This window comes from Cupriavidus malaysiensis, from assembly GCF_001854325.1.
Classification (GTDB): domain Bacteria; phylum Pseudomonadota; class Gammaproteobacteria; order Burkholderiales; family Burkholderiaceae; genus Cupriavidus; species Cupriavidus malaysiensis.
The window spans coordinates 1,759,634-1,872,302 of the sequence record NZ_CP017754.1 but is presented as its reverse complement, the minus strand read 5'-3'; the positions used below and the strand labels follow the sequence as shown (position 1 = coordinate 1,872,302).

General features: G+C 69.5%; 104 protein-coding genes (2 of these 104 cut by a window edge). 41 read left to right on the top strand and 63 right to left on the bottom strand.

Features of this window, described 5'->3' with window-relative positions; genetic code table 11:
- Both mutS and BKK80_RS08165 read left to right on the top strand, forming a co-directional pair.
- Positions 1–1,541, top strand: the 3' portion of a protein-coding gene (gene mutS, locus BKK80_RS08170; RefSeq protein ID WP_071068831.1) for a DNA mismatch repair protein MutS. Its footprint begins 1,138 nt before the window's first position; the window shows 1,541 of its 2,679 coding nt (coding positions 1,139–2,679); its start codon lies beyond the left edge, outside the window; the stop codon is at positions 1,539–1,541.
- Positions 1,538–2,620: a hypothetical protein gene (locus BKK80_RS08165; protein ID WP_236903732.1), complete on the top strand. Its 1,083-nt coding sequence runs from the start codon at positions 1,538–1,540 to the stop codon at positions 2,618–2,620. The genes mutS and BKK80_RS08165 overlap by 4 nt, the downstream gene beginning before the upstream one ends.
- 118 nt (positions 2,621–2,738) lie before the next feature.
- On the opposite strand, the gene BKK80_RS08160 is transcribed toward BKK80_RS08165, so the two are convergent.
- The gene (locus tag BKK80_RS08160; protein WP_071012166.1) at positions 2,739–3,269 is read right to left on the bottom strand and encodes an FKBP-type peptidyl-prolyl cis-trans isomerase; all 531 of its coding nucleotides are present in this window, start codon (positions 3,267–3,269) and stop codon (positions 2,739–2,741) included.
- Positions 3,270–3,280: 11 nt separating this feature from the next.
- On the opposite strand from BKK80_RS08160, the gene BKK80_RS08155 reads away from it, so the two are divergent.
- Together BKK80_RS08155 and BKK80_RS35395 are read left to right on the top strand one after the other, a co-directional pair.
- Positions 3,281–4,489 carry a cupin domain-containing protein gene (locus BKK80_RS08155; protein ID WP_083384016.1) on the top strand — a complete coding sequence of 403 codons (1,209 nt, stop codon included), beginning with the start codon at positions 3,281–3,283 and terminating at the stop codon, positions 4,487–4,489.
- 203 nt (positions 4,490–4,692) lie between these two features.
- Positions 4,693–4,926 (top strand): hypothetical protein, encoded by a 234-nt coding sequence (locus BKK80_RS35395; RefSeq protein WP_083384015.1) that lies wholly within the window; start codon positions 4,693–4,695, stop codon positions 4,924–4,926.
- A gap of 102 nt (positions 4,927–5,028) precedes the next feature.
- Here BKK80_RS35395 and BKK80_RS08150 read toward each other — a convergent pair whose 3' ends face one another.
- From BKK80_RS08150 to BKK80_RS08115, 8 genes are all read right to left on the bottom strand, one after another.
- Positions 5,029–5,817 (bottom strand): MBL fold metallo-hydrolase, encoded by a 789-nt coding sequence (locus BKK80_RS08150; RefSeq protein WP_071037193.1) that lies wholly within the window; start codon positions 5,815–5,817, stop codon positions 5,029–5,031.
- Positions 5,818–5,868: 51 nt separating this feature from the next.
- Positions 5,869–7,074, bottom strand: coding sequence for an outer membrane protein assembly factor BamC (gene bamC, locus BKK80_RS08145; protein WP_071012163.1), 1,206 nt, complete (start codon positions 7,072–7,074; stop codon positions 5,869–5,871).
- 47 nt (positions 7,075–7,121) lie between these two features.
- The gene (gene dapA / locus BKK80_RS08140; protein WP_071012162.1) at positions 7,122–8,006 is read right to left on the bottom strand and encodes a 4-hydroxy-tetrahydrodipicolinate synthase; all 885 of its coding nucleotides are present in this window, start codon (positions 8,004–8,006) and stop codon (positions 7,122–7,124) included.
- A gap of 125 nt (positions 8,007–8,131) precedes the next feature.
- Positions 8,132–8,728, bottom strand: coding sequence for a class I SAM-dependent methyltransferase (locus tag BKK80_RS08135; protein ID WP_071012160.1), 597 nt, complete (start codon positions 8,726–8,728; stop codon positions 8,132–8,134).
- 14 nt (positions 8,729–8,742) lie between these two features.
- Entirely contained in the window at positions 8,743–9,948 is a 1,206-nt protein-coding gene (locus BKK80_RS08130) for a tryptophan--tRNA ligase (protein ID WP_071012158.1), read from the bottom strand.
- Between the two features lie 66 nt (positions 9,949–10,014).
- Positions 10,015–10,680 carry a site-2 protease family protein gene (locus BKK80_RS08125; RefSeq protein ID WP_071012156.1) on the bottom strand — a complete coding sequence of 222 codons (666 nt, stop codon included), beginning with the start codon at positions 10,678–10,680 and terminating at the stop codon, positions 10,015–10,017.
- Between the two features lie 56 nt (positions 10,681–10,736).
- Positions 10,737–11,360, bottom strand: a complete 624-nt coding sequence (locus BKK80_RS08120) for an L-threonylcarbamoyladenylate synthase (RefSeq protein WP_071012155.1) — start codon at positions 11,358–11,360, stop codon at positions 10,737–10,739.
- Positions 11,361–11,432: 72 nt separating this feature from the next.
- Positions 11,433–12,278 carry a 3',5'-nucleoside bisphosphate phosphatase gene (locus tag BKK80_RS08115; protein WP_071012153.1) on the bottom strand — a complete coding sequence of 282 codons (846 nt, stop codon included), beginning with the start codon at positions 12,276–12,278 and terminating at the stop codon, positions 11,433–11,435.
- Positions 12,279–12,472: 194 nt separating this feature from the next.
- Between BKK80_RS08115 and BKK80_RS08110 the strand changes: the two genes are divergently transcribed.
- The gene (locus tag BKK80_RS08110) at positions 12,473–13,558 is read left to right on the top strand and encodes an NAD(P)/FAD-dependent oxidoreductase (RefSeq protein ID WP_071012152.1); all 1,086 of its coding nucleotides are present in this window, start codon (positions 12,473–12,475) and stop codon (positions 13,556–13,558) included.
- Positions 13,559–13,600: 42 nt separating this feature from the next.
- Here BKK80_RS08110 and BKK80_RS08105 read toward each other — a convergent pair whose 3' ends face one another.
- Complete coding sequence (locus BKK80_RS08105; RefSeq protein WP_071068830.1) at positions 13,601–14,494, bottom strand: alpha/beta fold hydrolase; 894 nt, start codon at positions 14,492–14,494, stop codon at positions 13,601–13,603.
- 163 nt (positions 14,495–14,657) lie between these two features.
- Here BKK80_RS08105 and BKK80_RS08100 point away from each other — a divergent pair, with 163 nt between their 5' ends.
- Positions 14,658–16,397 carry an acyl-CoA synthetase gene (locus BKK80_RS08100; protein ID WP_071068829.1) on the top strand — a complete coding sequence of 580 codons (1,740 nt, stop codon included), beginning with the start codon at positions 14,658–14,660 and terminating at the stop codon, positions 16,395–16,397.
- On the opposite strand, the gene BKK80_RS08095 is transcribed toward BKK80_RS08100, so the two are convergent.
- Entirely contained in the window at positions 16,394–17,296 is a 903-nt protein-coding gene (locus tag BKK80_RS08095) for a ferritin-like domain-containing protein (protein ID WP_084084484.1), read from the bottom strand. The genes BKK80_RS08100 and BKK80_RS08095 overlap by 4 nt on opposite strands.
- Positions 17,297–17,427: 131 nt before the next feature.
- Between BKK80_RS08095 and BKK80_RS08090 the strand changes: the two genes are divergently transcribed.
- The 3 genes from BKK80_RS08090 (at position 17,428) to BKK80_RS08080 (ending at position 19,609) form a co-directional block, all read left to right on the top strand.
- Complete coding sequence (locus tag BKK80_RS08090; protein WP_071012147.1) at positions 17,428–17,952, top strand: gamma carbonic anhydrase family protein; 525 nt, start codon at positions 17,428–17,430, stop codon at positions 17,950–17,952.
- 46 nt (positions 17,953–17,998) lie between these two features.
- A complete protein-coding gene (hslO, locus tag BKK80_RS08085; protein ID WP_071068828.1) occupies positions 17,999–19,027 on the top strand; it encodes an Hsp33 family molecular chaperone HslO in 1,029 nt (342 codons plus the stop codon).
- A gap of 78 nt (positions 19,028–19,105) precedes the next feature.
- Entirely contained in the window at positions 19,106–19,609 is a 504-nt protein-coding gene (locus BKK80_RS08080; RefSeq protein WP_071012144.1) for a hypothetical protein, read from the top strand.
- A gap of 145 nt (positions 19,610–19,754) precedes the next feature.
- Here the strand turns inward: BKK80_RS08080 and ftsB are convergent, their stop codons facing one another.
- The 12 genes from ftsB to edd form a co-directional block, all read right to left on the bottom strand.
- Positions 19,755–20,096, bottom strand: coding sequence for a cell division protein FtsB (gene ftsB, locus BKK80_RS08075; protein ID WP_071012143.1), 342 nt, complete (start codon positions 20,094–20,096; stop codon positions 19,755–19,757).
- A 111-nt stretch (positions 20,097–20,207) separates the two neighbouring features.
- Positions 20,208–21,497 (bottom strand): phosphopyruvate hydratase, encoded by a 1,290-nt coding sequence (gene eno, locus BKK80_RS08070; RefSeq protein ID WP_071012141.1) that lies wholly within the window; start codon positions 21,495–21,497, stop codon positions 20,208–20,210.
- Between the two features lie 106 nt (positions 21,498–21,603).
- The gene (locus BKK80_RS08065; protein ID WP_071012139.1) at positions 21,604–21,894 is read right to left on the bottom strand and encodes a DUF1330 domain-containing protein; all 291 of its coding nucleotides are present in this window, start codon (positions 21,892–21,894) and stop codon (positions 21,604–21,606) included.
- A gap of 90 nt (positions 21,895–21,984) precedes the next feature.
- Complete coding sequence (gene kdsA / locus BKK80_RS08060) at positions 21,985–22,854, bottom strand: 3-deoxy-8-phosphooctulonate synthase (RefSeq protein WP_071012137.1); 870 nt, start codon at positions 22,852–22,854, stop codon at positions 21,985–21,987.
- Between the two features lie 24 nt (positions 22,855–22,878).
- Positions 22,879–24,531, bottom strand: a complete 1,653-nt coding sequence (locus BKK80_RS08055; RefSeq protein ID WP_071012136.1) for a CTP synthase — start codon at positions 24,529–24,531, stop codon at positions 22,879–22,881.
- Positions 24,532–24,682: 151 nt separating this feature from the next.
- Entirely contained in the window at positions 24,683–25,489 is an 807-nt protein-coding gene (locus BKK80_RS08050; protein WP_071068827.1) for an alpha/beta hydrolase, read from the bottom strand.
- A gap of 10 nt (positions 25,490–25,499) precedes the next feature.
- The gene (locus tag BKK80_RS08045) at positions 25,500–26,321 is read right to left on the bottom strand and encodes a proteasome-type protease (protein ID WP_071012132.1); all 822 of its coding nucleotides are present in this window, start codon (positions 26,319–26,321) and stop codon (positions 25,500–25,502) included.
- 160 nt (positions 26,322–26,481) lie between these two features.
- On the bottom strand, positions 26,482–27,318 hold the full coding sequence (locus tag BKK80_RS08040) for a transglutaminase family protein (protein ID WP_071012131.1): 837 nt from the start codon (positions 27,316–27,318) through the stop codon (positions 26,482–26,484).
- Between the two features lie 18 nt (positions 27,319–27,336).
- Entirely contained in the window at positions 27,337–28,290 is a 954-nt protein-coding gene (locus BKK80_RS08035) for an alpha-E domain-containing protein (RefSeq protein WP_071012129.1), read from the bottom strand.
- Positions 28,291–28,332: 42 nt separating this feature from the next.
- Entirely contained in the window at positions 28,333–29,808 is a 1,476-nt protein-coding gene (locus BKK80_RS08030) for a circularly permuted type 2 ATP-grasp protein (protein ID WP_071037203.1), read from the bottom strand.
- 389 nt (positions 29,809–30,197) lie between these two features.
- Complete coding sequence (locus tag BKK80_RS08025) at positions 30,198–30,695, bottom strand: gluconokinase (RefSeq protein WP_071016243.1); 498 nt, start codon at positions 30,693–30,695, stop codon at positions 30,198–30,200.
- 157 nt (positions 30,696–30,852) lie between these two features.
- Entirely contained in the window at positions 30,853–32,736 is a 1,884-nt protein-coding gene (gene edd / locus BKK80_RS08020; RefSeq protein ID WP_071068826.1) for a phosphogluconate dehydratase, read from the bottom strand.
- 261 nt (positions 32,737–32,997) lie between these two features.
- Here edd and BKK80_RS08015 point away from each other — a divergent pair, with 261 nt between their 5' ends.
- Positions 32,998–33,912: a MurR/RpiR family transcriptional regulator gene (locus BKK80_RS08015; protein WP_071012124.1), complete on the top strand. Its 915-nt coding sequence runs from the start codon at positions 32,998–33,000 to the stop codon at positions 33,910–33,912.
- 39 nt (positions 33,913–33,951) lie between these two features.
- Here BKK80_RS08015 and BKK80_RS08010 read toward each other — a convergent pair whose 3' ends face one another.
- The 4 genes from BKK80_RS08010 to BKK80_RS07995 form a co-directional block, all read right to left on the bottom strand.
- Positions 33,952–36,456 (bottom strand): DNA internalization-related competence protein ComEC/Rec2, encoded by a 2,505-nt coding sequence (locus BKK80_RS08010; RefSeq protein ID WP_071068825.1) that lies wholly within the window; start codon positions 36,454–36,456, stop codon positions 33,952–33,954.
- A gap of 72 nt (positions 36,457–36,528) precedes the next feature.
- Complete coding sequence (locus BKK80_RS08005) at positions 36,529–37,371, bottom strand: TatD family hydrolase (RefSeq protein ID WP_071012121.1); 843 nt, start codon at positions 37,369–37,371, stop codon at positions 36,529–36,531.
- 23 nt (positions 37,372–37,394) lie between these two features.
- Positions 37,395–38,156 (bottom strand): lipoprotein-releasing ABC transporter ATP-binding protein LolD, encoded by a 762-nt coding sequence (gene lolD / locus BKK80_RS08000; protein WP_083384013.1) that lies wholly within the window; start codon positions 38,154–38,156, stop codon positions 37,395–37,397.
- On the bottom strand, positions 38,149–39,399 hold the full coding sequence (locus BKK80_RS07995) for a lipoprotein-releasing ABC transporter permease subunit (protein ID WP_071012119.1): 1,251 nt from the start codon (positions 39,397–39,399) through the stop codon (positions 38,149–38,151). The genes lolD and BKK80_RS07995 overlap by 8 nt, the downstream gene beginning before the upstream one ends.
- A 131-nt stretch (positions 39,400–39,530) precedes the next feature.
- On the opposite strand from BKK80_RS07995, the gene BKK80_RS07990 reads away from it, so the two are divergent.
- Both BKK80_RS07990 and recJ read left to right on the top strand, forming a co-directional pair.
- Positions 39,531–40,622 carry a hypothetical protein gene (locus BKK80_RS07990; protein WP_071012118.1) on the top strand — a complete coding sequence of 364 codons (1,092 nt, stop codon included), beginning with the start codon at positions 39,531–39,533 and terminating at the stop codon, positions 40,620–40,622.
- Between the two features lie 166 nt (positions 40,623–40,788).
- Complete coding sequence (gene recJ, locus BKK80_RS07985) at positions 40,789–42,486, top strand: single-stranded-DNA-specific exonuclease RecJ (protein WP_071068824.1); 1,698 nt, start codon at positions 40,789–40,791, stop codon at positions 42,484–42,486.
- A 75-nt stretch (positions 42,487–42,561) separates the two neighbouring features.
- Here the strand turns inward: recJ and BKK80_RS07980 are convergent, their stop codons facing one another.
- On the bottom strand, positions 42,562–43,335 hold the full coding sequence (locus BKK80_RS07980) for a peptidoglycan DD-metalloendopeptidase family protein (protein WP_083384012.1): 774 nt from the start codon (positions 43,333–43,335) through the stop codon (positions 42,562–42,564).
- 243 nt (positions 43,336–43,578) lie between these two features.
- Here BKK80_RS07980 and prfB point away from each other — a divergent pair.
- From prfB to BKK80_RS37740, 4 genes are all read left to right on the top strand, one after another.
- Positions 43,579–44,683, top strand: a protein-coding gene (gene prfB, locus BKK80_RS07975; RefSeq protein ID WP_156811176.1) for a peptide chain release factor 2 whose coding sequence is annotated in 2 segments (ribosomal slippage) — positions 43,579–43,659 and positions 43,661–44,683 — 1,104 coding nt in all. Because the reading frame shifts where the segments join, the coding sequence is not laid out codon by codon here.
- 153 nt (positions 44,684–44,836) lie between these two features.
- On the top strand, positions 44,837–45,595 hold the full coding sequence (locus tag BKK80_RS07970) for an SDR family oxidoreductase (RefSeq protein WP_071068823.1): 759 nt from the start codon (positions 44,837–44,839) through the stop codon (positions 45,593–45,595).
- A 49-nt stretch (positions 45,596–45,644) separates the two neighbouring features.
- Positions 45,645–47,186 (top strand): lysine--tRNA ligase, encoded by a 1,542-nt coding sequence (gene lysS, locus BKK80_RS07965; protein WP_071012112.1) that lies wholly within the window; start codon positions 45,645–45,647, stop codon positions 47,184–47,186.
- Positions 47,187–47,308: 122 nt separating this feature from the next.
- Positions 47,309–47,437, top strand: coding sequence for a hypothetical protein (locus BKK80_RS37740; RefSeq protein ID WP_257786756.1), 129 nt, complete (start codon positions 47,309–47,311; stop codon positions 47,435–47,437).
- Between the two features lie 168 nt (positions 47,438–47,605).
- On the opposite strand, the gene iscX is transcribed toward BKK80_RS37740, so the two are convergent.
- The 12 genes from iscX to uvrB form a co-directional block, all read right to left on the bottom strand.
- Positions 47,606–47,800 (bottom strand): Fe-S cluster assembly protein IscX, encoded by a 195-nt coding sequence (iscX, locus tag BKK80_RS07960; protein ID WP_071012111.1) that lies wholly within the window; start codon positions 47,798–47,800, stop codon positions 47,606–47,608.
- Between the two features lie 25 nt (positions 47,801–47,825).
- Positions 47,826–48,164, bottom strand: coding sequence for an ISC system 2Fe-2S type ferredoxin (fdx, locus tag BKK80_RS07955; protein ID WP_071012109.1), 339 nt, complete (start codon positions 48,162–48,164; stop codon positions 47,826–47,828).
- Between the two features lie 59 nt (positions 48,165–48,223).
- Complete coding sequence (gene hscA, locus BKK80_RS07950; protein ID WP_071037208.1) at positions 48,224–50,089, bottom strand: Fe-S protein assembly chaperone HscA; 1,866 nt, start codon at positions 50,087–50,089, stop codon at positions 48,224–48,226.
- 140 nt (positions 50,090–50,229) lie between these two features.
- The gene (hscB, locus tag BKK80_RS07945) at positions 50,230–50,757 is read right to left on the bottom strand and encodes a Fe-S protein assembly co-chaperone HscB (protein ID WP_071012106.1); all 528 of its coding nucleotides are present in this window, start codon (positions 50,755–50,757) and stop codon (positions 50,230–50,232) included.
- A 104-nt stretch (positions 50,758–50,861) separates the two neighbouring features.
- On the bottom strand, positions 50,862–51,080 hold the full coding sequence (locus tag BKK80_RS35390; RefSeq protein ID WP_083384011.1) for a DUF3565 domain-containing protein: 219 nt from the start codon (positions 51,078–51,080) through the stop codon (positions 50,862–50,864).
- A gap of 12 nt (positions 51,081–51,092) precedes the next feature.
- Positions 51,093–51,413 (bottom strand): iron-sulfur cluster assembly protein IscA, encoded by a 321-nt coding sequence (iscA, locus tag BKK80_RS07940; RefSeq protein ID WP_071012105.1) that lies wholly within the window; start codon positions 51,411–51,413, stop codon positions 51,093–51,095.
- Positions 51,414–51,435: 22 nt separating this feature from the next.
- A complete protein-coding gene (gene iscU, locus BKK80_RS07935) occupies positions 51,436–51,837 on the bottom strand; it encodes a Fe-S cluster assembly scaffold IscU (protein ID WP_019448564.1) in 402 nt (133 codons plus the stop codon).
- A 49-nt stretch (positions 51,838–51,886) separates the two neighbouring features.
- Entirely contained in the window at positions 51,887–53,104 is a 1,218-nt protein-coding gene (locus BKK80_RS07930; protein WP_071012103.1) for an IscS subfamily cysteine desulfurase, read from the bottom strand.
- Positions 53,105–53,186: 82 nt separating this feature from the next.
- Complete coding sequence (gene iscR / locus BKK80_RS07925) at positions 53,187–53,744, bottom strand: Fe-S cluster assembly transcriptional regulator IscR (protein WP_071012102.1); 558 nt, start codon at positions 53,742–53,744, stop codon at positions 53,187–53,189.
- 78 nt (positions 53,745–53,822) lie between these two features.
- A complete protein-coding gene (locus tag BKK80_RS07920; protein ID WP_071012100.1) occupies positions 53,823–55,949 on the bottom strand; it encodes a site-specific recombinase in 2,127 nt (708 codons plus the stop codon).
- A gap of 69 nt (positions 55,950–56,018) precedes the next feature.
- The gene (locus BKK80_RS07915; RefSeq protein WP_071012099.1) at positions 56,019–56,504 is read right to left on the bottom strand and encodes a low molecular weight protein-tyrosine-phosphatase; all 486 of its coding nucleotides are present in this window, start codon (positions 56,502–56,504) and stop codon (positions 56,019–56,021) included.
- Positions 56,505–56,654: 150 nt separating this feature from the next.
- On the bottom strand, positions 56,655–58,745 hold the full coding sequence (gene uvrB, locus BKK80_RS07910; protein ID WP_071037209.1) for an excinuclease ABC subunit UvrB: 2,091 nt from the start codon (positions 58,743–58,745) through the stop codon (positions 56,655–56,657).
- Positions 58,746–58,898: 153 nt separating this feature from the next.
- Here uvrB and BKK80_RS07905 point away from each other — a divergent pair, with 153 nt between their 5' ends.
- Positions 58,899–60,095 (top strand): amino acid aminotransferase, encoded by a 1,197-nt coding sequence (locus BKK80_RS07905; RefSeq protein ID WP_071012096.1) that lies wholly within the window; start codon positions 58,899–58,901, stop codon positions 60,093–60,095.
- A 316-nt stretch (positions 60,096–60,411) separates the two neighbouring features.
- A complete protein-coding gene (locus BKK80_RS07900) occupies positions 60,412–61,653 on the top strand; it encodes a polyhydroxyalkanoate depolymerase (protein WP_071012094.1) in 1,242 nt (413 codons plus the stop codon).
- Between the two features lie 98 nt (positions 61,654–61,751).
- Here the strand turns inward: BKK80_RS07900 and BKK80_RS07895 are convergent, their stop codons facing one another.
- Positions 61,752–62,387, bottom strand: a complete 636-nt coding sequence (locus BKK80_RS07895) for a TetR/AcrR family transcriptional regulator (protein ID WP_071012092.1) — start codon at positions 62,385–62,387, stop codon at positions 61,752–61,754.
- A gap of 193 nt (positions 62,388–62,580) precedes the next feature.
- Between BKK80_RS07895 and rsxB the strand changes: the two genes are divergently transcribed.
- Both rsxB and nth read left to right on the top strand, forming a co-directional pair.
- On the top strand, positions 62,581–63,435 hold the full coding sequence (gene rsxB / locus BKK80_RS07890; protein WP_083384010.1) for an electron transport complex subunit RsxB: 855 nt from the start codon (positions 62,581–62,583) through the stop codon (positions 63,433–63,435).
- 18 nt (positions 63,436–63,453) lie between these two features.
- A complete protein-coding gene (nth, locus tag BKK80_RS07885; RefSeq protein ID WP_071012091.1) occupies positions 63,454–64,098 on the top strand; it encodes an endonuclease III in 645 nt (214 codons plus the stop codon).
- A 75-nt stretch (positions 64,099–64,173) separates the two neighbouring features.
- Here the strand turns inward: nth and BKK80_RS07880 are convergent, their stop codons facing one another.
- Both BKK80_RS07880 and BKK80_RS07875 read right to left on the bottom strand, forming a co-directional pair.
- On the bottom strand, positions 64,174–64,761 hold the full coding sequence (locus BKK80_RS07880) for a malonic semialdehyde reductase (protein ID WP_071012089.1): 588 nt from the start codon (positions 64,759–64,761) through the stop codon (positions 64,174–64,176).
- 85 nt (positions 64,762–64,846) lie between these two features.
- Complete coding sequence (locus BKK80_RS07875) at positions 64,847–65,797, bottom strand: DMT family transporter (RefSeq protein WP_071016236.1); 951 nt, start codon at positions 65,795–65,797, stop codon at positions 64,847–64,849.
- Positions 65,798–66,000: 203 nt separating this feature from the next.
- On the opposite strand from BKK80_RS07875, the gene BKK80_RS07870 reads away from it, so the two are divergent.
- Both BKK80_RS07870 and BKK80_RS07865 read left to right on the top strand, forming a co-directional pair.
- Entirely contained in the window at positions 66,001–66,432 is a 432-nt protein-coding gene (locus tag BKK80_RS07870) for a DUF1841 family protein (protein WP_071016234.1), read from the top strand.
- A 122-nt stretch (positions 66,433–66,554) separates the two neighbouring features.
- Positions 66,555–67,826, top strand: coding sequence for a phospholipase A (locus BKK80_RS07865; protein WP_071068822.1), 1,272 nt, complete (start codon positions 66,555–66,557; stop codon positions 67,824–67,826).
- 10 nt (positions 67,827–67,836) lie between these two features.
- Here the strand turns inward: BKK80_RS07865 and BKK80_RS07860 are convergent, their stop codons facing one another.
- Positions 67,837–68,187 carry a thioredoxin family protein gene (locus BKK80_RS07860; protein ID WP_418235893.1) on the bottom strand — a complete coding sequence of 117 codons (351 nt, stop codon included), beginning with the start codon at positions 68,185–68,187 and terminating at the stop codon, positions 67,837–67,839.
- A gap of 223 nt (positions 68,188–68,410) precedes the next feature.
- Positions 68,411–68,959 (bottom strand): nucleotide exchange factor GrpE, encoded by a 549-nt coding sequence (gene grpE / locus BKK80_RS07855; RefSeq protein ID WP_071012084.1) that lies wholly within the window; start codon positions 68,957–68,959, stop codon positions 68,411–68,413.
- Between the two features lie 267 nt (positions 68,960–69,226).
- Between grpE and BKK80_RS37055 the strand changes: the two genes are divergently transcribed.
- Entirely contained in the window at positions 69,227–69,382 is a 156-nt protein-coding gene (locus BKK80_RS37055) for a hypothetical protein (protein WP_167366668.1), read from the top strand.
- Between the two features lie 20 nt (positions 69,383–69,402).
- On the opposite strand, the gene BKK80_RS07845 is transcribed toward BKK80_RS37055, so the two are convergent.
- The 3 genes from BKK80_RS07845 to hrcA form a co-directional block, all read right to left on the bottom strand.
- Positions 69,403–69,798: an RNA-binding S4 domain-containing protein gene (locus BKK80_RS07845; RefSeq protein WP_071068820.1), complete on the bottom strand. Its 396-nt coding sequence runs from the start codon at positions 69,796–69,798 to the stop codon at positions 69,403–69,405.
- Positions 69,795–70,910, bottom strand: a complete 1,116-nt coding sequence (gene hemH / locus BKK80_RS07840; protein WP_071012079.1) for a ferrochelatase — start codon at positions 70,908–70,910, stop codon at positions 69,795–69,797. Before hemH ends, BKK80_RS07845 begins: the two co-directional genes overlap by 4 nt.
- 77 nt (positions 70,911–70,987) lie before the next feature.
- A complete protein-coding gene (gene hrcA / locus BKK80_RS07835; RefSeq protein WP_071012077.1) occupies positions 70,988–72,022 on the bottom strand; it encodes a heat-inducible transcriptional repressor HrcA in 1,035 nt (344 codons plus the stop codon).
- 112 nt (positions 72,023–72,134) lie between these two features.
- Between hrcA and BKK80_RS07830 the strand changes: the two genes are divergently transcribed.
- The 4 genes from BKK80_RS07830 (at position 72,135) to mprA (ending at position 77,267) form a co-directional block, all read left to right on the top strand.
- Positions 72,135–73,052: an NAD kinase gene (locus BKK80_RS07830; protein ID WP_071012076.1), complete on the top strand. Its 918-nt coding sequence runs from the start codon at positions 72,135–72,137 to the stop codon at positions 73,050–73,052.
- A gap of 105 nt (positions 73,053–73,157) precedes the next feature.
- Positions 73,158–74,894: a DNA repair protein RecN gene (recN, locus tag BKK80_RS07825; RefSeq protein WP_071037212.1), complete on the top strand. Its 1,737-nt coding sequence runs from the start codon at positions 73,158–73,160 to the stop codon at positions 74,892–74,894.
- 58 nt (positions 74,895–74,952) lie between these two features.
- Entirely contained in the window at positions 74,953–75,378 is a 426-nt protein-coding gene (locus BKK80_RS07820; RefSeq protein WP_071012072.1) for a hypothetical protein, read from the top strand.
- Positions 75,379–75,587: 209 nt separating this feature from the next.
- Positions 75,588–77,267 (top strand): MprA protease, GlyGly-CTERM protein-sorting domain-containing form, encoded by a 1,680-nt coding sequence (mprA, locus tag BKK80_RS07810; RefSeq protein ID WP_084545513.1) that lies wholly within the window; start codon positions 75,588–75,590, stop codon positions 77,265–77,267.
- A gap of 75 nt (positions 77,268–77,342) precedes the next feature.
- Here the strand turns inward: mprA and rrtA are convergent, their stop codons facing one another.
- Together rrtA and glnE are read right to left on the bottom strand one after the other, a co-directional pair.
- Complete coding sequence (gene rrtA, locus BKK80_RS07805) at positions 77,343–77,960, bottom strand: rhombosortase (protein WP_071068818.1); 618 nt, start codon at positions 77,958–77,960, stop codon at positions 77,343–77,345.
- Positions 77,961–77,967: 7 nt separating this feature from the next.
- Positions 77,968–80,835, bottom strand: a complete 2,868-nt coding sequence (gene glnE / locus BKK80_RS07800; protein WP_071012066.1) for a bifunctional [glutamate--ammonia ligase]-adenylyl-L-tyrosine phosphorylase/[glutamate--ammonia-ligase] adenylyltransferase — start codon at positions 80,833–80,835, stop codon at positions 77,968–77,970.
- A 195-nt stretch (positions 80,836–81,030) separates the two neighbouring features.
- Between glnE and BKK80_RS07795 the strand changes: the two genes are divergently transcribed.
- From BKK80_RS07795 to tldD, 3 genes are all read left to right on the top strand, one after another.
- Positions 81,031–85,218, top strand: coding sequence for a YhdP family protein (locus BKK80_RS07795; protein WP_071068817.1), 4,188 nt, complete (start codon positions 81,031–81,033; stop codon positions 85,216–85,218).
- A 65-nt stretch (positions 85,219–85,283) separates the two neighbouring features.
- Entirely contained in the window at positions 85,284–86,105 is an 822-nt protein-coding gene (locus BKK80_RS07790; RefSeq protein WP_071068816.1) for a carbon-nitrogen hydrolase family protein, read from the top strand.
- A 131-nt stretch (positions 86,106–86,236) separates the two neighbouring features.
- Entirely contained in the window at positions 86,237–87,697 is a 1,461-nt protein-coding gene (gene tldD, locus BKK80_RS07785; RefSeq protein ID WP_071012061.1) for a metalloprotease TldD, read from the top strand.
- A gap of 40 nt (positions 87,698–87,737) precedes the next feature.
- On the opposite strand, the gene BKK80_RS07780 is transcribed toward tldD, so the two are convergent.
- Entirely contained in the window at positions 87,738–88,793 is a 1,056-nt protein-coding gene (locus tag BKK80_RS07780) for a class I SAM-dependent methyltransferase (protein ID WP_071068815.1), read from the bottom strand.
- 176 nt (positions 88,794–88,969) lie between these two features.
- Between BKK80_RS07780 and BKK80_RS07775 the strand changes: the two genes are divergently transcribed.
- Together BKK80_RS07775 and aroG are read left to right on the top strand one after the other, a co-directional pair.
- Positions 88,970–89,254: a response regulator transcription factor gene (locus BKK80_RS07775; protein ID WP_071012058.1), complete on the top strand. Its 285-nt coding sequence runs from the start codon at positions 88,970–88,972 to the stop codon at positions 89,252–89,254.
- 291 nt (positions 89,255–89,545) lie between these two features.
- A complete protein-coding gene (aroG, locus tag BKK80_RS07770) occupies positions 89,546–90,625 on the top strand; it encodes a 3-deoxy-7-phosphoheptulonate synthase AroG (protein WP_071012056.1) in 1,080 nt (359 codons plus the stop codon).
- Between the two features lie 115 nt (positions 90,626–90,740).
- On the opposite strand, the gene BKK80_RS07765 is transcribed toward aroG, so the two are convergent.
- Positions 90,741–91,136 carry a c-type cytochrome gene (locus BKK80_RS07765; protein ID WP_071012054.1) on the bottom strand — a complete coding sequence of 132 codons (396 nt, stop codon included), beginning with the start codon at positions 91,134–91,136 and terminating at the stop codon, positions 90,741–90,743.
- A gap of 18 nt (positions 91,137–91,154) precedes the next feature.
- Positions 91,155–91,502: a c-type cytochrome gene (locus BKK80_RS07760; protein ID WP_071012052.1), complete on the bottom strand. Its 348-nt coding sequence runs from the start codon at positions 91,500–91,502 to the stop codon at positions 91,155–91,157.
- A 456-nt stretch (positions 91,503–91,958) separates the two neighbouring features.
- On the opposite strand from BKK80_RS07760, the gene BKK80_RS07755 reads away from it, so the two are divergent.
- From BKK80_RS07755 to BKK80_RS07745, 3 genes are read left to right on the top strand one after another with little or no spacing between them, the layout of a single operon-like run.
- Positions 91,959–92,837: an AAA family ATPase gene (locus BKK80_RS07755; RefSeq protein WP_071012050.1), complete on the top strand. Its 879-nt coding sequence runs from the start codon at positions 91,959–91,961 to the stop codon at positions 92,835–92,837.
- A gap of 41 nt (positions 92,838–92,878) precedes the next feature.
- Entirely contained in the window at positions 92,879–93,484 is a 606-nt protein-coding gene (locus BKK80_RS07750) for a GNAT family N-acetyltransferase (protein ID WP_071012049.1), read from the top strand.
- A 45-nt stretch (positions 93,485–93,529) separates the two neighbouring features.
- Positions 93,530–94,705, top strand: a complete 1,176-nt coding sequence (locus BKK80_RS07745) for a vWA domain-containing protein (protein ID WP_071012047.1) — start codon at positions 93,530–93,532, stop codon at positions 94,703–94,705.
- A gap of 230 nt (positions 94,706–94,935) precedes the next feature.
- Here BKK80_RS07745 and BKK80_RS07740 read toward each other — a convergent pair whose 3' ends face one another.
- The 3 genes from BKK80_RS07740 to BKK80_RS07730 all read right to left on the bottom strand — a co-directional run bounded on the left by BKK80_RS07740 (position 94,936) and on the right by BKK80_RS07730 (position 98,630).
- The gene (locus BKK80_RS07740) at positions 94,936–96,084 is read right to left on the bottom strand and encodes a DUF1501 domain-containing protein (protein ID WP_071068814.1); all 1,149 of its coding nucleotides are present in this window, start codon (positions 96,082–96,084) and stop codon (positions 94,936–94,938) included.
- A gap of 5 nt (positions 96,085–96,089) precedes the next feature.
- On the bottom strand, positions 96,090–97,478 hold the full coding sequence (locus tag BKK80_RS07735; RefSeq protein ID WP_418235892.1) for a DUF1800 domain-containing protein: 1,389 nt from the start codon (positions 97,476–97,478) through the stop codon (positions 96,090–96,092).
- A 249-nt stretch (positions 97,479–97,727) separates the two neighbouring features.
- Positions 97,728–98,630 carry a LysR family transcriptional regulator gene (locus tag BKK80_RS07730; protein ID WP_071012043.1) on the bottom strand — a complete coding sequence of 301 codons (903 nt, stop codon included), beginning with the start codon at positions 98,628–98,630 and terminating at the stop codon, positions 97,728–97,730.
- Positions 98,631–98,743: 113 nt separating this feature from the next.
- Here BKK80_RS07730 and BKK80_RS07725 point away from each other — a divergent pair, with 113 nt between their 5' ends.
- From BKK80_RS07725 to BKK80_RS07715, 3 genes are all read left to right on the top strand, one after another.
- Entirely contained in the window at positions 98,744–99,727 is a 984-nt protein-coding gene (locus BKK80_RS07725) for a Bug family tripartite tricarboxylate transporter substrate binding protein (RefSeq protein WP_071012041.1), read from the top strand.
- Between the two features lie 13 nt (positions 99,728–99,740).
- Positions 99,741–100,631 (top strand): N-formylglutamate amidohydrolase, encoded by an 891-nt coding sequence (locus BKK80_RS07720; protein WP_071012039.1) that lies wholly within the window; start codon positions 99,741–99,743, stop codon positions 100,629–100,631.
- Between the two features lie 257 nt (positions 100,632–100,888).
- Entirely contained in the window at positions 100,889–101,767 is an 879-nt protein-coding gene (locus BKK80_RS07715) for a BspC domain-containing protein (RefSeq protein WP_236903731.1), read from the top strand.
- Between the two features lie 85 nt (positions 101,768–101,852).
- Here the strand turns inward: BKK80_RS07715 and BKK80_RS07710 are convergent, their stop codons facing one another.
- Both BKK80_RS07710 and yaaA read right to left on the bottom strand, forming a co-directional pair.
- Positions 101,853–102,995: a M14 family metallopeptidase gene (locus tag BKK80_RS07710; protein WP_071012038.1), complete on the bottom strand. Its 1,143-nt coding sequence runs from the start codon at positions 102,993–102,995 to the stop codon at positions 101,853–101,855.
- A 50-nt stretch (positions 102,996–103,045) separates the two neighbouring features.
- On the bottom strand, positions 103,046–103,831 hold the full coding sequence (gene yaaA / locus BKK80_RS07705; protein ID WP_071012036.1) for a peroxide stress protein YaaA: 786 nt from the start codon (positions 103,829–103,831) through the stop codon (positions 103,046–103,048).
- A 64-nt stretch (positions 103,832–103,895) separates the two neighbouring features.
- Between yaaA and BKK80_RS07700 the strand changes: the two genes are divergently transcribed.
- Positions 103,896–104,411, top strand: coding sequence for a putative toxin-antitoxin system toxin component, PIN family (locus tag BKK80_RS07700; protein ID WP_071037217.1), 516 nt, complete (start codon positions 103,896–103,898; stop codon positions 104,409–104,411).
- 106 nt (positions 104,412–104,517) lie between these two features.
- Entirely contained in the window at positions 104,518–105,705 is a 1,188-nt protein-coding gene (locus BKK80_RS07695) for a pyridoxal phosphate-dependent aminotransferase (RefSeq protein WP_071012033.1), read from the top strand.
- 27 nt (positions 105,706–105,732) lie between these two features.
- Here the strand turns inward: BKK80_RS07695 and BKK80_RS07690 are convergent, their stop codons facing one another.
- A complete protein-coding gene (locus tag BKK80_RS07690) occupies positions 105,733–106,074 on the bottom strand; it encodes an FKBP-type peptidyl-prolyl cis-trans isomerase (protein ID WP_071012032.1) in 342 nt (113 codons plus the stop codon).
- Between the two features lie 331 nt (positions 106,075–106,405).
- Complete coding sequence (locus BKK80_RS07685) at positions 106,406–107,581, bottom strand: acyl-CoA dehydrogenase family protein (RefSeq protein ID WP_071012030.1); 1,176 nt, start codon at positions 107,579–107,581, stop codon at positions 106,406–106,408.
- Positions 107,582–107,840: 259 nt separating this feature from the next.
- On the opposite strand from BKK80_RS07685, the gene BKK80_RS07680 reads away from it, so the two are divergent.
- Positions 107,841–109,445, top strand: coding sequence for a class I adenylate-forming enzyme family protein (locus BKK80_RS07680; RefSeq protein ID WP_071068812.1), 1,605 nt, complete (start codon positions 107,841–107,843; stop codon positions 109,443–109,445).
- A 37-nt stretch (positions 109,446–109,482) separates the two neighbouring features.
- On the opposite strand, the gene BKK80_RS07675 is transcribed toward BKK80_RS07680, so the two are convergent.
- The 3 genes from BKK80_RS07675 to BKK80_RS07665 all read right to left on the bottom strand — a co-directional run.
- Positions 109,483–110,325 carry a helix-turn-helix transcriptional regulator gene (locus BKK80_RS07675; protein ID WP_236903730.1) on the bottom strand — a complete coding sequence of 281 codons (843 nt, stop codon included), beginning with the start codon at positions 110,323–110,325 and terminating at the stop codon, positions 109,483–109,485.
- Positions 110,326–110,646: 321 nt separating this feature from the next.
- The gene (locus tag BKK80_RS07670; protein ID WP_071068811.1) at positions 110,647–112,257 is read right to left on the bottom strand and encodes a class I adenylate-forming enzyme family protein; all 1,611 of its coding nucleotides are present in this window, start codon (positions 112,255–112,257) and stop codon (positions 110,647–110,649) included.
- Positions 112,258–112,304: 47 nt separating this feature from the next.
- Positions 112,305–112,669: the 3' end of an ABC transporter substrate-binding protein gene (locus BKK80_RS07665; RefSeq protein WP_071012025.1), read on the bottom strand. The gene runs 820 nt beyond the window's last position; only the last 365 of its 1,185 coding nucleotides appear in the window; the start codon falls outside the window, past its right edge; its stop codon occupies positions 112,305–112,307.

The following is a 112,669-nucleotide window of genomic DNA, read 5'->3' as shown; positions in this document are numbered from 1 at the left end:
TGCGCGACACGCTGCGCGCGCTGCCCGAGGTGGCGGCCTGCGTGGCGGCCGACGACGGCGCGCCGCTGCTGGCGCTGACAGTGGGCGAACTGGAGGTGCCGCAGGCTTGCCTGGACCTGCTGCACGCGGCGGTGGCCGAGGAGCCGGCCGCCGCGGTCCGCGACGGCGGCGTGATCGCGCGCGGCTACGACGCCGCGCTCGACGAACTGCGCGACATCTCGGAAAACTGCGGCCAGTTTCTCATCGACCTGGAGACGCGCGAGCGCAGCCGCACCGGCATCGCCAACCTGCGCGTCGAGTACAACCGCGTGCACGGCTTCTATATCGAGGTGACCAACGGGCAGGCGGACAAGGTGCCCGATGACTACCGCCGCCGCCAGACGCTGAAGAACGCCGAGCGCTACATCACGCCGGAGCTGAAGGCCTTCGAGGACAAGGCCTTGTCGGCGCAGGACCGCGCGCTGGCGCGCGAGAAGCTGCTCTACGACGGCCTGCTGCAGAACCTGCTGCCGCACATCGGCGAACTCAAGCGCGTCGCCGGTGCGCTGGCTCGGCTGGACGTGCTGGCGGCGCTGGCCGAGCGCGCGCAGACGCTGGACTGGACCTGCCCGGAGCGCGTCGGCGAGAACGTTATCGATATCGTGCAGGGCCGCCATCCCGTGGTCGAGGGCCAGCTCGCCGCCGAGTCGGTGCCCTTCATCGCCAACGACAGCCAGCTCAACGAGGCGCGCAAGCTGTTGCTGATCACCGGCCCGAACATGGGCGGTAAGTCGACCTTCATGCGGCAGACCGCGCTGATCACGCTGCTGGCCTGCGTCGGCGCCTACGTGCCGGCGCGCCGTGCGGTGATCGGACCGATCGACCGCATCTTCACCCGCATCGGCGCCGCCGACGATCTCGCCGGCGGGCGCTCCACCTTCATGGTGGAGATGACCGAGGCGGCGGGCATCCTGCACCACGCCACGCCTTCCAGCCTGGTGCTGATGGACGAGATCGGCCGTGGCACCTCGACCTTCGACGGCCTTGCATTGGCCTGGGCGATCGCGCGCCACCTGCTGGCGCACAACCGCAGCCACACGCTGTTCGCCACCCATTACTTCGAACTGACCCAGCTGCCGCAGGAGTTTCCGCAGGCCGCCAACGTCCACCTGTCGGCGGTGGAGCACGGCGACGGCATCGTGTTCCTGCACGCTGTGCAGGACGGGCCGGCCAGCCAGAGCTACGGCCTGCAGGTGGCCCAGCTCGCCGGCGTGCCGCAAGCGGTGATCCGCGCCGCGCGCAAGCACCTGGCCTGGCTCGAACAGCAATCCGCCGATGCCACGCCGACGCCCCAGCTCGACCTCTTCGCCGCACCGCCGGCCCCGGAGGACGAGCAGGATGCCGAGACCGATGTCTCGCCGGCACCCGGCGGCTCGCCGATGGCGCAGGCCTTGCTGGATGCCATGGCGGGCGTCGACCCGGACAGCATGACGCCGCGCGATGCACTGGAAGCCCTCTATCGGCTCAAGGCGCTGGCCGTCGAGATGGCCGCTGGCGCATGACGCCGATCGCCAGGCCACGGCCGGGCCTGGCTGCTCGCCACCGTCGCGGCGTGGCACGCGCCCGGGCGTACCTGCTCGGCGCGCTGGCGCTGGCGGCCGCCCTGGCCCCAGCGGCCGGCCACGGGGCCCCGACGGCCCCGACCGGCCCGATCGTGCGCGTGGCGCTGCTGGCGGACCAGCCGCAGTGGCCGGCGGCGGAAGCCGCGGTCGGCCGGCTGCTGGCCAGCCTGGGCGAGCAGCGGCTGGACTTCGTGGTCCACGCCGGCGGCATCAAGGGTGACACCGAAAGCTGCGGCGACCACGTGCTCGATGCGCGCGAACGGTTGCTCGACGCTTCACCGTTACCACTCGTCTATGTGCCAGGCGAGGCCGAATGGGCCGAGTGCCAGCGTGCGGCGAGCGGCAGCTTCGACCCGCTCGAACGGCTGAACCGCCTGCGCGAACTGTTCTACGCCAGCGATGCCTCGCTCGGCCAGCGCACCATCCCGCTGATGCGGCAATCCGACCAGGCCACCTTCCGCAGCTTCCGCGAGAACGTGCGCTGGCGCGCCGGTCCGGTCATGATGGTGGGAATGAACCTGCCCGGCGACAACAACCACTACCTGGCCGAGGGCGGGCGCAACGGTGAATTCGAGGACCGGCGCGAAGCCAACCACCAGTGGCTGGCGCGCGCCTTCTTCCTGGCGCAGCAGCAGAACCTGGCCGGCCTCGTGCTGGTCGTGCACGGCGACCCGCAATTCGGCAACGGCTGGGAGCACCGCGGCAGGCCTACCCTGCTCGATGCTTTCGTCAGCCGCCGCAAGCGCGATGGCTTCCTCGAGTTCAAGCGGCAGCTGCGCGAGCTGACGGCGCGCTTCCGCGGCCAGGTGCTGCTGATCCATGCCAGCCTGAAGGGCTTCGGCATCGACACGCCCTTGCGCGATGCCAACGGCAAGACCCTGCGCAACTTCAAGCGGATCACGCTGCCGACGGGCGCCTCCGGACAATGGGCGGAGTTGCGCATCACGCCGGCCTCACCGGAGTTGTTCAGCGTGAGCGTCAAGGATGCGCCCGGCGGCACGGGCGAAGACGGCGACTGAGCCCGACCGGCCGCGGCGCTGCGATCGTGCGACGGCGCGATGACGCGGCCGCACCAAAGCAGAAGGCCGGCGCAAGGCCGGCCTTCCCGATCTGGTGGATGCGCGCCTTGCGGCGGAATCAATGCAGCGTACGTCCGCCCTCTTCGCCGTCTTCGTCCTCGTCGACCACTTCCACACCCGAGGCGCCATGGGCATGGCCATGCTCGACTTCGTCGGCGGTCGCCTCACGCACTTCCGACACCTTGAGCCAGAAGCGCAGCGCCATGCCGGCCAGCGGGTGGTTGCCGTCCAGCACGACCTTGTCCTCGGCCACGTCGGTGACGGTGTAGATGATGGAATCGTCGTCGTCACCGTCCTCGGGTACGCCCTCGAACTGCATGCCGACTTCGAGCGGCTCCGGGAAACGGTTACGCGGCTCTACCTTGACCAGCTCCGCATCGTAATCGCCGAACGCATCCTCGGGCTCGAGCTGCAGCTGGGTCTCGAAGCCTGTGTCGTGGCCGTCCAGCGCTTCCTCGATCTTGGGGAACGTGCCATCATAGCCGCCGTGCAAATAGACCATGGGCTCGTCCGACTCCTCGATCAGATTGCCCTGCGCGTCCGACAGCTTGTACACCACGGACACCACCGTGTTCTTAGCGATTTTCAATTCTTGACTCCATGAACGATTCCGCATTATACGCGCAGGCCCTGCCGCCCGGCCCCATCGACCCGGACGAGCCGCTGGACCTGCTGGGCGGCCTGACGCCGGCTGCCTTCATGCGCGATATCTGGCAACGTAAACCGCTGTTGATTCGACAAGCCGTACCGGGAATCGTGCCCCCGGTATCGGCCGAGTCTCTTCTGGAACTGGCCGATCGCGACGAGGTCGAATCGCGCCTCGTCACGCACTTCCGCAACCGCTGGAAGCTCGAACACGGCCCCTTCGCGGCCGACAACCTGCCCTCGCGCAAGACGCGCCAGTGGACGCTGCTGGTGCAGGGCGTGAATCTCCACAATAATGCAGCCGCCGAGCTGCTGGCGCAATTCCGCTTCGTGCCGGACGCGCGCCTCGACGACCTGATGATCAGCTATGCCACCGACGGTGGCGGCGTGGGCCCGCACTTCGACTCCTACGATGTCTTCCTGCTGCAGGTCTCCGGCCGCCGGCGCTGGCGTATCTCGTCGCAGACCGCGCTGGAGCTGATTCCCGGACTGCCACTCAAGATCCTGGCCGACTTCAGTGCGGAACAGGAATGGGTGCTGGAACCGGGTGACATGCTTTACCTGCCGCCGCAGTATGCGCATGACGGTATCGCCGAAGGCGAGTGCATGACCTGTTCGATCGGATTCCGTGCTCCCGCCTATCGCGAACTTGCCGGCCACTTCCTGGCCTGGCTGTCGGAAACCGTCGAGGACAATGAAGCGTTGTCGGGACGCTACAGCGACGCTGGACAAAACGCCACTGAGCATCCTGCGCAAATGCCCGCCGATCTGGTGCGTGCGGTCAGCACGCGGCTCAAGGCAATGCGCTGGTCCGAGGCCGATGTCTCGGAGTTCCTCGGTGCCCACCTGTCCGAGCCGAAGCCGACCGTCGAATTCCGCGAGCCCTCATCGATCTCCCTGCGAAAATTCGAAAAACTGGCACGAATTCATGGCATCGTGCTGGCTCCTGCCTCGATCGCCCTCTATGATCGTAACCACTTCTTTCTCAACGGCGAGGCCTACGAGCCACCCGCGGAGTTGGCAAAATGGCTGCGCAAGCTGGCGGATCGGCGCAGCCTGAGCGCCGCCGACGTGGCTGCCAGCGCGAATCTTCCCGACCTGATGGAGACATTTCATCACTGGCTGGAGGAAGGCTGGCTGCTGCTGGCGCCAGCAGCACTGTAATAATGCGTAACACTGGAATCCCCAGATTTCCACGCTACACAAGGCGGGAAAACGCGGATATAATCGTCGGCTGGCTAGTACTGTGTACCACTGCATTTGTTGGCACCCGGGAGGGCCTCTATTTTGCAGTACAAGAGCGATAATTACCGGTAATTATTGATCGCCTGGTTGTTTTCCGTCATTACAAAGTTAAAGGACGAACAATGAAGAAGTCTCTCCTGATCGCTTCGCTGCTGGCCGCCGTGGCCCTCGCCGCTTGCGGCAAGAAGGAAGAAGCTGCTGCTCCGGCCGAAGCCTCGGCTCCCGCTGCTGCCGCTCCCGCTGAAGCCGCTTCGGCTCCGGCTGCTGAAGCCTCGGCTCCCGCCGCTGAAGCCTCGGCTCCGGCTGCTGACGCATCGGCTCCCGCCGCTGACGCATCGGCTGCTGCTGGCAAGTAATTCCAGCCAGACGCTGAAAGAAAGAGCCGGCCGCGAGGCCGGCTTTTTTTATTGGGTGCGGGATCGGCGGACGCCTGCCCGCCACCGCACTCCCCGCCCGCCTCAGGCGCGCACCGGCTGCCAGTCCAGGCCCGCCTCCTGATCCGCCACCAGGATCTCCGCCCGCCCCTCCCCCAGCACCCCCGCCAGCGCACTGGTCGCCAGCTCCCGGGTATTGTTCTGCTTGCTCAGGTGCGCCGCCACCACCCGCTCCAGGCCATCATGGACGACACAAGCCAGGATCTCGGCCGCCACTTCATTGGCCAGATGGCCGAAGTCGCCCCCGATGCGGCGCTTCAGTGAGGGAGGATAGGCGGAGTTGCGCAGCAGTTCGCGATCATGGTTGCACTCCAGCACAAGTGCATGAACGCCCGACAGCCGCGCCGTGACATAGGGCGTCAGCATGCCGGCGTCGGTCAGCACGCCGAGGCGCGCGTCGCCGTCGCCGAGTACAAACTGCAGTGGCTCGCGCGCGTCGTGCGGCACCGTGTACGGAAGGATCTCGAGATCGCCGACGGCGAAGGGATGATCGGCACCGCAAACCCGCACATCGGCGTGCGCGGCACCACGCAAGTGCGAGGTCGCGAGCCAGGTGCCATGGCTGGTGTAGACCGGCAGCCCATGGCGCGCGGCGAAAGCGTAGGCGGAACCGACGTGATCGCCATGCTCGTGGGTCACCAGCACCGCGTCCAGCTGGTCCGGCTGCACGCCCAGGCGCTCGAGCCGGCGCGCGGTCTCGCGCAGGCCGAAGCCGCAGTCCAGCAGCACGCGCGTGGCCGTTGCCCCCGCACAGGATTCGATCAGCAGCGAATTGCCTTCGCTGCCGCTACCGAGGAAACCGAAGCGCATCATGCCGGCACCTGGCGGTGCCGGCGGGTCGATTGCCGTGCAGGCACGGCCGTCTTAGCGGAGCTGCTCGTCGAGCAGCGACAGGATGCGCTTGCCGATATCGCTGGACTCGGGCTGGCCGGCGTCGTTCAGCACCGTGACCACGGTGCCGGTGCCGTCGCCCTTCAGCGCGACGCGGTACTTCTTCGCCGATTTCGCATCGTTCGGCTTGGTGAACAGCTTGGAGAAGAAGCCCCGGCTGTCGGCGACGTCGCGCGTATCGACATAGCGCACGTAGTACAGGCCTTGCGAGCGGTCGCGATCCTCGACGGTGAAGTTGACGCGATCCAGTGCCAGGCCGACCGCGCGCCAGGCGCGATCGAAGGGCTCGCCCATCTGCAGGGCCTGCACGCCGTTGACCTGGGTCAGCAGGGACTTGCCGCCGGAACCCGGCACATTGACCTCGGCGGCCGCGGCATTGGTGCCGGTGGTCTTCTTGGCCATGGCCTGCGCCTGCTCCTTCTGCACGCCAAGGCGTTGCGCCAGGCGCGCCAGGAAGGTGGCTTCGAGCTCCGGATCGGCCGGGCGCGCGGTCCACACGGTGTTGGACTTGTCGATGCCGGTCAACTGTTCCTGCGCACCGCGGTGGCTGATGTAAACCTCGAGCGTGCCGTTGGCGCCGCGCTCGACGCGCGTGCGGAACTTGTCGCGTTCGGAGGTGGAGTACAGGCCGTCGAAGACCTTTCCGATCGTGTTGCGGATGAAGTCCTGCGGGATCTTGGCGCGGTTCTCGGCCCAGTCCGTCTCCATCACACCGGTCTCGGGCGAATCCTGCACCAGCAGGAAGCCATTCTCCTGCCAGAAGCTGCGCAGCGTCTCCCACAGCTGGTCGGCGCGCGTGCCGTTGCTGATCACCAGCCAGCGCTGGTTGCCATCACGCTCCATGCGGATGCCGTTGGCGACCGGCAGCACGTTCTCGGCCGGAGCCTGCTCCTGCACCTTGGTCGCCTGCTTGTAGTCGGACAGCGTCGACGAATTGCCGTCGGCCGCGGTAGCGCCCGGCACCGAGTAGCGGCGATCGCCCTCCAGCTTGGTCAGGTCGGGCGGAACGTCCAGCTTGGGGCCGCGCTTGCTGGAGGCGGCGGACTTATAGTCGATCTTGTCGGGCTGCATCATATCGTTGATGCTGCTGCAGCCGGACACGGCACCGATGGCCAGCAGGGGCACGACCAAGGCGGCGTGGCGCACAGGCAGCGCGCCGCGGTTAAGCTTCAGTTTCATTGACACGCAATCCTAGAGAAGGGAATGACGGCGGGAGACGCGCGTGATCAGGCCAGCAGGCCGGCCGCCGACAACGCCTTGCGCACGGTGTCGTGGTATTGCGGCGAAAGCGGCGTCAGCGGCAGGCGGATGCCACCCGGCATCCGGCCCATCTGCTGGAGCGCCCACTTGACGGGGATCGGGTTGGCTTCGACGAACATCGCCTTGTTCAGGGCGATCAGTTCCATGTGCAGGCGGCGCGCGGTCTGCACATCACCCTTCAGCGCCGCCACGCACATCTCATGCATCTTGCGCGGCGCCACGTTGGCGGTGACCGAGATATTGCCCTGGCCGCCCAGCAGGATCAGCGCCACCGCGGTGGGGTCGTCGCCGCTGTAGATGGAGAAACCGGCCGGCGCTTCGTGGATCAGCTGCGCGGCACGGTCGATATTGCCCGTGGCTTCCTTGACACCGACGATGCCGGGCACCTGCGCCAGGCGCAGGATGGTGTCGTTGCTCATGTCGGCAACGGTGCGCCCCGGCACGTTGTACAGCAGCACCGGCAGGTCGACCGCTTCCGCGATGGTGCGGAAATGGCGGTACATGCCTTCCTGGGTCGGCTTGTTGTAGTACGGCACGACCTGCAGCGAAGCGTCGGCACCCACCTGCTTGGCGAAGGCGGTCAGCTCGATCGCCTCCTGCGTGGAGTTGCCACCGGTACCGGCGATGATCGGGATGCGCTTGCCGGCCTGCTCCACGGCCACACGGATCAGCTCGCAGTGCTCATCGACGTTGACGGTGGGCGATTCGCCCGTGGTGCCCACGATGACGATGGCGTCGGTGCCTTCGGCCACGTGCCAGTCGATCAGCGCGCGCAGCGCCGGGTAGTCGAGGCTGCCGTCCTCCTGCATCGGGGTGACGATCGCCACGATGCTGCCGGTAATCTGTGTCATAGGAATGGGTTTCTGGAGATGCAAATATTGCGATTGTACCGGATACCACCGGCCCGCCGACCGCGGGTTCGACCGCGCCGCCCCTAGGTAGTTCCCTGCCCGGGCGCGCCGGCCCGGGCTTGGGCTCAGGCCGGCAGCGGATAGCGTGGCGGCCCCGCCGCCCCCTGCTCGCGCGCGGTTTCGCGCACGGCACACAGCCGCTGCACGAACGCCGTTTTCGGCACTTGCAGCAGGCCGTCCTCGTAGCCGACCACGCGCAGGTGTCCATGCACCGCCTCGAGCAGTTCGCCCGGGCGCAGCAGGAAATCGGGATTGGACGGCCTGCCGACGGTCTCGTTGCCGCTGGCGAAGGTTTCGTAGATCAGCACGCCGCCGGGCGCCAGGGCGCCGAGCAGGTGCGGCCACAGCGGCCGGTGCAGGTAGTTGGTGACGACGATGGCATCGAAGGGTGCCTCGCCGGCCAGCGGCCAGTCACCCTGCTCGAGGTCCGCCTGCCTGCCGGCCACGCCGGCCGGCAGCGCGGCCACGGCCTGGGCATCGCGGTCGACACCCAGCACCGTGTGGCCGCGCTGCGCGAACCAGCGCGCATGGCGGCCGCCGCCGCAGGCGAGATCCAGCACCCGCCCGCCCGGCCGCACCAGGTGCGCCCAGCGCGTCACCCAGGACGAGGGTTCGCCCAGGCCCGGGTGGGAGGCGGCCGGCGAGGCGCCAGGGATTGCCATCGTCACGCCGGAGCTCAGCGGTAGCCCAGGCCCATGGCGTCGCGCACTTCGCGCATGGTCTCGCGCGCGACTTCGGAGGCCTTCGCGCAGCCGTGGTCGACGATGTCGCGCAGCAGCGCCGGGTTGTCCATGTATTGCTGCGCCCGCTCCAGCATCGGCTGCTGCTCGCGCAGGATGCCATCGATGACCGGCTGCTTGCACTCGATGCAGCCGATGCCGGCGCTGCGGCAGCCCTTTTCCACCCATTCGCGGGTCGGCTCGTCGGAATAGACCTGGTGCAGTTGCCACACCGGGCAGCGCGCCGGCTCGCCCGCATCGCTGCGGCGCACCCGGGCCGGGTCGGTCGGCATGGTGCGCACTTTCTTCTCGACCGAGTCCTTGGTCTCGCGCATGCGGATGGTATTGCCATAGGACTTCGACATCTTCTGCCCGTCCAGCCCCGGCATGCGCGACGCGGCGGTCAGCAGCGCCTGCGGCTCGACCAGGATGGTGCGGCGCGAGCCGGCCAGGTAGCCCAGCAGCAGTTCGCGGTCGGCCGCCGACAGGCTCTGCGACTGCGCCACCAGGGCGCGGCCCTCCTCCAGCGACTCCTGTGCGCCCTGCTCCTGGAAGGCCTTGCGCAGTTCCAGGAAGGCCTTGGTGCGCTTGCCACCGAGCTTCTTGGCCGCCTCCTGCGCCAGCTCCTCGAAGCCGGGCTGGCGCCCGTACAGGTAGTTGAAGCGGCGCGCGATCTCGCGCGTGATCTCCACGTGCGGCACCTGGTCCTCGCCGACCGGTACCCAGGCGGCGCGATAGATCAGGATATCGGCCGCCTGCAGCAGCGGGTAGCCGAGGAAGCCGTAGGTGGCCAGGTCCTTGTCCTTGAGCTTCTCGATCTGGTCCTTGTAGGTCGGCACGCGCTCCAGCCAGCCCAGCGGCGTGCCCATCGCCAGCAGCGTGAACAGTTCGGCGTGCTCGGGCACGCGGCTCTGGATGAAGAGCGTGGCCTGCTCGGGATCGACCCCGGCGGCCAGCCAGTCGATCAGCATCTCCCATACCGATTGGCCGATCACCTCGGGCGACTCGTAGTGCGTGGTCAGCGCATGCCAGTCCGCGACAAAGTAGAAACAGGGGTGCTGGGCCTGCAGCTGGACCCAGTTCTTCAGCACGCCGTGGTAGTGGCCCAGGTGCAGCGCACCGGTGGGCCGCATGCCGGAGAGAACGCGATCGGGGAACGTCATGATTGTGATGGGGAAGCGGTTGATTCGGGAAAGACGCGATGGCTCGCGGCTCGGTGCATCAGTACATCAGTGGATCAAGGCGAGCAGCGGCCGCAGCATCAGCTCGACCAGTGAGCTGAGCAGGTTGACTACCGGGCGCATCCAGACCTGCGTGATGACCCCGGCGGCGACCAGCGCCAGCACGATGAAGATCCCGTAAGGTTCGATGCGCGCGACCGCGTAGGCGATACGCTGCGGCAGCAGCGCGGTCAGCACGCGGCCGCCGTCCAGCGGCGGGACCGGGAACAGGTTGAAGGCCGCCACGACCAGGTTCACCAGCACGCCGGCGCGCGCCATCTCGACGAAGAACGGCTCCTGCACATGCGCCATCAGCAGTCCCAGGGCCATCAGGGCCCACAGGAAGGCCTGCGCCACATTGCTGCCGGGTCCGGCCAGCGCGACCCACATGCCGTGCCAGCGCGGATTGCGCAGGCGGTCGAAGGCGACCGGCACCGGCTTGGCGTAGCCGAACACGAACTGGCCGCCGGTCAGGAAGTACAGCAGCAGCGGCACCGCGATGGTGCCGATGGGGTCGACGTGGCGCAGCGGATTAAGGCTGACGCGTCCCAGCACGTAGGCCGTGTTGTCGCCGAAAAGCTTGGCCACGTAGCCGTGCGCCGCCTCGTGCAGCGTGATAGCGAACAGCACCGGCAGGGCGTAGACCGCGAAAGTCTGGATAAGGGAGGAGTCCATGGAACGCTATTGTACCGGGCGGGCCGGTCGCCCCGGCAGGCGGCCGGCGGGCTGGCTCACAGGCCGAAGCGCGCGATATCACCCCGTCCGGCGCGCACCAGCACGGGCTCGCCGCTGGTCAGGTCGATCACGGTGGAAGGCTGGGCAGGCGCCGGGCCGCCGCAGATGACGAGATCGAGCAGTTTCTCCAGGCGCGCGCGGATCTGCGCCGGATCGTTGAGGGGCACCTCGTCGCCGGGCAGCTGCAGCGTGGCGGACAGCAGCGGCTCGCCCGTCTCCGCCAGCAAGGCCTGCGCGATGGCGTTGTCGGGCACGCGCACGCCGATGGTCTTACGCGACGGATGCGAGAGCCGGCGCGGCACCTCCTTGGTGGCCTCCAGGATGAAGACATAGGCCCCGGGCGTGGCGCCCTTGAGCCAGCGATACTGGCGGTTGTCGACGCGCGCGAAGTTGCCCAGCTCGGACAGGTCGCGGCACATCAACGTCAGGTGGTGCTTGTCGTCGATGCCGCGCAGGCGCCGCAGGCGCTCCACCGCCGTCTTGTCGTCCAGGCGGCAGGCCAGCGCATAGCAGGAATCGGTCGGCAGCGCGACCAGGCCGCCCTGGGCGATGATCTGCGCGGCCTGCTTGATCAGGCGCGGCTGCGGATTGAGCGGGTGAGTATCGAAGAACTGGGACATGGGGGCGATGTCGGCAGGCGCCGGCCGCACTCACGCTGCGCGGCCGCAGTGGCACCGTGGTGGCAATGGCGGCTACCAGTCGTGCCAGACCGGCTTGACCGTGGGGGGCAGCGGCGGCAGCGCGCCGAGCTCGACGCGCCCTTCCCCCGGGCCATGGAAATCCGAACCGCGCGAGGCCAGCAGGCCGTAGCGGCGCGCGACCTCGGCGTAGCGGCGGTACTGGTCGGGGGTGTGGCTGCCGGTGACGACCTCGACCGCACCGCCGCCGAGCTGCTTGAACTCGTCGAACAGCGCGTCGTGCTCCAGGTCGGTGTAGTGGTAGCGCCCCGGATGGGCCATCACGGCAATGCCGCCGGCCGCGCGGATCCAGTGCACGGCCTCGGCCAGCGTGGCCCAACGGTGGCCGACGTAGCCCGGCCGCCCTTCCGCCAGGTACTTGTCGAACACCTCGCCGATGTCGGCGCAGTAGCCCTGGTCGACCAGCCAGCGCGCGAAGTGCGTGCGCGAGATCAGGTCGGGGTTGCCGACATAGCGCAGCGCTCCCTCGTAGGCACCGGCGATGCCGATGCCGGCCAGCGCCTCGCTCATGTCGCGCGCGCGGCGTGCGCGACCCGAGCGCGTGTCGTGCAGGCCGTCGATCAGCGCCTGGCAGGCGGGATCGATCTGCAGCCCGACGATATGCACGGTCTGGCTGGCCCAGGTCACGGAAACCTCGACACCGGTCACGTAGCGCATGCCCAGCGCCTCGGCCGCGGCACGCGCCTCGGCCTGGCCACCGACCTCGTCATGATCGGTCAGCGACCAGAGCGCGACACCACCGGCGTGCGCACGCTCGGCGACCACGGCGGGGGCCAGCGTGCCGTCCGAGACGGTGGAATGGCAATGCAGATCGGCGTTGAGGGCGTTGGGATTCAGCATAGGGACATTCTACTCCTGTGATCTGCCGCTGTGATGGCGCAGGCATCGCGCGGCGGGCCGCGAGGTGCGCCGATGCCCCTGCCGCCAATGCTGGCGTGGACGGCCGGCGCCCCGCCAGGCGGTATAGTGGGAGATTGAACGGGCCTCGCGCCCTAACCGTCCCCGAGGCCGCGCCGCGCGCCGGCCGCCACGCCATGCCCGAATCCACCCCTGCTCCCGCCTCCGCCCCGCTTGCCGCCGCTCCGGTACGCACCGATGTCCTGATCATCGGTGCCGGCCCGGTCGGCCTCTTCGCCGCCTTCCAGGCCGGCGTGCTGGGCCTGCAATGCGAGCTGATCGACGTGCTCGACCGCCCCGGCGGCCAGTGCACCGAGCTCTATCCCGAGAAGCCGATCTACGATATTCCCGCCGTGCCCGGCTGCCTCGCGCAGGACCTGGTCGACCGGCTGCTGGAACAATGCGCGCCGTTCGCCTTCCCCATGCATTTCGGCCAGCGCGCCAGCAGCGTGGCGGAAGTCGAGCGCGACGGCCATGCGCGCCTGCTGGTGACGACCGACGGCGGCAAGCAGTTCGACGTGGCGGCGGTGCTGGTCTGCGCCGGCGCCGGCGCCTTCGCGCCGCAGCGGGTCGCGCTGCCGGAAGCGGCCGCGCTCGAGGGGCGCCACCTTCACTACGCCGTGCGTGAGGTGGCACGCTTCGCCGGCAAGCGCGTGGTCGTCGCCGGCGGCGGCGATTCGGCGCTGGACTGGGCCCTGGCGCTGCGCAAGGTGGCGGCGCGCGTCACCTTGCTGCACCGGCGCGATGGCTTCCGTGCCGCAGACGCCAGCGTCGCCGAGATGAAGGCGGCCGTGGCCGCCGGCGAAATGGACTTCGTGATCGGCATGCTGGGGGCCCTGCAGTGCGCGCCCGGCCCGGACGGCGAGCAACTGGCCGCGGTGGAAGTGCGCACGCGCGAGGCGCCGCTGACGCTGCCGGCCGACGAACTGGTGGCCCTGTATGGCCTGGTGACCGAACCCGGCCCGATCGCGCACTGGGACCTGGAGTTGCGCGCCGGCCGCGTGCTGGTCGACACCACCACCTACGAAAGCTCGCGGCGCGGCATCTTCGCCGCCGGTGACATCGCCTACTACCCCAACAAGCAGAAGCTGATCCTGTCCGGCTTCCACGAGGCCGCGCTGGCGCTGCGCCGCGCCTACCACTACGCCTTCCCCGACAAGGCCCTGGTACACGTGCACACCAGCAACAACGCCACGCTCAAGGAAAGGCTCACGCACGCCTGACGGCACCGCTGGCGACGCGCCAGGCTCGGCGTCAGGCAAGCTTCAGGCAAGAAAGTCCTCCACCAGCCGGGCCACCGCTTCCGGCTGGTCGTGATGCAGCATGTGGCCGGCCTCATCCACCACGGCCTCGCGAAAATCGCGGAAGGCAGCGAAGCGCTGCTTGAACTCAGCGATCTCCTGCTTGTGGGCGATATGGCGCAGCGTGGCGGAATCGCGCGCCTCCACGTGCAGCACCGGTGCCTGCACCTCGGCCCAGATCGCCATCACCTCGTCGAGCCGGTACAGCACAGGGTTGACCAGCTTGTGGGCCGGATCGCCGAGGATCTCCCAGCGCCCCGCCTCGTTGCAGCGCGCCCAATGTGCGGCAAGGAAGGCAGCACGCGCGTCGGACAGGCGCGGATTGGTCTTCTGCAGCCGCTCCGCCACGCCTTGCAGGTCGTCGTAAGTACGCATCTCCGGCTGCGCGCGCAACTCGTCCAGCCAGCGCGCATAGCGCCCGGGCGCCTGCTCGGCCCGCGTCGCCGTCATGCCGAAGCCCTCCAGGTCCACCACGCGGCGCACCCGCTGCGGACGGATGCCGGCATACAGGCAGGCCACGTTGGCACCCATGCTGTGTCCGACCAGGTCCACCTGGCCCTGCGGCTGGTAGTGGTCGAGCAGCGCCTCGAGGTCGGCCACATAGTCCGGGAACCAGTAGGACCGCGTGCCCGGGTAGCGCGCCGGCCAGTCGCTCAGGCCGAAGCCGCGCCAGTCGGGTGCGACCACGTGCCAGTCGCGTGCGAAGGCATCGACCAGGAACTGGAAGGAAGCCGAGACATCCATCCAGCCATGCAGCAGGAACAGCATGGGCGCGCCCTCCTCGCCCCACTGGCGTACGTGGTATTGCAGCCCGCGCAGCGTGATACATTGCGAGCGCGAGGTTTCTCTGATCGTCATGCTGTCTCCGTGGCGGCCCCGGCCGTCCGCGCGGGAGATCCGGCACCGCCCGGCTGACGCAGGAAGCAAAAAAAGAACGGTCGTTCTTTTACCGCGATTATAACGGCTCGCCGCCCGGCGTCGTGCGCGGGCCGGCGGGCCTCGGACCGACTGGAGACACCCGATGCCATCCGCCGCCCTGCCGGCCACCCGGCGCGACGACTACGCCGCGCTGCACGAATCGTTCCGCTGGGACGTGCCCGAGACCTTCAACCTGGCCGAGGCATGCTGCACGCGCTGGGCACGCGACCCCGCCACCGCGCAGCGCATCGCCGTCCATGCGGAGCACGAGGACGGCCGGCGCGCGAGCCACAGCTTCGCCGACATCCAGGCCGCCGCCAACCGTCTCTCGCGAGCCCTGCGGGCGCTCGGCGTGGGGCGCGGCGACCGCGTCGCCATCATCCTGCCGCAGCGTATCGAGACCGTGGTCGCGCACATGGCGGTCTACCAGCTGGCCGCCATCGCCATGCCGCTGTCGATGCTGTTCGGCCCCGAGGCCCTGGCCTACCGGCTGGAACACGGCGGCGCGCGCGTGGCCATCGCCGACGAGGGCTCGCTCGACAACCTGCTGGCGGCGCGCGGCGAGTGCGCGGCGCTGGAAACGGTGATCGGCGTCGGCGCGGCCGCCGCCGGGGCCGACCATGGCTGGGAGGCGCTGCTGGCCGCCGGGCCGGCCGACTTCACGCCCGAGCCGACGCGCGCCGACGACGGCGCGGTGCTGATCTACACCAGCGGCACCACCGGCCAACCCAAGGGCGCGCTGCTGCCGCACCGTGCGCTGCTGGGCAACCTGCCCGGCTTCGTCTGCTCGCAGAACTGGTACCCGCAGGACGACGACGTGTTCTGGAGCCCGGCCGACTGGGCGTGGACCGGTGGCCTATGGGATGCGCTGATGCCGGCGCTCTACTTCGGCAAACCCATCGTGGGCTACCAGGGTCGCTTCTCGGCCGAGGTCGCCTTCACGCTGCTGGAGCGCTACCAGGTCACCAATACCTTCCTCTTCCCCACCGCGCTCAAGCAGATGATGAAGGCCTGCCCGCGCCCGGCGGAGCGCTACCGGCTGCGGCTGCGCGCGCTGATGAGCGCTGGCGAGGCGGTCGGCGACACCGTCTTCGCCTGGTGCCGCGAGGCCTTCGGCGTCATCGTCAACGAGATGTTCGGGCAGACCGAGATCAACTATGTGGTCGGCAACTGCGCCGCCCAGTACGACGACGGCCGCCTGGGCTGGCCCGCGCGCGCGGGTTCGATGGGCCGGCCCTATCCCGGCCACCGCGTGGCCGTGATCGACGACGACGGCCGGCCCTGCGCCGGCGGCGAGATCGGCGAGGTGGCGGTATGTGCCACCGACCGCGCCGGCCACGCCGACCCGGTCATCTTTCTCGGGTACTGGCGCAACGAGGCAGCGACCGAGGCCAAGTATGCGAGCCACGACGGCCTGCGCTGGTTCCGCACCGGCGACCTGGCGCGCTTCGACGACGACGGTTATCTCTGGTACGAGGGCCGCGCCGACGACGTCTTCAAGTCTTCGGGCTACCGCATCGGCCCCAACGAGATCGAGAACTGCCTGCTCAAGCATCCAGCCGTGTCGAACTGCGCCGTGGTGCCCTCGCCCGACCCCGAGCGCGGCGCCGTGGTCAAGGCCTTCGTGGTGCTGAGCCCCGGCGTGGCGCGCTCGCCCGCGGCCGATGCCGCGCTGGTCGCCGAACTGCAGCAGCACGTGCGCGGCCGCCTCGCCCCCTACGAGTATCCGAAGGCCATCGAGTTCATCGAGCAGTTGCCGATGACCACTACCGGCAAGATCCAGCGGCGCGTGTTGCGGCAGCTCGAAGCGGAGCGCGCCACCACGCCGGTCTCTGCAGACTAATCCTGTTGCGCCGTGAGCCAGGCCAGCTCATCGTCGTCGAAGCCCGCGGCGCGGCGTGCCGGCAGGTTGAACGGCGGCTTGAGGCGCGGCGCGCCATGGTGCGCCGCCAGCTCCGCGTAGCTCGATACCGGGTCGAGCCCGCGCACCGCGCACAGCCAGCGGAACCAGCGGTTGCCGATAGCCACGTGGCCTACCTCGTCGCGCAGGATGATGTCGAGGATGGCGGCGGCCGCATGGTCTCCCGCCGCCGCCAGGCGCGCACGCACCGCGGGCGACGCATCCAGCCCGCGCGCCTCCAGCGTGCGCGGCACCAGGGCCATGCGCGCCAGCACGTCGCCGGCGGTCTTGTCGGCCATCTCCCATAAGCTGTTGTGGGCGGGGAAATCGCCGTAGGCATGGCCGAGCGTGGCGAGATGGTCGGCCAGCAGCGTGAAGTGCAGGGCCTCCTCGTCGGCTACGCGCAGCCAGTCGCGGTAGTAGGCCGGCGGCATATCGGCGAAGCGCCACACCGCATCCAGCGCCAGGTTGATCGCATTGAATTCGATATGCGACAGCGCATGGATCAGGGTCGCCCGCCCCAGTTCGGTATGGGGCGAGCGGCGTGGCCCGACCTCGCGCGGCGGCACCAGCTCGGGCCGCCGGGGACGGCCGGGGACACCGGCAGGCGCCGGCAGCACGAGTCCGCAGCCGAGTGCGGCATCGGTCTCGGCACTGGCACGCCGGTACAGCTCGCGCGCCGCCGTCGCCTTGGCTCGGGCATCGGTCAGGCAGAGCACGTGGAGAGCCTGCTCGCGCAGGCATGGTCGCCCCGGAGCGGCCGGGGCAATGTGTCCGGCATCGGATTGTCCGGCATCGGGTGCACCCGTGGCGCACCGGTCGTTGAGTCGCTGGTCTGGCATCGGCGTAAAATCTCGGCTGCCGCCATTGTAGGGCCGGGCGCGCGCCGCATGCGCCCCCTGCTCTGCTGCAAGGCTCTTTAAAGACGCCGGGCGGCCCCCATCTTTCCCCCAGCCATTGCCCAGGAGACTCCATGGCGCTTTACCAGCTCGGCGACCTCGCCCCCCAGATCGACCCCGACGCCTACGTGGCGGCAGAAGCCACCCTGATCGGCAACGTGACGCTGAAGGCGCGCGCCAGCGTCTGGCCCGGCGTGGTGATCCGCGGCGACAATGAGCCGATCACCGTGGGCGAAGGCAGCAATGTGCAGGAAGGCTCGGTGCTGCACACCGATCCGGGCTGCCCGCTGGACATCGCCGACAACGTGACCATCGGCCACCAGGCGATGCTGCACGGCTGCACCATCGGCGAGGGCTCGCTGATCGGCATCCAGGCGGTGGTGCTGAACCGCGCCGTGATCGGCAAGAACTGCCTGGTCGGCGCCGGTGCGGTGGTGACCGAGGGCAAGGCCTTCCCCGACCGCAGCCTGATCCTCGGCGCGCCCGCCAAGGCGGTACGCGAGCTGAACGACCAGGAAGTGGCCAACCTGTACCGCAACGCGGCGACCTACGCCGAGCGCCAGGCCATGTACAAGACGCAGCTCAAGCGCCTCGACTGAGCCGAGGCCGGGCGCCCAACCCAACCCGTTTGACCGAAGAGTGATTGTGACCGATACCCGCTCCCCAGATACCCTGCAGAAATTCCTGTTCGACGCGGCCCCCGTGCGCGGCGAACTGGTCCGGCTCGAATCCACCTGGCGGGAGGTGCTGGAACGCCAGCACTATCCGGCCCCGGTGCGCCAGCTGCTCGGCGAGATGATGGCGGCGGCGGCGCTGCTGTCGGCCAACCTCAAGTTCAACGGGGCCCTGGTCATGCAGCTGCACGGCGACGGCCCGGTGCGCATGCTGGTGGTCGAGTGCCTGTCCGACCTGAGCCTGCGCGCGACCGCCAAGCTGGCAGAGGATGTCGAGCTGGCCGACGACGCGACCCTCGCCGAACTGGTCAATGTCGGCGGCCGCGGCCGTTTCGCCATCACGCTCGATCCACACGACAAGCTGCCCGGCCAGCAGCCCTACCAGGGCATCGTGCCGCTGGCCGACGAGAACGGGCCACTGGCGTCGATGAGCGAGGTGCTCGAACACTATATGCACAGCTCCGAGCAGCTCGACACGCGGCTCTGGCTGGCAGCCGACGACCAGGTCGCGGCCGGCATGCTGCTGCAGAAGCTGCCCTCCTACGGTGGCACGCTGGAAGCCGGCCATGCGCGCGAAGCGGCCGTGGTCGGCGAGACCGGCGGCGCGCTGGACGGCGTCGGCCAGGCACAGGATCTCGACACCTGGGACCGTGCCTGCCAGCTCGGCGCCACGCTGAAGGCACCGGAACTGCTGGCGGAATCGCCCGACACGCTACTGCGCCGGCTGTTCTGGGAAGACCTGCAGGCGGCCGGCCTGCGCGTGTTCGAGCCGGCGCGCCCGCAGTTCCGCTGCTCCTGCTCGCGCGCCAAGGTGGCCGGCATGCTGCAATCGCTGGGCCGCGAGGAGATCGAAGGCCTGCTGGCCGAACGCGGCGCTGCCGATATCCGCTGCGACTTCTGCGGCCAGCAGTACCACTTCGACGCGGTCGATTGCGCCCAGCTGTTCGCCCCGGCACCGACCGCGACCGGTGCCGGCGACGGTGCCCACCAGCACCACTGAGGCAAACCGCCGCGCCGGCGGAAACCACCGGCGCGGGCATGTGGTCCAACGGGAAGTCGATCCCTTCGAGGCATGACCATGTCCACGCGCTTCCCTCCAGTCCGCCGCTCCGCGCTGCCACCGCTACGGCAAACGCGCCCGCGCGCCAGGGCGGCGGCCCTGGCCGGTATCGCCGCGCTGCTCACCGCCGGCGGCTGCGCCGAACTGCCACGCGACAGCAACGGCTCGCCTCCCACCTATCGCCTGGCCCCCGATGCCGCGACTGGTGCGACTGGTGCGACTGGTGCGACTGGTGCGACTGGTGCGACTGGCGCCACTGGCGTCACCGGCGCGTCTGACGCTGCGCTGACACCGCAGCAGAAGCAGCGTCTCGATGCCCTGAACCAGCAGGTCCTGCGCGAGCAGGAGGCCGCCATCGCGCAAGAACGGCAGGCCGAAGCCCTGGCCCGCTACTATTACGCGCCGGCCCCCGCCTGGAGTGTCTACTACGGCGGCTGGAGCGGCGGCCGCTGGGGCGGCTCGGTCGGCTTCGGCGCACCCGGCTACTGGGGTTGGGGCGGCTATCCGTACGGGTGGTGGTAAGGCTCGACGAGGCGCGGCCGGCGCGAAGCCGGCGCGGATGATCCGCCGGATGGCGGCCGGATGCGCGGGGAAGGCAGCTTGAGGCGGTGAGCAGCCCGGCCGGACGGCGGGCGGGCCCGGAACGGGCGGATGATGCCGGGTCGGCTCAGTGGCGACCGGTGGCGGCCGGCGAGTTGGGCGGCGGCGGCAATGGCGGCGTAGCGCTGACCTTGGGCGGCGGCGCGACGAACTGCACGAAGACCTCGCCATCCTTGACCATGCCCAGTTCGTAGCGGGCCCGCTCCTCGATGGCGCCGGTGCCGTCCTGGAGGTCCTTCACTTCCCCTTCCAGCTTGGCGTTGCGCAGCTTGAGCGCCTGGTTGTGCACGCTCTGTTCCTCGACCTGCTTGTTCAGCTCCCAGACGCGCAGCCAGCCTCCCTTGCCCAGCCAGAGCGGATACTGGATGGCGAGCAACAGCACGAACAACAGCAGCGAAATCAGGCGCATGGAGCGTATGACGCAAAGGCCCGGCAGAAGCCGGGCGAACCGCGGAATGGCAAGGGAGGCCGCCGTCGCGCACGCGTCAAGGACGGCGCACGGCGGCGGCTACCCGGCAGCTTAGCGCAGATTGTAGAACGCGCTCTTGCCGGGGTAGCTGGCCACATCACCGAGATCTTCCTCGATGCGCAGCAGCTGGTTGTACTTCGCGATACGGTCCGAGCGCGACAGCGAGCCGGTCTTGATCTGGCCGGCGTTGGTGCCCACCGCGATGTCGGCGATGGTGCTGTCCTCGGTCTCGCCCGAACGGTGCGAGATCACGGCGGTGTAGCCTGCTCGCTTGGCCATCTCGATCGCGGCGAAGGTCTCGGTCAGGGTGCCGATCTGGTTGATCTTGATCAGGATCGAGTTGCCGATGCCCTTGTCGATGCCTTCCTTCAGGATCTTGGTATTGGTGACGAAGAGGTCGTCGCCCACCAGCTGCACGCGCTTGCCCAGCTTGTCGGTCAGGGTCTTCCAGCCGTCCCAGTCGCCTTCGGCCATGCCGTCCTCGATCGACACGATCGGGAACTTGTCGCACAGGTTGGCCAGGTAGTCGGCGAACTGCTCCGAGCTCAGCTTCAGGCCTTCGCCTTCCAGGTGGTAGACACCCTCGGCTTCACGGTAGAACTCGCTGGCGGCGCAGTCCAGCGCCAGCAGCACGTCGTCGCCCATGCGGTAGCCGGCCTTCTCGACCGCCTGCACGATGGTGTTCAGGCACTCTTCGTTGGAAGCGAAGTTCGGCGCGAAACCGCCTTCGTCGCCCACCGCGGTCGACATGCCCTTGTCGGCCAGGATCTTCTTCAGCGCGTGGAAGATCTCGGCACCGCAGCGCAGCGCTTCGCGGAAGCTGGTCTGCGACACCGGCATGATCATGAATTCCTGGATGTCCAGGCTGTTGTTGGCGTGCGCGCCACCGTTGACGATGTTCATCATCGGCACCGGCATCTGCATCGCGCCCGAACCGCCGAAGTAGCGGTACAGCGGCAGGCCGGCTTCCTCGGCGGCAGCCTTGGCCACGGCCATCGACACGGCCAGCATGGCGTTCGCGCCCAGGCGGCTCTTGTTCTCGGTACCGTCCAGGTCGATCAGGGTGCGGTCCAGGAAGGCTTGTTCGGAAGCGTCCAGGCCCATGATGGCCTCGGAGATCTCGGTGTTGATGTGCTCGACGGCCTTCAGCACGCCCTTGCCCAGGTAACGCGACTTGTCGCCGTCACGCAGCTCGATGGCTTCGCGCGAACCGGTGGAGGCGCCCGACGGCACCGCGGCGCGGCCCATCACGCCCGACTCGAGCAGAACGTCGCATTCCACGGTGGGATTGCCGCGCGAGTCCAGAACCTCGCGACCGATGATATCTACGATTGCACTCATGGATTCCTCTTTGATTGTGGATTCTTTGTACCGCTAGCTGCAAAAGCTGCAAATGCTGGAAACCGGGAAGAGGGCCGCGACAGGCCCGCTTCGGCGCGTCAGGGCTTCAGACGCCCTCGACCACGATCATGTTCATGTGCGCCGCATGCTCACGCGCCTTGCGCGCCGCGCGGTACTCCGCGCTGTCGTGGAAGGCCTTGGCCGCCTCGAAACTGGGGAACTTCAGCACCACCACGCGCGTCGGCGCCCACTGGCCCTCGAGCTGCCCGGTCTGGCCGCCGCGCACCAGCACTTCGGCTCCGTGCACCTGCATGGCATGACTGGAGAGCACCTTGTACTCCTCGTACTGCTGGGGGTCCGTGACGTCGACGTAGGCGATGATATAGCCTGCGGCCATGATCTATCTCCGATGATTTCGTATTGTCTTTCGATACCTGCCGTCACCGCCGGCCCCGCAAGGAGAACCGGCGGCGAGGCCTGGCGTCGGTCAGGCGCAGGCGGGCCAGCCGAAATTGTCTTCCAGGAAGCCGGCGCGCTTGGTCAGCGCATCCAGGTCTCTCAGCACCGAGAGCAACTCCTTCATGCGCGACAGCGGCACGGCATTGGGGCCGTCCGACAGCGCCTTGGCGGGGTCCGGATGCGTTTCCATGAACAGCCCGGCCACGCCGGTGGCCACGGCAGCGCGCGACAGCACCGGCACGAACTCGCGCTGGCCGCCCGAACTGGTGCCCTGCCCGCCCGGCAACTGCACCGAGTGGGTCGCGTCGAACACGACGGGGGCACCCGTCTCACGCATGATCGCCAGCGAGCGCATGTCCGAGACGAGGTTGTTGTAGCCGAAGGACACGCCGCGCTCGCAGGCCATGAAGCTGTCTTCGGGCAGGCCTGCCTCGCGGGCGGCCTCGCGCGCCTTGTCGATGACATTCTTCATGTCATGCGGCGCCAGGAACTGGCCCTTCTTGATGTTGACGGGCTTGCCGCTCTGCGCGCAGGCACGGATGAAATCCGTCTGACGGCACAGGAAGGCCGGCGTCTGCAGCACGTCGACCACGGCCGCGACCGGCTTGATCTCCTCGATCTCGTGCACGTCGGTCAGCACCGGCACGCCGATCTCGCGCTTGACCGTGGCCAGGATCTCCAGTCCCTTCTCCATGCCCAGTCCGCGGAAGGACTTGCCCGACGAGCGGTTGGCCTTGTCGAACGAGGACTTGTAGATAAAAGGAATGCCCAGCTCGCCGGTGATCTCCTTGAGTGCACCGGCGGTGTCCAGCGCCATCTGCTGCGACTCGATCACGCAGGGCCCGGCAATCAGGAAGAAGGGCTGCTCGAGCCCGGCTTCGAATCCGCAGAGTTTCATCGCTCTCTCCTGCCTGCCGCGGCCTCAGCCTGCCTTGCGCTGCTGGTTGGCCAGTGCCGCTTCGACGTAGGCCTTGAACAGCGGGTGGCCGTCGCGCGGGGTCGAGGTGAATTCCGGGTGGAACTGCACGCCGACGAACCAGGGATGCAGGCTGTCCGGCAGCTCCATCATCTCCGGCAGGTTCTCGGTCGGGGTACGCGCGGAAATCACCATGCCGGCCTGCTCCAGCTGCGGCACGTAGTGGTTGTTGACCTCGTAGCGGTGGCGATGGCGCTCGTTGACCTCGGCGCCGTAGATCTGCGCAGCCTTGGTGCCTTCCCTGACCGGCACGCGCTGCGCGCCCAGGCGCATGGTGCCGCCCAGGTCGGAATCGGCGCTGCGTTGCTCGACCTTGCCTTCGCGGTCCACCCACTCGGTGATCAGCGCGACCACCGGGTGCTCGGTCTCGAGGTTGAACTCGGTGGAGTTCGCATCGCCCATGCCTGCCACGTGGCGGGCGAATTCGATCACGGCCAGCTGCATGCCCAGGCAGATGCCCAGGTAGGGCACCTTGTTCTCGCGGGCGTACTGGATCGCGCGGATCTTGCCTTCGGTGCCGCGCTTGCCGAAGCCGCCCGGCACCAGGATGGCGTCCAGCGGCTTGAGCACTTCGAGGTGGCCCGATTCCAGTTCCTCGGAATCGATGTACTCGATGTTGACGCGGGTCGCGGTGTGCATGCCGGCGTGGCGCAGCGCCTCGATCAGCGACTTGTAGGACTCGGTCAGGTCGACGTACTTGCCGACCATGCCGATGGTGATCTCGTGCTGCGGGTTTTCCTGGGCGTTGACCAGGCGCTGCCACATCGACAGGTCGGCCGGCTTCGGGTCCAGGCGCAGTTCCTCGCAGATCAGGCGGTCCAGGCCCTGCTCGTTGAGCATCTGCGGGATCTTGTAGATGCTGTCCGCATCCCACACGGAAATCACGGCATCCTGCGGAATATTGGCGAACAGCGAGATCTTGGCGCGCTCGTCGTCCGGGATCGGGCGGTCGGCGCGGCACAGCAGCGCGGTCGGCGAGATACCGATCTCGCGCAGCTTCTGCACCGAGTGCTGGGTCGGCTTGGTCTTCAGCTCACCGGCGCTGGCGATGAACGGCACCAGCGTCAGGTGCACGAAGGCGGCATGGTTGCGGCCCATGCGCAGGCTCATCTGGCGCGCCGCCTCGAGGAAGGGCAGCGACTCGATGTCGCCCACGGTGCCGCCGATCTCGACCAGCGCCACGTCGGCCTTGCCGTCGTGCGAGGCGGCCGCGCCGCGCTCGATGAAGGCCTGGATCTCGTTGGTGATATGGGGAATCACCTGCACGGTCTTGCCCAGGTATTCGCCGCGACGCTCCTTGCGGATCACCGATTCGTAGATCTGGCCGGTGGTGAAGTTGTTCGACTTGCGCATCTTGGCCGAGACGAAACGCTCGTAGTGGCCGAGATCCAGGTCGGTCTCCGCACCGTCCTCGGTCACGAACACCTCTCCATGCTGGAAGGGGCTCATCGTGCCGGGATCGACGTTGATGTAGGGATCGAGCTTGAGGAGGGTGACTTTGAGGCCGCGCGACTCAAGAATGGCCGCGAGCGAGGCGGCAGCGATGCCCTTGCCGAGGGAAGAGACGACGCCACCGGTGACGAAGACGAATTTGGTCATAAACCGAGCTTGCCGGGGAAATCGGGATTATACATGAGAGCCCGCCCCACGCGGCCGCGAAATTCGCCGCGCAGCCGCCGGCCGGGCACGCCATGGCCTATGCAGCGCTTGCCCGCGGCACCTGCCCGGCGCACGCCGCCGGACACCGCTATCAGTGCCCCGCCGCGCGCATCGCGCCGATCAATTCCCGCACCAGCACCGCGGTCTGTCCGGGCTGCTCCATCGGATACAGGTGGCCGCCCTCGATGAAGCGCAGGTGCTCGCCCACCAGCCTGCGCGTGGCACCCATGCCGCACTGCCGCACCTCGCGCGAGCGGGTGCCGGCGATAAAGGCCACGGGCACCGGCGCCCCGCCCGCCAACTGGCGTCCCAGGCTGGTAGGCAGGGTCCGGTAGATGTCGTATTCCACCTGGCGCTCGAAACGCAGCCGGCGTTCCTGCGCCTTGCCCGTGGCCTCGGTGCCGTGCTCGACATAGTCGCGCAGCACCTCCTCGTCCCACACGGCGAAGTTCGGCTTGGACTTGAAGTGCTGCCAGACCGACTCCGCGTCGGGCCAGTGCGTGCGGCGCCGCTTGGCGGCCGCCGCCGGACTGGGCCGCTCGTCCAGGCCGAGCGCCTGCGCGGCCTTCAGCAGCGAGGCCCGCCAGCCGGCGATGACCGGCGAATCGAGCATCAGCACGCCGCGCACGCGCGCCGGGCGCCGCAACGCGGCCATCAGCGACAGGAAGCCGCCCAGCGAGTGCCCGACCAGCCAGACCGGCTCGCGGTAGCGCTCATCGATCGAGGCCAGCAGCTGCTCGACCAGGTGCGGCCATTCCCGCGTGACCGGATAGTCCGGATGATGGCCATAGCGTTCGACGGCGCGCAGTTCGAAATCGTCCTCGAGCAGGCCGAACAGCTTGCGGTAGGTGGAGACGGGAAAGCCGTTGGCATGGGAAAAGTGGATGATCTCGCGCATCGCCTCCCCCTCAAGCCGGCGTGCCCGGGCGCCGCCGGCGCGCGCGCACCGGCTGGCCCCAGCGGTCGGCTTCGCCCTGGCGGGCCAGCGGGAATTCGGCCGGCAGGGAAGCATCCCACTGCGGATCGCTGATCTCGCCGAAAACCTGGCGCAGGCGCTGCCCCCAGGTATCGCGGATCATGCGGAAATAGGCGTTCTTCTCGTCGATGTTGACGAAGCGCGTGACGCGCAGCGCATCCGCTTCATAGACCAGCAGGTCGAGTGGCAAACCCACCGAAATATTCGACTTCAACGTCGAATCCATCGAGATCAGCGCGCATTTCGCCGCTTCCCCCAACGGCATCGAAGGCTGCACCACGCGGTCCACGATGGGCTTGCCGTACTTGGCCTCGCCGATCTGGAAGTAGCAGTTCTCGGGCATGGCCTCGACGAAGTTGCCGGCCGCGTAGAGTTGAAACAGGCGGGCCCGCTCGCCGCGGACCTGGCCGCCGAAGATCATGCTGACGTTGAATTCGATACCGGCCTCGCGCAGCGCGTGGGCGTCGCGCTTATGCACCTGGCGCACGGCATCGCCGACCAGGGTTGCAGCCTCGAACATGTCACGCGCCTTCCACAGCGAGCGCGCCTCGTCGCGCCCTTCCACCAGGATCTGGCGCACCGCCTGGCTGATGGCCAGGTTGCCGGCCGTCATCAGCACCATGACCCGGTCGCCCGGCTCCTCGAACACCGTCATCTTGCGCGCGGTGGCGACGGCATCGACGCCGGCATTGGTGCGGGAGTCGGACAGGAATACCAGGCCGGCATCGAGCCGCATGGCCACGCAGTACGTCATCTTCTTCTCGGATACCTTGGGTTGTCGTGCAAAGGCGGGCCCGGCGGCCAGGCCGGCCGCCGGGATCTTGCGGGCATCATTCTAGCGCCGGCGGCCGCGGCGCCGCTGGAGGCATCCCTCGGTTGCGCGCGCCCACGCCCTCCCGCCCCCCCCCGCGGGACTACGCTGCGCCCGCCTGCGCCGGCATGATCTCGATGCGCACCGACAGGGCTTCGCCGCTGCCGCCCTCGCGCACGCCCCGGATCGGTGCAGCCGATGGATAGTCTCGCCCCACCGCGAGGCGCACGTGGCGCCCCCCGGTCAGGCAGCGGTGCGTGACATCGATGCTGCACCACAGGCCGCGCCCGGCATCGAGGCAGATGTCGGCCCAGGCGTGGCTCGCCAGGGCCTCGGCCTTGGGGTCGTAGAAGTAGCCGCTGACATAGCGCGCCGGGATGCCCAGGGAACGACAGGCCGCCACCATGACTTGCGCCTGGTCCTGGCACACGCCGGCGCCACGCGCAAAGGCCTCCGCCGCCGCCGTATCCACGCTGGTGGCATTGGGCTGGTAGCGCACCCGGGCGGCCACCGCAGCGGCCAGCGCCAGCAGCGCCGGCACATCGCGGCGCGCGGCCAGGAACGGCGCGGCAAACGCACGCAACGGCGCCGGCGCCGCGGTCAGCGGCGTCGCCGAGAGGAAGTAAAGCGGCGACACCCGCACCTCGCCATCGGCGCCGGCGTCCTGGAAGGCGCCGTGCGTCCCGGCCTGCATTCCCAGCACCTCCACCTCGCCCCAGGCGGTGATGCCGATGGTGTCGCTCGGCGCGCCGAGGGTGAAGCTGTGGACGATGTTGCCGAAGCCGTCGCGCGCTTCCGACAGCCGGCCGGGCGCCGCGATCTGCCAGCCATGGACCGCCTGCAGCGGCCCCGAGCGCGGCGCCAGGCGCAGCTCATGGACGCTGCGCCGCACGGGCTCCGCGTAACGGTAGACGGTGTGGTGGCGGATCCTGTAGCGCACGGCAGCGGTCCGGCTCGCTCACGCGGCCAGCGGCGGCACCAGGAAATCGACGCTGATGCCGTTGCCCAGCCCGCCGATGCGCTCCAGGAAGCTGGTCAGGAAGGCATGCAGGCCGACCGCGAAGATATCGTCGATGCGCGCGTACTTCAGGTCGGCGTGCAGTTTGCCGGCCTGCCGCTCGGTCTCGCCCGACTGCTGGTTGCGCACCTGCGCCAGGATCGATACCACCTCCTCCATGCTCGACACCAGCGAGCGCGGCATGTCCGGCCGCAGGATCAGCAACTCGGCCACCCGTTCCGGGGTGATCACCGTGCGGTAGATCTTGCGATAGACCTCGAAGCCGGACACCGAACGCAGCACCGCCGCCCAGTGGTAGAAATCGCTCTCCATGCGCTGCGGGTCGCTCTCGTCGCCGCCTTCCGACTGGAACTTGACATCCAGGATGCGCGCCGTGTTGTCGGCGCGCTCGAGGAAGGTGCCGAGGCGCATGAAGTGGAAGGCATCGTCCTTGAGCATGGTGCCGAACTGCACGCCACGCGCCAGGTGGGAGCGGAACTTGACCCACTCGAAGAAACGCGATGGATCCTGCTGCAGTTCGCCGTCGGCGATCAGGCGCTGCACCTCCAGCCAGGTGGTGTTGATGGTCTCCCACACCTCGGTCGTCAGCGAGCCGCGCACCGCACGGGCGTTTTCGCGCGCGGCACGCAGGCAGCTCATGATGGACGAGGGATTGGTCATGTCGCGCACCATGAAATCGATCACGTCGTCGCGCGACAGCAGCCCGTACTTGTCGTCGAAGGCACGCGTCAGCTCGGAAATGTCGAGCATGGCCCACCAGCCCTGCTCCGCCACTTCGGCGGACTGCGGCAGCAGCGAGGTCTGGTAGTTGACGTCGAGCATGCGCGCGGTGTTTTCCGCGCGCTCGGTGTAGCGCGCCATCCAGAACAGATGGTCGGCGGTGCGGCTCAGCATGGTTCGGCTCCTGGCAATGCAATGGTCGTGGCCGGCGCTGTCTCAGCGCTCCAGCACCCACGTGTCCTTGGTGCCCCCGCCCTGGGAGGAATTGACCACCAGCGAGCCCTCGCGCAAGGCCACGCGCGTCAGCCCGCCGGGCACCATGCGCACCTCGCGCCCCGACAGCACGAAGGGACGCAGGTCGATATGGCGCGGCGCGATGCCGGACTCCACATAGGTCGGGCAGGTGGACAAGGCCAGCGTGGGCTGGGCGATGTACTGCTCCGGCCGCGCCCTGACGACCTCGCGGAAGACATCGATCTCCGCGCGCGTGGCGGCCGGGCCGACCAGCATGCCGTAGCCGCCCGCGCCGTGGGTTTCCTTGACCACCAGTTCGTCCATGTGGTCAAGCACGTACTGCAGGTCGTCCGGCCGGCGGCACATATAGGTGGGCACGTTGGCCAGCACCGGCTCCTCGCCCAGGTAGAAGCGGATCATGTCCGGCACGTAGGGATAGATCGACTTGTCGTCGGCCACGCCGGTGCCGATCGCATTGCAGATGGTCACGTTGCCAGCCCGATAGACCGACAGCAGGCCGGCGGCGCCTAGCGCCGAATCCGGGCGGAAGGCCAGCGGGTCGAGGAAATCGTCGTCGACACGGCGGTAGATCACGTCGATGCGCTGCGGGCCCTGCGTGGTACGCATGTACAGGTAGTCGTCCTGTACGAACAGGTCGCTGCCCTCGACCAGCTCCACCCCCATCTGCTGCGCCAGGAAGGCGTGCTCGAAATAGGCCGAGTTGTACATGCCCGGTGTCAGCACCACCACAGTGGGATCGGCGATGGCCTGCGGCGACACGCTGCGCAGCATGTCGAGCAGCAGGTCGGGATAGTGGGCCACGGGCGCCACCCGGTTGCGCGCGAACAGATCCGGGAACAAGCGCATCATCATCTTGCGGTTTTCCAGCATGTACGACACGCCGGACGGCACGCGCAGATTGTCCTCGAGCACGTAGAACTCGCCCTCGCCGGCGCGCACCACATCGATGCCGGCGACGTGGGCGTAGATGTCCTGCGGCACCGCGATGCCGAGCATCTCCGGCCGGTACTGCGCGTTGTTGTAGATCTGGTCCGGCGGGATCACGCCCGCGCGGATGATGTCCTGGCCGTGGTAGATGTCATGGATGAAGCGGTTCAGCGCCGCCACGCGCTGGCGCAACCCGCGCTCCAGCACCGCCCACTCCGACGCCGGGAAGATGCGCGGAATCACGTCGAACGGAATGGTGCGCTCGGTGCCGCTGTTGGTTTCGTCCTTGTCGCCGTACACCGCGAAGGTGATGCCCACCCGGCGGAAGATCAGGTCCGCCTCCGCGCGCTTGTTGGCCATGGTCGCTTCCGACTGCCGCGCCAGCCAGTCCGCAAACTGCCGGTAGTGCGGCCGCACCGCGCCCGCCGGCAGGTCCTGCCCCGCCTGGATGGCCGGGACCCCTTCGCCCCTCCAGTCCAGCATCTCGTCGAAAAACCGCGCCGCCGCCATGATGGCCCATCCTCCGTGTCGAGGGCGTTCCGGACTGCCGGCCGCCCGTTGTTGGCCATGTTCGCGTCCCCAGCCTTGCGATCTGGGGAACCCCCCTGCGCGGCCCCGGCAGCGCTGGCTGCGGTGCCGCATGCTGGCTCTTCCAGCATACCCGCGCCGGCGCCGGCCGCAAGCTGCGGCATTCCCGAGGCCCGTGGGGATCAAGCAAGATACTTGCCAGGCACGGGGAAGACGGGGAAGACGGGGAAGACGGGGAAGACGGGGAAGACGGGGAAGACGGGGAAGACGGGGAAGACGGGGAAGACGGGGAAGACGGGTGGCGTGCGCCGGGCGCGGCGGCGCCCGGCGGCCCGGTGGCCTGGGTGGTACGGGAGCCCGCCGACGGCCCCTCAGTCCCCCGCGCGCGCCGGCGCTTCGGCCAGGATGGCGTCCACCAGCGCCTCCGGCGGGCGGCGGATGTCGATCACCAGCGCGCCGTCGGGTTCCTCCAGCGTCTCGAACTGGCTGTGCAGCAGCGCCGGGTTGAAGAAATGGCCGCTGCGCGCCGACAGGCGCTGCCCGATCAGTCCGGCATCGCCCTTCATGAAGACGAAGGTCACGCCGCCCTCGGGCGGCGTCAGCCGGTCGCGGTAGACCTGGCGCAAGGCCGAGCATGTGAACACGTGCGTGCGTCCCTCGGCGCGCGCGGCATCGATGGCCGCCCGCATGGCGGCCAGCCACGGCCAGCGGTCTTCGTCGGTCAGCGGCACGCCGGCGTGCATCTTGGCCTTGTTGGCCTCGCTGTGGAATTCGTCGGCGTCATGGAAGCCGCATTGCAGCCGCTGTGCCAGCAGCTGGCCGACCGTGGTCTTGCCGCTGCCGGATACGCCCATCAGGATATAGATCATGTCTGCTCCGTCGATCAGGATCGGATGGTGTGCCCATCCTTGTCGCTTGTCGTGCATCGCGCCGCTCGCATGCGTGCGATGGCTCCCGGGCGGCCCGCCGCCGGGGAACCAAGCCAGGTGATTGGAAGGTGGGTTGCCGGGATACCGGACGGCCAGCCTATTGTGCGACGGCCGCCCCGGTTTGGACAGCCTCGCGCGGCATCGCGTCCGCCTCGGACAGGTCCAGCGCGCTGCCGCCGGCTTCGGCGTCGCGCGCCTGGCGCCGGAACAGGCCGAACAGGCCGCGTCCGACACTGAAACCGGCGAAGGCGTCGGCAGGCGCCGCCGCGGGCTCGCGTGCGGCCAGCTCGGCCGCGTCGCCGAGCCATTGCAGGACGCCAGCTTCGGCGTCCACGCGGATGCGATCGCCGTCGCGCACACGCGCCAGCATGCCGCCAGCCAGTGCCTCGGGCCCCACATGGATCACGGCCGGCACCTTGCCGGAGGCGCCCGACATGCGGCCGTCGGTGACCAGGGCCACGCGGCGACCGGCATCCTGCAGCGCACCCAGCGCCGGCGTCAGCCGGTGCAGTTCCGGCATGCCGTTGGCGGCCGGACCCTGGAAGCGCACCACCGCCACCACGTCACGGTCCAGCTCGCCGGCGGCGAAGGCCGCCTGCAGCGCCTCCTGGGAATCGAACACGCGCGCAGGCGCCTCGACCACGCGGTGCTCCGGCGCCACCGCCGAGATCTTGATCACGCCGCGCCCCAGGTTGCCCTGCATCAGGCGCAGGCCGCCTTCGGCGGCGAACGGCGCGGCGGCCGTGGCCAGCACCTGCGCATCGCCACTGGCAGCGGCGCCGTCGCGCCAGCGCAGCATGCCGTTGTCCAGCACCGGCTCCTGGGTGTAGCGCCGCAGGCCGGGACCGGCGACGGTCTGCACGTCCTCGTGCAGCAGCCCGGCATCCAGCAGTTCGCGGATCACGAAGGCGACACCGCCGGCCGCGTGGAAGTGGTTGACGTCCGCCGAGCCGTTCGGATAGACCCGCGCCAGCAGCGGCGTAGCCCGCGAGAGGCGGTCGAAATCGTCCCAGTCGATGAGGATGCCGGCCGCGCGCGCCATTGCCACCAGGTGGATGCTGTGGTTGGTCGAGCCACCGGTGGCCAGCAGGCCGACGATGCCGTTGACCACCGCGCGCTCGTCGACGATGCGCGCCAGCGGCAGGTATTCGTTGCCGCGCGCCGAGATGGCCAGCGCGCGCTGCGCGGCCGCCGCCGTCAGCGCGTCACGCAGCGTGGTGTCGGGATGGACGAAGGCCGCGCCCGGCAGATGCAGGCCCATCACCTCCATCAGGAACTGGTTGCTGTTGGCGGTACCGTAGAAGGTGCAGGTGCCGGCGCCGTGATAGGCCTCGCACTCCGCCTCCAGCAGCGCCTCGCGTCCGACCTGCCCGGTGGCGTAGAGCTGGCGCACCCGGGCCTTCTCCTTGTTGGACAGGCCGCTGGCCATCGGCCCCGCCGGCACGAACACGACCGGCAGGTGGCCGAACTGCAGCGCACCCATCAGCAGGCCGGGCACGATCTTGTCGCACACGCCCAGCATTACCGCGGCGTCGAAGGTGTTGTGCGACAGGGCCACGGCGGTGCTCATGGCAATGACGTCGCGCGAGAACAGCGACAGCTCCATGCCGGCATTGCCCTGCGTGATGCCGTCGCACATGGCCGGCACGCCGCCGGCCACCTGGGCCACCGCACCGGCCGCGCCCGCCGCCTCGCGGATCAGGCCGGGATAGCGCTCGTAAGGCTGGTGCGCAGACAGCATGTCGTTGTAGGCGGTGACGATGCCGAGGTTCTGCGCATGCTCGACGCGCAGGCGCAGCTTGTCGGCGGCGGGCAGGGCTGCGTACCCATGCGCAAGGTTCGCGCAGGAAAGGCCATGTTGCGGGCCCAGTTCGCGCTGGGCGCGCTCACAACGTGCCAGGTAGGCAGCGCGGCTGGCACGGCTGCGCGCGACGATACGCGCGGTCACGGCCTGGACTTCGGCATGAACGGTTTGCGGCATGGCGGGACGACTCTCCGTGGGAAGTATGCTGCAGTCGACCGGATGAGGAATGAGATCCGGTCATGTAGATTTTCTACATTATATCCAGTCCGGAACGACAAGCGAACACCACGTCAACCGCCAATCGCCTAAAACCCCCGATTTTTTGCGAAATTCAGGGAAATCCCTAGCCGCGCCACGACTCCCGCGCGAAGACGATGCGCCACCCGATCTTGTAGAATATCTACATATTTTCTACGCACCTGCCAACTGCCCTGCTCCATGCGCGACCGAATCCTCGCCGTCTATGACACGCTCCGCCCCTCCGAACGCCGCCTGGCCGACTACGTGGCACGGCACGGCGCCAGCGTGATCCGCCTGTCGATGCCGGAACTGGCAGAGCGCGCCGGTGTATCGCAGCCGACCATCGCACGGTTCTGCGCCGCGCTGGGCTACGACGGCTTCCGCGAGTTCAAGCTGCAGTTCGCACAGAACGTGGGCGGCGGCACACCCTTCGTGCACCAGGACGTCAGCGCCGAGGACCGTCCCGCCGACATCGCCGGCAAGGTCTTCGACCGCACCCTCTCCACGCTGATGAGCGTGCGCAACGCGCTGTCGGCGGACCAGATCGAACATGGCATCCGGCTGCTGGCCGACGCGCGCCGCATCGAGTTCTACGGCTGCGGCAATTCCGGCATCGTCGCGCTGGACCTGCAGCACAAGTTCTTCCGGCTGGGCATTCCCACCACCGCCTACTCCGACCCGCACGTCTTCAATATGTCGGCGGCGCTGCTGCGCCCGGGCGACGTCGCCGTGCTGGTCTCCAACAGCGGGCGCACCTGGGACATCCTGGCCGCCGCCACGCTGGCGCGCGGCAGCGGCGCCGGCGTGCTGGCGCTCACGCACAGCGGCTCGCCGCTGGCGGCGCTCGCGGACGTCTGCGTATTTTCCGACGTGGAAGAGGACAGCGAGGTCTATACCCCCATGACCTCGCGTATCTGCCACCTGGTGCTGGGCGATGTGCTGGCCACCGGCGTGGCCCTGGAGCGCGCCGACAGCGTCGCGCCCGGCCTGCAGCGCGCCAAGGCGCACCTGCGCGAGCGCCGCATCGCCAGCGCGGAGCCGTCGATGCCGCCGCGCGACACCAGGCCCAAGCGCTCCGCCAGCGCGGCGCGCCGCAGCAAGGGCAGCGCCTGAGCGCCCAGCGATCCGCGCCGCGCGGCCGGCACGCCATGCTCAGCGCGGTGCCGGCGGCGCCTCGCGCCAGTAGCGCCGGACCTGCTGACGGTACGGCGTGATCGCCACGCCGTCCGCCCCGGCCTCGATCACCACCGCGCCGTTCTCATCAGAGCGGTAGCGCGCGACGCCTTGGGCACCATAGCGGGCCCAGACATCGGCACGCGGATGACGGAAGCGATTGGCATGGCCCAGCTGGAACACAGCGGCCTGCGGTGCCACCGCGGCAAGGAAGGCCGGGCTGGAAGACGTGCCGCTGCCATGGTGCGGCACCATCAGCACGCTGGCGCGCAGCGCTTGCGCCGGCAACGACGACAGCAGCGCCGCCTCCTCGGCACGCTCGATATCGCCGGTCAGCAGCAGGCTCGGGGCCGCCCCGTCACCGGCCTGCGCCGACACATGGAGCACGCAGCTGCGCGCGTTGCTGCCATAGGCCGGCGACTGCGACTGCGCCGCCGGCGGATGCAGCACGGCGAAACGCACCCCGTCCCACTCCCATTGCTGCCCGGCGGCGCAGGGCTCCCACGCGCGTGGTGACCGCAGCGGCGGCGACAGCAGCGCATGCGCGGGCGGCGCCGCGGTGCGCAGCGCCGCCACCGGCACGGCATCCAGCACCGCGCCGACTCCGCCGGCATGGTCGGCGTGCTCGTGGCTGATCATCAGCATATCGAGGCGCCCCAGGCCGGCCGCGCGCAGGTGCGGCACGATGACCCGCTCGCCCGCGCTGGAGCTTTCGCCGTAGGCCGGTCCGGTGTCGAACAGCAGCGCATGCCGCCGCGTCTCGACCAGCACCGCACCGCCCTGGCCGACATCGAAGGCCGTCGCACGGAAGGCGCCGGCCGCCACCGGGGTCCGCCCCGCCACCAGCAGCGGCAGCAGCAGCACCAGCCCGCGCCAGCGCAGGCGCCAGCCGAAGCCACGCGGTGCCAGCAGGCAGGCGACGCCCGGCAGGGCCAGCGCGAAGGCCACCGGACCGGCCGCCGCCGCACGCCAGACCGCCCAGGACGGCGCCGACAGCCAGGCCAGCAGGCTGCCCAGCAGGGCCAGGCAGGCGTGGGCCAGCGCCAGCAGCGGTGCGGCCAGCGGCGACGGCAGGATGGCGGCCAGCAGCGACAGCGGCGTCACCACGAAACTCACCAGCGGGATGGCCACCGCGTTGGCCAGCGGCGAGACCAGCGAGGTCTGCTGGAACAACAGCAGCGTGGCCGGCACCAGGCCCAGCGTGACCACCCATTGGGTATGGGCGGCTTGTGCCAGCGCCACCCGCAGGCGGGCCGGCCAGCGGTCCGCGCGGGCGCCGTCCGCGCCGTCCGCCGCGGGGGCCGCGGGCGGACGCCCCGCGGCCAGGAAGATCACCGCCACGGCACTGAAGGAGAGCCAGAATCCGGGCGCCATCACGCCCCATGGATCGACAACCAGCGCCGCCAGCGCGGCCCAGCCGAGCACCAGCGAGCCCGGCACCGTACGTCCGCTCCAGGATGCCAGCACCGCCACCACCAGCATTGCCACCGTGCGCAGGGCAGGCACCTCGAGTCCCGCCACCAGGCCGTAGCCGATGCCTGCCGGCAGCGCCACCAGCAGGCCGACCTGCCGCGCCGGCAGCCATAGCGGCGGCGGCCGGCGCCAGCGCCGGCCCAGCCCGAAGGCATGGCGCCAGGCCCAGGCGGCCAGCGCACCGGCCATGCCGGAGATCATGGTGATATGGAGCCCGGAGATGCTGATCAGGTGGCCGATGCCGGTGCGGTTGAATATCTCCCTGTCGGCAGCTGAGATGCCGCGCTGGTCGCCCACAACCAGCGCCACCAGCACCGGGCCGTAGCGCGCATCCGGCGGCAGGTTGGCGCGCAGGTGCGCGCGCAGCGCGTGGCGCCACGAGGCGATGCGCCAGGCCAGCCGCTCCCCCGCCGCCATGGCGTGGCCCTCGCCCGCGCTGCGCACGTAGCCGGTCGCCCCCACGCCTTGGCCGAGCAGCCAGTAGGCATAGTCGAACCCGTGTGGATTCGCTAGCCCGCGCGGCCGCCGCAGGCGCACCACGAACTCGCGCCGCTCGCCCGGCCGCAGTCCGGGCGGCGCCTCGTTCCAGGCCAGCAGGATCTCGGGCGGCAGGCGCGCGCCACCTGCTTCCGCGCCGGCAGCAGCTCCACCGCCTGCGCCGGCAACCTCCTGCTCGATGGCAAAGCGGAAACGCAGGCCGCGCTCGGCTTCGGCCGGCAGGCCGGCCACCACGCCGCGCACGCGCACATCGCTGCCGTCGAGCGCGGGGGGCAGCCAGGCATCCAGCGCCTGCACGGCGCGCCCGCCGGCCCAGCCGAAGCCGGCCAGCAAGCCCAGCAGGCAGACCGCCGCACGCGCCGCCGGCCGCGCCCGGCGCCGCCAGTACAACGCGGCCGCCGCCAGCAGCGCGGCGGCCAGCAGCAGCACGGCGGCCGCTGCCCGGCCGGGCAGCACCGGCTGCTGCTGCAGGCACCAGCAACCGGTGACGAAAGCCAGCAGGAACAGGCGCATCGCAACTCCCTGCGCGCATGGCGCGGATGACGATGCTCCTGCTTATACGGGCGTTCACGCCCGGCTGCGGTGTCAGTCTGTGACGGTGTGCCGCGGCGCCATGATCCCGGCGAAGGCCGCCAGCCGCGGCAGCGCTTCGATCGAGTTGCGCCACATGGCGGCGGCCAGCGGCTGCGGCGCGATGCCGCGCAGTTCGCCCAGCACGCGCGCCACACCGGCCACTTCGGCCGGCGTGTTGCGCGCCTTGTGCTGCTCGCCGAACTGGTCGTCGGACAGCCAGGCAGGCGCGATGTCGGGCGCATCGGTCTCCAGCACGATGGCCTCCAGCGGCAGCTCGGCCGCCAGCCGGCGGATCTGCCGCGCGCGCGAGAAGGTCAGGTTGCCGCCGAAGCCGAGCTTCAGGCCGAGATCGAGAAAGCGCTTGGCCTGGTCGATGCTGCCGTTGAAAGCATGCGCGATGCCCTGGCGCACGCCGAGCCGGCGCAGCTGGGCGCCGACCTGGTCCTGCGAACGGCGCACGTGCAGCAGCACGGGCAGCTCGAACTCGCGGGCGATCTTGAGCTGTTCGGCATAGAGCCAGGTCTGGTGCGCGGCGTCCAGCCCGGGCACGAAGAAGTCCAGCCCGATCTCGCCGATGCCGACGAAACGCGGGTCGCCGATCGACGCCGCGACCTCGGCGCGCAGGCGCTCGACGTCCGCCTGGCCGGCCTCGGCCGAGCACAGCGGGTGGATGCCGAGCGCGTAGACGCAGCCGGCATGGCGCCGCGACAAGGCACGCACCGCCTCGAAGTTCCAGGTCGCCACCGCAGGCAGCACGATGCCGTTGACGCCGGCGGCGTCCGCGGCGGCGGCGACGGCGTCACGGTCCGCGTCGAACTCGGCGGCATCGAGATGGCAGTGGGTATCGATCCACATCGCGCTGGCGCGGAGCCGGGGGCTCAGCGCTCCTGGTGCAGGTGGCCGTCGCGCAGCCGCAGCACGCGATCGCAACGGTTGGCCAGGTCGATATCGTGGGTCACGATGACGAAGCTGGTGCCGAAGCCGAGCGACAGGTCCAGCATCAGGTCATAGACGCCGCCCGCGGTATGGTCGTCGAGGTTGCCGGTCGGCTCGTCCGCCAGCACGCAGGCCGGCTGGCCCACCAGGGCGCGGGCGATGGCCACGCGCTGGCGCTCCCCGCCCGACAGCTCGCCCGGACGGTGCTCGCTGCGCCGGCCCAGGCCCACGCGCTCCAGCATGGCCTGCGCGGCGGCACGCGCCTCGCCCTGCTTCTGGCCGCGGATGCGCAGGGGCATCGCCACGTTGTCCAGCGCGGTGAACTCGGGCAGCAGGTGATGGAACTGGTAGACGAAGCCCAGCGCGCGGTTGCGCACCACATTGCGCTCACGCTCGCTCAGCGCCGTGAACGGCTTGCCCTGCAGGGCCACGCGGCCACTGTCGGGATTGTCCAGCCCGCCCAGCACATGCAGCAGGGTGCTCTTGCCCGAACCGGAGGCGCCGACGATGGCCACCTTCTCGCCCGGGACGATGCGGATGTCGACGCCCTTGAGCACGTCGACATCGAGCCCGCCCTGGCGGAAGCGCTTGGTCAGGCCCTCGGCCTGCAGCACCGGTTCGCCCCCCTGCCCGCCATGGCCGCCGCTGCCGCCGGACTGCCGCGTGCGGGCCAGGCCCGCGCCGATCACGGTCTGCTCACTCATAGCGCAGCGCCTCCGCCGGATTGACGCGGGCGGCCCGCCAGCTGGGATAGAGCGTGGCCAGGGAGGCCAGCACGAAGGAGATGATGCCGATGGTAGCGATGTCGTTCACGCGGGGATCCGAAGGCAGTTCGCTGATGAAATAGATGTCGCGCGGCAGGAACTGCACATGCAGCAGCCGCTCGATGAAGGGGACGATGACGTCGATATTGGTGGCGATCAGGGTGCCGCCGGCCACGCCGAGCAAGGTGCCGATGAAACCGATCGCCACGCCCTGCACGATGAAGATCTTCATGACCGAGCCGGGCTGCGCGCCCATGGTGCGCAGGATGGCGATGTCGGCCTGCTTGTCGGTGACCGTCATCACCAGCGTCGACACCAGGTTGAACGCGGCCACGGCGATGATCAGCGTCAGGATGATGAACATCATGCGCTTCTCGGTCTTCACGGCGGCGAACCAGTTGCGGTTCTGCTGCGACCAGTCGCGCACGTCGAGATCGCCGGTGAGCGTGCCGGCCAGCTGCCCGGCCACTTCCGGCGCACGCTCCATGTCGGTCAGCTTGAGGCGCACGCCGCTGGGGCCCGCCAGCCGGAACAGGGTCTCGGCATCCTGCAGGTTGATCAGCGCCAAGGCATTGTCGAACTCGAAATGGCCGGACGAGAACACGCCGACCACGGTGAACTGCTTGAGCCGCGGCAGCACGCCGGCCGGCGTGATGGTGCCCTGGGGCGCCACCAGCGTGACCTTGTCGCCGGGCTGCACGCCGAGCGCATTGGCCAGCTCGTTGCCCAGCGCGATGCCGAACCCGCCCGGCTGCAGCTTGTCCAGCGCGCCGGCGCGGAACTGCTTGCCGAGGTCCGAGACCTTGGGCTCCTCGGCCGGGTCGACGCCGCGCAGCAGCACGCCGCGTACCACGTCCTCGCGCGTCAGCATGGCCTGTGCTGCCACATAGGGCGCCGCACCAATCACTTCCTTATTGCGCATGGCCTCGGCGGCGGTGCGCTGCCAGTCTGGCAGCGCACCGGGCGCCATGATCTCGATATGGGACAGCACCGACAGCATGCGGTCGCGCACCTCCTTCTGGAAGCCGTTCATCACCGACAGCACCACGATCAGCGCGGCCACGCCCAGGGCGATGCCGGACATCGAGATCATCGAGATGAAGGAGATGAAGGAATTGCGGCTGGCGCGCTTGCCGGCGCGGGTATAGCGCCAGCCGATCTGCCACTCGTAGGGAAAATTCAAGAGGTGTCCTGTTGTTCGGGTAAGGTCCTGCCGCTCCGGCCCGGCGGACGGCCTTTGCGGCGGTGGCGCCACCCGGCGCCACCGGGCCCGGCTCGCCGCCGGCCAGCCGGAAGTTTACAATCTCGGCAATCATGATGACGCACCTGACCCTGATTGTGCCTTTTTCCGTGCCGCCGGGCACGGGTGACGATGACCCCGAAGGGGTCATGTCCGCTGCCCTGCTGCGCCAGTTGGAGCTGCCGGCGCTCGGAAAGTTGCTGACGCGGGCCTCGCCCGGCGCGCGCGAGCGGCACGACGACCCCTATCTGCGCAGCCTGCCGCACGAACGCTGGCTGGCCGGCCGCGCCGGCCTGGACACCGCGCGGGTGCCGAGCGCACCCTTCATGCGCCTGGCCGACGGCGGCAGTGCCGACGAACAGGCCTGGGCCTGCCTGGAACTGGTACATATCCACGCCGCGCGCGACCACCTGGTGCTGATGGACCCCGCCCGGCTCGGCGTGCGCGCCAGCGAGGCGGAGGCGCTGCACCGCGCCCTGGACGCGCTGCTGGGCGAGTCCGGGATCCGCCTGGAAGCGCTGGCGCCAGGACGCTGGTACCTGCCCGAAGCGGTGTTCGGGCCGCTCGAGGCGACCACGCCCCTGCGCGCCACCGGCCGCAATATCGATATCTGGATGCAGGAAGGCGAACGCGCCCGCGACTGGCGCCGCCTGCAGAACGAAATCCAGATGACCTGGTTCGACCATCCGGTCAACCAGGCCCGCGAAGCCGCCGGGGAACTGCCGATCAATTCGGTCTGGCTGCATGGCGGCGGACGCCTGCAGGCCGTGCCGCGGCTGGCCGACGCCGTCTACACCGACGACCCCTTCGCCGCCGGCCTGGCCCTCGCCGCCGGGGCGGCCCGCCAGCCGCTGCCGGCCGGGCTGGCCGCGCTGGCCGATGGCGGCAGCGCGCTGGCACTGCTGGACGCCGCCGCCGAAGCGCACATCGGCCAGGACTGGGGGCGCTGGCTGGACGCCATGCACGGCCTGGAGGATGCCTGGTTCGCGCCGGCACTGGCGGCGCTGGAAAGCGGCCGCTGCGAGGCCCTGACCGTGGTGCTGGCCGGCGAGAACCATTTCGCCGAGTTCCGCGTCACGCGCGGCGACCTGCGCAAGTTCTGGCGCGGCCTGGGCAGCCGCGGCGACTGGCGCGCGCTGCTGTCCGACCTGGCGCTGGCGGCATGACGCCAGCGCCGCGACGTACCGGCGCCCGCCTCGGGCGCCCCGGGCACCCCCGCGCGGACGAACCGCGCCGTCGCCCTTCCCCTTTCCACCCGGGCCGGCCGCCCGTCGCGGCCGCCCGTGCGGGCGGCGCCTGCGCTGCCCGCACCTTCCTCGCCCTCCTCGCCGCATGACCCGAATCGCCACCCGCTCCTTCTCGACCGAGCACGCTGCGTCGCTTGCCGCCGCCGGCCTGCACCCCACCCTGGCCCGCATCCTGTCGGCGCGCGGCGTCAGCCGGCCCGACGAACTGGCCACCGAGCTGCCCGGGCTGGTGGCGCCGGGCGAGATGAAGGGCATCGGGCATGCCGCCACCTACCTGGCCGATGCCATCGCCGCCGGCCGCCGCCTGCTGATCGTGGCCGACTACGACTGCGACGGCGCCACCGCCTGCGCGGTAGGCGTGCGCGGCTTGCGCATGCTGGGCGCCCGCGTCGACTACATCGTGCCCAACCGCTTCGAGTACGGCTACGGGCTGACGCCGGAAATCGTCGAGCTGGCGGCACGCCAGCAGCCGGACGTGATCGTCACGGTGGACAACGGCATCGCCAGCGTCGACGGCGTGGCGGCGGCCAATGCCCGCGGTATCGACGTGGTGGTGACCGACCACCACCTGCCCGGCGCCACGCTGCCGGAGGCGGCCGTGATCGTCAATCCCAACCAGCCCGGCTGCCCGTTCCCCAGCAAGAACCTGGCGGGCGTGGGCGTGATGTTCTATGTGCTGCTGGCGCTGCGCGCCGAGCTGCGTACGCGCGGTGTATTCGATGCCCGCACCCAGCCGCGCCTCGACACCCTGCTCGACCTGGTGGCGCTCGGCACCGTGGCCGACGTGGTCAAGCTCGACAGCAACAACCGCATCCTGGTGGCGCAGGGCCTCAAGCGCATGCGCGCCGGCCGCATGCACGCCGGCGTGGCCGCCCTGTTCCGCGCCGCCGGACGGGAAGCGGCACGCGCCAACACCTTCGACCTCGGCTTCGGCCTGGGCCCGCGCCTGAACGCCGCCGGGCGGCTCGCCGACATGTCGCTCGGCATCGAATGCCTGCTGACCGACGACGCCGGCCGCGCCTGGGAGATCGCCCAGGAACTGGACGGCATGAACCGCGAGCGGCGCGACATCGAGGCCGGCATGCAGCAGGAGGCGCTGCAGATCCTGGAGCAGCCGATGGCGGGCCTGGACCCGGCCTCGCGCTACACGGTCAGCGTCTTCAACGAGACCTGGCACCAGGGCGTGATCGGCATCGTGGCCTCGCGCCTGAAGGAGAAGTTCCATCGCCCGACCATCACGTTCGCCCCCGGCGACGATGCCACCATCAAGGGCTCCGGCCGCTCCATCCCCGGCTTCCACCTGCGCGACGCGCTCGACCTCGTCTCCAAGCGCCACCCGGGGTTGCTGGTGAAGTTCGGCGGCCATGCGATGGCGGCCGGCCTGACCTTGCGCGCCGACACCTTCGGCCAGTTCATGGAAGCCTTCGAGGCGGTAGGCCGGGAGTGGCTGGACGAGAAGCAGCTGGCGCGCGTGATCGAGACCGACGGCGACATCGACGACGGCTGCTTCTCGCCGGAGTTCGTCAACCTGCTCGACCAGCAGGTATGGGGCCAGGGCTTCCCCGCCCCGACCTTCTGCGGCGAGTTCGACGTGGTGCGCCAGACCGTGCTCAAGGGCAAGCACCTGAAGCTGCTGCTGGGGCGCGGCGCGCACCGCTTCGATGCGATCTGGTTCAACCACGCCGAGGCGCTCGGCGCCAGCGCGCTGGTGGCCTACCGGCTGGACAACAACACCTTCAACGGCGTCACGCGGGTGCAGATGGTGATCGAGCACGCGCAATAACGGACTCCGGCGGACCCCGGCGGGCCCTGTCGGACACCGGCCAGCCCGGGAGCCACACCGGCCGCGCCAGCCACCCTAGCCGCGCGACGGCAGGTAGCCCGACGGATCGACCGGCTTGCCGCCGGCGCGCACTTCGAAATGCAGCTCGCCGCCGCCCGCCCCCATGCGCCCGACCTCCTGCCCGGCCGCGACCTGGCTGTCTTCACTGACCGAGGGCTTGTCGAGGTTGCCGTAGACGGTCAGCCAGTCGTCGTCGTGCTTGACGATCACCAGCATGCCGTAGCCGCGCAGGTTGCCCACATGGATGGCGCGGCCGGCCGCGGCCGCCCGCACCACGCCGCCCGCTGGCACGTCGATACGCAGCCCCTTGCTCGCCGGCGGCGCGTAGCGCGCCACGACCTTGCCGTCGGCCGGCCACTGCAGGCGGATGCGGGAGGCCGGCGGCCGCGCCGGCCCGCTGTCGTCCACCCGGGGGGTATCCTTGACCGCCGCCGGCCCGCCGCTGCCGCCGGATGCCCGGCCGCCTCCCGCCGAAGCCGCGGCGCCTGCCGCCGGCACCACGCGGATCACCTGGCCTACCTCGATGCGGTCGGCGTCGCTCAGGCTGTTCCAGCGCGCCAGCTCACGCACGCTGCGCCGGTGCTTGCGGGCGATCGAATACAGCGTGTCGCCGCTCTGCACGCGGTAGTAGCCGTCGGGCACCGGGCCGTCGTCCAGCGTGCCGCAGGCGGCCAGCGGCAGCACCGCGGCGGCCGCCAGCAGCGCGAGCAGGCGGCGGCGGCCGCCGTGCCCGCCGTGCCTTCCTCTTGCCTCTGGAGTCTCTGGATGTTCTCGATTGGTTTGCTTCATGCTCTCGGGGTTGGGCACGCAAGTGCCCTCTCGTCCACGCATTGCCGGTCCGGGCCGCCTATTATCGCCGCTGCGCGCGCCTTGCGCGCCGCGCGGAGGCCCGCGGGCCCGGCGTGGCAGCCGGCCGGCGCCAACAGGGGTAGACCGCGGCGCATGCGCCGGGTTCGCCGCCGCACGCCTGCAAACCGCGGAGAATCCGCCGCATTCCGCTATAATTCAAGGTTTTGAAAGCGCAAGAACATCATGGAAGCAGAACGCCTCAACGCCATCTCCGGTGCCATCTCCGATCTCCGTTCCCGGACGGAAGATCTACGGGGGTATCTTTGACTACGAAGTCAAACTAGGCCGCCTCGACGAAGTCAACGGCCTGCTCGAAGACCCGGACGTCTGGAACAACCCCAAGCGGGCCCAGGACCTGGGCAAGGAAAAGAAGATGCTCGAGGGCGTGGTCGGCGTCCTCGGCAAGCTCACCTCTGATCTCGACGGCGCGGACGAACTGTTCGAGCTGGCGCGCGAAGAAGGCGACGACGACACGCTGCAGGCCATCGAGGCCGACGTGCAGGGCTTCAAGGACATCGTCGAAGACATGGAGTTCCGCCGCATGTTCTCGGGCGAACTCGACCAGGCCAACGCGTTCATCGACATCCAGGCCGGCGCCGGTGGCACGGAAGCCTGCGACTGGGCCTCGATGCTGCTGCGCCAGTACCTGAAGTACTGCGAGCGCAAGGGCTTCAAGGCCGAGGTGCTGGAAGAGTCCGAGGGCGACGTGGCCGGCATCAAGAGCGCCACCATCAAGGTGGAAGGCGAATACGCCTTCGGCTACCTGCGCACCGAGACCGGCGTCCACCGCCTGGTGCGCAAGTCGCCGTTCGATTCCTCGGGCGGGCGCCACACCTCGTTCTCGTCGGTCTTCGTCTATCCCGAGGTGGATGATTCCTTCGAGGTCGAGATCAACCCGGCCGACCTGCGCGTCGACACCTACCGCGCCTCGGGCGCCGGTGGCCAGCACATCAACAAGACCGATTCTGCGGTGCGGATCACGCACGCGCCGACCGGCATCGTGGTGCAGTGCCAGAACGACCGTTCGCAGCACCGCAACCGTGCCGAAGCGATGTCGATGCTGAAGTCGCGGCTGTACGAGCACGAGATGCGCAAGCGCCAGGCCGAGGCCGACAAGCTGGAGTCGTCCAAGACCGACGTGGGCTGGGGCCACCAGATCCGCTCCTACGTGCTGGACCAGAGCCGCATCAAGGACCTGCGCACCAACGTCGAAATGTCGAACACGCAGAAGGTGCTCGACGGCGACCTCGATCCTTTCATCGAGGCCAGCCTGAAACAGGGCCTGTAACACGGCCCGCGTGGCGTGCCGATGCGCGCGACGCCGAGATGCCGCGGCACGCCGCGGCGGACCATCCGGCGCGGCGGCCAGCGGCTGGCCGCCGCGCCGCCCGATGCATCACCAACCGTGTCATCCGCAGCGTCTCCACCAGCGAACACAGCCATGAGTGCAGCGAACCAACTCTACATCGTGACCGGCGCCTCGCGCGGCCTCGGCGCCGCCCTGGCGCAGGCCCTGCTGGCGCCCGGCAACCGGCTCGTCTGCGTGGCCCGCAGCCCCGCGCCCGCCCTGCAGCAGGCGGCGGCCGCGGCCGGCGTCGCGCTCGACTGGCACTGCCAGGACCTGTCGCAGCCCGAGGCCGGCGCGCGCTGGCTGCAGGCGGTGCTGGAGGCGGTCGACACGCCGCCGGCCAGCGCCACGCTGGTGCTGAACGCCGGCGTGATCGAGCCGATCGTGCCGGTGGCAGGACTGCGCGCCGACACGCTGGTGCCGCACCTGATGACCAACCTGGCCACGCCGATGACGATGACGGCGGCCTTCCTGGCCGCCAGCGAGCGCTTCGGCTGTCCGCGCAAGGTGCTGGCGATCTCCTCGGGTGCCGCGCGCCGGCCCATCGAGGGCTGGAGCGCCTACTGCGCGGGCAAGGCCGGACTGGACATGTTCATGCGCTCGATCCATGCCGAGTATGCCCAGGCGCCGGCCGGACGCGAGGTGCGCGCCGTGGCGCTGGCCCCGGGCGTGATCGACACCGGCATGCAATCGACCATCCGCGGCGCCGACTTCGCCCAGGTGCAGCGCTTCCGCGACCTCAAGGCGCAGGAGCAGCTGGCCAGTCCCGACGATGTCGCCCACCGCATCGCCGCTTACCTGCAGCGCCCGGACTTCGGCAGCACCGAGCTGGACGACATCCGCAACCACTGAAGCCTTTTCTGAAACCGCGCGGGCCCGGCCCGCGCGCAGCACACACATCATGACCGAACCCAACCGCGCCCCAGCCGACGCCGCGACCGCGGCCACCGCCGCCGACGAAAACAAGATCATCGCGGAACGGCGCGAGAAACTGCAGGCACTGCGTCAGCAAGGCGTGGCCTTCCCCAACGATTTCCGCCCCACCCACCAGTCGGCCGCCCTGCACGCGCAGTACGACGCCGTCGAGCAGGAGGCGCTGGAAGCCGCGCCGGTCGAGGTGGCCATCGCCGGCCGCATGATGCTCAAGCGCGTGATGGGCAAGGCCAGCTTCGCCACCGTGCAGGACGGCACCGGCCGCATCCAGTTCTACATCAGCCGCGACGCCATCGGCGAAGAGGTCTACGCCGGCTTCAAGAAGTGGGACCTGGGCGATATCGTGGCCGCGCGCGGCACGCTGATGAAGACCAAGACCGGCGAGCTGTCGGTGGCGGTCACCGAACTGCGCCTGCTGTCGAAGAGCCTGCGTCCGCTGCCGGGCGACTATTACGGCCTGGCCGACCAGGAGCAGAAATACCGCCAGCGCTACGTCGACCTGATCGTGTCGCCGGAAACTCGCGCCACCTTCCGCGCCCGCACCCAGGCCATCTCGTCGCTGCGCAAGCACATGGCCGAATCCGGCTTCATGGAAGTCGAGACGCCGATGCTGCACCCCATCCCCGGCGGCGCCGCGGCCAAGCCCTTCATCACCCACCACAACGCGCTGGATATGCAGATGTTCCTGCGCATCGCGCCCGAGCTGTACCTGAAGCGCCTGGTGGTGGGCGGTTTCGAGCGCGTGTTCGAGATCAACCGCAATTTCCGCAACGAGGGGGTGAGCCCGCGCCACAATCCCGAGTTCACCATGATGGAGTTCTACGCGGCCTACACGGACTACCGCTGGCTGATGGACTTCACCGAGAACCTGATCCGCCAGGCCGCCATCGATGCCTGCGGCAACGCCGTGCTGAACTACCAGGGCCGCGAACTGGACCTGTCCAAGCCCTTCCACCGCCTGACCATCACCCAGGCCATCCAGAAGTACGCGCCGCAGTACACCGATGCGCAGCTGGCCGATGCCGACTTCCTGCGCGTCGAGCTGAAGAAGTTCGGCGTCAACACCCAGGCGCCGCAGTTCCTCAATGCCGGGCTGGGCACGCTGCAACTGGTGCTGTTCGAGGAAACCGCGGAAAGCCAGCTGTGGGAGCCGACCTTCATCGTCGACTACCCGGTGGAGGTCTCGCCGCTGGCGCGCGCCTCCGATACCGTGCCCGGCATCACAGAGCGCTTCGAGCTGTTCATTACCGGCCGCGAGATCGCCAACGGCTTCTCGGAGCTGAACGATGCCGAGGACCAGGCCGAGCGCTTCCGCAAGCAGGTCGAGCAGAAGGATGCGGGCGACGAGGAAGCCATGTACTTCGATGCCGACTACATCCGCGCGCTCGAGTACGGCATGCCCCCGACGGGCGGCTGCGGCATCGGCATCGACCGCCTGGTCATGCTGCTGACCGACAGCCCCAATATCCGCGACGTGATCCTCTTCCCGCACCTGCGCCGCGAGGATTGAGACGACGCACCGGCTGCCGCCGCGCGGCGGCAGCCTGCACGACCGCGAGAACCCCTGCCCCTGCAGGGGTTCTTTTTTGCGCGGCCGGCAGCGACGGCACCTCGCCGTCGCGCGTGTCGGCCATGCTGTCGATGTCGGCCGGCGATCGCTTCTGCGAGCATTGGCTGGCGCGCGTCACCTGGAACCGCGTGGTGACGGGCTATGACCACGATACCGACATCTTCCTGGCCGGGATCGGGTATCGCTTCTAGTTGCTGGCTGCCGGTTGCTGGCTGCCGGTTGCTGGCTGCCCGTTGCAGGCGCCGCCAGTTGCAGGTCACAGGGTTGCGGCCGCCCGCTTCAGCAAGCTCCCAGGGGAGCGGTGGCCGTCCCCAAGGACCCGCAGCGAGCGGGCCGCTGCTCCCTGACTCCCTGGCTTCTTACTCCGCTTCTTCGATCCAGGCGGACTGGATCGCCTCGAGGATCTTCTCGCCCGAGCGCTCCGGCACGTCGCTGAAGCCGTCCAGTTCCAGCACCCAGCGGCGCAGGTCGGTAAAGCGCACGGTCAAGGGGTCGACGTCCGGGAACTTGTCGTAGAGGGCGGCCGCGATGGCATAGGTATCGGTCCACTTCATGGGGCGTTCTCCTGTCGTGCGGGGCTCAGTGCCCTTCCTTGGCGTGGTTGATGGTGTACTTGGGAATCTCGACCGTCAGGTCCTCGTCGGCCACGATGGCCTGGCAGGACAGACGCGAATTCGGCTCGAGGCCCCAGGCCTTGTCGAGCAGGTCTTCTTCCTTCTCCTCGGCCTCGTTCAGTGAATCGAAACCCTCGCGCACAATGACGTGGCAGGTGGTGCACGCGCACGACTTCTCGCAGGCGTGCTCGATCTCGATGCCGTGGCTCAGCAGGGCGTCGCAGACGCTGGTGCCCGGCTTGGCTTCGAACACGGCGCCCTCGGGGCAGTGCTCGACGTGGGGAAGAACAATGATCTGTGGCATGTCAGGTCCTGATTGCGGAATACGGTGCGGCGGGAATCGGCTTGGCGGCAGCGGCCGCCTCAGCCGATCTCCTGCACCTTGCGGCCGGCCAGCGCGCTCTTGATCGAGCGGTCCATGCGGCGCGCGGCGAATTCGTCGGTGCCGTGCGACAACGCCTCCACGGCGGCCTTGATGGCGAGATGGTCGGTACCGGCAGCGATCTCGCGCACGGAAGCCGCCAGCGCCTCGACCGCGGCGCGCTCCGCGGCGCTCAGCAGGTCGCCATCCGTCTCCAGCGCGCGCTGGGTGGCTTCGAGCAGGCGCTCGGCCTCGACACGTTCCTCGGCCAGCGCGCGGCTCTTCATATCGTGCTCGGCCTCGCTGAAGCTTTCCTGCAGCATGCGGGCGATGTCGTCGTCGGCCAGCCCGTAGGAAGGCTTGACCACGATCGAGGCTTCCACGCCCGACAGCGTTTCACGCGCCGACACCGACAGCAGGCCATCGGCATCGACCTGGTAGGTCACACGGATGCGGGCCGCACCTGCCACCATCGGCGGAATGCCGCGCAGTTCGAAGCGTGCCAGCGAGCGGCAGTCAGCCGCCAGTTCGCGCTCGCCCTGCAGCACATGGACGGCCATCGCGGTCTGGCCATCCTTGAAGGTGGTGAATTCCTGGGCACGCGCCACCGGGATGGTGCTGTTGCGCGGGATGATCTTCTCGACCAGGCCGCCCATGGTCTCGACCCCCAGCGACAGCGGGATCACATCGAGCAGCAGCCAGTCCTCGCCCGGCGCGCCGTTGCCGGCCAGCAGGTTGGCCTGCATGGCGGCGCCCAGCGCGACCACCTTGTCCGGATCCAGGTTGGTCAGCGGCGTGCGGCCGAAGAACTCGCCCACGGCCTTGCGGATGGCCGGCATGCGCGTGGCGCCGCCCACCAGCACCACGCCCTTGACCTCGTCGGCGCCGACGCCGGCATCGCGCAGCGCCTTGCGCACCGGCGCCAGCGTCTTCTGCACCAGATGCGCAGTCATGGCCTCGAACTGCTGCGCCGACAGCGGCAGGTGCACGATCTCCCCGCTCGACAGCACGGCATCGATCACCGTGTCGTCGGCCTCGGACAGTGCCTCCTTGGCGGCGCGCGCGCGCACCATCAGCAGGCGGGTGTCCTGGGCGCTCAGGGGTTGCAGGCCGGCCTGCTCGACGATCCAGCACATCAGGCGCTGGTCGAAATCGTCGCCCCCCAGGGCCGAATCGCCGCCGGTGGCCATGACCTCGAACACGCCCTTGGTCAGCTTGAGGATGGAGATATCGAAGGTACCGCCGCCCAGGTCATAGACGGCATAGACGCCTTCGGCACCGTTGTCGAGGCCGTAGGCCACGGCCGCCGCGGTCGGCTCGTTGAGCAGGCGCAGCACCTCGATGCCGGCCAGGCGCGCGGCGTCCTTGGTGGCCTGCCGCTGTGCATCGTCGAAATAGGCCGGCACCGTGATCACCGCCCCGACCAGGTCGTCGCCGAGCGAATCCTCGGCGCGCTGGCGCAGCGTGGCGAGGATCTCCGCGGAGATCTCGACCGGGCTTTTCACGCCGGCCACCGTCTTGATCTGCACCATGCCCGGCGCGTCGACGAAGTCGTAGGGGCTGTGCTCGATGTGCGCCACGTCGCGCAGGCCGCGCCCCATGAAGCGCTTGACCGAGACGATGGTGTTCTTGGGATCGCGGATGGCCTCGTCCTGCGCGCGGTAGCCGATCTGCGCGGTCTTGTCGGCCAGGTAGCGCACCACCGAGGGCAGCAGTGCGCGGCCGCGCTCGTCGGTGAGCACCTCCGGAATGCTGCTGCGGACCGCCGCCACCAGGGAGTTGGTGGTGCCGAGGTCGATGCCGACGGCGAGCCGGCGTTGATGGGGCGCCGGCGACATGCCGGGCTCGGAAATCTGGAGCAGTGCCATGATGATTCTTCGCGTTGTCTTCGCGTTGTCTTCGCGCGCGTTGCCGTCGCGTCGGGTGCGGCACGGCATGCGTGCCACGGCGGCCGGGACCGTGCCGGGGGCGCCATTGTGTCACGCCCGCGGCAAACGTGCCTGGCCGGTTATCCTTCCAGCCGGTCGATCGCCTCGCTGGTGTCGTGCTCGATCTTCTCGATGAACATCAGTTGCCGCGCCGCCGCGCCGGCCGCCGCGTCATTGTCGGCGCCGCCCGCGTCCAGCAGCGCGCCGAGCGCCGCGTGTCGCTCGCGCTTTTCCCGGCGCAGTTGCGCCAGCAGCGCGTCGAGCTGGTCGACCGCGCGCGCTTCCACCGCGTCCTGCAGCGCCTCGCGCCATTCCATCTGCTGCATGAGGAAATCCGGCGCCATCGCGGTGTTGTTCTCGGCCTGGATGTCGACGCCGCGCAGTCCCAGCAGGTAGATCGCCCGCTTGAGCGGCTGGCGCAGCGTACGATAGGCCTCGTTGGCATGGGCCGCCCACTGCATGGCCACGCGGCGCTCGGCGTCGCCGGCATGCGCGAAGCGGTCCGGATGCGCCTGCGACTGCACGGTGCGGTAGGCGGCATCCAGCGCCGCCTCGTCGATGGCAAACTGCGCCGGCAGTCCGAACAGCTTGAAAAAATCGTCTTTCAACAGCTTCCCCAACAAAAAGGAGCGGCCAGGCCGCCCCTCGATCACCCGCCCGTCAGCCAGGCAGGCAAGCCATCGCCGGCATTCCGATCGCGCCGGCGCGGCCCTCAGGCCGGCCGTGCCCAGGTATCCGGAGGCTCGCCGCGTTCACACTTGCGACAGGCGAGCCGGGCACCCAGCCTGGCCGTGCGCCCCCGCTCCGATTGCGTCCACGGTCGCGACTGCCAGGGCGGGTCGTGCCGCACGTGCTGGCCATGCCCGCACTCCAGCTCGGCGACCCAGTCGCCGGCCTCGTCACGGTGATAACCGACGATACGGCGCTGCATCGCCGGGCGGCGTCAGACGCGGAAGGACTCGCCGCAGCCGCACTCGTCCTTGACATTGGGGTTGTTGAAGCGGAACCCCTCGTTCAGGCCTTCGCGGGCAAAGTCCAGCTCGGTGCCGTCGATGTACGGCAGACTCTTCGGATCGACGATCACCTTGATGCCGTGCGACTCGAACACATTGTCTTCCGGCAGCAGTTCGTCGACGTACTCGAGCTTGTAGGCCAAGCCCGAGCAGCCCGTCGTCTTCACGCCAAGGCGCAGGCCCACGCCCTTGCCACGGCGCTCCAGGTAACGCGCCACGTGCCTTGCGGCCTTCTCGGTCAGTGTGATCATCGCTGCATCATCCCCGCATGGCTCAGGCGGCCTTCTGTTCGGCGCCCGGGTGCTTCTTCTTGTAGTCCTCGACGGCGGCCTTGATGGCGTCCTCGGCCAGGATCGAGCAGTGGATCTTGACCGGCGGCAGCGCCAGTTCCTCGGCGATCTGGGTGTTCTTGATCTCCAGTGCCTGGTCCACGGTCTTGCCTTTGACCCATTCGGTCACCAGCGACGACGAGGCGATGGCCGAGCCGCAGCCGTAGGTCTTGAACTTGGCGTCCTCGATGACACCGGCCTCGTTGACCTTGATCTGCAGCTTCATCACGTCGCCGCACGCCGGCGCGCCGACCATGCCGGTGCCCACGGCATCATCGTTCTTGTCGAACGAGCCAACGTTGCGGGGGTTTTCGTAGTGGTCGAGCACCTTGTTGCTGTATGACATTTTGGCTACCTCTTGCGGATTTTATGGGGGTCTTGCGTGGCGCCTGCGCTCAGTGCGCGGCCCACTGGATGGAATTCAGGTCCACGCCGTCCTTGTACATTTCCCACAGCGGCGACAGGTCGCGCAGCTTGCCGATCTTGGCCTTGAGCAGTTCGACGGTGTAGTCGACTTCCTGCTCGGTGGTGAAGCGGCCCACCGTGAAACGGATCGAGCTGTGCGCCAGTTCGTCGTTGCGGCCCAGCGCGCGCAGCACGTAGGACGGCTCCAGCGAGGCCGAGGTGCAGGCCGAGCCCGACGACACGGCCACATCCTTGATCGCCATGATCAGCGACTCGCCCTCGACGAAGTTGAAGCTGACGTTGAGGTTGTGCGGCACGCGGCGCTCGAGGTCGCCATTCAGGTAGACCTCTTCCATACCGGAAAGGCCGCGCCACAGGCGGTCGCGCAGCATGCGGACGCGTTCGTTCTCGGTAGCCATTTCCTCGCGGGCGATGCGGAAGGCCTCGCCCATGCCGACGATCTGGTGCGTGGCCAGCGTGCCCGAGCGCATGCCGCGCTCGTGGCCGCCGCCGTGCATCTGGGCTTCCAGGCGCACGCGCGGCTTGCGGCGCACGTAGAGCGCGCCGATGCCCTTGGGGCCATAGGTCTTGTGGGCCGAGAACGACATCAGGTCGCACTTCAGCGTGTTCAGGTCGATCACCACCTTGCCGGTCGCCTGCGCGGCGTCGCAATGGAACAGGACGCCCTTGGCGCGGCAGATCTCGCCGATCTGCTCGACGTCCTGGATCACGCCGATCTCGTTGTTGACCAGCATCACCGAAACCAGGATGGTGTCCGGGCGGATCGCCTGCTCGAACGCCTTCATGTCGATCAGGCCGTTTTCCTGCACGTCGAGATAGGTCACCTCGAAGCCCTGGCGCTCCAGCTCGCGCGTGGTATCGAGCACGGCCTTGTGCTCGGTCTTCACGGTGATGATGTGCTTGCCCTTGCCCGAGTAGAAGTTGGCCGCGCCCTTGATGGCGAGGTTGTCGGATTCGGTCGCACCCGAGGTCCACACGATCTCACGCGGATCGGCACCGACCAGCGCTGCCACCTGCTCACGCGCCTCCTCGACCGCGCGCTCGGCCTCCCAGCCGTAGGCATGGCTGCGCGACGCCGGATTGCCGAACTGCTCGCGCAGGTAGGGGATCATCTTGTCCGCCACGCGAGGATCCACCGGAGTGGTGGCCGAGTAATCCATGTAGATCGGGAAATGTGGGGTGCTCATTGTTTTGACTGCCTCTATCAGGGTCAGGACCGCAATTCCTTGCCGGTCGGAAATCTGGATCTGCTTGCCGTCTGCCGCCGTCTCAGGACTGCGCCAGGCTGAAGACCGAGTTGACCACGCGCGGGCGCGCGGGACTGTCGGCCTTGTCGGCCGCCTTGCCGCGCACCGGCGCGCCGGCGGCCCGCGCCGGCTCCTCGCGCATGTCGTGCAGCACCGCGGGCTGCTTGGCACGCTGCTGGTCGACCAGGTTCTTCAGGGAGACGGAGTCCAGGTACTCGACCATCTTCTGGTTCAGCGTGGCCCACAGCTCGTGGGTCATGCAGCGCCCGGCGCCGTCATCTCCGTTACAATTTCCCTTTCCACCGCATTGCGTGGCATCGAGCGGTTCGTCGACGGCGATGATGATGTCGGCGACCGTCACGTCCTCGGCGCGGCGCGCGAGACTGTAGCCGCCACCCGGCCCCCGCACGCTTTCCACGATCTCATGCCGGCGCAGCTTGCCGAACAGCTGCTCGAGGTAGGACAGGGAGATCTTCTGGCGCTGGCTGATGCCGGCAAGCGTGACCGGCCCCTGGTCCTGGCGCATGGCCAGGTCGATCATGGCGGTCACGGCAAAGCGGCCTTTGGTCGTCAGTCTCATGGGGGTGGGAATACTTGATCAATTTCCTCAAGTATAAATTTCCCGACTAATCCGGTCAAGTACCCCTGCTGCACCGCATCAGGCGCGGCTGCCGCCGGCGTCCGGCGCCGCCGCTGGCCGGCGCGGCGGCACGATCAGCGACAGCGGGCGCTCCAGGATGCGCCGCCGCACGGCGGCACTCAGTTCGCGCCGGTCCACGCTGCGCAGGTTGCGTGAACGAAGCGCCATATTGAAGGCCAGCGCGAAGCTGACCGCCACATTCAGGAAGCCCATCAGTGCGATGCCGGCAACCGCCAGCCACAGCGCGGGCATGCGCAGCGCGTCCAGCCCCAGCACGCCGATCGAGGCCCCTACCGCCCCCGTCGACAGCGTGACGTGACGCACCTCCATGTGCGGCCCGACGAAGCTCAGGATCTCCGGCCCCAGGCCCAGCAGCAGGCCGAGCGACACATTGGCGGCAATGCCCGACAGGTTGCGCCGCCAGAAATCGGCCACGCCCAGCGCGCCCTTGGCGCCCAGCACGTAGCGCAAGCGCCGGTTGTAGGCCATCACATCGTGCACCCGGTGCAGCGCGAACCAGTTGTCCGCCCAGCCGGCGATCAGGCTCGACAGCCACAACAGCACACCGGTGAAGATGGCGTAGAGCGGCGTCGGCCCCAGGATCGAGAACGACTCGATGGTGGCGATGGCCTTGGCCGGGGTCAGCAGGCTCACGCCCAGCAGCTTGCCCGACAGCCATTGCACTGCCAGCGCCACCGGGAACACCGCGGCCAGGTTGCCGAAGATGGCGGCCGCGTTGGAGCGGATCATGGCGATGGTGTCGTCGACGAAGATCTCCCTGCCCTCCGGCCGCCTCGCGCCGTCCAGGCGGTGCGCCAGCGCCGGCCCGGTCATGGCCGGCTGCTTGGTGGCCAGCGTGAAGTGCGCAAAGTGGATGAGCAAGAAGCTGCCGGCATAGTTGAGCGAGGCCAGCAGGCCCTCGATGAACTTGTCGAGATGCAAGCCATAGATCAGGAACTTGAGGTAGACCGTCAGCACCGTCAGCAGCCCGCCGCCGGCCGCCCCGCGCATCATCTCGCGGTATTCGCCGCGGTCGCGCGTGATGTAGTGTTCGCCGGTCTCCGCCGAACGCTCCACCACCTTGCGCGCCAGTTGCGCGAACGAGGACGACACCAGGTGGCCGACACTGCGCCGCGCCTGGGTCGAGCGGATCAGCTCGGCGGTCAGGTGCTGGCGCGCACCGGGGCGCCCGGGCTCGCTCCAGGCACCCAGCAGCAACTCGATGCGGGCCAGCCGGATCTTCATCCGCTCGATCTGGAACACCACCTCCACCGAGACGCCATTCTCTTCGAGTTCATCGTAGACATGCTGGGCGGCCGCGTGGCAATGGTCGAGCAGCGCCCGGAAATAGTTGATGCGCTGGCCGAAGGCCTCGTCACCGTGCGCCAGGTCTTCCTCGAAGAGAGCCTGCGCCGCACTGTCCAGGCGGAAAAATGGCGTTTCCTCCACCCGCCCCTTCAGGCGCGAGCGGATGGCCTGGCTCAAGCCCGTCGCGCGCACCTGGCTCACCAGCACCTGGATGCTGGCCGCCAGCGTGCGCTCGAGGCCGCGCCGCGCTGCCGCCTCCTCCTCGCCCTCCTCCTCCGCGTCGGCCAGGCCCAGCACCAGCGTCAGCCGCTCGACCAGGCCCGCCTCGATCGACTCCACCCATTCGGCGTCGTCGAGGTGCACGAACAACAGCGCGAACAGGCTGGACATATCGCTGCGGTTGGGCGGCGGCGGCAGGAAACGCGCCTGCAGGCGATCCATCATCTCGCCCCAGAAGCCCGGGTGCGAAGCCACGCCGGTGTCGCAGAACAGCGCGGTCGGGTCGTTGTCGCGCAGGATGGAACGCACCGTACGGGAAAACGCCAGCGCCCAGTCCGGATTGCGCTCCAGCACGCGCAGCAGATAGCGCAGGCGCACATGCTGCGGCAGGCTTCGCTCCACGCCGCCTTCGCCTTCGCTGCCGTCGCGCGGCCCCTTGTCCGCGCGCGCGTCATCGCCGCCCGGCGCGCCGTCGCGGCGGATCCAGTAGCCCAGCTCGATCAGCCAGCTATTGCGTTCCGCGAGCGGCGCCTCCGGCTCGGCCGCAGTCAGAATAGCGTCCAATTGCAGGCTGGCATTGCGCGATTCGCGCCATTTGCGGAACAGGGATGGGAGCATGAAACCTCGTGAAGAACGGCAGGAAGGTACAGCACCGGGCGCGGCCGCCGGGCCCGGCGCGGGCGGGACTCAGCGCAGGCCGAGCCGGGCGCCCAGGCTGGCGACAACACCGTCGCAAGCGTCCTCGATATAGTCGAGCACGCGCTCGAAGCCAGCGTCGCCGCCGTAGTAGGGATCCGGCACCTCGGCCGCATCGTGGCGGGTGGCGAAACTCATCAGCAGGCGCATGCGGTCCTCGCGCCCGGGCGGACAGATGGCGCGCAGGCCGGCCAGGTTCTGCTCGTCCATGGCCAGCAGCAGGTCGAAGCGCTCGAAGTCGGCCGCCTCGGCCTGGCGGGCGCGCAGGGCCGACAGGTCATAGCCGCGCGCCAGCGCATGGCGCTGGGCGCGGCGATCCGGCGCGCGTCCGACGTGATAGTCATGCGTGCCGGCCGAATCCAGTTCGACGCGATCGGCCAGGCCGGCCGCCTCCAGCTTGGCGCGCAGCACCCCTTCAGCGGTGGGGGAACGGCAGATATTCCCCATGCAGATCATCAGGACCGAGAATTTTTCCATATATTTCAAAAGCTTGGATACGGTATCCGGTCTGAGCGGGTGTGCGGCGCAAGGCGCGGGCGCGTGGCCCGAAAGCGCCGAAAGCGGCTAGGACAAGGCAGGCCGTGGCCCGGCGGCGCACACCGGCAGGCCGGGATTTTACCGCGCCTGCTAACGGACCGCCGGCACGCCCTGCTCGTCGCCGCTGGCGCCGAATACCCGGCGCTTGAGCTCGGCCAGCTGATCGCGCACCTGTGCCGCCTTCTCGAATTCCAGGTTCTTGGCGTGGTCGAGCATCTGCTTTTCCAGCCGCTTGATCTCCTTGGCGACCTGTTTCTCGCTCATGTCCTCGTAGCGCGCGCGCTCCTCGGCGGCCTGCAGCTCGGCGCGCACCTCGCCGGCATCGTAGACGCCGTCGATGATGTCCTTGATGCGCTTGACCACGCCGCGCGGCGTGATGCCATGGGCTTCGTTGTGGGCCATCTGCTTGGCGCGGCGGCGCTCGGTCTCGCCGATGGCCCGCCGCATCGAATCGGTCATGCGGTCCGCGTACAGGATGGCGGTGCCGTTGACGTTGCGCGCGGCGCGGCCGATGGTCTGGATCAGCGAGCGCTCGGCGCGCAGGAAGCCTTCCTTGTCGGCGTCGAGGATGGCCACCAGCGACACCTCCGGGATGTCCAGGCCTTCGCGCAGCAGGTTGATGCCGACCAGCACGTCGAACGTGCCCAGGCGCAGGTCGCGGATGATCTCCACGCGCTCGACGGTGTCGATGTCCGAGTGCAGGTAGCGCACCTTGACGCCGTTTTCCGACAGGAACTCGGTGAGCTGTTCGGCCATGCGCTTGGTCAGCGTGGTCACCAGCACGCGGTCGCCGGCGCTGACGCGCTGGTGGATCTCGGACAGCAGGTCGTCGACCTGGGTGGTGGCCGGCCGCACCAGGATGACGGGATCGACCAGCCCGGTCGGCCGCACCACCTGCTCGACCACCTGCCCGGCATGTTCCTGCTCGTATTGCGCCGGCGTGGCGGAAACGAACACCACCTGGCGCATCTTGCCCTCGAACTCATCGAACTTGAGCGGCCGGTTGTCCAGCGCCGAAGGCAGGCGGAAGCCGTACTCGACCAGCGTGGTCTTGCGCGCGCGGTCGCCGTTGTACATGCCGTTGAGCTGGCCGATCAGGACGTGCGACTCGTCCAGGAACATCATGGCGTCGGGCGGCAGGTAGTCGACCAGCGTGGGCGGCGGCTCGCCCGGCCTGGCGCCCGACAGGTGGCGCGAGTAGTTCTCGATGCCTTTGCAGAAGCCCAGCTCGGACAGCATCTCGAGGTCGAAGCGGGTGCGCTGCTCCAGCCGCTGCGCTTCCACCAGCCGGTTCTCCTTGTAGAAGAAATCGAGCCGCTCGCGCAGCTCGACCTTGATATCCTCGATGGCACGCAGCACGGTCTCGCGCGGCGTCACATAGTGGCTGGACGGATAGACGGTGAAGCGCGGGATCTTCTGCCGCACGCGCCCGGTCAGCGGATCGAAGTACTGCAGCGAGTCGATCTCGTCGTCGAACAGCTCGACCCGCACCGCCATTTCGGCATGTTCGGCCGGGAAGATGTCGATGGTGTCGCCGCGCACGCGGAAGGTACCGCGCTGGAAATCCGTCTCGTTGCGCGTGTACTGCATGGCGATCAGGCGGGCGATGACGTCGCGTTGGCTGATCTTGTCGCCGGCCCGCAGCGTCAGGATCATCTGGTGGTATTCGTTCGGGTTGCCGATACCGTAAATGGCGGACACGGTCGCCACGATCACGGTGTCACGCCGCTCCAGCAGGCTCTTGGTGGCGGACAGCCGCATCTGCTCGATATGCTCGTTGATCGAGGAGTCTTTCTCGATGAACAGGTCGCGCTGCGGCACGTAGGCCTCGGGCTGGTAGTAGTCGTAGTAGCTGACGAAGTACTCGACGGCATTGCGCGGAAAGAACTCGCGGAACTCGGAATAGAGCTGCGCCGCCAGCGTCTTGTTGGGCGCGAAGATGATGGCCGGACGCCCCAGTTGCGCGATGACGTTGGCCATGGTGAAGGTCTTGCCCGAGCCCGTGACGCCCAGCAGCGTCTGGTACGACAGGCCGTCCTCGATGCCCTCGACCAGCCCCGCGATCGCTGCCGGCTGGTCGCCGGCGGGCGGAAAAGGCTGGTAGAGCTGGAACGGCGAACCGGGAAAGGTGACGAACTTCTCCTCGTCCAGGTCGGGGGCGACCGCGGCAAGATTGGACATAAGCGGTGACGGAAAACCTCAGGGGATGGGCGGATACGCTAGAATCTCGGGATTGGCAGCTCCGTTTCAAGACGGGCCTGCCGCATGCCGCAGCGCAGCTCGAAGCATTCTACGCCTTCCCGTTTTGTTCCATAGCTGACCAAGAGACCGCAAATGAGTTTGTTTTCTGCCGTCGAGATGGCCCCGCGCGATCCGATCCTGGGCCTGACCGAAGCCTTCAACGCCGATACCCGTGCCCACAAAGTGAACCTGGGCGTCGGCGTGTACTTCACCGACGAAGGGAAGATTCCCCTGCTGCGCGCCGTGCAAGAGGCGGAAAAGGCACGCCTGGCCAACGCCACGCCGCGTGGCTATCTGCCCATCGAAGGCATCGCCGCCTACGACCAGGCCGTGCAGACCCTGCTGTTCGGCCAGAACTCCCCGCTGATCACCGAAGGCCGCGTGGTGACGGCCCAGGCGCTCGGCGGCACCGGCGCGCTGAAGATCGGCGCCGACTTCCTGAAGCGCCTTTATCCGGATGCCAAGGTCGCCATCAGCGACCCGAGCTGGGAAAACCATCGCGCGCTGTTCGAGGCGGCCGGCTTCCCCGTGGTCAACTACGCCTACTACGACGCTGCCACCCACGGCCTGAACTTCGCCGGCATGATGGAGTCGCTGAAGTCCTACCCGGCCAACACCATCATCGTGCTGCATGCCTGCTGCCACAACCCGACCGGCGTCGACCTGTCGCCTGAGCAGTGGAAGCAGGTGGTGGAAGTGGTCAAGGAACGCAACCTGATCCCCTTCCTCGACATGGCCTACCAGGGCTTCGCCGAGGGCATCGAGCCGGATGGCGCCGCCGTGCGCCTGTTCGCCGACTCCGGCATGTCGTTCTTCGTCTCGAGCTCCTTCTCGAAGAGCTTCTCGCTGTACGGCGAACGCGTCGGCGCCCTGTCGATCGTCACCACCAGCAAGGAAGAGGCGCAACGCGTGCTGTCGCAGGTCAAGCGCGTGATCCGCACCAACTATTCCAACCCGCCGACCCACGGCGGCACCGTGGTGGCCAACGTGCTGAACAGCCCGGAACTGCGCGCGATGTGGGAGCAGGAACTGGGCGAGATGCGCGACCGCATCAAGCTGATGCGCCATGCCCTGGTCGACAAGCTGGCCGCCAAGGGTGTGCCGGGCGACTTCTCCTTCGTCAAGGACCAGCGCGGCATGTTCTCCTACTCGGGCCTGAACAGCGCCCAGGTGGACCGCCTGCGCAACGAGCATGGCATCTACGCCGTCGGCACCGGCCGCATCTGCGTAGCCGCGCTGAACAGCCGCAACATCGATGCGGTGGTCGATGCGATCGCCGCAGTGATGTAAGCACCACTCCGCGGGCATTCCTGCAAAAAAGGCGGCTTCGGCCGCCTTTTTTGTCTTTCGCGCCACCCGGCCTCCATACAGGAGTCATGCTTCTGGCGCAGCCTCCTCATCCATGTGCTCGATTGCATTGTCTCGACGCGCGCCTACCCTAGGGTATATGCTGCATCGCACGATCGTGCGTTTGAGCGCATAATCGACTCAGCGGTCGGATTTTCCGGCCGCCAGTTTATCGCTAAACACAGCCAGGAAACTGCTGCCCGCCCGCGCGATTCCGCCCTCCGGACACAGATACCCCCAAGCCTGACAGGTATTCGGAATGCTCTACCAACTCCACGAGTTCCAGCGCTCGATGCTGCACCCGCTGACCGCATGGGCGCAGGCGACCGCCAAGACCTTCACCAACCCCCTCAGCCCGATGTCGCTGATGCCGGGCGCGACCCGGCTGGCCGCCGGCTATGAGTTGCTGTACCGCCTGGGCAAGGCCTACGAGAAACCCGCCTTCGACATCAAATCGGTGCGTTCCAACGGGCGCGAGATTCCCATCGTCGAGCAGACCATCGTCGAAAAGCCGTTCTGCAAGCTGGTGCGCTTCAAGCGCTATGCGGACGATCCCGACACCATCAAGCTGCTCAAGGACGAGCCGGTGGTGCTGGTGTGCGCGCCGCTGTCCGGCCACCACGCCACGCTGCTGCGCGACACCGTGCGCACGCTGCTGCAGGACCACAAGGTCTACGTGACGGACTGGGTCGACGCGCGCATGGTGCCGATCGATCACGGGCCCTTCCACCTGGCCGACTACATCCGCTACATCCAGGAATTCATCCGCCACATCGGCGCGGAACAGCTGCATGTGATCTCGGTATGCCAGCCCACCGTCCCGGTGCTGGCGGCGATCTCGCTGATGGCCTCGGCCGGTGAAGCCACGCCCAAGACCATGACGATGATGGGCGGCCCCATCGATGCGCGCCGCAGCCCGACCGCGGTCAACTCGCTGGCGACCAACAAGTCCTTCTCCTGGTTCGAGAACAATGTGATCGATACCGTGCCGGCCAACTATCCGGGCCACGGCCGCCGCGTCTATCCGGGCTTCCTGCAGCACGCCGGCTTCGTGGCGATGAACCCGGACCGCCACGTCACCTCGCACTACGACTACTACCTGAGCCTGATCCAGGGCGACGCCGACGACGCGGAGGCCCATGTGCGCTTCTACGACGAGTACAACGCGGTTCTGGACATGGCGGCGGAGTATTACCTCGACACCATCCGCGAAGTGTTCCAGGAGTTCCGGCTGGCCAACGGCACCTGGGACATCCAGGGCGAGCCGGTGCGGCCGCAGGACATCAAGACCTCGGCCCTGCTGACCATCGAGGGCGAGCTGGACGACATCTCGGGCGCCGGCCAGACCGCTGCCGCGCATGATCTGTGCAGCGGCATCCCCGATGCGCACAAGCGGCATATCACTGCGGAGAAGTGCGGCCACTACGGCATCTTCTCGGGCCGCCGCTGGCGCGACAACATCTACCCGGAGCTGCGCGACTTCATCCGCCAGTACCGCTGAGCGGAGACGCGGCAGCGGCAGCGGAAGCAGCAGCAGCCGTTGCCGACGCCGACGCACCCGGAACGCCCGCGCCCCGCGCGGGCGTTTTCCATTTCAATTCACTTGTGCATCAGGTAGGCGAGCAGCATCTCGGTGTGCAGCGCGATGAAGCGCTCGTGCTCGTCCTGGGCGGCGATGTCGCGCCCGATCACCGCGCTGATGGTGTAGCGGTTGGAGAGTACGTAGTAGCCCAGCGCCGAGATGGTCAGGTAGAGCTGGGAGACATCGACCTGCGCGCGGAACAGGCCCTGGCGCTGGCCGCGCGCGACGATGTGCTCCAGCACCTTGACCACCGGGTTGATCAGCTGGTGGAGATGCGCGGACTCCTTCAGGTGCCGCGCCTCGTGCAGGTTCTCGCTGTTGACCAGGCGGATGAACTCCGGATGCTCGTAGTACCAATCCCAGATGAAGCGCGCCAGCTTGCGCACGCCGGCCACCGGATCCTCGTCTTCGATATGGAGCGCTTCCTCGGCCGCGCGGAACTCGGCGTACTGGCGCTCGAGCACCGCCAGGAACAGGCCTTCCTTGCTGCCGTAGTAGTAATACAGCATCCGCTCGTTGGTTTCCGCGCGGCGTGCGATCTGGTCGACACGGGCCCCTGCCAGCCCCCCTTTGGCGAATTCTTCGGTGGCCGCGGCCAGGATGCGGCGCCGTGTTCCTTCGGGGTCTCTCTTGGTTCTGGTCTCGTTTGCCATGCCGGATCGAATCACTGGATGCGCGGATTATGGCACAGGCGATCTGCCGGTCCGCCGCGTAAAGCGCGCATCTTCGTGGTTTCTGCGCCGCGGCGAAATCGGGGATAATCCCTGCGGCGCGGCCGCGCCCGCCCGAGCAGAAGGCGGGCCGTCCGCCCGCTGAACCGATTGCCCCACCACCCGACCAAGCGCCGTGACCCGTCACACCCCGACCCTCGCCGACCGCCTCGAGGCCCTGCTGCCGCAAACCCAGTGCACCAAGTGCGGATTCGACGGCTGCCGTCCCTATGCGGAAGCCATGGCCCGGGGAGAAGCCGACTGCAACCGCTGCCCGCCCGGCGGCGCCGAGGGCATCGCCCGGCTGGCCGCCGCCCTGGACAGGCCGGTGCTGCCGCTGGACCCGGCGCGCGGCCACGAACAAGCGCGCGCCGTGGCCGTGATCGACGAGAGCCGCTGCATCGGCTGCACCTTGTGCATCCAGGCCTGCCCCGTCGATGCCATCGTCGGCGCCCCCAAGCAGATGCACACGGTGCTGCCCGACTGGTGCACGGGCTGCGACCTGTGCGTGGCGCCCTGCCCGGTCGATTGCATCGACATGGTGCCGGTCACCGGCGAGCGCACCGGCTGGGCCGCCTGGTCCCCGCAGCTCGCCGGCGAGGCGCTGGCACGCTACCGTGCCAGGGGCGTGCGCCTGGTGCGCGAGCGCGAGGAGAACGAGGCACGTCTGGCCGCCAAGGCCGCCGCCAAGCTGGAAGCCCTGGCCCAGGAAGCCGCGCAGGACGAGGCGGAGCGTGCCGCCCAGGCGCGCAAGCGCGCCATCATCGAAGCCGCCATCGCCCGCGCGCGCGAGAAGCAGCTCGCGGCCAAGCCGCGCAACACCGAAAACGTGCCGGCCGGCGTGCAGGCCCAGATCGATGCCGCCGAAGCCCGCCGCGCCCGCCTCGCAGCAGGCGCGCAGCCGCCTGCCCCTGCGGCAACGCCAGGCGTCGGCGGTACCGCCGGTGGTACCGATGACGGGGCCGGCGAGCGCAGCGACAAGACCGACTGACAACCAGAAGACCGCCTCATGAACGCCGCCAAGTGCCGCGCCCTGTTCGAAACCCTGCGCGAAACCAACCCGACGCCGACCACCGAGCTGGAGTACAGCTCGCCGTTCGAACTGCTGATCGCCGTGCTGCTGTCGGCCCAGGCCACCGACGTCGGCGTGAACAAGGCCACGCGGCGGCTGTTCCCGGTGGCGCACACGCCGGCGCAGATGCTGGCGCTCGGCGAAGAAGGCCTGGCCGACTACATCAAGACCATCGGCCTCTACAAGACCAAGGCCAAGCATGTCATCCAGACCTGCCGCATCCTGGTCGAGCAGCACGGCAGCAAGGTGCCGGCCGACCGCGCCGCGCTGGAAGCCTTGCCAGGGGTCGGGCGCAAGACCGCCAACGTGGTGCTGAACACCGCCTTCGGCGAACCCACCATCGCGGTCGACACCCACATCTTCCGCGTCGCCAACCGCACCGGGCTGGCCGTCGGCAAGACCGTCGACGTGGTCGAGCAGAAGCTGCTGAAGGTGGTGCCCCATGAGTTCCTGCACGATGCCCACCACTGGCTGATCCTGCACGGCCGCTACGTCTGCAAGGCGCGCAAGCCCGAATGCTGGCACTGCGTGATCGAGCCGCTGTGCGAGTTCCGCGAGAAGACCGAAGCGCCGAAGGGCTGACGGCCCGAGGCCTGAGGCCGGATGCAAAAAGACCCGCTCTCAGCGGGTCTTTTTGCTACCTGGCGATGTGCCGCTTCAGACGATGCGGCAAGCCTCGTCGAACGACAGGCGCGGATTGCGCGGGTACAGCTTGTCGGCCTCGCCATAACCGAGGTTGCACAGGAAGTTGACCGACCACTTACCGTCCGGGAAAAAAGCGGCATTGACCTTGGCCGCGTCGAAGCCGCCCATCGGGCCGCAGTCCAGGCCCATGGCACGAGCGGCCAGGATGAAGTAGCCGCCCTGCAGCGAGCTGTTCATCAGCGCGTCGCGTGCGATCTTCTCCGGCTGGCCGGCATACCAGGAGCGCGCATCGGCGTGGGGGAACAGCTTGGGCAGCTGGTCGTGGAAGGCATTGTCGAAGGCGATGATGGCGGTCACCGGCGCCGAGCGGGTCTTGTCCACGTTGCCGGGCGACACGCACTCGACCAGGCGCGCCTTCTCGGCGGCGCTCTTGACGAAGACGATGCGCGCGGGCGAGCCGTTGGCCGCGGTCGGGCCGAACTTCATGGCTTCGTAGATCTCGTGGAGCACGGCATCATCCACATGGCGGTCCTGCCACTCGTTGTGGGTGCGGGCTTCGGTGAAGAGTTGGGCCAGGGCGGCCTGATCGATCCGCGTCATGCGCTGTTTCCTGTAGGAAAGGGGGAAAGCGTGCATTGTACCCAAGCCCCCGCGCGTACCACGACAAGCGCTTTGAGCAAGGGATTCAATTCTGTTGATTGCTGGCGGCACGCCGGCCGCCCTGCACGCCCTCGGCCTGCCCGCGGCGTGCCAGCCACAGCACTCCGACCAGGATCAGGGTGCCGCCGAGCGCCTGGGTCCAGCCGACCTGCTCGCCCAGCAGCAGGGCTGCCAGCACCACCGTGACCACCGGCTCCAGGGTCGACAGCATCGACGCCCGCGCCGCGCCGAGGCGCTGCAGCCCGGCGAAGAACGTCAGGATGGCCAGCACCGTCGACAACAACGCGATCGCCAGCAGCGCCAGCCAGCCACCGAGGTCGCCCGGGAAGCGCGGCGGCACCCCGGCCGCCGCGCGCAGCAGGCCGGCCGCACCGTACACCAGGGCCGCCGCCGCGCAGACCACGGTGGTGGTCGCCAGCGGCGGCACGCCTGCGGTCAGGCGGGCGCCGACCACGATGTAGGCGGAGTAGATCAATGCCGCCGCCAGGCCGAGGCCGATGCCCAGCGCGCTGCCCTGCCCGCCCCCGACCGTGAGCCCGGCCCCGGCCGAGCAGAGCAGCAAGGCGGACACGGTGGCGGCAGTCAGCCGCTCCTGGAGAAACACCGCCGCCAGCAGCGTGACGAAAAGCGGGTAGAGATACAGCAGCAGCGCCACCAGGCTCGCCTGCGCATGGTTGAGCGCCGAGAAGAAGCAGAAGGACTGGCCGACGTAGCCGATCCCGCCCATCGCTGCCAGCGCCAGCACGCGCCGCCGCGGCGGCAGCCGGATGCCGCGCGCGCGCATCACCGCGACCAGCGCCACGGCGGCCAGGCTGAAGCGCACCGCCAGCAGGCCGTAGACATCCGCGCCGGAGGCATAGGCGAAGCGGGCGAAGATGGCCATCGCGCCGAAGGCGCTGGCGGACACGGCGATCAGCAGGACGCCGGCGCGCTTGTCGCCGGGCGCGACGGGTGCGGCAAGGGGGGAACGGGTCATCGGCGCGGTGGCGGTGGCGGTGGCGGTGGCGGTGGCAATGGACAAGCGGCCAGGGAACGGGTGGCGCGGACCGGCGGGATATGCGCGCCGGGATTGCACCGGGATTGCGCCGGGATTGCACCGCCCTGCATTCTACCGGCGCGCACCGCTGCCCACGCTCGGTGCCGGCGCGGCCGGCGCCGCTCGTCTACAATAGCGCCACCATGTTCAATCCCTCTCGAGAAGAAGTCCGCCGGTTCTTTTGCGACGCCTGGCGCAAGCACACCGAAGGCACTGTCCTGACGCCGCTGGAAGCCATCGCGGCAGACTGGATCGAGCAGCACCCCGAGTACCACGCGCTGCTCAGCGATACCGAAGGCGCGCTGGCCGAGCAGTTCACGCCGGAACGCGGACAGACCAACCCCTTCCTCCACTTGTCGATGCACCTGTCCATCTCGGAGCAGGTCTCGATCGACCAGCCGCCCGGCATCCGCCAGGCCTACGAGACCCTGTCGCAGCGGCTGGATTCGCCGCACGAGGCCCAGCACCAGATCATGGAATGCCTGGGCGAGATGCTGTGGCAGGCGCAGCGCACCGGCCAGCCGCCCGACGGCGAGCGCTACGTCGACAGCATCCGGCGCCGCGCCGGCCGCTGAGCCCGCATCGCACCGGGTGCACGGTCCCTGAGTGCACCGCAACGCGGCCATGTTACGCTTGCGCCCATTGCAACCTGCCGCCGTGGCTGCGCCTCCCCGGCCGGGCGTGGCGGATCCGATATATGACCAGGAAATCATGTCTCGGGGTTTCGCAAGCGCACCGCCCCTCCCGGCACTTCCCCGGCGCGCACGCCGCCCTGCTCACCCTGCTGCTCGGCGGCTGGCCGCTGGCCGGCGCCGCCGCCGTTTCCCTGCTGCAACCGCCCCGGGTCGTCGACGGCACCCGGCCCCTGCAGTTGACGCTGCTGATCCGCGCCGACCAGGGCAGCCGCCTCTACGCCATCCCTGATACGCTGGAAGTCATGGCAGCCGGCGAGATGCAGGCGCCGCAGACCCTGACACTGCGCCGGAACGGCGGCGGCGCAGCCACGCTGAGGCTGCGCCAGGGGGAGAGCCACACGGTGGACTACGCCGCGGCCTGGCCGTCCACGCTGCGTGGCCAGGTCCGTCTCGACGTGGTCGGCGTCGACGCCGCGCCGGTACTGGTCACCCTGAACCAGGCATCGCAGCCGGACGAACGGGCCGGCCCGGCGGCCGCTGGCCCCACCGCACCAGCCACCGCCGCGCCCATGCCGGTGGTGGCCCAGGGCGCGCCCGCACCGACGCCGGCCGACCTGCGCGATAACGCCCGGCTTTCCGTCCATGAGCCGATGTATCTGCTGCTCGGGGCGCATGACGGCGCCAATGCCAAGTTCCAGCTCAGCTTCAAGTACCGCATCTTCGAAGGCAAGGATCCGGCCTCGCGCCGCCTGCTCGACAATCTGTACTTCGCCTACACGCAGACTTCGATCTGGGACCTGTCCCAGCCGTCGGCCCCGTTCCGCGATACCAGCTACCGGCCGAGCGTCTTCTATTACCTGTCCGACACCGGGGTCAAGGGTCCGCTGCTGTCGCGGCTGTCGCTGGCCACCGGGCTGGAGCACGAATCAAACGGGCGCGATGGCGCCCAGTCGCGCAGCATCAACACCGTCTTCGTCACCCCGACCTTCTTCCTCGGGGACCAGGCCGCCTGGCATTGGCGCGTGGCTCCCAAGCTCTATTACTACCTGGAGAAGAGCGACAACGCCGACATCGGCCGCTACCGGGGCTACATGGACCTGCACCTGGCCTACGGCAAACCCGACGACTGGGAGCTCGCCGCCATCCTGCGCAAGGGCACGCGCAGCGACTACGGCAGCCTCGAAGCCCGCGCCACCTACCCGCTGGCACGGCTGATCCCCGGCACCGCCGGCTACCTGATGGCGCAGTACTTCGTCGGCTATGGCGAAGACCTGCTGGACTATAACCGCCGTACGCCCTGGCAGTTCCGCATCGGCTACGCGCTGTCGCGCTGAACCGCGGCACTCAGCCGGCGAGCGGCTTGCCGGCGGCCTTCAGGCGCGCATTGGCGACGGCGGCGGCGAACTGGCCGTGGCCGTGCCAGCCGGTGGCCCGTCCGAGTTTCCTGCCGCCCTCGAAGAACAGGAAGACCGGAATGCCATGCAGGCCGAAGCGCTGCCCCAGTTCGGGATGCGCATAGACATTGGCGTGCAGCCAACGGAGATCGAGCGCCCGGATCGGCTCGGGATTGGCCAGCATGGCCCGCTTGGCCATCTCGCAGTTAAAACAATCGACGCCCCAGCAGAACAGGCAGACCATCCGCTCGCCGGCAGCGGCAAGGGCTGCATCGATGGTGCTCCCGTCCACTTCCTGCATGGCGAGCAGGTCGAAGGCGCGATGGTCGAGATGCTCGGGACCTCCGCGCTGCTCGCGGCGATCGGGCCGGCTGGTGTCGCTGCACATGGGATTCCCTCCCGGGGAAAAGCCGCCCGAGGCGGCGACCGGCATGAAAAAACGCCCGGGCCTGCCGGCACCGGGCGTCTTGCTGGCGCCGCGGGGCGCCCGCGCCGCGGCGCGACCGGCGCGCCCTGCGCGTGGCTTACTTCGGGGCGGACACCGTAACGAGTGCCGGACGAAGCACTCGATCGGCGATCAGGTAGCCGCGCTGCAGCACCGCCACCACCGTATTGGGTTCCTGCTCCGAAGGCACCATCGAGATGGCCTGGTGCTTGTGCGGGTCGAATTTTTCACCGACCGGGTTGAGTTCGACAACCTTGCCTTTCTCGAAGGCATTGCTGAGCTGGCGCGCGGTCAGTTCCACGCCTTCGCGCAGCTTGGCGATGTCGCCCGAACCGTCGGCCAGCGCCGCCTGCAGGCTGTCCATGACCGGCAGCAGGTAGTCGGCGAAGCTCTCGATGGCGAATTTGTGGGCCTTGGACACGTCGTCCTGGGCACGGCGGCGGATGTTCTCGCCCTCGGCCGTCGCGCGCAGGTACATGTCGTAGTGCTCGCGCGCCTTGGCCTCGAGAGCGGCGATCTGTGCCGCCACATCCTCCACCACGGCGGCCTCGGCCTGGGCCGGCGCCGCGTTGCTGGTGTCCTCGCCCGCGGGCGTCGTCGGGGATGGCGTCTGCTTATGTTCTTCCATGTCGATCCGTAAATAAAGCACGGCACGCGCCTGGCGCGGCCGTTGGGAGGTCAATCGGCAAGTCTAACCCCCAACTGGAGGCAGCCGGGCGATTTTCAAGAGTCGCGCCGGCAGCCGTTGAAACACGCGGTTACAAAGCCCCGTCCAGTGCAATCAACGCCGTGTTGCCATGCTGCACCGCACCTACTAAGATGGTTTTGAATAAAGTGATAAAAATAACGGGGGGCGCGGATGCATTGCCTGCGGGTCCATGCCGAAGGGATTGCCATGCATAAACTGCCTGTCATCGCGATCTGCCTGCTCGCCGCCTTGTCGGCGATGACCGTTTTCATCTGCGCGTCCGGCGCGCTGACGCCGCGCGACACCGAATACGGCAGCGGCAAGGCCATCTTCAAGCACTATATCGTGCAGCACCTGCGCTGAGCGGGTCGGCACGATCCGTCTCAGTCTCCGAGTCCGTCGATGCGCCGCCGATCGCGTTTGGTCGGCCTGCCGTGCCACTGCGCGGCGGGTTCGCTATGCAGGCGGCGGCGCTCCGCCTCGGCCTGCCTACGCGCCTGGCTGGCTTCGCTCTCGGCGTAGAGCGACTGCGCCACCGGCGCCGGCCCGCGTGCCGCCGCGATGCCTTTCACCAGCACTTCCCAACGCTGTCCATGCGCCTCCAACACCACCGTGTCGCCCGGCCGCACCTCGCGTGAGCTCTTGCAGCCCTGACCGTTGACCTGCACCCGCCCGCGCTCGACAGCCTCCGCTGCCAGCGAGCGGGTCTTGAAGAAGCGCGCGCACCACAGCCACTTGTCGATGCGCAGCCGTGCCTCCGGCTCGAAACTGACATTCATGCGGCAGCCCCCCGGGTCTGGGCACGCGTGCGCCGGGCTTCGAGTTCGTGCGGATGCGGCGCACGGAGATCCCAGCCCTGCAGGTGCTGCAAGGCGATCTCGGCCAGGCCGGCGATCCAGGCCGGCGCATCGTTGAGGCAGGGAATGAAATGGAAATCCTTGCCGCCGGCCACACGGAACACGGACATCCCCTCGATGGCGATCTCTTCGAGCGTCTCGATGCAGTCCGCCGGGAAGCCCGGGCAGAACACGTCGACGCGGCCGGCGCCGACCCGGCCCAGTTCGCGCAGCGTGGGCGCGGTATAGGGCTGCAGCCACTCCGCCCGGCCGAAGCGCGACTGGAAGGTCACCTGGTACTGCCCGGGCTGCAGGCCCAGCGCCTCGCCCAGCAGCCGCCCCGTCTTCAGGCATTCGCAGTGATAGGGATCGCCCAGCTCGAGCATGCGCCGCGGCAGGCCGTGGAAGGACAGGATCAGCTTGTCGCCGCGCGCGAAGTCCGGCATGCCGTGCTGGGCCCAATAGGCGCCGACCTGCTGGTGCAGCGCGCCGATATAGGCCGGATGGTCATGGAAATGCTTGACCAGGCGCAGCTCCGGCTGGTTGCGCCAGGCGGCCAGCACACGGAAGGCCTCGTCGAAGGCGGTCGCGGTGGTACTGGCCGAGTATTGCGGATACATCGGCAGTACCAGCACCCGTTCGGCGCCCTGGCGGCGCAGCGCTTCCATCACCGACGCGATCGACGGGTTGCCGTAGCGCATCGCGCAGGCCACGGTCACCTCGTGCCCATGCTGGTTGAGCAGCAGTTGCAGGGCGTGCGCCTGGCGCTCGCTGTATACGAGCAGCGGCGAACCCGTCATATGGGCCTCGCGCAGCCAGATCGACTCATACTTCAGCGCCGAAGCACGCGAGCGCAGCGGCAGGATGGCCCCGTACAGGATGGGCAGCCAGGCGGCGCGGGGAATCTCGACCACGCGCGGATCGGACAGGAACTGCTTCAGGTAGCGCCCTACCGCTTTGGGCGTCGGCGCGTCCGGGGTCCCGAGGTTGACCAGCAGGATCGCGGTACGCGTCACCTGGCCGTGCTGGTAGGCCGGTTCTGGCGAAAACGTCATGTCAATTCCGGTTTGGCGCGCCCGCGCGCGCCGGGTACGGGCCCGGCCGGTCGCCGCGCGCCGGCACGGGACGAACGTCAACTCTGGCTGAGTGCGCTGGACAGCAGCCGGGCGGTGATGTCGACGATGGGAATCACGCGGTCGTAGGCCATCCGGGTCGGACCGATCACGCCCAGCGTGCCGACGATCTGCCCGTCGACCTCGTAGGGTGCGGTGATGATCGCCATGTCCTCCAGCGGCACCAGCCGGCTCTCGCCGCCGATGAAGATCTGCACGCCCTCGGCATGGCTGGATACATCGAGCAGCTGCAGCAGGCTGGTCTTGTGCTCGAACACGTCGAACAGCCGGCGCAGCTTGTCCATGCTGGACGACAGGTCCTCCACCTCCAGCAGCTTGCGCTCGCCGGAAATGAAGACCTGCTCATCCTCCTCGGCCATGGCGTCGCTGCCCGCCTGCACCGCCGCCTGCATCAGCTGCGACATGTCCAGGCGCAGCGCCTGCAGTTCGCCGCGCAGGTGGTCGCGCACGGCGTCGAAGCTCATGCCGGCGTAGTGGGAGTTGAAGAAATTGGCCGCCTCCACCAGCTGGGCCGGGGTATACGCCAGCTCGGTCTGGATGATGCGGTTCTGCACATCGCCCTCGGGGGTGACGATGATCAGCAGGATGCGCTTGGCCGACAGGCGCATGAACTCGACCTGCCGGAAGGCCTGGGCACGCCGCGGCGTCATCACCACGCCGGCGAAGTGCGACAGGTTGGACAGGGTGCGCGCGGCACTGCTGAGGATACGCTGCGGGGCCAGCTGCTGGCCGCTGAGCTGGTCCTGGATCAGCTCGGCCAGTTCGCTGCGGGCGGGCGTGCCCTCGGGCGCCTTGGTGGTCAGGATGGAGTCGACGAACAGACGGTAGCCGCGCGGCGTGGGCACGCGGCCCGCCGAAGTGTGCGGACTGGAGATGAAACCCATCTCCTCCAGATCGGACATCACATTGCGGATGGTGGCCGGCGACAGGTCCAGCCCCGAGTACTTGGACAGGGTCCGCGAGCCGACCGGCTGCCCCTCGGCAATGTAGCGCTCGATCAGGGTCTTGAGCAGCGTTTTCGAACGTTCATCCATAGTGCCCCGATTTTACGCAACTTTTACCGGATGGGGCGTATCGCGCAACGGCCTGCCGCCGCGGCGGCAGGCCATGCTGACAATGGTCACGGCGGTATGGTCTAATCCCGGCATGTCCGCACACCCCAAGCCTGGCGCCGCCCGCGCGCCCTTCCGCACCGTGGCCCTGATCGGCCGCTACTCCACTGCCGGCATCGAGGCGCGGCTCGAGGAGCTGGCTTCCTGCATCCTCAAGAACGGCCAGGACGTGGTGTTCGAGCGCGATACCGCGCTGGCCACCGGCCTGACCGGCTATCCGGCGCTGGCACCGGAGGAGATCGGCCGCGAGGCCGACGTGGCGGTGGTGCTGGGCGGGGACGGCACGCTGCTGGGGATCGCCCGCCAGCTCGCCGGCCACGACGTGCCGCTGATCGGGGTCAACCACGGGCGGCTCGGCTTCATGACCGACATCCCGCTGGAAGACGTCCAGTCGGTGCTGCCCGACATGCTGGCCGGCCGCTACGAGGCGGAGACGCGCATGCTGCTGGAATCGCGCGTGGTGCGCGACGACGAGCAGATCTTCTCGGCGCTGGCCTTCAACGACGTGGTGGTCAACCGCTCCGGCATTTCCGGCATGGTGGAGCTGGCCGTCTCGGTGGATGGCTATTTCATGTATAACCAGCGTTCGGACGGCCTCATCGTCTCCACGCCGACCGGCTCCACCGCCTACGCCCTGTCGGCCGGCGGCCCGATCCTGCATCCCACGCTGTCCGGCCTGGTGCTGGTGCCGATCGCACCCCACGCGCTGTCCAACCGCCCGATCGTGCTGCCGCACGATGCCGAGGTGACCATCGAGGTGGCCACCGCGCGCGACGCCAGCGTCAACTTCGACATGCAGTCGCTGACCTCGCTGCTGCCCGGCGACCGCATCGTGGTGCGCCGCTCCGACAAGACCATCAAGCTGCTGCATCCGGTCGGCTATAACTATTACGCCACGCTGCGCAAGAAGCTGCACTGGCACGAGTATCCGTCGGAAGACAATCGCCTTTGAGCCGCCTCGCCTTCCGCCCCCTGCTCGCACCTGACCTGCACCTGACCTGCACCTGACCTGCACCTGACCTGCACCTGACCTGCACCTGACCCGCCACCCAGAACGATGCTGCGCAGCCTTTCCATCCGCGATTTCGTCATCGTCGACGCGCTCGACCTCGACTTCTCCGCCGGCTTCACCGTCTTCACCGGTGAGACCGGCGCCGGCAAGTCGATCCTGATCGATGCGCTGGCCCTGGTGCTGGGCGAGCGCGCCGATGCCGGCGTGGTGCGGGAAGGCGCGGCACGGGCCAGCGTCAGCGCCACCTTCGCCACGCACCCCGCGCTCGATGCCTGGCTCGGCGAACGCGAGCTGGCTGGCGAGGGCGACGAGCGCGGCACCGTGCTGCTGCGCCGCACGGTCGACGCCAGCGGCCGTGGCAAGGCCTTCATCAACGGCGCCGCCGCCACGCTGGCGCAGTTGCGCGAGGTCGGCGACCAGCTGGTCGACATCCATGGCCAGCATGCCCACCAGCAATTGCTGCGTCCCGATGCCCAGCGCCTGCTGCTGGACGCCCATGCCGGGCTGACGGCCCAGGCCGGCGCCGTGGCCGAGGCCTGGCGCACCTGGCGCGCCTGCGTGCGCCAGCGCGAGACGGTCGAGCAGCAGTCGCGCGAGATGCAGCTGGAGCGCGAGCGCCTGGAGTGGCAGGTCGGCGAGCTCGACAAGCTGGCACCGCTGCCGGGCGAGTGGGACGAGATCCAGTCCGAGTACAACCGCCTGTCGCACGCGGCCGGCCTGATCGACGGCGGCCGCGCCGCACTCGACGCACTCTCCGAAGCCGATGGCTCGGTGCTGTCCGGCCTCAATACCATCGTCCAGCGGCTGCGCCAGCTGGCCGATATCGACCCGGCCCTGCGCGACGTGCTGGCGGCGCTGGAGCCCGCCCAGGTGCAGGCAGAGGAAGCCGCCCACTCGCTGACCCGCTACGTGGACCGCCTCGAACTCGACCCGGAGCGGCTGCAGGCGGTCGAGGAGCGCATGCAGGCACTGCACGCGACGGCGCGCAAGTACCGGCTGCCGCCGGAGCAGTTGCCCGCCGAGCTGCAGGCACGCCGCCAGCAGCTCGACGACCTGCAGGCCGCGCAGGACCTGAACAAGGTGATGGCACGCGAAGCCGCGGCGCGCGCCGCCTACCTGACCATCGCGCATCACCTCAGCGATGCGCGCAAGGCGGCCGCCGCGGCCTTGTCGGCCGCCATCACCGAGGCCATGCAGGGCCTGTCGATGGCGGGCGGCAGCTTCGCCGTGGCCTTGCACCCGCTCGAGGACGGGCTCAGCCACGGCCTGGAGCAGGTCGAGTTCCTGGTGGCAGGCCACGCCGGCGTCAGCCCGCGCCCGCTCGCCAAGGTCGCTTCGGGGGGCGAGCTGGCCCGCATCAGCCTGGCGATCTCGGTCATCACCAGCGAGGCCGCGCCGACCCCCACCCTGATCTTCGACGAAGTCGATGCCGGCATCGGCGGCGCGGTCGCCGAGGTGGTCGGCCGCCGCCTGCAGGAGCTCGGCCGCAGCCGCCAGGTGCTGTGCGTGACCCACCTGCCCCAGGTGGCGGCGCAGGCCGGCAGCCACCTGCTGGTCAGCAAGGCCACCACATCCGGCCCCGGCGGCGCGGTCACGCGCTCGCATATCCGCGTGCTCGATGCCGGCGGACGCGTCGACGAGACGGCGCGCATGCTGGGCGGCGCCACGGTGACAGCGACCACGCTGCAGCATGCCGAAGAAATGCTGGCGCAAGGCGCGCGCGGCGGCAGCGCCACCCACGGCAGCAAGGACGGCCGCCGCCCGCGCCGGGCCGCCGTCTGACCCGGCCGACGCCGCTGCCACCGCGGCGCCCCCTACCCCCCTTCAGGAGATCCGAACCATGTCGACCCGCAAGCTGGTCCGCCCGCTGCTCACCGGTGCCCTGGGCCTGGCCCTGGCGCTGGCACTAGGTGGCCTGACGGGCTGCCAGGCCCAGTCGAAGCCCGTGCCGCCGCCGCCCGGCGGCATCACCGCCGATCGCTCGCTCGGCGACATCATGGTGCGCTTCCGCCCGCCCGCCGTGAACGACTCGGTCGAGGCCGGCAAGCTGCTGGCCGAGATCCAGGGGCCGGCGCGCTTCGTCGTCAAGCGCCCGATGTCCGGCGGCGTCTGGCTGGTCACCGCCATCAGCGATAACGCCGACGCCACGCTCGACCAGGCGCTCGAACGCCTGCGCGCTGCGCCGCGCGTGGAAGTCGCCGAGCCGGACCGCCTGCTCAAGCCTAACCGCGAAATGCCGAAAACACGCGAGATGCCACCGGACTGACCGCCACGCCGGCTTGTCACGGGCCGGTCACCGGCTTGTCATATCCCGCTGGCTGCCGTCGGCGCGCTTTGCGCACAGCGAGGCGCCGCAGCATGCCGGGAGCCGGGATGCGCACGACGGGCAGCACCACCCGGGAGGCCGGCCAGGTGCTGGCGCAGGACACGTAGGGCATGCAGGACAGCACATTGCCAGGGAGCAAGGAGAAGAAGATGCAAAGCACATCGTGGGCCCCTTCCAGCAGCAGACACGACGTGGCCGCGCCATGGCGCCGGCGCCTGGGTCAGGCCGCCGCCGTGGCCGCCGCGACGGTCGCGGCCGCCCTGCTGGCGCCAGCTGCCGGCGCCGCGGACGGCAGCACCGTTGCTTCCGGCACGGGCGCTTCCAGCGCCGCCGTCCGCTACAGCGGCAACTTCATCGTGCGCTGGCGCGACGGCAGCACCAGCAGCACCAGCCCAAGCAGCGCCACCGGCGATTCGCAGCGCATGCTGCAGATCCAGCAGAACACCGGCGTCGGCCTCTCGGTCAAGCGGCAGATGGGCGGCAGCTACCAGCTGATGAGCGTCGCCGGGGGCAGCACGGATCCCGAGGCGACCGCGGCGAAGCTGCGCCAGGACCCACGCATCGCCGAAGTGGTGCCCGACCGCTGGCTGCACGTGACCGACACGGCGCCGAACGATCCCTACTACGCTTCCGGCCAGTATCCCCAAGCCCTCTACATGGGCTCACCGAGCGCGCAGGCCGGTGCCGCCAACCTGCCCAAGACCTGGGACGTGACCCAGGGCAGCAGCAGCATCGTCGTCGCCGTGGTGGATACCGGCTACCTGCCCCACCCCGACCTGGCCGCACGCCTGCTGCTGCCCGGCTACAACTTCGTCAGCGCCAACGGCGCCACGCGCAGCAACGACGCCACCGATCCGGGCGACTACATTCCGGCCAACTACACCTGCCCCGGAACCAGTTCGTCGAGCCCGACGCTGACGCCGAGCAGCTGGCACGGCACGCGCGTGGCCAGCGTGATCGGCGCCGTCACCAACAACAACAGCAACATCGCGGGCGTGGACTGGAACGCGCGCATCGTGCCGGTGCGCGTGGCCGGCCAGTGCGGCGCGCTGCTGTCGGACACCGTCGACGGCATGCGCTGGGCCGGCGGCCTGTCGGTGCCCGGCGTGCCCAACAACGCCAACCCCGCGCGCGTGATCAATATCAGCCTCGGCGGAGGCACCTGCAGCCAGATCGAGCAGCAGGCCGTCAATGACCTGACCGCCAAGGGCGTGGTGGTGATCGCCGCCGCCGGCAACAACGGCGGCGCGGTGGAAGCACCAGGCGACTGCAGTGGCGTGATCGCGGTCACGGCGCACGTCAACAACGGCGAGAAGGCCAGCTACGCAAGCTATGGCTCGCAGGTGGCGCTGAGCGCCCCGGGCGGAGGCTGCGGCGTCTCGCAGGCCGACTCCAGCGGCAACTGCTCCTCGCCCTCCTGGGTCCTGACGCTGTCCAACAGCGGCCAGACCACTGCCGGCAGCTATAACCTGGTCGGCTCGGCGGGCACCAGCTTCGCCGCGCCGATGACCACCGGCGTGGTGTCGCTGATGCTGGCCGCGAACGGTGCGCTGACGCCGGCACAGGTCGCCAGCGCCTTGAAGAGCTCGGCACGCGCCTTCCCGGGCAACACCTTCTGCGCGACCAACAGCGGCGCGTGCGGCGCCGGCCTGCTCGATGCCTTCGGCGCGGTGACGGCCGCGGGCAGCGTCCAGTCGACCCCCTCCACCCCCACTCCCGCCCCTGCGGCCAGCGGCGGCGGCGGTGGTGGCGGTGCGGTGCCGCCCTGGACGGCCGCGCTGCTGGCGGCAGCCGGCCTGCTGGCCTTCCTGCTGCGCCGGCGCCGGTGAGACGTCGCGCCCGCGGCGGCCCAGGCCACCGGCGGGCACGGTGCTGCCTGCGCGCCGACGCGGACCGCCGTCCGCTCAGGCAGCGCGGCGCGCGGCCAGCCACTCCCCGGCCAGCCACAGCAGCAGTCCCGCCAGCGCACCGGCCGCATGCGCGGCCCGCACCACGCCGAAGCCCCAGGCCGGCTCGAACACCACCGCGGCCAGCCAGGACTGCTCCAGCCAGACCTTGACCAGCACGCCCAGGCACAGCGCGACGCCTGCCACGCGCGGCCAGCCCGGCCGCTGCAGCAGCCGCAGCCCGGTCCACGCGGCCAGGCCATGCAGCGCGCCCGACAGGCCGCCATACCATGCCACCTCAGGCAGGCGCAGCAACGCTGCCTGCGCCGCCAGCCCGCATGCCGCGAGCACGGCCAGCAGCGCGCGCGTGCGCGCCGCCACCCCGCCCAGCAGCAGCAGGCCGGCCGCGGCCAGCGTGTCGGCCAGCCAGTGCTGCCAGCCGAGGTGCACCCACATCGCGGTCACCAGGCGCCACCACTCTCCCGCCAGCACTGCGTCGCGCAGGTAGAGACCGTGCGCGTGCAGCCACGGCGAAAACGTGAACATTGCCGACAGCGCGGCCACGCCGGCCACCGCCGCCCATAGCGCCGGCGCGGCGGCGTGCGGGCCGGACGGCCCGGACGGACCAGCCGTCATCGCCCGGTCACGGCGCGGCCGCCGCGCCGCCGGTGCCGAACACGGCCTGCCACAGTGCCCGCACCTGGCCGGCGGGTTCCGCCACCGAAGCCGGCTCGACGCGCGCCTGGGCGTGCCCGTCCAGCCGCAGCTGGTGCTGGCGCGCGCGGAACAGGCGGTAGGCATCGCCCACTGCCAGCGCCAGCGCCGCATCGATCAGGCCGAGATCGCCGGCCGTGCGCAACAGCGCGATATTGCCGCTGTTGCGCGTCAGCTCGGCGTGGGCAGCGCTGTGCAACAGCACCAGGTACTGCACGGTGAACTCGATGTCGACCATGCCGCCGCGGTCATGCTTGAGGTCGAACAGCGCGCCGCGGTTGGGATGGCCCTCGGCCACCTTGGCCCGCATGTCGACGATCTCGGGCGCCAGCGTGGCGGCGTCGCGGGGCTGGCGCAGGACCTCGTCGCGCAGGGCCTCGAAGCGCGCGCCGATGGCGCGGTCGCCGGCGCAGAAGCGGGCGCGCGTCAGCGCCTGGTGCTCCCATACCCAGGCGGCGTTGTCGCCTTCGCGCAGCTGGTAGCGGCGGAAGGCATCGAAGCTGGTCACCAGCAGTCCGGCGGCCCCGTTGGGCCGCAGCCGCGTGTCGACGTCGTACAGCATGCCGGCGGCGGTGTGGCTGGTCAGCCAGGTGATCAGCCGGCGCGCGAAGGCGGCATAGACATCGGGCGCGCGCTCGTGCTCGTCCTCGTACAGGAAGATGATGTCGAGGTCGGAGGCATAGCCCAGCTCCTTGCCGCCCAGGCGCCCATAGGCGATCACGGCGAAGCGCGGCGACTCGCAATGGCGCGTGGCCAGCTGCCGCCATACCGTGCGCAGCGTGACCTCCAGCACCGCGTCGGCCAGGTCGGACAGGCGGTCGGCGACCTGCTCCACCGTCAACAGGCCTTGCAGGTCCTGCAGCAGGATGCGGAAGGTCTCGGCGTGGTGCTCGCGCCGCAGGATGTCCATCTGCGCCTCGACCTGGCCGTCGGCGACGTGCAGGCGCTCGTCCAGCCGGGCCTGGAAGGCGGACCAGTCGGGCGCGTCCGCCAGCGCCTCGTTGTCGAGCAGTTCGTCGAGCAGCTGCGGATGGCGCGTCAGGTAATCGGCGGCCCAGCGCGACGCGTGCAGGGTGTGGGCGACACGCGCCATCGCCTGCGGGTACTCCGACAGCAGCGACAGGTAGGAGGCGCGGCGGCTGATGGCGTCGAGGAAATCGAGGAAGCGGGTGATGGTGCTGTCGGCGTCTTCCTGGCGCGCGGCGAGGTCGAGCGCGCGGTTGACCAGCAGGTCGAAGCGCGCACGGCTGGCCTCCGACAGCGCGCGGTAGCGCGGCGACACCAGGATCGCGCGCAGGCGGTCGAACAGCGCGCCGCAATCGCTGAACCCCGCCGCCTGCAGGCGCGCGCACGGCGCGTCCTCGCCCGCCTCGGTGGCTTCCGCCGCCGGGCCGCCCTGCACTTCATCGACGGCATCGCGCACCAGGGCCGGCCACAGCGCCTCGCAGGGCGCGGTATCGGGATCGGAGAAGGTCGCCTCGAACTGCTGGGCAACCGGTTCCTGCAGCGCCTGCAGGCGCGCCAGCAGCGTTTCCCAGTCGTCGCAGCCCATCATCTGCGCGACGGCCTGCTGTTCCTCCGGCGTGGTCGGCAGATGGTGGGTCTGGGCGTCATCGCGGTACTGCAGCCGATGCTCGAGCTGGCGCAGGAAGCGATAGGCATCGGCGAGCTGCTCGGCCTGGCCGGCCGGCAGCAGGCCGCGTTCGACCGCGACCGCCAGCACCTCCAGCGTGGGGCGCACCCGCAGCGCAGCATCCTGGCCGCCGCGGATCAGCTGGAAGACCTGGGCCATGAACTCGATCTCGCGGATGCCGCCGCGGCCCAGCTTGATGTTGAAGGAGCGCTGATTGACCCCGTGTCCGGCCAGGCCGCCGCTGCGCTTGGCCGCCTCGGCACGGATCTGCGCGTGCAGCGAGCGGATCGCCGCGATCACGCCGTAGTCCAGGTAGCGGCGGAACACGAACGGCAGGGTCAGGTCCGACAGCAGCCGCGCGGTACGCTGCGCATGCGGCGTCGCCAGCGAAGAGACCACGCGGCCCTTGATCCAGGCATAGCGCTCCCACTCGCGCCCCTGCACCACCAGGTACTGCTCGAGCATGCCCAGGCTGCAGGCCAGCGGGCCGGCGTCGCCATTGGGACGCAGGCGCATGTCGACGCGGAACACGTAGCCGTCCCCGGTCACGTCGGCGAGCAGGTTGATCAGGCGCCGGCCCAGGCGGATGAAGTACTCGTGGTTGGACAGGCTGCGCGTGCCGCCCTGCGTCTCGCCATCCTCGTCATAGAGAAAGATCAGGTCGATATCGGAGGAAACGTTCAGCTCGCGCCCGCCCAGCTTGCCCATGCCGACCACGACCAGTTCCTGGACCTCGCCGCTGCCCGCGCCCACCGGGCGGCCGAAGGTCGCCGCCAGGTCGGCGCCGAGCACCGCCAGGCCGTGCTGGATGGCAAGCTCGGCCAGGTCGGACATCGCCGCGGTCACCTCGCCCAGGGTGGCTGCGCCGCGCAGGTCGCGCTCGATCACCACGCACATCACCTCGGCGCGCAAGCGCCGCAGCGCCTGCTTGGCGGCCTCCTCGGCATCGGCCGACGGCTGCTGCAGCAGGGCCAGCCGGGCCTCCATCCAGGCACGCGTCAGCGGCACGCGCATCGCCTCGGCCAGCACGTCCTCCAGGCCATCGCGGGCCTGCAGCATGCGGCGCGCGTAATGGGAATACGCGGGCGAGTACAATGCCGGCTCAGCGTTGCCGGCGGGAGCCATCCCGACCGCCGGCATTGTGGCGAATGCGCCGCCGGACATGCCGGCCGGGGACTGTTCCCCGGTGGCCGTGCTGGCGGCGACAGGCGCCGGTTCGGAACGCGTCGATGCGGGAGCAGTCATTCTGTCGGTCTGAAATGCGTGTCTGGTTGCCGCCCAATACCCGCGCCCGCGGGCGCTCGAAGAAAGGAAAGGCACCGAATTGGAGAGCGGCTAGTATTGTCGGATAATCTGCGCATGTCCAGCCGCACGCCCCCTCCCGCAGAGCGCTCCGCCACCGGCAGTGCCGCGGGCCCGCACGACAACGCGGCCGGCCTTCCCGGCGGCATGCGCGCACTCGGCCGCCTGCTGGCCGAGTGGCGCGCCCACCCGCTCTGGCCCGGCCTGGGGCGCGCCCTGGTGCGCCTGGCCCTGGTGCTGGCGCTGCTGGCCCTGGCACTCGGCCTGCTGATCCGCTTCGTGCTGTGGCCGCAGGCGGGCGCCGCGCGCCAGTGGCTGGAAGACCGCGCCTCGGCCACGGTCGCGGCCCACGTCACCATCGGCCGGCTCGACACCTACTGGGACGGCTGGCATCCCGCCTTCCGCGCCGGCAACCTGCGCATACTCGACGACGACGGACACCTGCTGCTGGCGGCCGGCAATATCGACGGCGCCCTGTCCTGGCACTCGCTGTTCGGCATGGACCTGCGCTTCACCCGCGTCGCCGCCCAGCAGACCGACCTGCTGGTGCGGCGCACGCCGGCCGGCAAGCTGCTGGTCGCCGGCATGCCGGTGGACCCGTCCAGCGACCGCTCCAACGACAACCGCTTCCTCGACTGGCTGATGAGCCAGGGCCGCGTGGAGCTGGACAGCGGCAAGCTGCGCTGGCTCGACGACCATGCCCGCCTGCCGCAGCTCGACGTCGGCGACATCCGCCTCAGCGTCAGGCGCGACGGCGCGCACCACCTGTTGCGGCTGGAAGCGCACTCCGCGGCATTGTCGCCGCAGCCGCTGGTGGTGCAGGCCGACATCCGCCACGAATACCTGCACCGCGCCGGCGACTGGCGCACCTGGTACGGCCAGGCCAGCTGGAACGTCGCCCGGCTGCAGCTGCCGGTGGTGCAGCGCTACCTGAGCCTGTTCCAGCACGTCGCCGACGGCAGCTTCAGCTGCGACGGCAGCATCGAGTTCCGCGCCGGCGCGATCGTGCGCAGCCAGGCACGCCTGCGCGCCAGCGCGGTGGACCTGCAGCTGGCCGGCGCACCGGAGCCGCTGCGGCTGGCCAACGCGCAGGCCTTCCTGCTGCACCGCGCCGATCGCCAGGGCAACCACCAGCTCACCATCGACACGCTGCTGTGGCAGCCCCCGGCCGGCGAAAGCGCGGCGGCGCCGGGCGGCACGGATGCAAGCTGGCGCGAAGGCATGCGCAAGGTCACGGTCAACTGGGCCACCGGCAGCAAGGGCGAGCTGCGCAAGTTCTCGCTGAAGGCCCCCAGCCTGGACCTCAACCCGGTGCGGGCGCTGGCCGGCTCGCTGCCGCTCGACAGCGGCGTGCTGCGCCAGCTGCGCGCGCTGCAGCCGGCCGGGCATATCGACAATCTCGACGCCAGCTGGAGCCGCGACCACCCGGGCCTGCTGAACCGCCGCGCCACCGGCACCCACTATGCCGTGCAGGGCACCTTGCGCGACGTCTCGCTGCGCAGCCAGCCCGTGGCTCAGCCGGCCGGCGGCCACATCGCAGGCCTGCCGGGATTCGCGCACCTGTCCGGCAACTTCAGCTTCGACGAACGCCAGGGCAGCGCCCGCCTCGAAAGCACCGGTGCGACGCTGAGCCTGCCGGGCGTCTTCGAGGATCCCGACCTGCCCTTCGACCAACTGAGCGGCGAGTTCCGCTGGAGCCGCGACGGCGGGCGCCTGCAGGTGCGCACCAGCGGCGTGCGCTTCGCCAATGCCGACGTGGCCGGCACCGTGCGCGGCAGCTGGCAGGCCGGCGGCGAGAGCCAGGCCGGCATCGCCGACCTGTCCGGCGAACTGGCCCGTGCGCAGATCGCACGCATCCCGCGCTACCTGCCGCTCGGCCTGCCGGGCGATACCCGCCATTACCTGGGCGGCGCGCTGGCCGGCGGCGAGGCGGCCAATGTCAAGTTCCTGCTGCATGGCGACCTGACCCACTTCCCGTTCCACGGCGCCCCGCACGACAAGGCCGGCGATTTCCGCGTGGAGGTGCCGGTGCAGCAGATGCGCTACCAGATCGCCCCGCACCAGCCGGCGCCGGGCGGCGGCCCGGCATGGCCACTCTTCACCGATATTTCCGGCCAGTTGCTGTTCGAGCGCGGCGCCCTCTCCTTCGTCGCCGAACGCGGCGGCGTGCAGGGCGTCCCCGGCGTCGTGCTGCACAACGTCAGCGGCCAGATCGCCGACCTCAGCGACCGGGGCCACCTGCTGCTGGAGGGCGCTGCCTCCGGGCCGCTGCAGTCCTTCCTGCGCTTCATCGCCGCCAGCCCGCTGCACGGCTGGACCGGACATGCCACCGCCGACGCGCGCGGCCAGGGTAACGGCGAGCTGAAGCTGAAGCTGGACCTGCCGCTGACCGACTCCAGCCACGCCAGGATCGACGGCCAGTTCCGCCTGCCCGGCAACGATGTGGTGCTGGCACCAGCCTTGCCGCCGCTGTCCGGCGCCAGCGGCACCATCGCCTTCAGCGAGAAGGGATTCCAGCTGGACAATGTACGCGGGCGCATGCTCGGCGGCGAGGTGCGCGCCAGCGGCGGCAGCCAGCCGGACGGCTCGGTACGCGTGGTCGCCAGCGGCAATGCCAGTGCCGCCGGCATCCGCGAGGCGATGGCGGGCACGGCGCTGGCCCGGCTGGCCGGCAGGCTGGACGGCGGCGCGGGCTACAACGCCGTGATCGGCGTGCGCGACGGCCAGACCCAGGTCCAGATCGGCAGCGATCTCGCCGGCATGGCGCTCGGCCTGCCCGCGCCGCTGGGCAAGAGTGCCGCGGCCGCGGTCCCGCTGCGCTTCGAGCTGCGCCCGGCCGCCGGCCGCGCCGAGCAGCAGGAAATGCTGCTGCAGTATGGCGCGCTGCTGAATGCGCGCTACCTGCTGAAACGCGACGCCAATGACGCGCTGGTGGTCCAGTCCGGCGGCATCGGCGTCCAGCAGGCGGCGCCGGCTCCCGCCAGCGGCGTCTCCGCCGCGCTGGCGCTCGAACATTTCGACCTCGACGCCTGGCGCAGCGCGCTCGGCGAAATCGGCGGTCAGGGCGGCGGCCAGGGTGGCAGCACCCCGGCCGGCGGCCCCTCGGGCTACCTGCCCGAACGCCTGGCGGTACGTGCCCGCACGCTGCACGTGCTGAGCCGGGACCTCGACGATGTCACGCTCGACATCAGCCGCCAGGACAACGGCTGGGGCTTCCAGGTCGACTCGCGCCAGATCGCCGGCGCCTTGAGCTGGCGGCCGCGCGCCGGCACCCCGTCCGGGGCGCTGCGCCTGCGCCTGACGCGGCTCGACATCCCCGACGCGGCCGATGCCGGCAAGGCCGCCGACGCGATCGCCACCAATATCGACGAGCTGCCGGCGATCGACCTGGTCGCCGACCATTTCGAGCTGCGCGGGCGCGATTTCGGCAAGCTGGAGATGAAGGCGCAGAGCGGCAATGCCGATGGCGAGCCGGTATGGACGCTGGAACAGCTCAAGATCGAGCAGCCTGCCGCCACCCTGGACGGCCGCGGCAGCTGGCGCCTGCCCCGGCGCCTGCGCGGCGGCGACGAACAGGCCGCGCGCCGCACGCAGCTGAGCTTCGAGCTGGATATCCGCAATGCCGGCGCCCTGCTCGACCGCATGGGCCTGCCGCACACGCTGCGCGACGGCCGCGGCAAGCTGGAAGGCCGCGTCGGCTGGCTCGGCTCGCCGCTTTCGATGGACTACCCCAGCCTATCGGGCCAGCTGTCGCTGCAGCTGGACAACGGCCAGATCCTCGCCGTCGAGCCGGGCGCGGCGCGCCTGCTCGGCGTGCTCAGCCTGCAAGGGCTGCTGCGCATCGCCACGCTCGACTTCCGCAGCCTGTCCGGCCAGGGCACCGTGTTCGACACCATCTCCGGCAACGGCACCATCGCCAACGGCATCGGCACCATCAGCGATTTCCGCCTCAAGGGCTCGCAGCTCAATGCCACCATGACCGGCTCGGCCGACCTGCTGCGCGAGACCCAGGACCTGCGTGTGGCGGTGGTACCGCGCATCAACGCCACCTCGACCTCGGTGGCGGCCGCCTTCGTCAATCCGGCACTCGGCATCGGCACGCTGGCGGCGCAACTGCTGTTCGCGGACGAGTTCTCCAAGGCCTTCACGCAGCACTACCACATCATCGGCAGCTGGGCCAACCCGCAGATCGATAAAGTGGAGGACAATCGGGCTCCGTACCACAAGCCATCCGACCGCCCCTAGGCCCGCCAGCGCGCCCCGGTGACGCCGGGGCGCACCACACCACGCCCGCTCGAGGAAGCCGACCGATGAGTACCCCCAACCTATTCCGCGTCGCCGCGGTGCAGACCGTCAGCGGTACCTCGCTCGAGGCCAACCTGGCCCGCGCCGGCGCCCTGATCGACGAGGCCGCCCGCGGCGGCGCAGAACTGGTGCTGCTGCCGGAGTACTTCTGCCTGATGGGCCTGCGCGAAACCGACAAGGTGGCGTTGCGCGAGCGCGATGGCGACGGCCCGGTGCAGCGCTTCCTCGCCGACGCCGCGCGCCGGCACGGCATCTGGCTGGTGGGCGGGACGCTGCCGCTGTGGTGCGAGGATCCGGCACGCGTCTACAACACGTCGCTGGCCTACGATCCGCGCGGCGAGCGCGTCGCACGCTACGACAAGATCCACCTGTTCGGCTTCACGCGCGGCAGCGAGAGCTACGACGAAGGCCGCTCCATCCTGGCCGGCACGCAGCCGGTGCGCTTCGACGCGCCCTGCGGCCCGGTCGCCATGTCGGTCTGCTACGACCTGCGCTTCCCCGAGCTGTACCGCTCGCTGGCCCGCGGCGACGGCGTCAACCTGATCCTGATGCCGGCCGCCTTCACCTACACCACGGGGCAGGCGCATTGGGAAATCCTGCTGCGCGCCCGCGCCATCGAGAACCAGTGCTACGTGCTGGCTGCCGCACAGGGCGGCCGGCACGAGAACGGGCGGCGCACCTGGGGCCATTCGATGCTGGTCGATCCCTGGGGCGAAGTGCTGGCGATGCTGCCCGAGGGCGAAGGCGTGGTCAGCGGCACCATCGATCCGGCGCGGCTGGCGGAGATCCGCCAGAACCTGCCTGCGCTGCGCCACCGCGTGCTGTAGCATAGGCGGCACTGACCCATTGGCACCATCGGGCCCGCCGGAACCATCGGAAGCGGGCCGGGCACCCCCGAATTTTCCCTGCGCGCCGCCACCCCGGTGCGACGACGCAATCAAGGCAATAAAGGAACACCATGAACGCCGGCGATCTCGGAATCCGCAACCTGGCCACCGCGCAGCAGTTGCTGCTGACCCCTTACGGCCTCGACGAGGCCAAGCTGCAGCGCGTGCTGGCCGACATCTTCACGCACAAGGTCGACTATGCCGACCTGTATTTCCAGTACACCCGCAACGAGGCCTGGAGCCTGGAAGAAGGCATCGTCAAGTCCGGCAGCTTCAGCATCGACCAGGGCGTGGGCGTGCGCGCCGTGTCGGGCGACAAGACCGCCTTCGCCTACTCCGACGAGATCAGCCTGGCCGCGCTGAGCCAGGCCGCGGCGGCCACGCGCACCATCGGCCGCGCCGGCAGCGGCCGCGTCAAGGTGGCCGGGGCGCTGTCCTCGCAGGGTGGACGCGACCTCTATACGCCCAATGATCCGCTCGACTCCATGAGCGCCAGCGACAAGGTCGCCCTGCTCGAGCGCATCGAGCGCATGGCCCGCGCCAAGGACCCGCGCGTGGTGCAGGTCATGGCCGGGCTGGCTGGCGAATACGATGTGGTACTGGTGGCACGCGGCGACGGCGTCATCGCCGCCGACGTGCGTCCGCTGGTACGCGTCTCGGTGACCGTGATCGCCGAGCAGGGCGGGCGCCGCGAGATCGGCTCCTCCGGCGGCGGCGGTCGCTACGCCTACGGCTACTTCAGCGACGAACTGCTGCAGAAGTACGTCGACGAAGCGGTTTCCTCGGCCCTGGTCAACCTGGAGGCGCGTCCCGCGCCGGCCGGCGCGATGACCGTGGTGCTGGGCCCGGGCTGGCCCGGCGTGCTGCTGCACGAGGCCGTCGGCCACGGCCTGGAAGGCGACTTCAACCGCAAGGGCTCGTCCGCCTTCGCCGGCCGCATGGGCGAGCGCGTCGCGGCCAAGGGCGTCACCGTGGTCGACGACGGCACGCTGGCCAACCGGCGCGGCTCGCTGAACCTGGATGACGAGGGCAATCCGACCCAGTGCACCACGCTGATCGAGGACGGCATCCTGCGCGGCTTCATGCAGGACACCCTCAACGCGCGCCTGATGAAGATGCCGGTGACCGGCAACGCGCGCCGCGAAAGCTACGCCGCGCTGCCGATGCCGCGCATGACCAACACCTACATGCTGAACGGCGACCGCGACCCGCAGGAAATCATCGCCAGCGTCAAGCGCGGCCTGTACGCGGTCAATTTCGGCGGCGGCCAGGTCGACATCACCAATGGCAAGTTCGTCTTCTCGGCGAGCGAAGCCTACCTGATCGAGGACGGCAGGATCACCGCGCCGGTCAAGGGCGCCACGCTGGTGGGCAACGGCCCCGAGTCGCTCAAGGACGTGACCATGATCGGCAACGACATGCGGCTCGACTCGGGCGTGGGCGTGTGCGGCAAGGACGGCCAGAGCGTGCCCGTGGGCGTCGGCCAGCCCACGCTGCGCATCGAGAACATGACGGTCGGCGGCACGGCCTGAGCACCGCGCCGGCGCGGGCGGCGGGCGGACGCCCGCCGCACTACGGACGCGCCTCGTAGATCAGGTTGAACGGCGTCTCGGCGGCGCGGCGGAAGCGCGTGAAGCCGCCCCCCTCCACCACTGCGCGCATGCGCGCCTCGCCGGCCTGCGCGCCCAGGCACAATCCCACTTCCTGCGAACGCGAGGCCGGTGTGCAGATGAAGGTCGAGGCCGAGTAGAAGACCCGCCCGATCGGCGTCAGGTTGTCCTCCAGCCGGTCGTTGGCGAAGGGCTCGACGATCATCCACGCGCCATCCGGGCGCAAGGCCTGCCATACATGGGCCGCCGCGCCAGCCGGATCGCCCATGTCGTGCAGGCAATCGAACACGGCCACCAGGTCGTAGGCACCGCCATCGAAGTCCTTGGCGGTCGCCACATCGAAGCTCACGCGATCCGCCACGCCGGCCCGCTGCGCCGCCTCGCGCGCATAGCGGATCGACGGCTCGTGGTAGTCGAAGCCGTGGAAGCGCGAGGCCGGATAGGCCTGCGCCATGATCAGGGTGGACGCGCCGTGGCCGCAGCCGACGTCGGCCACGCTGGCGCCGGCCTGCAGGCGCGCCTCCATGCCTTCCAGCGCCGGGATCCATTCCGGCACCAGGTGGGCGGCGTAGCCCGGGCGGAAGAAGCGCTCGGTGCCGCGGAACAGCGCCGGATCGTGCTCGTGCCAGCCCAGCCCGCGGCCGTTGCGGAAAATATCCAGCATCTTCGGGATCGCCTTGAACTGCGCTACCGCGATCTGGAAGGCACCCGGGATGAAGGCCGGACTCGCCTCCTGCGCCAGCGCGAAGGCCTGCTCTTCGTTCAGGCTGAAGCAGTCGGCGGCCGGATCGTAGTCGACATAGCCGCTGGCGGCCTGCGCGCTCAGCCACTCACGCAGGTAGCGGGCGTCGGTACCGGTCTTCTCGGCCAGGGCGTCGGCGCTCATCGGTTTCTCTGCCAGGGCCTTGTAGAGGCCCAGTTCGTCGCCCACCACCACCGTGGCCGCGTGCATGACGGCACCGAGGTCCTGCACGAACCTGCCCATGAAGGCATTGAGTTTCTCTTCGTTGATTGCCATGGCCTGCCCCTTCCGCGCGTGCGCGCTCCCCTGCGCGGCGGCCGCGCCGGCCGCCGTGTGCCGTCGTGCGCCGCCGCCAAGCCCGGTGGCCCATCCGGTGTCTATACTGGCCTCATCCATCTTGGTAGACGCGCCCCGGCGCGCCAATACGCACCATTGCGTAGTCCCTTCCCGCCATGGCAAACCCGAGCCCCCCGCGCCTCGCCGCAGCCCCGCCGGGCACGCTGACCGCGCGCGAGCGCCAGGTACTGCGATGGCTCGCCCGCGGCAAGACGGACCGCGACATCGCCAGCGTGCTGGGCATCAGCACGCGCACCGTGCAGAAGCACCTGCAGCACGTCTACGTGAAGCTGGGCGTGGAAACGCGCACCGCCGCCGTGGTGCGCGGCATGGGCTGGCTGCCGGCCGACGATGCCGCCGATGCGGGGTGCGCTTGCCAAGCTTCGGAAAACGCGCTATAAAGATGCTTCGTTGCCGACAATGAAACCACCCGAAGCGGCAGTTTCACCGGAAGCAACGCAATTTAATGCCTCGGCCAAGCCTTCCGACAACGCAAGCTGACCCGTAAATCCTCCATGTCCGCCAAGTTTTACTTTTACTTTTTTAGCGATCTCGCACCGCTGGCGGAAGGAGAGGGAAGCTTGTAAGCGTCCCCAGACATCAAAAAAAGCCGCCAGCGAACCTGGCGGCTTTTTTTATCCAGACTTGCCCTGAACCCTGCATCCCACGACCCTACAAGACCCGGAGCCATCATGTTGAAGAACACCGACGACCTGCGCATTCGCGAACTCAAGGAACTGCTGCCGCCCGCGCACCTGATCCGCGAATTCGCCTGCTCGGAAAAGGCATCGGACGTGATCTACGGCGCCCGGCAGGCCATGCATCGCATCCTGCACGGCATGGACGACCGGCTGATCGTCATCATCGGCCCCTGCTCCATCCACGACACCCGCGCGGCGCTCGAGTATGCCAAGCTGCTCAAGGAACAACGCGACCGTTTCGCCGGCGAACTGGAAGTGGTGATGCGCGTGTACTTCGAGAAGCCCCGCACCACGGTGGGCTGGAAGGGCCTGATCAACGACCCGCACATGGACGGCAGCTTCAAGATCAACGATGGCCTGCGCACCGCGCGCGAACTGCTGCTGAACATCAGCGAGATGGGCCTGCCCGCCGGCACCGAGTACCTCGACATGATCAGCCCGCAATACATCGCGGACCTGGTGAGCTGGGGTGCGATCGGCGCGCGCACCACCGAATCGCAGGTACACCGCGAGCTGGCCTCCGGACTGTCCTGCCCGGTCGGCTTCAAGAATGGCACCGACGGCAACGTCAAGATCGCGGTCGATGCGATCAAGGCAGCCTCGCAGCCCCACCACTTCCTCTCGGTGACCAAGGGCGGCCACTCGGCCATCGTCTCCACCTCGGGCAACGAGGACTGCCACATCATCCTGCGCGGCGGCAAGGCGCCCAACTACGACGCCGCCAGCGTGCAGGAGGCCTGCGAGGCGATCGCCAAGGCCGGCCTGGCCGCGCGCCTGATGATCGACGCCTCGCACGCCAACAGCAGCAAGAAGCACGAGAACCAGATCCCGGTGTGCGAGGACATCGGCCGCCAGATGGCCGCCGGGGACGAGCGCATCGTCGGCGTGATGGTCGAGTCGCACCTGGTCGGCGGGCGCCAGGACCATGTGCAGGGCACGCCGGTGGAGAACCTCACCTACGGCCAATCCGTCACCGATGCCTGCATCGGCTGGGACGATTCGGTCAAGGTGCTGGAAACGCTGGCCAATGCCGTCAAGGCACGCCGGCTGGCCAAGGGCAGCGGCAACTGAGCCGTCGCGGCCGCCCTGTGGCGGCCGCGACAAAAAAGAAAAGCCGCCCCGCGCAGACGCGGGGCGGCTTTTCTTTTTCTCGCCTGCCGGACCTGGCCGGCCCGGCCTGCCTGCCTTATTTCTTCAGGACCAGGGTGCCCGGCAGCGATTCGATATAGGCCGCGATATCCTGCAGTTCCTGGTGCGAGAACGGTCGCGGCTTGCCGTCCTTGCCCGTCACCGCCGGATTCGCGTTGACCTGGCCGGCCATGATGGCATTGGAACGCCCGACCAGCGGACTGTTGCTGGTCTGGTACGCCAACAGCGCGTGCAGCAGGTAGCTGGCGTGCTGGCCGGCCAGCTTCGGGTACTCGGGGCTGATGGGCGACTTCAGGTCGGCACCGTGGCAGGTGGCGCAGTTACCCTTTTCCACCAGGGCCTTGCCGGCGGCGATGTCGGCGGCCGCGGCGGAGCCGGCGGCCATCAGCAGCGGCAGGGAAACGGCGAGCGAGAGCGTCTTGAGCGATTTCATGATGCGGCGTCCTCGCGCTTATTTCTGCGTATTGTTCTGGGAATCGGGCTTCTGCTGGGCGTAGTAGGCCGCCACGTCGGCGATATCCTGGTCGCTCAGCGTCGCGGCGATGCCGCGCATGGTCGGGTGCTTCCGATCGCCCTTCTGGTATTCCTTCAGCGCGTTCTCGATGTACTTGGCGTTCTGCCCGCCCAGCAGGGGCACCTCATAGACTTCCGGGAACGAAGCCCGGTAGCCGGGAATGCCGTGGCAGCCGATGCACATCGCAACCTTGTTCTTGGCGGCGTCCACATTGCCCTTGACTTCCTGGGCCTGCGCCGCCATTGCGGTAGCGCCCAGCACAACCACCGTGAGGAGCTTTTTCATTGTCGTAGCGAATGGAAGTGTTAACCCTGCCTGAATCACCTGCCCGACCTGCCTGACCGAAGCGACTCCTGAACACTGCCCTGCCTGCCGGGTTCCTTGTCTCCTGCGTGAACACGGCGGATTGCCAGGCAGCTTGCCCCGGGCGCTGGCGCGCGCGTGGCTGCTCTGGAACCATTTCTATTTCTTGAATGCCGCGTCCCGGTAGATGCCGCGAAGAGAAGGCAGCGCGGGCCGCCGGGGCGCGTAAGACTGGACGTGGGGGGCGCGTCAAACCGGCGCATTGTACCGCAGCCGGCACCCGAGCGTCCAGCCTGCACCTTGGCGCATCAGCGACCAAACGCGAATGGAAAAGCTCTTTTATACTGGCCCATCGCCGTCGTCGACAGCAGGCGGCGGCCCGGCCCGCCGGACCGCGGCGCCCCAGCGATTCCAGCCACCCTAGCCTCTCTTTGCCACATGAGCCAAACCGCCAACGCCACCCCGTCACAGCAGGCCCGCTTCGAGGGCAGTGACCAATATGTCGCCACCGATGACCTCAAGCTGGCCGTCAATGCCGCCCGCACGCTGCAGCGCCCGCTGCTGATCAAGGGCGAGCCCGGCACCGGCAAGACGATGCTGGCCGAGGAAGTGGCCGCGGCGCTCGGCATGCCGCTGCTGCAGTGGCACATCAAGTCGACCACCAAGGCGCAGCAGGGCCTGTACGAGTACGACGCGGTGTCGCGCCTGCGCGATTCCCAGCTCGGCGACGACCGCGTGCACGACATCCGCAACTACATCGTCAAGGGCGTGCTGTGGCAGGCCTTCGAGTCCGACCAGCAGGTCGTTCTGCTGATCGACGAGATCGACAAGGCCGACATCGAGTTCCCCAATGACCTGCTGCGCGAGCTCGACCGCATGGAGTTCTACGTCTACGAGACGCGCGAGCTGGTGCGCGCCAGGCAGCGCCCGCTGGTGATCATCACCTCCAACAACGAGAAGGAGCTGCCCGACGCCTTCCTGCGCCGCTGCTTCTTCCACTACATCAAGTTCCCCGACGCCGACACCATGCAGCGCATCGTCGACGTGCACTATCCGGGCATCAAGCGCGAGCTGGTCACGGCCGCGCTGCAGTCCTTCTACGACATGCGCAACCTGCCGGGCCTGAAGAAGAAGCCGTCCACCTCCGAGCTGATCGACTGGCTCAAGCTGCTGATGGCCGAGGACATCCCGCCCGAGGCGCTGCACAGCCCGGACAAGAAGGCGGCCATCCCGCCGCTGCACGGCGCGCTGCTGAAGAACGAGCAGGATGTGCACCTGTTCGAGCGCCTGGTGTTCATGAACCGCGCCAACCGCTGACCCGCGCCGCGCGCGACCCCGCCGACCATCACGCCCTGGCCATGACACGTTTCATCGAACCCGTCACGCTCGCCGGCACGCACGCCATGCTGGAGCCGCTCAGCCACGCCCACGAGGACGAGGTGAAGGCGGCCGCCGCCGACGGCGAGCTGTGGAAGCTCTGGTACACCTCGGTACCCGCGCCCGAGCAGACGCGCGCGTGGCTCGACACCGCGCTGGACATGCGCGATCGCCTGCACGCCATGCCCTTCGTGGTGCGCGAGATCGTCGACGGCCGCCCGGGCGCGGTGGTGGGCGCCACGCGCTACTTCAACGTCGACCCGGTCAACCGTCGCCTGGAGATCGGCCACACCTGGTACGCGCGGCGTGTGCAGCGCACCGCCGTCAACACCGAGTGCAAGCTGCTGCTGCTCGCGCATGCCTTCGAGCAGCTCGACTGCATCGCGGTGGAATTCCGCACCCACTGGATGAACCACCAGAGCCGCGCCGCCATCGCGCGGCTCGGCGCCAAGCAGGACGGCGTGCTGCGCAACCACCAGCGCATGCCCGACGGCTCGCTGCGCGACACCGTGGTGTTCTCCATCATCGCCAGCGAATGGCTGGCGGTGAAGCGACACCTGCAGTACCGGCTGGACCTGCCGCGCTGAGCGCGCGCCGCCGACGCCCACCCAGCGCCAACCGAGAGCACCACCATGCTGATCGATTTCTTCTTCTCGCTGCGCCACGCCAAGCTTCCCGTCTCGGTCAAGGAGTACCTGACCATGCTGGAAGCGCTCAAGGCGGAGGTCATCGCCCCTTCCATCGACGAGTTCTACTACCTGTCGCGCATGACGCTGGTCAAGGACGAGAAGCACTTCGACAAGTTCGACCAGACCTTCGCGGCCTACTTCAAAGGCGTGGAGAGCCTGGTCGACTGGAAGTCCGACATCCCGCTCGACTGGCTGCAGAAGACGCTGCAGCGCGAGCTCAGCGACGAGGAGAAGGCCAAGATCGAGGCCATGGGCGGGCTCGACAAGCTGATGGAGCGCCTCAAGCAGCTGCTCGAGGAGCAGAAGGAGAAGCACGAGGGCGGCAACAAGTGGATCGGCACCGGCGGCACCTCGCCCTTCGGCCACGGCGGCTACAACCCCGAGGGCATCCGCATCGGCGGGCCGTCCAAGGGCAACCGCACCGCCATCAAGGTGTGGGAAGCGCGCTCCTACAAGGACTACGACGACCAGGTCGAGCTCGGCACGCGCAACATCAAGGTGGCGCTGCGCCGCCTGCGCCGCTTCGCGCGGGAAGGAGCCGACACCGAACTGGACCTGGACGACACCATCCACTCGACCGCGGCCAACGCGGGCATGCTCGACATCAAGCTGCGGCCCGAGCGCCACAACAAGGTCAAGGTGCTGATGCTGATGGACGTGGGCGGTTCGATGGACGACCACATCAAGCGCGTCGAGGAGCTGTTCTCGGCCACCAAGAGCGAGTTCAAGCACCTCGAGTACTACTACTTCCACAACTGCCTGTATGACTACGTGTGGAAGAACAACCGCCGCCGCCACGCGGAGAAGATCGCCACCTGGGACCTGATCCACAAGTACACCCCGGACTACAAGCTGATCTTCGTCGGCGACGCCACCATGAGCCCCTACGAGATCCTGCAGCCCGGCGGCTCGGTCGAGTACAACAACGCGGAGGCCGGCGCGGTCTGGCTGAACCGCATCACCGAGCAGTTCCCGCGCTTCGCCTGGCTGAATCCCGAGCCGGAAGGGCTGTGGCAGTACCGCCAGTCGATCTCGGTGATCAACCAGCTGATGAAGTCGCGCATGTATCCGGTCACGCTGGCCGGACTCGAACAGGCCATGCGCACGCTGTCCAAGTAAGTATCCGGGCAGGCGTCCAGGCAGCACCTCGCACGCCGGCGGCCGGCCAGGCACCGCGGACGCCGCCGGCCCCTGACAGCCTCTGCCGGCGGCGTCCTGCCTGCGCGATGCCGTGGCGGCACGTCCCCGGCACGCGCCGCCGCCCCCGCTCCCCCGCTCCCCCTTGTTCCCGCCGTCCCGGGCCACAGGCCCCGCGGCTCCCCGCCCTTCTCCCGTCCCGCGATCGTTTCTCAGGTACGCACCAACCCTTGCGGCAGCGCTCCGCCCGCCGCCGGCGCAAACAGCGTGCGCGCCACGCGCTCGCTGTCGAGGCCGAAACTCTCCGCCGCCGCGGCGGCGATCACACCATCCAGCGCCAGGGTCGGACGCAGGTCCCGCCCCTGATACAAAGCGCTCTGCGACAAGCCTGGCCAATCGGCCAGCACGCGCCCGCCATGCACGGCACCGCCCAGCAGCATGGCCGCCGCGCCGGTGCCGTGGTCGGTGCCGCCGGTGCCGTTGGCGGCGGCGGTGCGCCCGAACTCCGTGGCCACCAGCACGGTGGTGCGCTCCCAGGCTGTCCCCAGGCCGTCGCGCAGCGCCGCCACCAGGGTGTCGAGCGCCTTGAGCCGCGCCGCCAGCCGCTGCGCCTGCGCGCTGTGGGTATCCCAGCCGCCGGTCTCGATCATGGCGATACGCGGCCCGTCCGGCCTGGCCAGGAAGCCCGCGGCCAGCCGGCCCAGGCTGGCCGGGTCCTGGCGCGCGCCGGCATCGCCGGCCAGGCCGCGCGCCTGCATGGCCGCGGCCCATAGCGGATGCAGCTCGGCGTCGCGGGCGTAGAGCTGGCCCACGCGCAGCAGCAGGTCGTCGGGCGCGGACGGCAGCGCCGAGGGCGCGTAGGAACTGACCGGCGCGGCACCGCGCAGCGCCGCCGGCACCGTCGGCGCGAAGGCGATGGCATCGTCGTCGCGGCGCGGCAGCAGTCCCGCCAGCCGGTTCAGCCAGCCGTCCTTGACCAGGTAAGGCGCCTTGCCGCCGGTCTCCAGCACGTTCTGGCCGTCAAAGTGCGAACGGTCGCGGTAGGGCGACGCCACCGCATGCAGCAGCAGCGCCTGTCCCAACGCATACATCCTCGCGGTCTCCGCCAGCGCAGCGTGCAGCGCGAAGGTGCCGTCCAGCCGCGCGGCCTGTGCCGGATCGACGGCCAGCGCGCCGCGCAGGCGCGCATAGCCCGGGTCGGCGTAGGGAATCAGCGTATCCAGCCCGTCGGCGGCGCCGCGCTGGATGATGAAGACGAAGCGGCGCTCCGACTCGACGCGGGCGAACACCATGCGCGGCGCGACCAGCAGCGCACCGGCGCCAGAACCGGCGACGCAGAGGAAATGTCGGCGTGTCAGCATGGCGGTCATCTCCGCAGGAAATCGGGGGAAACCAGCAGCAGCGCAAGCGCGGTGGCCGGGCTCTCGGCGCGCGCCACGGCCTCGCCGGTGGCCGGGCTCAGGGTGCCCGGCAGCAGGCGCGGCGCCAGCGCGCGGGCATCGAGCCGGTCGCCCACGCGCGCGGCGAAGCGCTGGGCCAGCTCGACCCGCCGCACCAGCGCGTCGGGGGCGGCCCAGCTGGCCGCGATGTCGTCATAGCCGGCCGGCGAGCCGGGGCGCCAGACCGGCTGGCCGAGCTGCGCCAGCAGCGGTGCGTAGGGCAGGCGGCCGGGTTCGCGCACGCCCAGCCCGCGCAGCGAGGACAGCGTCCAGTCCCACGGCGTCTTGAACTTCGCCGGTGCCGGCGCCCAGGCTTCCGGCGCACGCACCAGCTCGCGGTACAGCGCCGGCAGCTCGCCGCCGCCGCGCAGGTAGGCATCGGCCAGCCGCGCCACCAGTGCCGGCGGCGGATTATCGGCGACGAAGTGGCGCGCGAGCTTGGCGGCCAGGTGCTGCGCGGTGGCGGGCGCCTGCGCCAGGTCGTGCAGCACTGCGCGCGCCTGGCCCTCGCCCGGCTGGGCATAAGCCTTGCCGAGGATCGTGCGGGCGCCCGGCTCGTGCAGCCGGGCGCGGAACAGGAAGGCGCCGGGAGTGCCCTCGTCGCGTGGGCCCAGGCCGCCGACGCTCCAGCCGGTCAGGGCGCGCGCGAACTCGGTCACGTCGGCCTGCTGGTAACCGCTGCGCACCCCAAGGGTGTGCAGTTCGAGGATCTCCCGCGCCAGGTTCTCGTTGAGGCCGGGGACGCGCTCGGCATTGCGCCGCGTGGCCTGCATCGCCGCCATGCTGTCGGGGCCGGCCGAGCGCACCTGGTCGAGGAAGACCTGCATGGCCGGATGCTGTTCGACCGCCAGCAGCATGTCCTCGAAGCGGCCCAGCACGTGAGGGCGGATCGCCTCCGCCTCGAAGGCACCGGCCAGGCCGGCCACCACCGGCTTCTCGGCCGAGACCGCGAAATGGTTGGCCCAGAAATGCACCAGGCGCTCGACGAAGGGCGCCGGCGTCAGCAGCGCCGACGCCACGCGCGCGTCGACCGCGCCGCGGTAGCTCTCGCGCAGGCCCTGCTGCAGCGCCTGGCGAGCAGCCGCCCTGGCATCGCCCTGCTGCTCACGCACCGCGCGCTGCTGCTGCGCATAGCGGGCCGCCAGGTCGGCGCTGCCAGGCTGCGCCGACCACGCCGGCGGACGCGCCTCGTAGCGGTCGAACTGCTGCAGCAGCCACCCCTGGGGGTCGGCCGGCAGGTCTTCGTCGGGCCGTGCACCCAGGCCGAAGCGGTTGAGGGCAATGCCGGCCCCGGTGGCGCGATCCATCATCGTCAGGCTCCCGCGCAGCTGCGCAGCAGGTCGATCGGATGGGGCGCTGCCGCATGGCCGTGGCGCGCGGCAGCCTGCCCCGATGTCGAGTAAACGCGCCAGGCGCGATCGCGGCGGATCGCCGAACGAAACCGGCATGTCGAATTTGTAAGCGAAAATTAGCGCGAGCGGGTGCCGCCCGCTGCGGCCCGGTGCAGATCGATGCGATTGCGTGTGGCGGTGCGCGGTGCGGTAGTGCGCGGCCTGCAGCGGGCCTCAGGCCACCACGTCCACGCCTTCCATCACCCAGGCGCGGAAGGTCTGCAAGGCAGGCAGGTGCTGCTTCTGCTCGGGATAGCAAAGGTAATAGCCCTTCCTGCTCAGCACGCGCGCCGGATGCGCCACCACCAGCGCCCCCAACGCCAGTTCCTCCTCGATCAGGCAGCGCGGGATCAGAGCGATGCCCAGGCCCGACACCGCCGCCTGCGTGAGCAGCGAGAACTGGTCGAAGCGTGCCCCGCCCCAGGCCTCGCGCGCGTCGACGCCGAGCGCCGACAGCCAGTCCGACCAGGCCTCCGGCACCGTGGTGTGGTGCAGCAGCGGGTAGCGCAGCAGCGTCGCCGGCGACGCCGCCATGCCGCCCGGCTCGCCCGCCAGCAGGCCGGGTCGGCACACCGGCAGCACTTCGCGCCCGATCATGTAGTCGGCCAGGCTGCCCGGCCAGATGCCGTCGCCGAAGCGGATCGCGGCGTCCAGGTCAGGCCGCGCGAAATCGTAGCCCTGGGCGTGCGGCACGAATTCCAGCGTGACCTCCGGGTGGCGCGCGAAGAACTGGGGCAGGCGCGGGATCAGCCACTTCGCGCCGAGCGTGGGCAGGCTGGCGATATGCAGCGTGCCGCCGCGCCCCTGGCGCGCCATCAGCTCGACGCTGGCCGCCTCGATCTCGGCCAGGCTGGGCTGCACCCGCGCCAGGTAGCGCCGCCCCGCATCGGTCAGCACCAGGCGCTGGCGCACGCGCTCGAACAGTTCCGCCCCGAGAAAGTGCTCGAGGCTGCGCACCTGCTTGCTGACGGCGCCCTGCGTGACATGCAGGTCCTTGGCCGCCAGCGTGAAACTACTATGCCTCGCCGCAGCCTCGAAGGCCTGCAGTTCGGTCAGGGAGGGACATACACGCCGCATCGTCCACCTACTTCACTACCAAATGGAATGACCATGGGATTTTATTTCGTTTGCACGCTTCTTGCAGCGCCAAGCAGAATCCCGTGAAGACTCCCTACCAACGAAGGATTTCCATGCAACGCCGCCACATGCTCCGCCTCCTCGCTTCCGCCACGGCCACGCTCGCCGCCGGCGTTTCGCTGACCGCCGCCGCGCAAGGCTACCCGACGCACCCGATCACCCTGGTCGTGCCGTTCCCGGCAGGCGGCACCACCGACATCGTGGCGCGCATCGTCGCCGACAAGCTCGGCCAGCAGCTCGGCCAGGCCGTGGTGGTGGACAACCGCGGCGGCGCCGGCGGCAGCATCGGCACCGCCTACCTGGCCAAGGCCACGCCGGACGGCTACACCCTCGGCATCGCCACCGCCTCGACGCACGGCATCAACCCGGCGGTCTACCCGCGCCTGTCGTACGACGCCACCAAGGACTTCACCACCATCACCAACCTGGCCTCGGTGCCCAACGTGATGAGCATCAACCCGGCGGTCAAGGCCACCGACATGAAGTCCTTCATCGCGCTGGCGCATTCGCAGCCCAGCAAGATCGCCTTCGGCTCGGCCGGCAACGGCAGCGTCTCGCACATGATGGGCGAGCTGTTCATGATGAGCAGCAAGACCCAGCTGCTGCACGTGCCGTACAAGGGCGTGGGCCCGGCGCTGAACGATGCCCTGGCCAACCAGGTCCAGGTCCTGTTCGACAACCTGCCCTCCTCGCTGCCCTTCATCGAAGGCGGCAAGCTGCGCGCCCTGGCGGTGGCCTCGCCCAAGCGCGTGGCGGCCCTGCCCAATGTGCCGACCTTCGCCGAACTCGGCCTGCCGGAAGTCAACGACGCCTCTTGGTTCGGCCTGATCGCCCCGGCCAACCTGCCGGCCGACCTGCAGAGCAAACTGAACGCTGCCGCCCTCAAGGTGCTGGCAATGCCGGAAGTGAAGGCTAAGCTGGAGAAGCTGGGCGCGACCCCGGTGGGCAACACGCCGGCCCAGTTCGCCACCCAGATCAAGAACGAAGTGGCCAAGAACAAGCGCATCGCCGCTTCCGCCAAGATCTCCCTGGACTAAGCCAAGCCGCACCATGACCGAAGCAGACCGAAAGAACGCGGACAGCCCCTACTTCCTGCACTTGCCGGAAGGCCACAGCAGTCCGCTCTTTCTCGATTCGCCGCACAGCGCCACCACCTACCCGGCGGATTTCCGCCCCGCCGCCGGGCTGCCCCTGCCGCTGCTGCGCCAGGCCGAAGACACCTTCGTCGACCAGCTCTACGGCGATGCCCCGGCACGCGGCATCCCGCTGCTGTGCGCGGGCTTCCCGCGCAGCTACCTCGATGCCAACCGCGGCGTCGAGGAGATCGACGAGGCGCTGCTGGACGCACCCTGGCCCGGCCCGAAGCAGGCCACCGCCAAGACCCGGCTCGGCAAGGGCCTGGTCTGGCGCGTGCTCGATACCGGCGAGGCGATCTATGACCGCAAGCTGAGCGTGGACGAGGTGCAGGCGCGCATCGAGCGCTGCTACCTGCCCTACTACGCACAGCTGCAGAAGCTGGCCGAGCGCGCCGTGGCCAGCCACGGCAGCGCCTGGCACATCAACTGCCACTCGATGCCGAGCGAAGCCGCGCAGTACGCGACGGAATTCCCCGGCCTGCAGCATCCGGACTTCGTCGTCGGCGACCGCGACGGCACCACCTGCGACACCCGCTTCACCGACCGCGTGGAGGGCGTGCTCAAGGACATGGGCTACGACGTCTGGCGCAACCACCCCTACAAGGGCGTGGAGATCGTGCGCGTGGTCGGCCAGCCGCAGGCGGGCCGCCACAGCCTGCAGCTCGAGATCAACCGCAAGCTGTACATGGACGAGGTCGGCCTGGCGCCGAACGCGGGCTTCGACAAACTCAAGCGTGACCTGAACGCCCTGCTCGACGAACTGCTGCGCTTCGTCAAGGCCGCGCCCTCGCGCGTGCTGGGCTGAGCACCCCGGGGCCGCCGCCGCACCGCCGCCAGGCGGTCGCGGCGCGGCCCGTGGCAAAGGCGGCGCCAGGCGCCGCCCCCTCCCCTCCGTGCGCCCTGGCGCGCACACGCACCGAGCACCACGCATGGCCGGCGACACACGCCAGGTTACGGCTCGGTTACGCCTGGAAGCAATATTCCGGAACTTTGCCGGCATGCTTTCCTCTATCATGGCAGTCCTTTGTCAATCCCCCTTTGCCAAACGAGCAAGACGACCCCGTGATCCGACGAATTTCCCAGTTGATCTGCGGCCGGCTTTCCACGCTGGCCGCGGCCGTGGCAGGCGCCATCGCCCTGGTGGGCTGCGCCGTGCCGCCGGACCAGGCGGGCTCCGCCACCGATCAGGCCACCGGCACCGGCGGCGCCATGCCCGCGCAGAATGCGCGGGCCGCCGCGAAACCGTCCTCGGCCATCGCCGCCAACATCGCCAGCATCTCTCCCGCTGCCGCGCCGCCGGCCAAGGCCGCGCCGTCCGAACCCACCAAGACCATCACCCTGCCCGACCGCGGCCACGTCAGCCTGGCCGAATACCGCGCGCAGATGCGCGAGCAGTTGATGAAGACGGAGAATGCCGCGCCGGACGTGGCCGATTGTGCCGCGCACGCCAGCTGGGTGGTGCCGCGCTCGACCCGCTTCGACGCTCTGAAGATCCCCACCGGCGCGCTCGCCGCCGGCCAGGCCACCAGCGAATCCTGGTCGGGCCGCTTCTCGCAGGGCAAGCAGGCCGTGCCGGTCACCTCGGTGGTCACCTTCAGCGCCACCGCGCACAAGCGCGGCCGCAGCGATGAATGGGAGACCGTCAAGGCCCGCTGCGGCTACGACGACGGCATGATGCTCGCCTACGAGCTGCTCGACAGCAACGGCACGGCCATCGCCGATGCGGGCGCCGCCCCGGCGCCCGCGGCGCGCGCCGGCCGCCACCATGGCGCCGCCACGCGCGCCCATCGCGGCGGCAAGGCCACCACCGCCAAGGCGACGTCCAAGTCCGCCAAGCCATCCACGGCCAAGTCCACGGCCAAGTCCACGGCCGGCAAGTCGTCCGCCAAGAGCGGCGGCACCGCCGCCAAGGGCAAGAGCACCGGCAAGAAGCAGCACTGACACGCTGTGCCACGGCCTCCGCTGGCCCCGCAGGGCCGGCGGACCTGCGCTGGCGCGCCGTGCCCTGATTCTTAGATTGAGGACACTAAGCGAGCTGCGCCAGCACGGCCTGCAGCATCGCTGCACCGAGCAGCGCGCTGCGCGCGCCGTTCCAGCCGGTCACGGCATCGGGCAGGTCGGCGTTGTCCTTGAACGGCATCTCCAGCGTCAGCGACAGGCAGCCGAAGGTGTGGCCGATGTACTTCGACGCCAGCTTCAGCGCATCGGCGTTGTACTTGCCGGCCGCATAGCCGTGCACGTCCTGGAAATCCGGCGAGGCCCGCTTGAACTCGGCGATGAAGCGGGCCTGCGCCTCGCGTTGTGCCTCGGTGAAGCTGGGCAGCATTTCACTGCCGGCAACGAAGTTGTAGGGCAGTGCCTCGTCGCCGTGGATGTCGAAGAACATATCGCAGCCGCCCGCCTCGATCGCGCGCAGCACGTGGTAGACCTCGGGACTGGTCTGCAGGCTGGGCGCCATCCACTCGCGATTGAGGTTGGCGCCGGCCGCATTGGTGCGCAGGTTGCCGTGTGCGGCGCCGTCCGGGTTCATATTAGGCACGATGTGGAAGACGGCGCGCGCCAGCAACTGCCGCGCCACCGGATCGCCGGCCCACTGCCCGGTGCCGGTCAGCCGCTGCAGCACGCCCTCGCAGAACCACTCGGCCATGGTCTCGCCCGGATGCTGGCGCGCGATCATCCAGATGGTCTTCTTGCCCGGCCCCGGCTCACCCACCGTGACCAGGGTCATGTCGCGCCCCTCGACGGTGCTGCCCAGGTGGCGCAGGCGGGCCAGCGGCGAGCGCTGGCAGGTCGCCACCAGGGCCAGGTGGCGCTCCTCGGGATAAGGCTCGAAGTAGGCCAGCCACACGCTGTCATGCTGCGGCGTGAACTCGATGACCAGTTCGCCGCCCTGGTAGCGCGTGGGTACGCGGAACCAGCTCGTGCGGTCGTAGGAGGCGACCGCGCGGTAGCCGCGCCAGCCCTCCGGATAGGTGCAGTCGTCCGCATTCAGCAGGCGCAGCGTGCAGGCCTGCCCGGCCGCGCCCTGCAGGCGGAAGTGGAACCACTGGCGGAAGTCGGCGTGCGAATCGGCGCGGATGCGCAGGCGGATGTCGTCGGCGCTGGCCACCGACTCGATCTCGATGGCACCGGAATCGAAGCGGGAGGAAACGTGCAGGGTGGAAGTCATGGCTGTCCTTGCGCTGGCATGCGGGCAATGCGGCCGGCCCTGGCCGTGGTTCAGTCTTCGAGGCGGCGGCGGAAGACCCAGCGGGCATCGTCCGAGGCGGCCGCGTCGAAGGCGTAGCCGTCTTCGGCGAAGCTCCTCAGCTTACCGGCCTCGGTCACGCGCCTTGTCACCGCGAAGCGCGCCATGGTGCCGCGCGCGCGCTTGGCGTGGAACGAGATGATCTTGTAACGGCCACCCTTCCAGTCTTCGAACACCGGCGTGATGATGCGCGCGTCGAGCACCTTGGGCCGCACCGACTTGAAGTACTCCTCGGAGGCCAGGTTCACCAGCACCTGCGGGCCTTCATGCTTGAGCGCACGCATGTCGGCGTTCAGCATCTGCGTGATGTCGTCGCCCCAGAAAGCATAGAGGTCCTTGCCGGCGGCATTGTCCAGGCGCGTGCCCATCTCGAGGCGGTAGGGCTGCATCCAGTCCAGCGGGCGCAGCAGGCCGTACAGCCCCGAGAGGATGCGCACGTGCTTCTGCGCGAAGGCGAGGTCGTCGGCGTCCAGGCCCGGCGCATCCAGTCCATCGTAGACATCGCCGTTGAAGGCCAGCGCCGCCTGCTTGCTGTTGGCGGCGGTGAACTCCGGCGACCACTCGGCGTAGCGCGTGGCATTGAGCACGGCCAGCTTGTCGGAGATATCCATCAGCGCGCCGATGTCCTGCGGGGCCAGCTTGCGCAGGCGCTCGATCAACTGCGCCGAACGGTCGATGAAGCGCGGCAGCGTGTGGGTCTTCACGCGCGCCGGAGTGTCGTAGTCGAGGGATTTGGCAGGAGACAGGACGATGAGCATGGCAAAATCGCGGCTGGCGGCTCACCGTGGAGCCGGCCCGAACACAAAGTCCCGATTGTAACGAATGCCAAGCGACCCCACCGCCGCCCCGGCCAGCCCGGCAACGCGCCCGACCGCACCCCGCGTGGTGCTCGATTCGAATATCTGGGTCGACCTGCTGGTCTTCCGCGACCCGCGCGTCGAACCCATCCGCCAGGCGCTGGAAAGCGGCGCCATCGCCACCGTGATCCGCGCCGACTGCCGCGAGGAGCTGCGCCGCGTGCTGCACTATCCGCAGTTCGCCCGCTTCGCCATCGACCATGCCGCCGCGCTGGCCGTGGTCGACGGCTTCGCCACGCTGCTGCCGCCACCGGACGAAGCCGCCGCCGGCGCGGTGCGCCTGCCGAAATGCAAGGACGGCGACGACCAGAAGTTCATCGAACTGGCCCATTTCTCCGGCGCCGCCTGCCTGGTGTCGAAGGACAAGGCGGTGCTGAAGCTGGCCGGCCGCCTGCGCCGCAGCAGCCAGGTCCAGGTGCTGGCTCCCGCGGCCTTTCCGGCCTGGCTGGCCGGCCGGGACGGCGCGCCCACGCCCGGCTAGCCCACTGCGTCAGGCAGGCCGAACCCGCTAGAATGGCGGGTCAACGCGCCCCGCCGGGCCGCCCCAGGCGGCCACCGCTGCCATCCACCTTCCGACCCGCGCCACCATGTCCGCCGACCCTAGCCTGATCCCGACGCCGCTGCCTCCGCTGGCCCCGCCGCCCTCCCGACTGCCGCACGTGGGCACCACCATCTTCACGGTGATGTCGGCGCTGGCCGCCGAGAAGAACGCCGTCAACCTGGGCCAGGGCTTCCCCGATTTCGACTGCGACCCGCGCATCGTCGAGGCGGTCTCCGCGGCCATGCGGGCCGGCTGGAACCAGTACCCCCCGATGGCCGGCCTGCCGGCCCTGCGCCAGGCCATCGCCGCCAAGATCGGCAAGCTGTACGGCCACGCCTACGACTGGGACAGCGAGATCACGGTGACCGCCGGCGCCACCCAGGCCCTGCTGACGGCCATCCTGTGCGCCGTCCATCCGGGCGACGAGGTGATCGTGCTGGAGCCCTGCTACGACAGCTACCTGCCGTCCATCGAGCTGGCCGGCGGCAAGGCGGTGCCGGTGGCGCTGCAGGCGCCGGACTTCGCCATCCCGTTCGACCGGCTGGCCGCCGCCATCACGCCGCGCACGCGCATGATCCTGATCAACACGCCGCACAATCCCACCGGCACGATCTGGCGTGCGCAGGACATGGAACGGCTGGCCGGGCTGCTGGCCGGCACCGACATCCTGCTGCTGTCCGACGAAGTCTATGAACACATGGTCTACGACGGCCAGGCGCACCAGTCGGTGGCGCGCCATCCGGAACTGGCGCGGCGCAGCTTCGTCGTCTCCAGCTTCGGCAAGACCTACCACGTGACCGGCTGGAAGGTCGGCTACGTAGCCGCGCCGCGGGCGCTGATGGCGGAGTTCCGCAAGGTGCACCAGTTCAACGTGTTCACCGTCAACACGCCGATGCAGCAGGGCCTGGCCACCTACATGGCCGACCCGGCACCCTACCTGGAACTGCCCGCCTTCTACCAGGCCAAGCGCGACTATTTCCGCGCCGGGCTGGCCGGCACGCGCTTCAAGCTGCTGCCGTCCGACGGCACCTATTTCCAGTGCGTCGACTACTCGGCCATCTCCGACCTGGGCGAGGCGGACTTCGCCATGTGGCTGACGCGCGAGATCGGCGTGGCCGCCATCCCGGTCTCGGCCTTCTACTCGCAGCCGCGCGAATCGGGCGTGGTGCGCTTCTGCTTCGCCAAGAAGGAAGAAACGCTGGCGCTGGCCCTGGAACGCCTGCAGCGGCTCTGAACGCCGGACCGTGCGGGCGCGCGGCGCTCAGTCGTCCCGCGTCAGCACTTCCAGCAGCTCGATCTCGAAGACCAGGTTCGAGTTCGGCCGGATATGCGCGCCGACCTGGCGCTCGCCGTAGGCCAGGTGCGCCGGCACGGACAGGCGGCGCTTGCCGCCCACCTTCATGCCCATCAGTCCCAGGTCCCAGCCCTTGATGACACGGCCGGTGCCGATCACGCACTGGAAGGGACGCCCACGCTCGTAGGACGAATCGAAGACCGTGCCGTCCTCCAGGGTGCCGCGGTAATGGGTGGTGATCAAGGCGCCCTTGACCACGGCCTTGCCGTCGCCTGGCTGCAGGTCTTCGATCTGGAGTTCGGTGGTCATGGCGCGGGGTCCTCGTCTCGATGCCGGTGCGGCGCTGCGGAAAAGGGGCGTAGTGTAACGCCGGCAGGACGGGCGCGGTGCGGGTGGCGGTGCACCTTCGTACCGGCCGGCGCCGGCTGGCCGCGGTGGCATGAATCACACCATCAGCTTCGTTTCCGTGCTCGCGTGCTGGACCACACCGTTGGCTTCGTTCGGGCGTGGCGCCTTGCTATCCCACCCCTCTCCCCGGCCCTCTCCCCTGAGGAGAGGGAGAACACCTGTTGGTTCCCCCGAGCGGCTTGGGTGCATCCTGGTGGCTTCGTCCAGCGCCACGGCGTTGCGCCGCCCTGCTTCAGATCCCCAGTTGCCGCGCCGCCAGGTCCTTCATGATCTCCTCCGCGCCGCCACCGATCATCATCACCTTGACCTCACGGTAGATGCGTTCGCTGCGGGTGCCGCGCATGAAACCCATGCCGCCCAGGATCTGCACCGCCTGGTCGGCGCAGAACTGCATGGCGCGCGTGGCCTCGACCTTGGCCATGCAGGTCAGCGCCACCAGGCGGGCCGGATCGCCGGCCTGGTGCTGCAGGCGCCAGGCCAGGTCGTAGACCAGGTTGCGCGCCGCTTCCACGCGCAGGGCCATGTCGACCAGCTTGTGGCGGATCACCTGGCGCTGCGACAGCGGCTCGCCGAAGGTGCGCCGCTCGCGCGCCCAGGCCAGCGCCTCTTCCAGGCAGCAGGCGGCGTAGCCGTAGGCCAGCGCGCTCATGCTGAGCCGCTCGGCGTTGAAATTGCGCATGATCAGCGCGAAGCCGCGGTTCTCCTCGCCGACCAGGTTGGCCGCCGGCACGCGGCAGTGATCGAAGTGCAGGTGGGCCGTATCGGAGGCCAGCCAGCCCATCTTGCGCAGCGCGGTGCGCGTCAGGCCCGGCGTGTCGCCGTCGACCAGCAGCAGCGAGACCCCGCCCGCGCCCTTGCTGGCGGGGTCGGTACGCACCGCCACGGTGAGGAAGTCGGCGCGCACGCCCGAGGTGATGAAGGTCTTCTCGCCGTTGACGACGTAATGGTCGCCATCGCGCACGGCGGTGGTGCGCAGGCTCGCCACGTCGGAGCCGCCACCCGGCTCGGTGATGGCCAGCGCGGCGATCTTCTCGCCGGCGATCACCGCCGGCAGCACGCGCGCCTTGAGCGCGGCGCCGCCGGCCGCCGCCACCGGCGGCATGCCGATCGAGTGCGAGAACAGCGAAGCCTGCACGCCGCCGGAGCCGGCGCGCGCGAACTCCTCGGCCAGTACCAGGTGATGGAAGATGTCGCAGGGCGTGCCGCCGTAGGCCTCGTCGTAGCCCAGGCCCAGCAGGCCCAGTTGTGCGGCGCGCCCGTACAGCTCGCGCGGGAAGGTGCCGGCCTCGTCCCAATCGTTGACGTGCGGCGCGATCTCGTGGGTGACGAACTGGCGCAGCGCATGGCGGAAGGCCTCGTGCTCGGGAGTGAAGTAGTGCGGCGGCGGGGGCAGGTCGATCAGGTCCATCGGCGGTCTCGTCGGCGGGTTCAGGTTCAGGGGGTTCAGGGGAAGCGGGAACAGCGGTGAAAGGATGCGATGCACCTTAAGGCCGGCCCGCCGGCCTGTCTTGCGCCAACTGGTCGCCCCCGCCGCCCCCCTCCCTCCTCCCCGCCACCACAGCCAGTAGCCGCAAGCCGTCACCGCCGCCGGCCGCTAACCTTGCCGCACGTGCCGGGACGCTGCGCGCGCCCCGGGCTTCGCGCAACCGAGCAGGAGGAACCACACCATGGAAGCAGTTTCCGCGCCGGGCACCATCGGCGCCGCGCTGGCGCAGGCGCGCCGGCAATGGCCGGCACAGGACGCCTATCTCTGCCGCGGGCGGCACTGGAGCTTCGCAGCGACCGCGGACGGCGCGGACCGGGTCGCCGAGGGCCTGCTGGAACTGGGCCTGGCACGCGGCGACCGCATCGGCGTGATCGGGCTCAACCACGTCGAGTGGCTGCTGCTGTTCTATGCCGCCGCGCGCATCGGCGTGGCGGTGGTCGGGCTGAGCGTGCGCTACCGCGACAACGAGATCGCCCACATGATCGCCGATGCCGGCGTGCAGGCCGTCTTCACCGTCGCCGAGCTGGACGGCTTCGATTACCTCGCCATGCTGGCACGCCTCGCGCCGGCGCTGCCGAGCCTGCGCCAGGTGGTGGTGCTCGATGCCCCGGATGCCGGACAGGCCGCGCCGCCCGCCGCGGCGACGGCGCCGCAGGCCCCGCTCACGCTGTCCGCGCTGGCCCGCAGCGCGCCGCAGCCGGGACGGCTGGCGCGCGCCGCCGCCGCCGTCCACGCCGATGACCTGGCCATGGTGATCTACACCTCGGGCACCACCGGCAAACCCAAGGGCGCCGGCCTCACCCACCGCTCCCTGCTGGCCGCCGCCGGCGCGCAGGCCGCGCATGTGCGCACCGTGCCGGGCGACCACCTGCAGCTGGCGCTGCCGCTGAACCACGTCGGCGGCATCACCTGCGGCGTGCTGAACTTCCTGCTGGGCGGCGGCACGCTGGAACTGGTGCCGGTGTTCAAGGCCGAGCTGGTGCTGGAGATGATGCGGCGCCATCCGCCCACGCTGTTCTCGGGCGTGCCGACCATGGCCACGCTGCTGCTCAGCCACCCTGCCTCGGCCGGCGTCGACCTGAGCCGCGTGCGGCTGGTGGTGGTGGGCGGCTCGACCGTGGACGGCGCCCTGCTCGAACAATTGCAGCGGCGCATGCCGCAGGCCACGGTGATGAACCTGTACGGCCTGTCGGAGTGTTCCGGCGCCATCGTGATGACGCCGTGGCAGGCCGCCGAAGCGGATGTGCTGCAGTCGATCGGACAGGTCTTCCGCGGCAGCGAAGTGCGCGTGCTGACGCCGCAAGGCGAGCCGGCCGCGGCCGGCGAAGTCGGCGAACTCTGCTTCCGCGGCCCCGGCGTGGCGCCCGGCTATATCGGCGCCGCCGCCGGCGCGGCCGGCTTCGACACCGGCGGCTGGCTGCGCAGTGGCGACCTCGGCTGCCAGGACGCGCGCGGCTACCTGTTCCTCAAGGGCCGCATGAAGGACATGTACATCCAGGGCGGCTTCAACGTCTATCCGGCCGAGGTCGAAGGTGTCATCGCGCGCCATCCGGAGGTCCTGATGGTGGCCGGCATCGGCGTGCCCGACCCCGTGCTCGGCGAGGTGGGCCGCTACTACATCGTCGCGCGGCCCGGCAGCGCGCTGCGCGCAGAAGACGTGCGCGCCTTCTGCGGCGAACACCTGGCCGACTACAAGGTGCCGCGCCAGGTGGTGCTGCGCGCCGAGCTGCCGATGACGCCGGCCGGCAAGATCCACAAGGCGGCGTTGCGCGAGGAAGGCGCCTGAAGCACGCGCTGCCCGTCGCCGGCGGCCGACGGCGCAGTCAGGAAGGCCGTCCCGGTGCGGCCGCCACCGTGCCGATCAGTTCGAGCCGGCGCGAGCCGGCGAAGATATCGCTGGGCTTGAGACCGTAGATCTGCCGGATCGAGTGGCTGAAGTGGGTGGAGTCGGGATAGCCGATATCGAGTGCGACCTCGGCCAGGTTGGAGTCCTGCGTGACATAGTGCAGCATGCTGCGGGCCCGCTTCCAGGTGCGGAAGCTGCGGAACGGCACCCCCACCTCCTGCTTGAACAGGTGCAGGAAGCGCGAGAAGGACAGGTGCACGGCCGCCGCGCAGGCTTCCGCCGTCAGCGGCGCCGAGGGCGACTCGGCGATGCGGCGCACCACCATCTCGATGCGCGCGTCGAGCGGGCGCGGCGCCAGCGCGCCGCCGAAGAAGAGATGGTCGAAGCTGTCCGCCTGCAGGTCCAGGTCGCGGCCGCGCGCGGCCAGGTAGGCATGGGCCTGCTTGACGTGGCGCACGAACTCGGGCGCCTCCACCGCACCCACGCCATCGCGCAGGAAGGCCGGCAGGCGCGCCATGTCCAGGCTTTCCGGCTCCAGGCCGATATCGGTGATCATGCGGCCGTCGCAGGCGATCCAGTGCGGCACGTAGGCCGGCACCACGGCCAGGTCCGTGGTCTGCCACGGGCCGTCGCCGAGGCGGATGCGCAGGGGCTCGCGCACCGCCACGTAGATGGTGAGCCCGCCCATATTGCGGACCGAGGGCGTGCCGAGCAGCCCCGCATAGAACAGCCGGCTGCGCGTCAGCCACATGACCCGGCCGGCGGGGCCGATCAGACGGTCGGCAGACAGGCGCCGGACCGCGTCCACGTCGATTCGCATGCGTCGTCTCCTGTGCGCGGCCGCGCGCGGCGCCAGCGGGAATGCGGCGCGGGCGGGCCGCTTTCTATGCAGCCGGGGCGCCCGCGCTGACGGGGCGCCGCTGCGACCGGCCTCCCGCGCGGGAGGCCGTGGCTGCCGCGTCCGGCGGAGCCGGATCGGGCGGAGGGCTGCGCTGACAATGTAGCGGAGCCGGCCCGCCATGTCTTGTGTCAGCTGGCTGAATAGGCCGCATCCGCCACTTTCCTGGGCTATCGAAAACCCTCCCCCGCCCGGCAAGCCGGCGCCATGGCGGGGGCGAGGCGGTGATCGACGCCGCCGGCGTCAGGCGGCGCCGCCCTCGTAGTGCGCCTGGTAGCGCTGGCGCAGCTCGAACTTCTGGATCTTGCCGGTCGACGTCATGGGCAGCAGGTCCAGCACCACGATGTCCTTCGGCACCTCGAAGCCACCCAGGTGGGCGCGGCAGTGCGCATCCAGCTCGCCCGGCTCCACCGCCGCGCCCGGCTTGAGGGTGACGAAGGCGGTGACCGCCTCGCCCCAGCGCTGGTGCGACAGGCCCACGGCCGCCGCGTTGGCCACCGCGCCATGGCGCAGCAGCACCTCCTCCACCTTGATCGAGGGCACGTTCTCCCCGCCGCTCTTGATCATGTCCTTGATGCGGTCCAGGAACAGCAGCTGGCCGTCCTCGTCCATCTGCCCCAGGTCACCGGTGTGGTGCCAGCCGAAGCGCTGCGCCCGCCGGGTGGCCTCGGCATCCTTGTAGTAGCCCAGCATCACGTTGGGGCCGCGGAAGACGATCTCGCCGGTCTCGCCCGGGCCCAGCAGCCGGCCCTCGTCATCCATCACGGCGACCTCGTTGGCCACCGTGCCGACGCCCCAGTACGGGCCGAAGCGCCGGCGCTGCTCCTCCGGTTCGAAGATGGTCGCCGCCGGGTACATCTCGGTCTGCCCGGAGCACAGTGCGAAATCCGGGCAGAACGCCTGCTGCAGCTTCAGCAGCAGCGTCTTGGGCAGCGGCGCCATGCCGTAGATGCACATGCGCACACTGGACAGGTCGGTGGCGGGAAAGGCGGGGTGCTCGAGCATGGCGCGGTACATCATCGGCAGCGCCACCACCACGCTGACCCGGTGGCGCGCGATGGCCGCCAGCACCTGGCCCGCGTCGAAGCCGCGCGTGACCACCACCGTGTGGCCGCCCAGCAGCGCGCTCATGGTACTGCCGTGCTGGGCGCAGTGGAAGACCGGCAGCAGGCAGGTGTAGACGTCGGTGCCGGGGCGTCCGCCGATGTCGAGCAGGTTGGGCGCCAGCACCGAATGTACCGAGGCATGCGAGTGCATCACGCCCTTCTGCGGTCCGGTGGTGCCGCTGGTGTACATGATCTGGGCCAGCTGCCCGCTGGCGATATCCACCGCCGGCAGGGTCTCCGGCTGCCCGTTCAGCGTGGCGGCGAAGGGCTGCGCGCCGGGCGGCGGCGCCGGCTCGCCGGGCTGCTGCAGCGCCACCACCGGGATGCCGAGCGCCGGCGCCAGTTCGCCGATGCCGGCCCGTGCCAGCACGCTGGTATCCGCCACCAGGCGCGCCACCTCGGCATGCTCCAGGATGTAGCGCACCGCGTCCGGCGCCAGCCCGGTATTGATCGGCACCCATACCAGCCCCGCCTTCTGGATGCCGAGCAGGGCGACGATCATCTCGATGGAGTTGTTGCACAGCATGCCGATGCGCTCGCCGTTGCGCAGGCCCTGCGCCAGCAGGTAGTGGGCGAAGCGGTTGGTGGCAGCATCCAGCTCGGCGTAGCTGAGGCGGCGCTCGCCTTCGATCAGCGCGGTGCGCGCGCCGAAGCGGCGCGCCGAGCGGTGGATCACGTCGCCGAGCGCGATGCGGCCGATCCGTTCGCGGGCGGCGGCCAGGGAAGAGGCAAGGTCGTTGAGGGTCATGGCATGGCCTATCGGTTGGCAGGGTGCGGGTCGCCGACCCGCTGCGTTCATTTCTCGGTCGAGACCTGCTTGGGCAGCTCCAGGTAGTCGCTCTCGTTCACCCACTTGTCGCCGGCGACGCGGGTGATGCGGATCCGGGCATTGCTCAGCCGGCTGGCCTTGCTGACGGCGAAGGCCGGATTGCCGAGCGCGTCGGCCGGCAGCGGGCTGGCTTCCATGGCCGCGTTGAAGCTTTCCGGGGTCAGGTTGCGGCCGGTCTTGTCGGCGATCAGCGCGAAGGTGGTCATGGCGTAGTAGCTGAACATCGAGTACAGGCCCGGGTCTTCGTTGAAGCGCTTCTTGTAGGCGGCCACCCAGCGTGCCACCGCGGGATTCGGGTCATCGCCATAGGGCAGCGTGATGAAGGCCGAGC

Excerpts from the sequence above, each read along its gene's own strand:
- BKK80_RS08165 (WP_236903732.1), top strand. The coding sequence starts at position 1,538 with ATGACGCCGATCGCCAGGCCACGGCCGGGCCTGGCTGCTCGCCACCGT.
- BKK80_RS08155 (WP_083384016.1), top strand. The coding sequence starts at position 3,281 with ATGAACGATTCCGCATTATACGCGCAGGCCCTGCCGCCCGGCCCCATC.
- BKK80_RS35395 (WP_083384015.1), top strand. The coding sequence starts at position 4,693 with ATGAAGAAGTCTCTCCTGATCGCTTCGCTGCTGGCCGCCGTGGCCCTC.
- BKK80_RS08150 (WP_071037193.1), bottom strand. The coding sequence starts at position 5,817 with ATGATGCGCTTCGGTTTCCTCGGTAGCGGCAGCGAAGGCAATTCGCTG.
- bamC (WP_071012163.1), bottom strand. The coding sequence starts at position 7,074 with ATGAAACTGAAGCTTAACCGCGGCGCGCTGCCTGTGCGCCACGCCGCC.
- dapA (WP_071012162.1), bottom strand. The coding sequence starts at position 8,006 with ATGACACAGATTACCGGCAGCATCGTGGCGATCGTCACCCCGATGCAG.
- BKK80_RS08135 (WP_071012160.1), bottom strand. The coding sequence starts at position 8,728 with ATGGCAATCCCTGGCGCCTCGCCGGCCGCCTCCCACCCGGGCCTGGGC.
- BKK80_RS08130 (WP_071012158.1), bottom strand. The coding sequence starts at position 9,948 with ATGACGTTCCCCGATCGCGTTCTCTCCGGCATGCGGCCCACCGGTGCG.
- BKK80_RS08125 (WP_071012156.1), bottom strand. The coding sequence starts at position 10,680 with ATGGACTCCTCCCTTATCCAGACTTTCGCGGTCTACGCCCTGCCGGTG.
- BKK80_RS08120 (WP_071012155.1), bottom strand. The coding sequence starts at position 11,360 with ATGTCCCAGTTCTTCGATACTCACCCGCTCAATCCGCAGCCGCGCCTG.
- BKK80_RS08115 (WP_071012153.1), bottom strand. The coding sequence starts at position 12,278 with ATGCTGAATCCCAACGCCCTCAACGCCGATCTGCATTGCCATTCCACC.
- BKK80_RS08110 (WP_071012152.1), top strand. The coding sequence starts at position 12,473 with ATGCCCGAATCCACCCCTGCTCCCGCCTCCGCCCCGCTTGCCGCCGCT.
- BKK80_RS08105 (WP_071068830.1), bottom strand. The coding sequence starts at position 14,494 with ATGACGATCAGAGAAACCTCGCGCTCGCAATGTATCACGCTGCGCGGG.
- BKK80_RS08100 (WP_071068829.1), top strand. The coding sequence starts at position 14,658 with ATGCCATCCGCCGCCCTGCCGGCCACCCGGCGCGACGACTACGCCGCG.
- BKK80_RS08095 (WP_084084484.1), bottom strand. The coding sequence starts at position 17,296 with ATGCCAGACCAGCGACTCAACGACCGGTGCGCCACGGGTGCACCCGAT.
- BKK80_RS08090 (WP_071012147.1), top strand. The coding sequence starts at position 17,428 with ATGGCGCTTTACCAGCTCGGCGACCTCGCCCCCCAGATCGACCCCGAC.
- BKK80_RS08080 (WP_071012144.1), top strand. The coding sequence starts at position 19,106 with ATGTCCACGCGCTTCCCTCCAGTCCGCCGCTCCGCGCTGCCACCGCTA.
- ftsB (WP_071012143.1), bottom strand. The coding sequence starts at position 20,096 with ATGCGCCTGATTTCGCTGCTGTTGTTCGTGCTGTTGCTCGCCATCCAG.
- eno (WP_071012141.1), bottom strand. The coding sequence starts at position 21,497 with ATGAGTGCAATCGTAGATATCATCGGTCGCGAGGTTCTGGACTCGCGC.
- BKK80_RS08065 (WP_071012139.1), bottom strand. The coding sequence starts at position 21,894 with ATGGCCGCAGGCTATATCATCGCCTACGTCGACGTCACGGACCCCCAG.
- kdsA (WP_071012137.1), bottom strand. The coding sequence starts at position 22,854 with ATGAAACTCTGCGGATTCGAAGCCGGGCTCGAGCAGCCCTTCTTCCTG.
- BKK80_RS08055 (WP_071012136.1), bottom strand. The coding sequence starts at position 24,531 with ATGACCAAATTCGTCTTCGTCACCGGTGGCGTCGTCTCTTCCCTCGGC.
- BKK80_RS08050 (WP_071068827.1), bottom strand. The coding sequence starts at position 25,489 with ATGCGCGAGATCATCCACTTTTCCCATGCCAACGGCTTTCCCGTCTCC.
- BKK80_RS08045 (WP_071012132.1), bottom strand. The coding sequence starts at position 26,321 with ATGACGTACTGCGTGGCCATGCGGCTCGATGCCGGCCTGGTATTCCTG.
- BKK80_RS08035 (WP_071012129.1), bottom strand. The coding sequence starts at position 28,290 with ATGCTGAGCCGCACCGCCGACCATCTGTTCTGGATGGCGCGCTACACC.
- BKK80_RS08030 (WP_071037203.1), bottom strand. The coding sequence starts at position 29,808 with ATGGCGGCGGCGCGGTTTTTCGACGAGATGCTGGACTGGAGGGGCGAA.
- BKK80_RS08025 (WP_071016243.1), bottom strand. The coding sequence starts at position 30,695 with ATGATCTATATCCTGATGGGCGTATCCGGCAGCGGCAAGACCACGGTC.
- edd (WP_071068826.1), bottom strand. The coding sequence starts at position 32,736 with ATGCCGCAAACCGTTCATGCCGAAGTCCAGGCCGTGACCGCGCGTATC.
- BKK80_RS08015 (WP_071012124.1), top strand. The coding sequence starts at position 32,998 with ATGCGCGACCGAATCCTCGCCGTCTATGACACGCTCCGCCCCTCCGAA.
- BKK80_RS08010 (WP_071068825.1), bottom strand. The coding sequence starts at position 36,456 with ATGCGCCTGTTCCTGCTGGCTTTCGTCACCGGTTGCTGGTGCCTGCAG.
- BKK80_RS08005 (WP_071012121.1), bottom strand. The coding sequence starts at position 37,371 with ATGTGGATCGATACCCACTGCCATCTCGATGCCGCCGAGTTCGACGCG.
- lolD (WP_083384013.1), bottom strand. The coding sequence starts at position 38,156 with ATGAGTGAGCAGACCGTGATCGGCGCGGGCCTGGCCCGCACGCGGCAG.
- BKK80_RS07990 (WP_071012118.1), top strand. The coding sequence starts at position 39,531 with ATGATGACGCACCTGACCCTGATTGTGCCTTTTTCCGTGCCGCCGGGC.
- recJ (WP_071068824.1), top strand. The coding sequence starts at position 40,789 with ATGACCCGAATCGCCACCCGCTCCTTCTCGACCGAGCACGCTGCGTCG.
- BKK80_RS07980 (WP_083384012.1), bottom strand. The coding sequence starts at position 43,335 with ATGAAGCAAACCAATCGAGAACATCCAGAGACTCCAGAGGCAAGAGGA.
- BKK80_RS07970 (WP_071068823.1), top strand. The coding sequence starts at position 44,837 with ATGAGTGCAGCGAACCAACTCTACATCGTGACCGGCGCCTCGCGCGGC.
- lysS (WP_071012112.1), top strand. The coding sequence starts at position 45,645 with ATGACCGAACCCAACCGCGCCCCAGCCGACGCCGCGACCGCGGCCACC.
- BKK80_RS37740 (WP_257786756.1), top strand. The coding sequence starts at position 47,309 with ATGCTGTCGATGTCGGCCGGCGATCGCTTCTGCGAGCATTGGCTGGCG.
- iscX (WP_071012111.1), bottom strand. The coding sequence starts at position 47,800 with ATGAAGTGGACCGATACCTATGCCATCGCGGCCGCCCTCTACGACAAG.
- fdx (WP_071012109.1), bottom strand. The coding sequence starts at position 48,164 with ATGCCACAGATCATTGTTCTTCCCCACGTCGAGCACTGCCCCGAGGGC.
- hscA (WP_071037208.1), bottom strand. The coding sequence starts at position 50,089 with ATGGCACTGCTCCAGATTTCCGAGCCCGGCATGTCGCCGGCGCCCCAT.
- BKK80_RS35390 (WP_083384011.1), bottom strand. The coding sequence starts at position 51,080 with ATGCAGCGCCGTATCGTCGGTTATCACCGTGACGAGGCCGGCGACTGG.
- iscA (WP_071012105.1), bottom strand. The coding sequence starts at position 51,413 with ATGATCACACTGACCGAGAAGGCCGCAAGGCACGTGGCGCGTTACCTG.
- iscU (WP_019448564.1), bottom strand. The coding sequence starts at position 51,837 with ATGTCATACAGCAACAAGGTGCTCGACCACTACGAAAACCCCCGCAAC.
- BKK80_RS07930 (WP_071012103.1), bottom strand. The coding sequence starts at position 53,104 with ATGAGCACCCCACATTTCCCGATCTACATGGATTACTCGGCCACCACT.
- iscR (WP_071012102.1), bottom strand. The coding sequence starts at position 53,744 with ATGAGACTGACGACCAAAGGCCGCTTTGCCGTGACCGCCATGATCGAC.
- BKK80_RS07920 (WP_071012100.1), bottom strand. The coding sequence starts at position 55,949 with ATGCTCCCATCCCTGTTCCGCAAATGGCGCGAATCGCGCAATGCCAGC.
- BKK80_RS07915 (WP_071012099.1), bottom strand. The coding sequence starts at position 56,504 with ATGGAAAAATTCTCGGTCCTGATGATCTGCATGGGGAATATCTGCCGT.
- uvrB (WP_071037209.1), bottom strand. The coding sequence starts at position 58,745 with ATGTCCAATCTTGCCGCGGTCGCCCCCGACCTGGACGAGGAGAAGTTC.
- BKK80_RS07905 (WP_071012096.1), top strand. The coding sequence starts at position 58,899 with ATGAGTTTGTTTTCTGCCGTCGAGATGGCCCCGCGCGATCCGATCCTG.
- BKK80_RS07900 (WP_071012094.1), top strand. The coding sequence starts at position 60,412 with ATGCTCTACCAACTCCACGAGTTCCAGCGCTCGATGCTGCACCCGCTG.
- BKK80_RS07895 (WP_071012092.1), bottom strand. The coding sequence starts at position 62,387 with ATGGCAAACGAGACCAGAACCAAGAGAGACCCCGAAGGAACACGGCGC.
- nth (WP_071012091.1), top strand. The coding sequence starts at position 63,454 with ATGAACGCCGCCAAGTGCCGCGCCCTGTTCGAAACCCTGCGCGAAACC.
- BKK80_RS07880 (WP_071012089.1), bottom strand. The coding sequence starts at position 64,761 with ATGACGCGGATCGATCAGGCCGCCCTGGCCCAACTCTTCACCGAAGCC.
- BKK80_RS07875 (WP_071016236.1), bottom strand. The coding sequence starts at position 65,797 with ATGACCCGTTCCCCCCTTGCCGCACCCGTCGCGCCCGGCGACAAGCGC.
- BKK80_RS07870 (WP_071016234.1), top strand. The coding sequence starts at position 66,001 with ATGTTCAATCCCTCTCGAGAAGAAGTCCGCCGGTTCTTTTGCGACGCC.
- BKK80_RS07865 (WP_071068822.1), top strand. The coding sequence starts at position 66,555 with ATGACCAGGAAATCATGTCTCGGGGTTTCGCAAGCGCACCGCCCCTCC.
- BKK80_RS07860 (WP_418235893.1), bottom strand. The coding sequence starts at position 68,187 with ATGCAGGAAGTGGACGGGAGCACCATCGATGCAGCCCTTGCCGCTGCC.
- grpE (WP_071012084.1), bottom strand. The coding sequence starts at position 68,959 with ATGGAAGAACATAAGCAGACGCCATCCCCGACGACGCCCGCGGGCGAG.
- BKK80_RS37055 (WP_167366668.1), top strand. The coding sequence starts at position 69,227 with ATGCATAAACTGCCTGTCATCGCGATCTGCCTGCTCGCCGCCTTGTCG.
- BKK80_RS07845 (WP_071068820.1), bottom strand. The coding sequence starts at position 69,798 with ATGAATGTCAGTTTCGAGCCGGAGGCACGGCTGCGCATCGACAAGTGG.
- hemH (WP_071012079.1), bottom strand. The coding sequence starts at position 70,910 with ATGACGTTTTCGCCAGAACCGGCCTACCAGCACGGCCAGGTGACGCGT.
- hrcA (WP_071012077.1), bottom strand. The coding sequence starts at position 72,022 with ATGGATGAACGTTCGAAAACGCTGCTCAAGACCCTGATCGAGCGCTAC.
- BKK80_RS07830 (WP_071012076.1), top strand. The coding sequence starts at position 72,135 with ATGTCCGCACACCCCAAGCCTGGCGCCGCCCGCGCGCCCTTCCGCACC.
- recN (WP_071037212.1), top strand. The coding sequence starts at position 73,158 with ATGCTGCGCAGCCTTTCCATCCGCGATTTCGTCATCGTCGACGCGCTC.
- BKK80_RS07820 (WP_071012072.1), top strand. The coding sequence starts at position 74,953 with ATGTCGACCCGCAAGCTGGTCCGCCCGCTGCTCACCGGTGCCCTGGGC.
- mprA (WP_084545513.1), top strand. The coding sequence starts at position 75,588 with ATGCAAAGCACATCGTGGGCCCCTTCCAGCAGCAGACACGACGTGGCC.
- rrtA (WP_071068818.1), bottom strand. The coding sequence starts at position 77,960 with ATGACGGCTGGTCCGTCCGGGCCGTCCGGCCCGCACGCCGCCGCGCCG.
- glnE (WP_071012066.1), bottom strand. The coding sequence starts at position 80,835 with ATGTCCGGCGGCGCATTCGCCACAATGCCGGCGGTCGGGATGGCTCCC.
- BKK80_RS07795 (WP_071068817.1), top strand. The coding sequence starts at position 81,031 with ATGTCCAGCCGCACGCCCCCTCCCGCAGAGCGCTCCGCCACCGGCAGT.
- BKK80_RS07790 (WP_071068816.1), top strand. The coding sequence starts at position 85,284 with ATGAGTACCCCCAACCTATTCCGCGTCGCCGCGGTGCAGACCGTCAGC.
- tldD (WP_071012061.1), top strand. The coding sequence starts at position 86,237 with ATGAACGCCGGCGATCTCGGAATCCGCAACCTGGCCACCGCGCAGCAG.
- BKK80_RS07780 (WP_071068815.1), bottom strand. The coding sequence starts at position 88,793 with ATGGCAATCAACGAAGAGAAACTCAATGCCTTCATGGGCAGGTTCGTG.
- BKK80_RS07775 (WP_071012058.1), top strand. The coding sequence starts at position 88,970 with ATGGCAAACCCGAGCCCCCCGCGCCTCGCCGCAGCCCCGCCGGGCACG.
- aroG (WP_071012056.1), top strand. The coding sequence starts at position 89,546 with ATGTTGAAGAACACCGACGACCTGCGCATTCGCGAACTCAAGGAACTG.
- BKK80_RS07765 (WP_071012054.1), bottom strand. The coding sequence starts at position 91,136 with ATGAAATCGCTCAAGACGCTCTCGCTCGCCGTTTCCCTGCCGCTGCTG.
- BKK80_RS07760 (WP_071012052.1), bottom strand. The coding sequence starts at position 91,502 with ATGAAAAAGCTCCTCACGGTGGTTGTGCTGGGCGCTACCGCAATGGCG.
- BKK80_RS07755 (WP_071012050.1), top strand. The coding sequence starts at position 91,959 with ATGAGCCAAACCGCCAACGCCACCCCGTCACAGCAGGCCCGCTTCGAG.
- BKK80_RS07750 (WP_071012049.1), top strand. The coding sequence starts at position 92,879 with ATGACACGTTTCATCGAACCCGTCACGCTCGCCGGCACGCACGCCATG.
- BKK80_RS07745 (WP_071012047.1), top strand. The coding sequence starts at position 93,530 with ATGCTGATCGATTTCTTCTTCTCGCTGCGCCACGCCAAGCTTCCCGTC.
- BKK80_RS07740 (WP_071068814.1), bottom strand. The coding sequence starts at position 96,084 with ATGCTGACACGCCGACATTTCCTCTGCGTCGCCGGTTCTGGCGCCGGT.
- BKK80_RS07730 (WP_071012043.1), bottom strand. The coding sequence starts at position 98,630 with ATGCGGCGTGTATGTCCCTCCCTGACCGAACTGCAGGCCTTCGAGGCT.
- BKK80_RS07725 (WP_071012041.1), top strand. The coding sequence starts at position 98,744 with ATGCAACGCCGCCACATGCTCCGCCTCCTCGCTTCCGCCACGGCCACG.
- BKK80_RS07720 (WP_071012039.1), top strand. The coding sequence starts at position 99,741 with ATGACCGAAGCAGACCGAAAGAACGCGGACAGCCCCTACTTCCTGCAC.
- BKK80_RS07710 (WP_071012038.1), bottom strand. The coding sequence starts at position 102,995 with ATGACTTCCACCCTGCACGTTTCCTCCCGCTTCGATTCCGGTGCCATC.
- yaaA (WP_071012036.1), bottom strand. The coding sequence starts at position 103,831 with ATGCTCATCGTCCTGTCTCCTGCCAAATCCCTCGACTACGACACTCCG.
- BKK80_RS07700 (WP_071037217.1), top strand. The coding sequence starts at position 103,896 with ATGCCAAGCGACCCCACCGCCGCCCCGGCCAGCCCGGCAACGCGCCCG.
- BKK80_RS07695 (WP_071012033.1), top strand. The coding sequence starts at position 104,518 with ATGTCCGCCGACCCTAGCCTGATCCCGACGCCGCTGCCTCCGCTGGCC.
- BKK80_RS07690 (WP_071012032.1), bottom strand. The coding sequence starts at position 106,074 with ATGACCACCGAACTCCAGATCGAAGACCTGCAGCCAGGCGACGGCAAG.
- BKK80_RS07685 (WP_071012030.1), bottom strand. The coding sequence starts at position 107,581 with ATGGACCTGATCGACCTGCCCCCGCCGCCGCACTACTTCACTCCCGAG.
- BKK80_RS07680 (WP_071068812.1), top strand. The coding sequence starts at position 107,841 with ATGGAAGCAGTTTCCGCGCCGGGCACCATCGGCGCCGCGCTGGCGCAG.
- BKK80_RS07675 (WP_236903730.1), bottom strand. The coding sequence starts at position 110,325 with ATGCGAATCGACGTGGACGCGGTCCGGCGCCTGTCTGCCGACCGTCTG.
- BKK80_RS07670 (WP_071068811.1), bottom strand. The coding sequence starts at position 112,257 with ATGACCCTCAACGACCTTGCCTCTTCCCTGGCCGCCGCCCGCGAACGG.